The sequence below is a fragment of the Sulfuricystis multivorans genome (genome assembly GCF_003966565.1).
In the GTDB taxonomy this organism is placed as follows: Bacteria; Pseudomonadota; Gammaproteobacteria; order Burkholderiales; family Rhodocyclaceae; genus Sulfuricystis; species Sulfuricystis multivorans.
On sequence record NZ_AP018718.1, the window covers coordinates 1,841,458 to 1,953,387 of the forward strand.

The 111,930-nt window shown below is 64.0% G+C and carries 111 protein-coding genes and 2 tRNA genes (2 of these 113 cut by a window edge); 36 read left to right on the forward strand and 77 right to left on the reverse strand.

All coding sequences use genetic code 11. The features are described from left to right. Window positions 1-113 carry the 5' end (the start) of an acyl-CoA thioesterase gene (locus EL335_RS09255; protein WP_126446245.1) on the reverse strand. Its footprint begins 292 nt before the window's first position, so only the first 113 of its 405 coding nucleotides appear in the window; the start codon lies at window positions 111-113; its stop codon lies beyond the left edge, outside the window. 37 nt (window positions 114-150) lie between these two features. On the opposite strand from EL335_RS09255, the gene EL335_RS09260 reads away from it, so the two are divergent. From EL335_RS09260 to EL335_RS09280, 5 genes are all read left to right on the forward strand, one after another. Beyond that, window positions 151-1,965, forward strand: coding sequence for an ABCB family ABC transporter ATP-binding protein/permease (locus EL335_RS09260; protein WP_126446247.1), 1,815 nt, complete (start codon window positions 151-153; stop codon window positions 1,963-1,965). Between the two features lie 37 nt (window positions 1,966-2,002). Further along, window positions 2,003-2,905: an amino acid ABC transporter substrate-binding protein gene (locus EL335_RS09265; RefSeq protein WP_126446249.1), complete on the forward strand. Its 903-nt coding sequence runs from the start codon at window positions 2,003-2,005 to the stop codon at window positions 2,903-2,905. Between the two features lie 136 nt (window positions 2,906-3,041). Continuing rightward, window positions 3,042-3,731 carry an amino acid ABC transporter permease gene (locus tag EL335_RS09270; RefSeq protein WP_284155314.1) on the forward strand — a complete coding sequence of 230 codons (690 nt, stop codon included), beginning with the start codon at window positions 3,042-3,044 and terminating at the stop codon, window positions 3,729-3,731. Next, entirely contained in the window at window positions 3,731-4,399 is a 669-nt protein-coding gene (locus EL335_RS09275; RefSeq protein WP_126446253.1) for an amino acid ABC transporter permease, read from the forward strand. Before EL335_RS09270 ends, EL335_RS09275 begins: the two co-directional genes overlap by 1 nt. Window positions 4,400-4,404: 5 nt before the next feature. Then, window positions 4,405-5,133 carry an amino acid ABC transporter ATP-binding protein gene (locus EL335_RS09280; RefSeq protein WP_126446255.1) on the forward strand — a complete coding sequence of 243 codons (729 nt, stop codon included), beginning with the start codon at window positions 4,405-4,407 and terminating at the stop codon, window positions 5,131-5,133. 46 nt (window positions 5,134-5,179) lie between these two features. Here EL335_RS09280 and EL335_RS09285 read toward each other — a convergent pair. The 30 genes from EL335_RS09285 to EL335_RS09430 all read right to left on the reverse strand — a co-directional run bounded on the left by EL335_RS09285 (window position 5,180) and on the right by EL335_RS09430 (window position 32,068). Then, window positions 5,180-5,256: transfer RNA gene (locus EL335_RS09285), tRNA-Pro, on the reverse strand. Between the two features lie 23 nt (window positions 5,257-5,279). After that, complete coding sequence (locus EL335_RS09290; protein WP_126446257.1) at window positions 5,280-5,645, reverse strand: MerR family transcriptional regulator; 366 nt, start codon at window positions 5,643-5,645, stop codon at window positions 5,280-5,282. Continuing rightward, on the reverse strand, window positions 5,617-5,931 hold the full coding sequence (locus EL335_RS09295; RefSeq protein WP_126446259.1) for an integration host factor subunit alpha: 315 nt from the start codon (window positions 5,929-5,931) through the stop codon (window positions 5,617-5,619). Before EL335_RS09295 ends, EL335_RS09290 begins: the two co-directional genes overlap by 29 nt. Window positions 5,932-5,965: 34 nt before the next feature. Next, complete coding sequence (gene pheT / locus EL335_RS09300) at window positions 5,966-8,338, reverse strand: phenylalanine--tRNA ligase subunit beta (protein ID WP_126446261.1); 2,373 nt, start codon at window positions 8,336-8,338, stop codon at window positions 5,966-5,968. A gap of 3 nt (window positions 8,339-8,341) precedes the next feature. Beyond that, window positions 8,342-9,388, reverse strand: a complete 1,047-nt coding sequence (pheS, locus tag EL335_RS09305) for a phenylalanine--tRNA ligase subunit alpha (RefSeq protein WP_126446263.1) — start codon at window positions 9,386-9,388, stop codon at window positions 8,342-8,344. Window positions 9,389-9,452: 64 nt separating this feature from the next. Next, a complete protein-coding gene (gene rplT, locus EL335_RS09310) occupies window positions 9,453-9,812 on the reverse strand; it encodes a 50S ribosomal protein L20 (protein ID WP_126446265.1) in 360 nt (119 codons plus the stop codon). 12 nt (window positions 9,813-9,824) lie between these two features. Then, a complete protein-coding gene (gene rpmI / locus EL335_RS09315; RefSeq protein ID WP_126446267.1) occupies window positions 9,825-10,022 on the reverse strand; it encodes a 50S ribosomal protein L35 in 198 nt (65 codons plus the stop codon). A 169-nt stretch (window positions 10,023-10,191) separates the two neighbouring features. Then, a complete protein-coding gene (gene infC, locus EL335_RS09320; RefSeq protein WP_126446269.1) occupies window positions 10,192-10,755 on the reverse strand; it encodes a translation initiation factor IF-3 in 564 nt (187 codons plus the stop codon). Window positions 10,756-10,783: 28 nt separating this feature from the next. Next, on the reverse strand, window positions 10,784-12,700 hold the full coding sequence (gene thrS, locus EL335_RS09325) for a threonine--tRNA ligase (RefSeq protein ID WP_126446270.1): 1,917 nt from the start codon (window positions 12,698-12,700) through the stop codon (window positions 10,784-10,786). A 61-nt stretch (window positions 12,701-12,761) separates the two neighbouring features. Continuing rightward, a tRNA-Asp gene (locus EL335_RS09330) sits at window positions 12,762-12,838 on the reverse strand. Window positions 12,839-12,979: 141 nt separating this feature from the next. Continuing rightward, complete coding sequence (locus EL335_RS09335) at window positions 12,980-13,516, reverse strand: response regulator transcription factor (RefSeq protein ID WP_126446273.1); 537 nt, start codon at window positions 13,514-13,516, stop codon at window positions 12,980-12,982. Then, window positions 13,513-14,748 (reverse strand): ATP-binding protein, encoded by a 1,236-nt coding sequence (locus tag EL335_RS09340; protein WP_126446275.1) that lies wholly within the window; start codon window positions 14,746-14,748, stop codon window positions 13,513-13,515. Before EL335_RS09340 ends, EL335_RS09335 begins: the two co-directional genes overlap by 4 nt. Before the next feature lie 70 nt (window positions 14,749-14,818). After that, window positions 14,819-15,295, reverse strand: a complete 477-nt coding sequence (gene ahbB / locus EL335_RS09345) for a siroheme decarboxylase subunit beta (RefSeq protein WP_126446277.1) — start codon at window positions 15,293-15,295, stop codon at window positions 14,819-14,821. After that, entirely contained in the window at window positions 15,285-15,755 is a 471-nt protein-coding gene (locus EL335_RS09350) for an Lrp/AsnC family transcriptional regulator (protein ID WP_126446279.1), read from the reverse strand. Before EL335_RS09350 ends, ahbB (EL335_RS09345) begins: the two co-directional genes overlap by 11 nt. Next, window positions 15,739-16,728 carry a siroheme decarboxylase subunit beta gene (gene ahbB / locus EL335_RS09355; RefSeq protein ID WP_126446281.1) on the reverse strand — a complete coding sequence of 330 codons (990 nt, stop codon included), beginning with the start codon at window positions 16,726-16,728 and terminating at the stop codon, window positions 15,739-15,741. The genes EL335_RS09350 and ahbB (EL335_RS09355) overlap by 17 nt, the downstream gene beginning before the upstream one ends. Beyond that, window positions 16,728-17,882: a cytochrome D1 domain-containing protein gene (locus EL335_RS09360; protein WP_126446283.1), complete on the reverse strand. Its 1,155-nt coding sequence runs from the start codon at window positions 17,880-17,882 to the stop codon at window positions 16,728-16,730. Before EL335_RS09360 ends, ahbB (EL335_RS09355) begins: the two co-directional genes overlap by 1 nt. Next, window positions 17,879-18,202, reverse strand: coding sequence for a c-type cytochrome (locus EL335_RS09365; protein WP_126446285.1), 324 nt, complete (start codon window positions 18,200-18,202; stop codon window positions 17,879-17,881). The genes EL335_RS09360 and EL335_RS09365 overlap by 4 nt, the downstream gene beginning before the upstream one ends. A gap of 9 nt (window positions 18,203-18,211) precedes the next feature. Next, window positions 18,212-18,532, reverse strand: a complete 321-nt coding sequence (locus tag EL335_RS14495) for a c-type cytochrome (RefSeq protein WP_284155315.1) — start codon at window positions 18,530-18,532, stop codon at window positions 18,212-18,214. Window positions 18,533-18,731: 199 nt separating this feature from the next. Beyond that, window positions 18,732-20,462: a nitrite reductase gene (locus tag EL335_RS09375; protein WP_126446287.1), complete on the reverse strand. Its 1,731-nt coding sequence runs from the start codon at window positions 20,460-20,462 to the stop codon at window positions 18,732-18,734. Between the two features lie 155 nt (window positions 20,463-20,617). Further along, a complete protein-coding gene (locus EL335_RS09380; protein ID WP_126446289.1) occupies window positions 20,618-21,295 on the reverse strand; it encodes a c-type cytochrome in 678 nt (225 codons plus the stop codon). Between the two features lie 5 nt (window positions 21,296-21,300). Further along, a complete protein-coding gene (locus EL335_RS09385; protein ID WP_126446291.1) occupies window positions 21,301-22,866 on the reverse strand; it encodes a nitrite reductase in 1,566 nt (521 codons plus the stop codon). After that, window positions 22,863-23,999 carry a heme d1 biosynthesis radical SAM protein NirJ gene (gene nirJ, locus EL335_RS09390; RefSeq protein ID WP_126446293.1) on the reverse strand — a complete coding sequence of 379 codons (1,137 nt, stop codon included), beginning with the start codon at window positions 23,997-23,999 and terminating at the stop codon, window positions 22,863-22,865. The genes EL335_RS09385 and nirJ overlap by 4 nt, the downstream gene beginning before the upstream one ends. Window positions 24,000-24,055: 56 nt before the next feature. Further along, window positions 24,056-24,316 (reverse strand): cytochrome C oxidase subunit IV family protein, encoded by a 261-nt coding sequence (locus EL335_RS09395; RefSeq protein WP_126446295.1) that lies wholly within the window; start codon window positions 24,314-24,316, stop codon window positions 24,056-24,058. Next, window positions 24,313-24,897 carry a cytochrome c oxidase subunit 3 family protein gene (locus EL335_RS09400; protein ID WP_126446297.1) on the reverse strand — a complete coding sequence of 195 codons (585 nt, stop codon included), beginning with the start codon at window positions 24,895-24,897 and terminating at the stop codon, window positions 24,313-24,315. Before EL335_RS09400 ends, EL335_RS09395 begins: the two co-directional genes overlap by 4 nt. Window positions 24,898-24,971: 74 nt before the next feature. Next, entirely contained in the window at window positions 24,972-26,348 is a 1,377-nt protein-coding gene (locus EL335_RS09405) for a cbb3-type cytochrome c oxidase subunit I (protein WP_126446299.1), read from the reverse strand. A gap of 25 nt (window positions 26,349-26,373) precedes the next feature. Beyond that, entirely contained in the window at window positions 26,374-26,808 is a 435-nt protein-coding gene (locus EL335_RS09410; RefSeq protein WP_126446301.1) for a c-type cytochrome, read from the reverse strand. A gap of 120 nt (window positions 26,809-26,928) precedes the next feature. Continuing rightward, window positions 26,929-29,550, reverse strand: a complete 2,622-nt coding sequence (gene alaS / locus EL335_RS09415) for an alanine--tRNA ligase (RefSeq protein ID WP_126446303.1) — start codon at window positions 29,548-29,550, stop codon at window positions 26,929-26,931. A gap of 100 nt (window positions 29,551-29,650) precedes the next feature. After that, window positions 29,651-29,965, reverse strand: coding sequence for a hypothetical protein (locus EL335_RS09420; RefSeq protein ID WP_126446305.1), 315 nt, complete (start codon window positions 29,963-29,965; stop codon window positions 29,651-29,653). A gap of 106 nt (window positions 29,966-30,071) precedes the next feature. After that, a complete protein-coding gene (locus EL335_RS09425; protein ID WP_126446307.1) occupies window positions 30,072-30,749 on the reverse strand; it encodes a glycerophosphodiester phosphodiesterase family protein in 678 nt (225 codons plus the stop codon). After that, complete coding sequence (locus tag EL335_RS09430) at window positions 30,746-32,068, reverse strand: extracellular solute-binding protein (RefSeq protein WP_126446309.1); 1,323 nt, start codon at window positions 32,066-32,068, stop codon at window positions 30,746-30,748. The genes EL335_RS09425 and EL335_RS09430 overlap by 4 nt, the downstream gene beginning before the upstream one ends. Before the next feature lie 114 nt (window positions 32,069-32,182). Between EL335_RS09430 and EL335_RS09435 the strand changes: the two genes are divergently transcribed. From EL335_RS09435 to EL335_RS09460, 6 genes are all read left to right on the forward strand, one after another. Then, complete coding sequence (locus EL335_RS09435) at window positions 32,183-32,584, forward strand: hypothetical protein (RefSeq protein WP_126446311.1); 402 nt, start codon at window positions 32,183-32,185, stop codon at window positions 32,582-32,584. Window positions 32,585-32,703: 119 nt separating this feature from the next. Continuing rightward, entirely contained in the window at window positions 32,704-34,176 is a 1,473-nt protein-coding gene (locus EL335_RS09440; protein ID WP_126446313.1) for a DEAD/DEAH box helicase, read from the forward strand. Beyond that, window positions 34,173-35,015, forward strand: coding sequence for a fumarylacetoacetate hydrolase family protein (locus EL335_RS09445; protein WP_126446315.1), 843 nt, complete (start codon window positions 34,173-34,175; stop codon window positions 35,013-35,015). Before EL335_RS09440 ends, EL335_RS09445 begins: the two co-directional genes overlap by 4 nt. A 6-nt stretch (window positions 35,016-35,021) precedes the next feature. Next, window positions 35,022-36,230 (forward strand): exo-beta-N-acetylmuramidase NamZ family protein, encoded by a 1,209-nt coding sequence (locus EL335_RS09450; protein ID WP_126446317.1) that lies wholly within the window; start codon window positions 35,022-35,024, stop codon window positions 36,228-36,230. Window positions 36,231-36,319: 89 nt separating this feature from the next. Beyond that, the gene (locus EL335_RS09455) at window positions 36,320-36,748 is read left to right on the forward strand and encodes an Hsp20/alpha crystallin family protein (RefSeq protein WP_126446319.1); all 429 of its coding nucleotides are present in this window, start codon (window positions 36,320-36,322) and stop codon (window positions 36,746-36,748) included. A gap of 16 nt (window positions 36,749-36,764) precedes the next feature. Next, a complete protein-coding gene (locus tag EL335_RS09460; RefSeq protein WP_126446321.1) occupies window positions 36,765-37,142 on the forward strand; it encodes an Hsp20/alpha crystallin family protein in 378 nt (125 codons plus the stop codon). Window positions 37,143-37,178: 36 nt separating this feature from the next. Here the strand turns inward: EL335_RS09460 and pntB are convergent, their stop codons facing one another. From pntB to EL335_RS09475, 3 genes are read right to left on the reverse strand one after another with little or no spacing between them, the layout of a single operon-like run. Further along, window positions 37,179-38,588 (reverse strand): Re/Si-specific NAD(P)(+) transhydrogenase subunit beta, encoded by a 1,410-nt coding sequence (gene pntB, locus EL335_RS09465; protein ID WP_126446323.1) that lies wholly within the window; start codon window positions 38,586-38,588, stop codon window positions 37,179-37,181. 10 nt (window positions 38,589-38,598) lie between these two features. Continuing rightward, a complete protein-coding gene (locus tag EL335_RS09470) occupies window positions 38,599-40,179 on the reverse strand; it encodes a Re/Si-specific NAD(P)(+) transhydrogenase subunit alpha (protein WP_126446325.1) in 1,581 nt (526 codons plus the stop codon). Window positions 40,180-40,190: 11 nt separating this feature from the next. After that, window positions 40,191-40,991, reverse strand: a complete 801-nt coding sequence (locus tag EL335_RS09475; protein ID WP_126446327.1) for a PP2C family protein-serine/threonine phosphatase — start codon at window positions 40,989-40,991, stop codon at window positions 40,191-40,193. A 45-nt stretch (window positions 40,992-41,036) separates the two neighbouring features. On the opposite strand from EL335_RS09475, the gene EL335_RS09480 reads away from it, so the two are divergent. After that, window positions 41,037-41,474: a MaoC family dehydratase gene (locus EL335_RS09480; protein WP_126446329.1), complete on the forward strand. Its 438-nt coding sequence runs from the start codon at window positions 41,037-41,039 to the stop codon at window positions 41,472-41,474. Window positions 41,475-41,745: 271 nt separating this feature from the next. On the opposite strand, the gene glcF is transcribed toward EL335_RS09480, so the two are convergent. The 16 genes from glcF to EL335_RS09560 all read right to left on the reverse strand — a co-directional run bounded on the left by glcF (window position 41,746) and on the right by EL335_RS09560 (window position 55,495). Next, complete coding sequence (gene glcF / locus EL335_RS09485; protein ID WP_126446331.1) at window positions 41,746-42,996, reverse strand: glycolate oxidase subunit GlcF; 1,251 nt, start codon at window positions 42,994-42,996, stop codon at window positions 41,746-41,748. Further along, window positions 42,996-44,048, reverse strand: a complete 1,053-nt coding sequence (gene glcE, locus EL335_RS09490) for a glycolate oxidase subunit GlcE (protein WP_126446333.1) — start codon at window positions 44,046-44,048, stop codon at window positions 42,996-42,998. Before glcE ends, glcF begins: the two co-directional genes overlap by 1 nt. Then, window positions 44,045-45,511 carry an FAD-linked oxidase C-terminal domain-containing protein gene (locus EL335_RS09495; RefSeq protein ID WP_126446335.1) on the reverse strand — a complete coding sequence of 489 codons (1,467 nt, stop codon included), beginning with the start codon at window positions 45,509-45,511 and terminating at the stop codon, window positions 44,045-44,047. Before EL335_RS09495 ends, glcE begins: the two co-directional genes overlap by 4 nt. Next, window positions 45,508-46,281: a hydroxypyruvate isomerase gene (hyi, locus tag EL335_RS09500; protein WP_126446337.1), complete on the reverse strand. Its 774-nt coding sequence runs from the start codon at window positions 46,279-46,281 to the stop codon at window positions 45,508-45,510. The genes EL335_RS09495 and hyi overlap by 4 nt, the downstream gene beginning before the upstream one ends. 9 nt (window positions 46,282-46,290) lie before the next feature. Further along, the gene (locus EL335_RS09505) at window positions 46,291-47,322 is read right to left on the reverse strand and encodes an Sfum_1244 family protein (RefSeq protein ID WP_126446339.1); all 1,032 of its coding nucleotides are present in this window, start codon (window positions 47,320-47,322) and stop codon (window positions 46,291-46,293) included. Next, window positions 47,319-47,765, reverse strand: coding sequence for a hypothetical protein (locus EL335_RS09510; protein ID WP_126446341.1), 447 nt, complete (start codon window positions 47,763-47,765; stop codon window positions 47,319-47,321). The genes EL335_RS09505 and EL335_RS09510 overlap by 4 nt, the downstream gene beginning before the upstream one ends. Window positions 47,766-47,783: 18 nt before the next feature. Beyond that, window positions 47,784-48,014 carry a hypothetical protein gene (locus EL335_RS09515; RefSeq protein ID WP_126446343.1) on the reverse strand — a complete coding sequence of 77 codons (231 nt, stop codon included), beginning with the start codon at window positions 48,012-48,014 and terminating at the stop codon, window positions 47,784-47,786. Window positions 48,015-48,031: 17 nt separating this feature from the next. After that, window positions 48,032-48,409: a S24 family peptidase gene (locus EL335_RS09520; protein WP_126446345.1), complete on the reverse strand. Its 378-nt coding sequence runs from the start codon at window positions 48,407-48,409 to the stop codon at window positions 48,032-48,034. Beyond that, window positions 48,406-48,651, reverse strand: coding sequence for a hypothetical protein (locus EL335_RS09525; RefSeq protein ID WP_126446347.1), 246 nt, complete (start codon window positions 48,649-48,651; stop codon window positions 48,406-48,408). Before EL335_RS09525 ends, EL335_RS09520 begins: the two co-directional genes overlap by 4 nt. Continuing rightward, window positions 48,648-49,673 carry a sulfur reduction protein DsrS gene (locus EL335_RS09530; protein ID WP_126446349.1) on the reverse strand — a complete coding sequence of 342 codons (1,026 nt, stop codon included), beginning with the start codon at window positions 49,671-49,673 and terminating at the stop codon, window positions 48,648-48,650. The genes EL335_RS09525 and EL335_RS09530 overlap by 4 nt, the downstream gene beginning before the upstream one ends. 79 nt (window positions 49,674-49,752) lie before the next feature. Next, window positions 49,753-50,142: a DUF302 domain-containing protein gene (locus tag EL335_RS09535; protein ID WP_126446350.1), complete on the reverse strand. Its 390-nt coding sequence runs from the start codon at window positions 50,140-50,142 to the stop codon at window positions 49,753-49,755. Window positions 50,143-50,173: 31 nt separating this feature from the next. Beyond that, on the reverse strand, window positions 50,174-50,668 hold the full coding sequence (locus EL335_RS09540; protein ID WP_126446352.1) for a c-type cytochrome: 495 nt from the start codon (window positions 50,666-50,668) through the stop codon (window positions 50,174-50,176). Window positions 50,669-50,700: 32 nt separating this feature from the next. Next, the gene (locus EL335_RS09545) at window positions 50,701-51,141 is read right to left on the reverse strand and encodes a DUF411 domain-containing protein (protein WP_126446354.1); all 441 of its coding nucleotides are present in this window, start codon (window positions 51,139-51,141) and stop codon (window positions 50,701-50,703) included. 592 nt (window positions 51,142-51,733) lie between these two features. Beyond that, window positions 51,734-52,978, reverse strand: coding sequence for a vWA domain-containing protein (locus EL335_RS09550; RefSeq protein WP_126446356.1), 1,245 nt, complete (start codon window positions 52,976-52,978; stop codon window positions 51,734-51,736). Then, window positions 52,971-54,023 carry an AAA family ATPase gene (locus EL335_RS09555; RefSeq protein WP_126446358.1) on the reverse strand — a complete coding sequence of 351 codons (1,053 nt, stop codon included), beginning with the start codon at window positions 54,021-54,023 and terminating at the stop codon, window positions 52,971-52,973. The genes EL335_RS09550 and EL335_RS09555 overlap by 8 nt, the downstream gene beginning before the upstream one ends. Then, a complete protein-coding gene (locus EL335_RS09560) occupies window positions 54,023-55,495 on the reverse strand; it encodes a 2Fe-2S iron-sulfur cluster-binding protein (protein WP_126446360.1) in 1,473 nt (490 codons plus the stop codon). Before EL335_RS09560 ends, EL335_RS09555 begins: the two co-directional genes overlap by 1 nt. 266 nt (window positions 55,496-55,761) lie before the next feature. Between EL335_RS09560 and EL335_RS09565 the strand changes: the two genes are divergently transcribed. Both EL335_RS09565 and EL335_RS09570 read left to right on the forward strand, forming a co-directional pair. Then, the gene (locus EL335_RS09565) at window positions 55,762-57,462 is read left to right on the forward strand and encodes a DUF3373 domain-containing protein (RefSeq protein ID WP_126446362.1); all 1,701 of its coding nucleotides are present in this window, start codon (window positions 55,762-55,764) and stop codon (window positions 57,460-57,462) included. Between the two features lie 86 nt (window positions 57,463-57,548). After that, window positions 57,549-57,860, forward strand: a complete 312-nt coding sequence (locus EL335_RS09570; protein ID WP_126446364.1) for a hypothetical protein — start codon at window positions 57,549-57,551, stop codon at window positions 57,858-57,860. Window positions 57,861-58,026: 166 nt separating this feature from the next. On the opposite strand, the gene EL335_RS09575 is transcribed toward EL335_RS09570, so the two are convergent. Then, window positions 58,027-58,626, reverse strand: coding sequence for a cytochrome b/b6 domain-containing protein (locus EL335_RS09575; RefSeq protein WP_126446366.1), 600 nt, complete (start codon window positions 58,624-58,626; stop codon window positions 58,027-58,029). Between the two features lie 11 nt (window positions 58,627-58,637). Beyond that, window positions 58,638-60,230, reverse strand: a complete 1,593-nt coding sequence (locus EL335_RS09580) for a tetrathionate reductase family octaheme c-type cytochrome (protein WP_126446368.1) — start codon at window positions 60,228-60,230, stop codon at window positions 58,638-58,640. A gap of 306 nt (window positions 60,231-60,536) precedes the next feature. Here EL335_RS09580 and EL335_RS09585 point away from each other — a divergent pair, with 306 nt between their 5' ends. Next, window positions 60,537-61,766 carry a YeeE/YedE thiosulfate transporter family protein gene (locus tag EL335_RS09585; RefSeq protein ID WP_126446370.1) on the forward strand — a complete coding sequence of 410 codons (1,230 nt, stop codon included), beginning with the start codon at window positions 60,537-60,539 and terminating at the stop codon, window positions 61,764-61,766. Between the two features lie 43 nt (window positions 61,767-61,809). Here EL335_RS09585 and EL335_RS09590 read toward each other — a convergent pair whose 3' ends face one another. Further along, a complete protein-coding gene (locus EL335_RS09590) occupies window positions 61,810-63,450 on the reverse strand; it encodes a phosphoethanolamine transferase (RefSeq protein ID WP_284155316.1) in 1,641 nt (546 codons plus the stop codon). A gap of 42 nt (window positions 63,451-63,492) precedes the next feature. Here EL335_RS09590 and EL335_RS09595 point away from each other — a divergent pair, with 42 nt between their 5' ends. Beyond that, window positions 63,493-64,671, forward strand: coding sequence for an iron-containing alcohol dehydrogenase (locus tag EL335_RS09595; RefSeq protein ID WP_126446372.1), 1,179 nt, complete (start codon window positions 63,493-63,495; stop codon window positions 64,669-64,671). Between the two features lie 17 nt (window positions 64,672-64,688). Here the strand turns inward: EL335_RS09595 and EL335_RS09600 are convergent, their stop codons facing one another. Genes EL335_RS09600 through EL335_RS09640 form a run of 9 tightly spaced genes read right to left on the reverse strand, consistent with a single transcriptional unit; the run spans window position 64,689 to window position 74,907 of the window. Continuing rightward, entirely contained in the window at window positions 64,689-65,207 is a 519-nt protein-coding gene (locus EL335_RS09600; RefSeq protein WP_126446374.1) for an NADH-quinone oxidoreductase subunit B family protein, read from the reverse strand. Then, complete coding sequence (locus EL335_RS09605) at window positions 65,207-66,769, reverse strand: hydrogenase large subunit (protein ID WP_126446376.1); 1,563 nt, start codon at window positions 66,767-66,769, stop codon at window positions 65,207-65,209. The genes EL335_RS09600 and EL335_RS09605 overlap by 1 nt, the downstream gene beginning before the upstream one ends. Window positions 66,770-66,773: 4 nt before the next feature. Further along, window positions 66,774-68,225 (reverse strand): hydrogenase 4 subunit F, encoded by a 1,452-nt coding sequence (locus EL335_RS09610; RefSeq protein ID WP_126446378.1) that lies wholly within the window; start codon window positions 68,223-68,225, stop codon window positions 66,774-66,776. Continuing rightward, a complete protein-coding gene (locus tag EL335_RS09615) occupies window positions 68,225-68,893 on the reverse strand; it encodes a formate hydrogenlyase (RefSeq protein WP_284155317.1) in 669 nt (222 codons plus the stop codon). The genes EL335_RS09610 and EL335_RS09615 overlap by 1 nt, the downstream gene beginning before the upstream one ends. Then, entirely contained in the window at window positions 68,890-69,837 is a 948-nt protein-coding gene (locus tag EL335_RS09620; protein ID WP_126446380.1) for a respiratory chain complex I subunit 1 family protein, read from the reverse strand. Before EL335_RS09620 ends, EL335_RS09615 begins: the two co-directional genes overlap by 4 nt. Beyond that, window positions 69,834-71,834, reverse strand: coding sequence for a hydrogenase 4 subunit B (hyfB, locus tag EL335_RS09625; RefSeq protein ID WP_126446382.1), 2,001 nt, complete (start codon window positions 71,832-71,834; stop codon window positions 69,834-69,836). Before hyfB ends, EL335_RS09620 begins: the two co-directional genes overlap by 4 nt. A gap of 10 nt (window positions 71,835-71,844) precedes the next feature. Continuing rightward, window positions 71,845-72,405, reverse strand: a complete 561-nt coding sequence (locus tag EL335_RS09630; protein WP_126446384.1) for an LbetaH domain-containing protein — start codon at window positions 72,403-72,405, stop codon at window positions 71,845-71,847. Window positions 72,406-72,442: 37 nt separating this feature from the next. Then, complete coding sequence (locus EL335_RS09635; protein WP_126446386.1) at window positions 72,443-74,386, reverse strand: SLC13 family permease; 1,944 nt, start codon at window positions 74,384-74,386, stop codon at window positions 72,443-72,445. Further along, on the reverse strand, window positions 74,383-74,907 hold the full coding sequence (locus EL335_RS09640) for a sodium-independent anion transporter (RefSeq protein WP_126446388.1): 525 nt from the start codon (window positions 74,905-74,907) through the stop codon (window positions 74,383-74,385). The genes EL335_RS09635 and EL335_RS09640 overlap by 4 nt, the downstream gene beginning before the upstream one ends. 104 nt (window positions 74,908-75,011) lie before the next feature. Between EL335_RS09640 and EL335_RS09645 the strand changes: the two genes are divergently transcribed. From EL335_RS09645 to sulP, 5 genes are all read left to right on the forward strand, one after another. Next, complete coding sequence (locus EL335_RS09645; protein WP_126446390.1) at window positions 75,012-75,278, forward strand: hypothetical protein; 267 nt, start codon at window positions 75,012-75,014, stop codon at window positions 75,276-75,278. A gap of 3 nt (window positions 75,279-75,281) precedes the next feature. Beyond that, on the forward strand, window positions 75,282-77,210 hold the full coding sequence (locus EL335_RS09650; protein WP_126446392.1) for a TSUP family transporter: 1,929 nt from the start codon (window positions 75,282-75,284) through the stop codon (window positions 77,208-77,210). Between the two features lie 61 nt (window positions 77,211-77,271). Then, window positions 77,272-77,985, forward strand: coding sequence for a response regulator transcription factor (locus EL335_RS09655; protein WP_284155318.1), 714 nt, complete (start codon window positions 77,272-77,274; stop codon window positions 77,983-77,985). Window positions 77,986-78,169: 184 nt separating this feature from the next. Next, on the forward strand, window positions 78,170-79,519 hold the full coding sequence (locus tag EL335_RS09660; RefSeq protein ID WP_172600074.1) for a histidine kinase dimerization/phospho-acceptor domain-containing protein: 1,350 nt from the start codon (window positions 78,170-78,172) through the stop codon (window positions 79,517-79,519). Between the two features lie 68 nt (window positions 79,520-79,587). Beyond that, a complete protein-coding gene (gene sulP, locus EL335_RS09665) occupies window positions 79,588-82,176 on the forward strand; it encodes a sulfate permease (RefSeq protein WP_126446396.1) in 2,589 nt (862 codons plus the stop codon). 9 nt (window positions 82,177-82,185) lie between these two features. Here sulP and EL335_RS09670 read toward each other — a convergent pair whose 3' ends face one another. Then, entirely contained in the window at window positions 82,186-82,635 is a 450-nt protein-coding gene (locus EL335_RS09670) for a phosphate-starvation-inducible protein PsiE (protein ID WP_126446398.1), read from the reverse strand. Between the two features lie 151 nt (window positions 82,636-82,786). On the opposite strand from EL335_RS09670, the gene EL335_RS09675 reads away from it, so the two are divergent. Together EL335_RS09675 and EL335_RS09680 are read left to right on the forward strand one after the other, a co-directional pair. Continuing rightward, entirely contained in the window at window positions 82,787-82,915 is a 129-nt protein-coding gene (locus tag EL335_RS09675; RefSeq protein WP_284155319.1) for a hypothetical protein, read from the forward strand. A 14-nt stretch (window positions 82,916-82,929) separates the two neighbouring features. Further along, on the forward strand, window positions 82,930-83,481 hold the full coding sequence (locus tag EL335_RS09680) for a cob(I)yrinic acid a,c-diamide adenosyltransferase (protein WP_126447808.1): 552 nt from the start codon (window positions 82,930-82,932) through the stop codon (window positions 83,479-83,481). A 3-nt stretch (window positions 83,482-83,484) separates the two neighbouring features. Here the strand turns inward: EL335_RS09680 and EL335_RS09685 are convergent, their stop codons facing one another. The 5 genes from EL335_RS09685 to EL335_RS09705 form a co-directional block, all read right to left on the reverse strand. Further along, a complete protein-coding gene (locus tag EL335_RS09685; RefSeq protein WP_284155320.1) occupies window positions 83,485-84,360 on the reverse strand; it encodes a decaprenyl-phosphate phosphoribosyltransferase in 876 nt (291 codons plus the stop codon). Continuing rightward, window positions 84,348-85,868, reverse strand: coding sequence for a glycosyltransferase family 39 protein (locus tag EL335_RS09690; protein WP_126446400.1), 1,521 nt, complete (start codon window positions 85,866-85,868; stop codon window positions 84,348-84,350). The genes EL335_RS09685 and EL335_RS09690 overlap by 13 nt, the downstream gene beginning before the upstream one ends. Window positions 85,869-85,875: 7 nt before the next feature. Further along, the gene (gene aroG / locus EL335_RS09695) at window positions 85,876-86,943 is read right to left on the reverse strand and encodes a 3-deoxy-7-phosphoheptulonate synthase AroG (protein WP_126446402.1); all 1,068 of its coding nucleotides are present in this window, start codon (window positions 86,941-86,943) and stop codon (window positions 85,876-85,878) included. Between the two features lie 431 nt (window positions 86,944-87,374). Further along, window positions 87,375-88,034 carry a response regulator gene (locus tag EL335_RS09700; protein ID WP_126446404.1) on the reverse strand — a complete coding sequence of 220 codons (660 nt, stop codon included), beginning with the start codon at window positions 88,032-88,034 and terminating at the stop codon, window positions 87,375-87,377. Next, the gene (locus EL335_RS09705) at window positions 88,027-89,475 is read right to left on the reverse strand and encodes a sensor histidine kinase (RefSeq protein ID WP_126446406.1); all 1,449 of its coding nucleotides are present in this window, start codon (window positions 89,473-89,475) and stop codon (window positions 88,027-88,029) included. Before EL335_RS09705 ends, EL335_RS09700 begins: the two co-directional genes overlap by 8 nt. A 141-nt stretch (window positions 89,476-89,616) precedes the next feature. On the opposite strand from EL335_RS09705, the gene EL335_RS09710 reads away from it, so the two are divergent. Together EL335_RS09710 and EL335_RS09715 are read left to right on the forward strand one after the other, a co-directional pair. After that, entirely contained in the window at window positions 89,617-90,324 is a 708-nt protein-coding gene (locus tag EL335_RS09710; protein WP_126446408.1) for a c-type cytochrome, read from the forward strand. Between the two features lie 90 nt (window positions 90,325-90,414). After that, window positions 90,415-90,981: a NapC/NirT family cytochrome c gene (locus EL335_RS09715; protein WP_126446410.1), complete on the forward strand. Its 567-nt coding sequence runs from the start codon at window positions 90,415-90,417 to the stop codon at window positions 90,979-90,981. Window positions 90,982-91,111: 130 nt separating this feature from the next. On the opposite strand, the gene tldD is transcribed toward EL335_RS09715, so the two are convergent. The 3 genes from tldD to EL335_RS09730 all read right to left on the reverse strand — a co-directional run bounded on the left by tldD (window position 91,112) and on the right by EL335_RS09730 (window position 97,211). Beyond that, entirely contained in the window at window positions 91,112-92,545 is a 1,434-nt protein-coding gene (gene tldD / locus EL335_RS09720) for a metalloprotease TldD (RefSeq protein ID WP_284155321.1), read from the reverse strand. Window positions 92,546-92,628: 83 nt separating this feature from the next. Further along, window positions 92,629-93,438 carry a carbon-nitrogen hydrolase family protein gene (locus tag EL335_RS09725; RefSeq protein ID WP_126446414.1) on the reverse strand — a complete coding sequence of 270 codons (810 nt, stop codon included), beginning with the start codon at window positions 93,436-93,438 and terminating at the stop codon, window positions 92,629-92,631. Next, window positions 93,435-97,211: a YhdP family protein gene (locus EL335_RS09730; RefSeq protein ID WP_172600075.1), complete on the reverse strand. Its 3,777-nt coding sequence runs from the start codon at window positions 97,209-97,211 to the stop codon at window positions 93,435-93,437. The genes EL335_RS09725 and EL335_RS09730 overlap by 4 nt, the downstream gene beginning before the upstream one ends. A gap of 92 nt (window positions 97,212-97,303) precedes the next feature. Here EL335_RS09730 and glnE point away from each other — a divergent pair, with 92 nt between their 5' ends. Both glnE and argJ read left to right on the forward strand, forming a co-directional pair. Next, window positions 97,304-99,952, forward strand: a complete 2,649-nt coding sequence (glnE, locus tag EL335_RS09735) for a bifunctional [glutamate--ammonia ligase]-adenylyl-L-tyrosine phosphorylase/[glutamate--ammonia-ligase] adenylyltransferase (protein WP_126446418.1) — start codon at window positions 97,304-97,306, stop codon at window positions 99,950-99,952. Between the two features lies 1 nt (window position 99,953). Continuing rightward, a complete protein-coding gene (gene argJ, locus EL335_RS09740; protein WP_126446420.1) occupies window positions 99,954-101,204 on the forward strand; it encodes a bifunctional glutamate N-acetyltransferase/amino-acid acetyltransferase ArgJ in 1,251 nt (416 codons plus the stop codon). Between the two features lie 9 nt (window positions 101,205-101,213). Here the strand turns inward: argJ and EL335_RS09745 are convergent, their stop codons facing one another. After that, complete coding sequence (locus tag EL335_RS09745) at window positions 101,214-101,708, reverse strand: hypothetical protein (protein ID WP_126446422.1); 495 nt, start codon at window positions 101,706-101,708, stop codon at window positions 101,214-101,216. A gap of 148 nt (window positions 101,709-101,856) precedes the next feature. Here EL335_RS09745 and EL335_RS09750 point away from each other — a divergent pair, with 148 nt between their 5' ends. The 3 genes from EL335_RS09750 to EL335_RS09760 are packed head-to-tail and all read left to right on the forward strand — an operon-like array spanning window position 101,857 to window position 103,571. Further along, window positions 101,857-102,135, forward strand: a complete 279-nt coding sequence (locus EL335_RS09750) for a hypothetical protein (RefSeq protein WP_126446424.1) — start codon at window positions 101,857-101,859, stop codon at window positions 102,133-102,135. A gap of 57 nt (window positions 102,136-102,192) precedes the next feature. Further along, the gene (locus tag EL335_RS09755; RefSeq protein WP_284155322.1) at window positions 102,193-102,915 is read left to right on the forward strand and encodes a protein-L-isoaspartate(D-aspartate) O-methyltransferase; all 723 of its coding nucleotides are present in this window, start codon (window positions 102,193-102,195) and stop codon (window positions 102,913-102,915) included. Then, window positions 102,912-103,571 (forward strand): methyltransferase family protein, encoded by a 660-nt coding sequence (locus tag EL335_RS09760; RefSeq protein ID WP_284155323.1) that lies wholly within the window; start codon window positions 102,912-102,914, stop codon window positions 103,569-103,571. Before EL335_RS09755 ends, EL335_RS09760 begins: the two co-directional genes overlap by 4 nt. 228 nt (window positions 103,572-103,799) lie before the next feature. On the opposite strand, the gene apaG is transcribed toward EL335_RS09760, so the two are convergent. Next, window positions 103,800-104,183 (reverse strand): Co2+/Mg2+ efflux protein ApaG, encoded by a 384-nt coding sequence (apaG, locus tag EL335_RS09765; protein WP_126446426.1) that lies wholly within the window; start codon window positions 104,181-104,183, stop codon window positions 103,800-103,802. Between the two features lie 91 nt (window positions 104,184-104,274). On the opposite strand from apaG, the gene rpe reads away from it, so the two are divergent. The 6 genes from rpe to EL335_RS09795 are packed head-to-tail and all read left to right on the forward strand — an operon-like array spanning window position 104,275 to window position 109,315. Then, window positions 104,275-104,967: a ribulose-phosphate 3-epimerase gene (gene rpe / locus EL335_RS09770; protein ID WP_126446428.1), complete on the forward strand. Its 693-nt coding sequence runs from the start codon at window positions 104,275-104,277 to the stop codon at window positions 104,965-104,967. After that, entirely contained in the window at window positions 104,967-105,638 is a 672-nt protein-coding gene (locus EL335_RS09775; protein WP_126446430.1) for a phosphoglycolate phosphatase, read from the forward strand. Before rpe ends, EL335_RS09775 begins: the two co-directional genes overlap by 1 nt. Further along, window positions 105,635-107,122, forward strand: coding sequence for an anthranilate synthase component I (gene trpE, locus EL335_RS09780; RefSeq protein WP_126446432.1), 1,488 nt, complete (start codon window positions 105,635-105,637; stop codon window positions 107,120-107,122). Before EL335_RS09775 ends, trpE begins: the two co-directional genes overlap by 4 nt. Beyond that, complete coding sequence (locus EL335_RS09785; RefSeq protein WP_126446434.1) at window positions 107,095-107,919, forward strand: ABC transporter substrate-binding protein; 825 nt, start codon at window positions 107,095-107,097, stop codon at window positions 107,917-107,919. The genes trpE and EL335_RS09785 overlap by 28 nt, the downstream gene beginning before the upstream one ends. After that, on the forward strand, window positions 107,916-108,620 hold the full coding sequence (locus EL335_RS09790; RefSeq protein WP_126446445.1) for an ABC transporter permease: 705 nt from the start codon (window positions 107,916-107,918) through the stop codon (window positions 108,618-108,620). Before EL335_RS09785 ends, EL335_RS09790 begins: the two co-directional genes overlap by 4 nt. Then, on the forward strand, window positions 108,617-109,315 hold the full coding sequence (locus tag EL335_RS09795) for an energy-coupling factor ABC transporter ATP-binding protein (RefSeq protein WP_126446448.1): 699 nt from the start codon (window positions 108,617-108,619) through the stop codon (window positions 109,313-109,315). The genes EL335_RS09790 and EL335_RS09795 overlap by 4 nt, the downstream gene beginning before the upstream one ends. A gap of 12 nt (window positions 109,316-109,327) precedes the next feature. On the opposite strand, the gene EL335_RS09800 is transcribed toward EL335_RS09795, so the two are convergent. From EL335_RS09800 to EL335_RS09815, 4 genes are all read right to left on the reverse strand, one after another. Continuing rightward, the gene (locus tag EL335_RS09800) at window positions 109,328-110,584 is read right to left on the reverse strand and encodes a GspE/PulE family protein (protein ID WP_172600076.1); all 1,257 of its coding nucleotides are present in this window, start codon (window positions 110,582-110,584) and stop codon (window positions 109,328-109,330) included. A gap of 122 nt (window positions 110,585-110,706) precedes the next feature. Next, window positions 110,707-111,222 carry a type II secretion system protein gene (locus tag EL335_RS09805; RefSeq protein WP_126446451.1) on the reverse strand — a complete coding sequence of 172 codons (516 nt, stop codon included), beginning with the start codon at window positions 111,220-111,222 and terminating at the stop codon, window positions 110,707-110,709. After that, window positions 111,197-111,604 carry a type II secretion system protein gene (locus EL335_RS09810; RefSeq protein WP_126446453.1) on the reverse strand — a complete coding sequence of 136 codons (408 nt, stop codon included), beginning with the start codon at window positions 111,602-111,604 and terminating at the stop codon, window positions 111,197-111,199. The genes EL335_RS09805 and EL335_RS09810 overlap by 26 nt, the downstream gene beginning before the upstream one ends. Continuing rightward, window positions 111,579-111,930, reverse strand: partial view of a type II secretion system protein gene (locus tag EL335_RS09815; protein WP_126446455.1) — the 3' portion only. The gene runs 122 nt beyond the window's last position; the window shows 352 of its 474 coding nt (coding positions 123-474); the start codon falls outside the window, past its right edge; the stop codon is at window positions 111,579-111,581. Before EL335_RS09815 ends, EL335_RS09810 begins: the two co-directional genes overlap by 26 nt.

A 111,930-nucleotide genomic window follows, 5' to 3' on the forward strand; every position in this document is an offset into this window, starting at 1 on the left:
ATCACCCAGCCGCCGAACACATCGCCGGCCGCATTGACATCGCGCGGCAACGGCATCACGCGCAACACCGGCTCGTCATCGGGCAAGACCACATTGTCAGGCTGACCATTCATGGCGCCGATCATACCCGGGGATTGATAGAATCGGCACATGCGCCGTGACATCGCCCTGCCGGCCCCGCCCCCGGCGGAACGCCACGACTGGCAAACCATCAAGACCCTGTTCCCTTACCTCTGGCATTGGCGCGGCCGCGTCCTGCTCGCGCTCGCCTGCCTGGTCGGCGCCAAACTCGCCAACGTCGCGGTGCCGATCGTCTTCAAACAGATCGTCGACGGCTTCACGCCGGCCACGCCGGCGCAGGCCTTCCTGATCGCGCCGCTGGCGCTGATCGCCGCCTATGGCGTGCTGCGCTTCGGCGTGTCATTGTTCACCGAGCTGCGCGAGCTGCTATTCACCCGCGTCACCCAGCGCGCGGTACGCACCATCGCGCTGCAGGTGTTCGAACATCTGCACGCGCTGTCGTTGCGCTTCCACCTCGAACGCCAGACCGGCGGGCTCACGCGCGACATCGAACGCGGCACGCGCGCGATCGGCACGCTGATCAGTTACACGATCTTCTCGGTGCTGCCGACGATCGTCGAAGTCGCGCTGGTGCTCGGCATCCTCGCGGCGCGTTACGAACCGAGTTTCGCGCTGATCGCCGCCGCCACGCTCGTCGTCTATGTCGCCTACACCATCGTGCTGTCGAACTGGCGCGTGCATCTGCGGCGCGAAGTCAACGAGCTCGATTCCGCCGCCAACACGCGCGCGATCGACAGCCTACTCAATTACGAGACGGTCAAGTATTTCAACAACGAAGCCTGGGAAAAGGCGCGCTACGACCAGCAGATGCAGAAGTGGGAAGCCGCGCAGATCAAGAGCCAGATTTCGCTTTCGTATCTGAACCTCGGCCAGTCATTGATCATCGCCGCCGGCGTGACATTGATGATGTGGCGCGCCGCCCTCGGCGTGATGGACGGCAGCATGACGGTCGGCGACATCGTGCTGGTCAATGCCTTCCTGATCCAGCTCTACATCCCGCTCAACTTCCTCGGCGTGCTGTATCGCGAGATCCGCCAGTCGCTCACCGACATCGAGCGCCTGTTCGCGCTGCTCAAGGAAAACCGCGAGATCCAGGATGCCCCGGACGCGCGCGTGCTCGAACCCGGCCCGTGCGCGGTGCGCTTCGAGAACGTCGGCTTCGCCTACGAGCCGCGCCGGCAGATCCTCCACGATGTCAGCTTCGAAATCTCCGCCGGCCGCACGCTAGCCGTCGTCGGCCACAGCGGCTCGGGCAAGAGCACGCTCGCGCGGCTCATGTTCCGCTTCTACGACGTCGGCAGCGGCGCGATCCGCATCAACGGTCACGACATCCGCCAACTGACCCAGGCGTCCTTGCGTGCTGCGATCGGCATCGTGCCGCAGGACACGGTGCTGTTCAACGACACGATCGAATACAACATCCGCTACGGTCGGCCGACGGCGAGCTTCGAGGAAGTACGGGCAGCGGCGCGCGCCGCGCATCTGGCGGAATTCATCGAGCGGCTGCCGGATGGTTACGACACCCGCGTCGGCGAGCGCGGTCTCAAGCTCTCCGGCGGCGAAAAGCAGCGTGTCGCGATCGCCCGTGCCCTGCTGAAGAATCCACCGATCCTGATCTTCGACGAGGCCACCTCGGCGCTCGATTCCAAGACCGAGAAAGCCATCCAGGCCGAACTCGAACAGGCGGCCATCGGGCGCACCACGCTGATCATCGCCCACCGGCTGTCGACGGTGATGAACGCCGACGAGATCGTCGTGCTCGACGCTGGCCGCATCGTCGAGCGCGGCACCCACCGCGACTTGCTCGAACGCGGTGGCGCCTATGCCCAGATGTGGGCGCTGCAGCAGCAGGAAGAACGCAACGCCGTTGCGGCAAGCGTATAGTTTGCATCCCCGATACCCTTCACAGGAGGCCTTGAAAATGAAAACGACCTTGACCCTCGGTCTGACCCTCGCCGCCGCACTCGCCCTCGCCCAGCCTGCCGCGGCCAACACGCTCGACAAGATCAAAGCTAGCGGCAGCGTCACGATGGGCGTTCGCGAATCTTCCGGCGGACTGTCCTTCACCGTCGGCGACGGTAAGTTCGCCGGCTTCCACGTCGAGCTGTGCGAACGCGCACTGCACGACATCCAGAAACAGCTCGGCCTGGCGAAGCTGGAAATCAAATATCAGCCGGTCACCTCGCAAAACCGCATTCCGCTGATGCAAAACGGCACGATCGACATCGAGTGCGGTTCGACCACCAACAACCTGGCGCGCCAGAAGGACGTCGCCTTCGCCGTCACCACCTATGTCGAAGAGGTGCGTGTCGCCGTCAAGGCCAATTCAGGCATCAATTCGCTGGCCGATTTGAACGGTAAGACGGTCGCCACGACGACCGGCACGACCTCGGTGCAGCATCTGAGGAAGCACGAGCGCGCCCACGGCGTCGATTTCAAGGAGGTGTATGGCAAGGATCACGCCGACAGCTTCCTGCTGCTCGATTCCGGTCGCGCCGATGCCTTCGTGATGGATGGCCAGATCCTCGCCGGCAACATCGCCAAGTCGAAGAACCCGGCCGATTTCAAGTTCCTCAACGAAGTGCTGTCCGTCGAACCGATCGCGATCATGATGCGCAAGGACGATCCGGCGTTCAAAAAGGCGGTTGATGACAGCCTGAAAGCACTGATGAAGTCGGGCGAGATCGCCAAGATCTACGACAAATACTTCATGCAGCCGATCCCGCCGGCCAACAAGCCGATCGGTCTGCCCGCCTCGGAAGCGACCAAGGCCGCCTGGGCCAACCCCAACGACAAGCCGATGGAAGAGTACGCCAAGAAGTAATTGTCTCTGCCGATTCGAAAAGGCGCGGCGATGAAACATCTCGGCGCGCCTTTCTTCATCACCTCGAACCGCAAGGAGCGGGCGCTTGAACTGGGACTGGCAGGTCTTTTGCAAAAATACTCTCGACGGTGAAGTGATGCCGCGTTGCTTCGGCAGCGGTGGCGAAATTACCTATCTCGACTGGATGCTGTCCGCCTGGGGATGGACATTGTCCGTCTCGTTGCTCGCCCTGCTGGTGGCGCTACTGTTCGGAGCGCTGATGGGCATCCTGCGCACCACGCCACACCGCGGCTTGGTGCTCCTCGGCACTGCGTGGACGGAATTGTTCCGCAACATTCCTCTCTTGGTGCAGATCTTTCTCTGGTATCACGTGCTGCCCGCCCTGTTGCCGCCCTTGCGCGCGGTGCCCAGTTTCCTGCTGGTCGTGATGGGACTGGGCCTATTCACCTCGGCACGCATTTCCGAACAGGTACGTGCCGGCATCCAGTCGCTCTCGCGTGGCCAGCGCATGGCGGGCCTGGCGCTAGGATTCACGCTGCCGCAGACCTACCGCTACGTGCTGCTGCCGGTCGCCTTCAGAATCATCATTCCGCCGCTGACCAGCGAGTCGATGAACATCATCAAGAATTCTTCGGTAGCGTTCGCGGTCAGCATCTCGGAGCTGACGATGTTCGCGCTGCAAGCGCAGGAAGAAACGTCGCGCGGCGTCGAAATCTACCTGGCGGTCACCGCGTTGTACTTCCTCTCCGCATTTGCGATCAACCGCATCCTCCATGCGATCGAAGTCCGCGTGCAGATTCCCGGCATGATCGGGGGTAGCCGCTGATGCTCAACCTTGATTTCGGCTTTTTGACGCCGGATGTCCTCTCCGTCTATGTCGTCAAGGGCTTCCTGTTCTCGGTGCAGCTGACTTTCATCGCAATGCTGGGTGGCATCGCGCTAGGCACCTTGCTCGCGTTGATGCGCCTATCCGGCCGCGCCTGGCTGGTGATGCCCGCCGCTGCCTACGTCAATATCATGCGCAGCGTCCCGCTGGTAATGGTGATCTTGTGGTTTTTCCTGCTCATCCCGCTGATCACCGGCCGGCCGCTGGGTGCGGAGATGTCCGCGTTGATCACGTTCACGCTGTTCGAGGCCGCCTACTATTCCGAAATCATGCGTGCCGGCATTCAAAGCATCCCTCGCGGCCAAATCTTCGCCGGTTACGCGCTGGGCATGACCTATGCGCAGACGATGCGTCTCGTCGTGCTGCCCCAGGCATACCGCAACATGTTGCCGGTGCTCCTCACCCAGACCATCATCCTGTTCCAAGACACTTCGCTGGTTTATGCAATCGGCGCCTACGACTTGTTGAAAGGCTTCGAACTGGTCGGCAAGAACTTCAACCGTCCGGTCGAAACCTACCTGGTGGCGGCGGCGCTCTATTTCGTCATCAGCTTCTCCCTGTCGACCCTGGTCAAGCGGCTGCAGACCCACATCTCCATCATCCGGTAATCCCCATGATCGAAATCCGTAACGTCAGCAAGTGGTACGGCCAGTTCCAGGTGCTCACCGACTGCAGCACAAAGATCAAAAAGGGCGAGGTGGTCGTCGTCTGCGGCCCATCCGGCTCGGGCAAATCGACGCTGATCAAGTGCGTCAATGGCCTCGAATCGTTCCAGCAAGGCGAGGTGATCGTCAATGGCATCTCCGTCGGCGACCCGAAGACCAATCTTTCCAAGCTGCGCGCCCATGTCGGCATGGTGTTCCAGCACTTCGAACTGTTCCCGCACCTGACCATCACCGAGAATCTGGAAATCGGTCAGGTCAAGGTGCTCGGCCGCAGCCGCGATGAGGCCCGCGAGCGCGGTCTCAAGCTGCTCGACCGGGTCGGCCTGCGCTCGCAGGCAGCGAAATATCCCGGCCAGCTTTCCGGCGGGCAGCAGCAGCGCGTCGCGATCGCCCGTGCGCTGGCCATGGACCCGATCTGCATGCTGTTCGATGAGCCCACCTCGGCGCTCGATCCGGAGATGATCAACGAAGTGCTCGATGTGATGGTCGAACTGGCCACCGAAGGCATGACGATGATGGTGGTCACCCATGAGATGGGTTTCGCGCGCAAGGTCGCCCACCGTGTCGTCTTCATGGACCAGGGGCGCATCATCGAGGACACCCGCAAGGAAGCCTTCTTCGGCACGCCGCGTTCGGAACGCGCGCAGCTATTTCTTTCCAAGATCCTGGGCCACTGAAAACACCAAGGCCAGCCCGGCTGGCTGGCTTTGGTGGCGGATCGGTTGGTCGGGGCGGCGGGATTCGAACTCGCGACCCCTTGCACCCCATGCAAGTGCGCTACCAGGCTGCGCTACGCCCCGACTGGGAACGGATTATAGCGCAATCAAACCCGCAGCAGCTCGATGATGCCGAGCAGTTCGGCACGCAGCGAAAAACTTTCCGCCTTCGGCACAGCATGGGGTACTGCCGTCTTTTCGCCGCTTTCGTCGAGGCGGTTGCGGGCGCCACTGATCGTGAAGCCTTCTTCGTAGAGCAGCTGACGGATGCGCCGCACCAGCAGCACTTCGTGATGCTGGTAATAGCGCCGGTTGCCACGCCTTTTCACCGGTTTCAGCTGGGTGAACTCCTGTTCCCAGTAGCGCAGCACGTGCGGCTTGACGCCGCACAACTCGCTGACTTCACCAATGGTGAAGTAGCGCTTCGCCGGAATCGGCGGCAGCTCAGCCTTGGGCCGGGTGGACGTTGCCATGGGTGGCCGCCTCGACGAGGGATTTCAGCTTGTGGCTGGCATGAAAAGTGACGACGCGCCGGGCGCTGATCGGGATTTCCTCGCCGGTCTTCGGGTTGCGGCCCGGTCGCTGCGGTTTGTCGCGCAGCTGGAAATTGCCGAAGCCGGACAGCTTGACGCCTTCGCCCTGTTCGAGCGCGGTGCGCACTTCCTCGAAGAAAGCCTCGACCATGTCCTTCGCTTCACGCTTGTTCAGGCCGACCTTTTCGAACAGCAGGTCAGCGAGCTCCGCCTTCGTCATCGTCATTGCGTGTTTCTCCCCTGATTCAAACAACGGCCTGCTAGCTGCGCAACACGGCACCGCAACGTTCCCGCGCTGCCGCCAGCAAGCGAGCGATGATCTCGTCTGCTTCGCCGTCGGACAGCGTCCGGCGAGTATCTTGCATCAAGATGCGGAAGGCAAGGCTCTTCATGTCTGCCGCGATGCCCTTGCCCTGATAGACATCGAACAGCTGGATTTCGCGCACGCTCTCAGAGGCTACGCTCCAGAGAGCATCGGTCAGCTTGGCGGCCTGGCAGTCTTGCGGCACGACCAGTGCGATGTCGCGCTGCACCGCTGGGTGGCGGGAAACCTCGGCGTAACTCGGCAGCGGCGCCTCCAGCAGCAGCGCGAGTTCGATTTCGCACAGTACCGGCGGGCGACCGAGTTCATAACGCTGCACCCAACGCGGATGGAGCTCGCCGAGGAAGCCGACTTCGCGGTCATCGAGCAGCACGCGGGCGCTGCGTCCCGGATGCAGCGCCGGGTGTTCGGCGCGGATGAATTGCAAGCGGCGTGGCGCACAGAGCGCTTCGAGGTCGCCTTTGACGTCATAGAAATCGACTTCTCTGCGCGGCGCACCCCATTGTTCGGGCAGCACCGGCCCGGCGGCGAGGAAGGCAAGGCGCAGCGGCTGACGATAGCCGGTCTCGGCCTGCGCATCGGCAAAGAAGACGCGGCCAAGTTCGAAGACGCGCACGCGCTCGATCTGGCGCTTGAGATTGCCGGCCAGCACACCGATGAGGCCGCCGATGAGGCTCGAGCGCATCACCCCCATCTGGCTGGCGATCGGGTTGGCGAGACGAAGCGGTGCGGCATTGCCGGCAAAATCGGCCTCCCATTCCGTCGGCACGAAGCTGTAAGTGACGACTTCGTGATAGCCGCGCTCGGCGAGCAGGCGGCGCACCTGCATCGGTGTGCGCTGTGTCTCCTGCCGCGGCAGCATCGCAAGGCGTGCGCGCGGCGACGCGGCCGGGATGTTGTCATAGCCGTGCAGGCGAGCGATCTCCTCGATCAAGTCTTCTTCGATCGCGATGTCGAAACGCCACGAAGGCGGCATGACGGTCAGCACTTCCCCGGCACGTTCGAAAGGAAAGCCCAAGCCGCGCATCAATACCTCGATTCGAGACTCGCCCAGGTCGATGCCGAGCAGTTTGGCGGCGCGCGGGATGCGCAGCCGCACGGGCGTACGGGCGGGCAGATGCTCGGCCGCGACGGCCTCGACGACGGGACCGGGATGTCCACCGCATATCGCGACGATCAGTTGTGTTGCCCGCTCGATCGCCTTGTGCTGCAGTTCGAAATCGACACCACGCTCGTAGCGGTAGGAGGCATCGGTGGAAAAGCCCAGTGCACGCGCCTTGCCGGCGATCGCGTCGGGCGCGAAGAAGGCGGATTCGAGGAACAGGTCGGTGGTCGTCTCATGGATGCCGGAATGCTCGCCCCCCATGATGCCGGCCAAGGCGAGCGCTTTCTCGTCGTCGGCGATCAGCGCCGTCTCCGTACTCGGTGTCACGGTTTGGCCATTGAGCAGCAGTAATTGCTCGCCGGGTCGCGGGTAGCGCACATGGATCGCGCCGGCGAGCTTGGCAGCGTCGAAGGCATGCAGCGGCTGGCCGAGTTCCAGCATCACGTAGTTGGTGATATCGACGAGTGCGGAAATCGAGCGCACGCCGCAACGTTCGAGGCGCTGCTTCATCCACGGAGGCGTCGGCGCCTTGGCATTCACGCCGCGCAAGATGCGCCCGCAATAGCGCGGGCAGGCAGCCGGCGCATCGAGCACGATGCGACGCACTTCCTCGTGCTCCGGTGCGATCGGCTCGCAAACGGGTAGCCGCAGCGGCGCACCGGTCAACGCCGCCACTTCGCGCGCGATGCCGGCGAGCGACAGACAGTCGGCGCGGTTGGGCGTGAGCTTCAGCGTGATCAAACTGTCGTCGAGGTTCAGATACTCGCGCAGATCCTCGCCGATCGGCGCATCCTCCGGCAGCACCATGAGGCCGCCGTGATCATCGGATAGCCCCAGCTCGCGTGCCGAGCAAAGCATGCCGGAACTCTCGACACCACGCACCTTGGCCTTTTTGATCTCGATGCCCGGCAGCTTGGCGCCAACCAGCGCACAGGGCACATTCATGCCGGCGGCCGCATTCGGCGCACCGCAGACGATCTGCAGCACGCCGTGTGCACCGGCATCGACGCGGCACAGTTTCAGTCGGTCGGCATCGGGGTGTTTTTCGGCGCTCAGGATGCGGGCGACGACGACCTGCGAAAACTCGGCGGCTTCGGGACGGCACTCCTCGACCTCCAGCCCGGCCATGGTCAGCAGATGGCACAACTCGGCGGTCGACAATGGCGGATCGACGAGGGAACGCAGCCAGGATTCGGGGAATTGCATGGCTTATTGGAATTGACTGAGGAAGCGCAAATCGCCGTCGAAGAACAGGCGCAGATCGTTGATGCCATAGCGCAGCATGGTCAGCCGGTCCGGGCCCATGCCGAAGGCAAAACCGGTGTATTTTTCTGGATCGATGTTGCCTGCGCGCAGCACGTTCGGATGCACCATGCCGCAACCGGCGATCTCGAGCCAGCGCCCTTCCAGCGCCCCGCCCATGAAGGCGACGTCGATCTCCGCCGATGGTTCGGTGAAGGGGAAGAAGGAAGGACGGAAACGCACTTTCAGATCGTCACTTTCGAAGAAGCGACGCAGGAAGTCGGCGACCACGCCCTTCAGATCGGCGAAGCTGACGTTCTCGCCCACCCACAGCCCCTCGACCTGGTGAAACATCGGTGAATGGGTGGCGTCGGAATCGACCCGATAGACCCGGCCTGGACAGATGACGCGGATTTCCGGCATGACATCGAGATACTTGTATTTCTCGACATGGGCGAGCATCGTGCGGATCTGCACTGGGCTGGTGTGGGTGCGCAGCAGCACGTCCTCGCGCACCCGGCCCTGTTCGTCGAGCAGGTAGAAGGTGTCGTGCATCGAGCGCGCCGGATGATTCTTGGGCGTATTCAGCGCCGTGAAATTGTGCCAGTCGGTTTCGATCTCCGGGCCATCGGACACCTCGAAGCCGATCGAGCGGAACAGCTCCTCGATGCGCTCGAGCGTGCGCATCACCGGATGCAGCGTGCCGCGCGCCTGGCCGCGCCCCGGCAGCGTGACATCCAGCGCGGTTGCTTTGAGCTGGGCATCGAGCTGGGCGTTCCTGAGCGCCTCGCGCCGGGCCGCCAGCGCGGCCTCGATCTGCGCCTTTGCCGCATTGATCGCCGCTCCGGCGTTTCGGCGCTCCTCGGGCGGCAGTTTGCCCAAGCCTTTGAGCAGCGCGGTCAGTGCGCCATCCTTGCCGAGGTAGGCAGCCTTGACGGCTTCGAGGCGCGAGGGCTCGGTGGCGGCCGCGAAGGCCGCCGTGGCTTGGGCGACGAGTTGTTCCAGATTTTCCATGCCGATCAGAAAAAAGGGAGGCCCCGTTGCAACCGAGGACCTCCCTTTTTCGTCCAGGTTGCGATCAGCCGCCGAGATGGGCCTTGGCCTGGTTCGCCAAAGCGGCGAAAGCCGGCTTGTCGAACACGGCCAGATCGGCGAGCATCTTGCGGTCGATGTCGATCGACGCCTTCTTGAGGCCGTTCATCAGTGTGCTGTACTTCATGCCCAGCTCGCGCGCCCCGGCATTGATCCGCGCGATCCACAGGGCACGAAACTGACGCTTTCTCTGGCGGCGGTCGCGATACTGGTACTGCCCCGCCTTCATCACCGCTTCTTTGGCGATGCGATAGACGTTTTTCCGCCGGCCGCGATAGCCCTTGGCAGCGTCGAGGATTTTCTTGTGGCGCGCACGCGCCGTCACACCGCGTTTGACTCGTGGCATGGTGTCGTCTCCTTAAGCGTTCGGCAACATGGCGCGGACGGCCTTGACGTCCGACTCGTGCACGGTCTGCATGCCGCGCAGCTGGCGCTTTACCTTGGTGGATTTCTTGGTGAGGATGTGGCGCTTGAACGCGCAGGCGCGCTTGATGCTGCCAGAGCCGCGCACCTTGAAGCGCTTGGCGGCTCCACTCTTCGTCTTCATCTTCGGCATCGAAGTTCTCCTTTCCAACGCCGCATCGCCGGCCTCGTTTCAGTGACGCCATAGACCGCGCAACTGTGTCCCTGGCCGGCAAGTAAGGCGTTCGTTTATTTCACGGCGCTGGGTGGCTCCCGACCCGGGAACGCTTCGACGACCCACGACCGCTTCTCAAACCATCGTGCTACTTCTGTGCAGGCGCTGCCGATGTCGCCTTGGCCGGCTTCGCCTGCTTTTTCGACGGCGCCAGCACCATGATCAGCTGGCGACCTTCCATCTTCGGAAACTGCTCCACCACGGCCCGATCGGCGAGTTCGCTACGGATGCGTTCCAGCACCCGCATGCCGATTTCCTGGTGGGCCATCTCCCGACCGCGAAAGCGCAAGGTGATCTTCGCCTTGTCGCCCTCGCCGAGAAACTTGACCACGTTGCGCATCTTGATCTGGTAGTCGTTCTCGTCAGTGCCGGGACGGAACTTGACTTCCTTGACCTCGACGATCTTCTGCTTTTTCTTGGCTTCAGCAGCGCGTTTCGCTTCCTGATACTTGAACTTGCCGAAATCCATCAGACGACACACCGGCGGAGTGGCCTGTGGTGCGATCTCGACCAGGTCGACCCCGGCGTCTTCCGCCATTTGCAGCGCCTGACGAACGGATACGATGCCGAGCTGCTCACCGTCGGCCCCGATCAAACGGATCTCGGGGGCTGTGATTTCTTCGTTGACGCGCTGCGTCTTTTCCTGGGCGATGGTGCAAGTCTCCTACAAAAATCGAAAATCAGGCCGCCTCGCCCTTGCTGCGGATTTCCCGCTGCAGACGGTCAATCAACCGATCGAGGGACATCTGCCCGAGATCCCGATTGCCTCGAGCACGCAAGGCGACCAACCCGGCAGCCTTTTCCTTGTCGCCGACGACGACGAGATACGGCCGCTTCAACAAACTATGTTCGCGGATTTTATAGTTGATTTTTTCACCGCGCAAATCGCATTCGACGCGCAAGCCCGCATCCCGCAGCTTTTGCGCCACATCGGCGGCGTAATCGGCCTGTCCTGCCGAAATGTTCATCACCACCGCCTGCACCGGCGATAGCCACAGCGGCAGCGCGCCGGCGTGATGCTCGATGAGGATGCCGGCAAAACGCTCCAGCGAGCCGAACAAGGCGCGGTGCAGCATCACCGGCCGGCGATGCGCGTTGTCGGCGGCCACGTAGTGGATATCGAAGCGCTCCGGCAGGTTCATGTCGACCTGCAGGGTACCGCACTGCCAGTCGCGGCCGATCGCATCGCGCAGCACGAATTCCAGCTTGGGCCCGTAAAACGCGCCTTCGCCGGGAAAGAGCTCATAGCGCATGCCCATGTGTTCGAGCGCATTCGCGAGCGCTGCCTCGAGCTTGTCCCAGGTCTCGTCCGAGCCGATGCGCTTCTCGGGACGGGTCGAGAGCTTGATGCGCACGTCGGTGAAGCCGAAGTCCTTGTAGATGTCGAGGATCAGCGCGACGACGTCCTTGCACTCCTCTTCCATCTGCTCTTCGGTGCAAAAGATGTGCGCGTCGTCCTGGGTGAAATGACGCACACGCAACAGGCCATGCAGCGCGCCGGAGGGTTCATATCGATGCACCTTGCCGAATTCGGCCATGCGTAGCGGCAAGTCGCGGTAGCTCTTCACGCCCTGCTTGAACAGCAGCATGCTGCCCGGGCAGTTCATCGGCTTCAGGGCAAACACGCGTTCGTCCTCGGTCTGCGTCGTGAACATGTGCTCGCGGTAATTGAACCAGTGGCCGGAGACCTCCCAGAGGCTGCGATCCATCACGTCGGGCGTATTCACCTCGACATAGCCGGCGGCTTCCTGGCGCGCGCGCATGTAACCGATCAGATCCTGGAACAGCCGCCAGCCATGCGGATGCCAGAACACCGCGCCCGGCGCTTCTTCCTGGAAGTGAAACAGGTCGAGCTGTTGGCCGAGCTTGCGATGGTCGCGCTTCTCGGCCTCTTCGAGCATCGTCAGATAGGCGTCCAGCTCCTGTTTCGTCGCCCAGGCCGTGCCATAGACGCGCTGCAGCTGCTCGTTCTTCGCGTCCCCCCGCCAATAGGCACCGGCCACCTTCATCAGTTTGAAGTGCTTGAGCTTGCCGGTCGAGGGCACGTGTGGGCCGCGGCACAGATCGACGAAATCACCCTCGCGGTAAAGAGAGACCTCCTCGCCTTGCGGAATCGCGGCGATCAGCTCGGCCTTGTAGTGCTCACCGATCGACTCGAAGAACTCGGCCGCCTTGTCGCGTGGCCAGACTTCGCGAGTCACCGGGTAGTCCTTCTTCGAAAGCTCCATCATGCGCTTTTCGATCGCGGCGAGGTCTTCGGGGGTGAGCGGCCGGCAGGCGAAGTCGTAGTAGAAGCCGTTTTCGATCACCGGACCGATCGTCACCTGGGCTTCGGGGATCAGCTCCTTCAGCGCATAGGCGAGCAGATGCGCGGTCGAGTGACGGATGATCTCGAGACCTTCGGGATCCTTGTCGGTGACGATCGCGAGCCTGGCGTCATGATCGATCCGATACGAGGTATCGACCAGCTTGCCATCGACCTTGCCGGCCAGCGCCGCCTTGGCCAGACCCGCACCGATCGACGCAGCCACCTCGGCCACCGTGGGCGGCTCAACGAAACTGCGTTGCGAACCATCGGGCAGGGTAATGACCGGCATGTGTGGGCTCCAGAAACGAGAAAGGGTGCCAGATCGCTCAGGCACCCCTGGGAACGTTCGTTGGCGGAGTGGACGGGACTCGAACCCGCGACCCCCGGCGTGACAGGCCGGTATTCTAACCGACTGAACTACCACTCCGCATCGGTTCTCGACGCATCGGCTCTCGATGGATCGAGTCGCGCATTCTAGCAAAATCTTTCGATTCGCCAAGCGTTTTTTCGCGCGCTCCCAAATCGGCGCGGGTGGGACGGCACCTCCCCCGCCGGTCCCGTCGCACGATCAGAGCCTCGCCGGCCGCTTGGCCAGCTTGCGCTGCAGGGTACGCCGATGCATCTTCAGGGCCCGCGCGGTGGCGGAGATGTTACCGTCATGCTCATGCAGCACGCGCTGGATGTGCTCCCATTCGAGCCGGCTGACCGAGAGCGGATCACTCGGCACCTCGGCCGCCGCGGCTGGCTCGCCCTCGGTCGCGGCGAATGCAGCGATGATCGCCTCGACCTCGACGGGCTTGGCGAAATATTGCACCGCACCGAGCTTGATGGCCTCGACCGCCGTGGCGATGCTCGCATAACCGGTCAGCACGACGATGCGACAGTGCGGCGCAATCTCGAGCAGCGGGCGAATCAGCTGCAGGCCAGAACTGCTGCCGAGGTTGAGGTCGAGTACCACGGCATCGAGTGGCGACTGCCGCGCCAGGATCAAGGCCGATTCGGCATCCGTCGCGCCCCTGGCTTCATAGCCGCGCCGCGTCAGGGCGCGCGTCAGCACGGCGTTGAAAGTGGTGTCATCATCGATGACCAGCACCGATTCACTCATGCAGTTTCTCCCAATGGCAGTTCGATGGTCGCCTGCCCACCCTCGCGATTTTCCAGCCGGAGCCGGCCGCCGCGACGCTCGACGGCGGCGCGCGTCAGCCACAGGCCGATGCCGCTGCCCTCGGCCACCGGCGCCAGTGGTTCGGCGCCGCAGCGGCGCAACACCTCGGACGGGAAGCCCGGGCCGCGATCCTGGACGGCGATGATCAGCCTCTGGTCATTCCAACCGAGCAGCACACGGATCTGCTGGGGCGCGATCTTCGCCGCATTGTTGAGCAGGTTGGTGATCGCCTGTTCGATCGCCGCCTCGGGCATCAGCCGTGGCGGCGTCCCGGGCGTCTCGATCTTTAGCGTGCAGACCGCGCTCGGCCACAGCGTGCGCCAGCGGGCGAGCAGATTCTCCAGCCAAACGTCCGCGGCCATGAGCTGCTGCGCGCGTTCGATGCCGGCCTTTTGGGTCAGCCCGCCGACGATCTCCTTGCAGATGCCGATCTGCCGGCGCAGCAGATCGAGATCGGCGCGCGCCTCCTCGGGCAGGCGGGGATCAGCGGCGAGCTCGCCGGCGAGCACGTTCATCGTCGCCAGCGGCGTGCCCAGCTCGTGAGCGGCACCGGCGGCCAGCTGGCCGAGCGCGACGACCTGCGCGTCACGCAGCGCCTCCTCACGCGCGGCCGCCAGTTCGAGATCGCGCTCGCGCAATGCCTGGGTCATCCGCGTGACGAACCAGACCAGCAATAGCACCGAGACGACGAAGGTCAGCCACATGCCGGAAAGGTGCAGGCGTGTCGCGCGTGCGACATCGGCTACCGGCAGCGGCAGCGAATAGAGCATCAACAGTGAATAGATGCCGATCGCCAGCGTGGCCAGCCCGACCGCCCAGCGTGCCGGCAAGGCGAACGCCGCGACCGCCACCGGCAAGAGGAGCAGCGAGATCAGCGGATTGGTCGCCCCGCCGGTGAGATAAAGCATCACGCCCATCGCGACGAGATCCACCGCGAGCTGCCCGGCGAGATCCAGCGGGCGGAAGTCCTCTTCGCCGCCCCAGACCTGGATGACCAGATTGAAGACCGCCAGGAGGGCCAGCAAGGACAGCAGGGGCGACAACGGCAGCGCGATGTCGAGTAAGGTCGGCCCCGCCAGCACCGCCAGGGTGAGCGCACCGATCAGCCACCAGCGCAGCAGCGCCAGCCGGCGGCGGATCGTCGTCAGACGCTGGATTTCATGGTTCTGCATGGACGAATTATCCGCCAGGATGCGGAAAGGCTCGCGTCCCTGGGCTGCGACATTCGGTCGCAGCAGCCGCTCACTCGGCGAGACGGAGGCCGGTCTTCTTTAGGATGCGGCTGCTGAACAGCACATCGTGTGCGCGACAGGCCGAGCCGAGCAGCGCGGCGATGCGTTCGACCTGCGCCAGCGCGGCTTCTCGACTTTTGGCGTGCACCATCGCGAACAGGTTGTAAGGCCAGTCGGGCAGATGGCGCGGTCGCCGATAGCAGTGGCTGACGAACGGCAGTGCGCCGACCTGTCTGCCGAGCCGGTCGACGTCGGCATCGTCGACATCCCAGACCGTCATGCCATTGAAGCGATAGCCGAGCGCGTAATGGTTCGGCACCGCGCCGATGCGGCGGATCGCGCCTGTAGCCAGCATCGCCGCCAGACGCGCCTTGACCTCCTGCGGCGCAATGCCGAGCATGTCGGCGAGCGCCTGCCAGGGCCGCGGCACCAGCGGCAGGCCGGCCTGAGTCGCGAGGATCAGGCGACGGTCGGTCTCATCCGGCATCGAGCTTCAGCTCCACGAAATATTCGCGCTCCTTCGGGAAGGCGAATACGGTCAGACCGGTGTCGGACTCGATCTTCTCGATCGCCGCAGCGATTCCCTCCGGCGTTTCGGTGGCCAGTACGAACCACATGTTGAACGCATGTTCGCGGCGATAATTGTGCGCCACCTCGGGCAGCGCATTCACCGCGGCGGCGACCTCGTCGAAACGCTCTTCCGGCACTTTCAGCGCGGCGAGCACGAAGGCGCCGCCGAGCTTTTCGATCTGATAGAGCGGGCCGAAACGGGTGAGCACCCTGCGCTCGAGCAGCGCGGCAAGCCGCGCGATGACTTCGCTCTCGGAAAGTCCCAAGGATTCGCCCACTGCGCGGTAGGGCTCATCGCACAGCGGAAAGCCGCCTTGCAGCGCATTGATCAGCGCCCGGTCGGTCGCGTCGAGCGCGATGTCATCCCGCTGCGGCATCGAAATATCTCGCGCCGCACTGCTTGAAGCGCCGCCGGGAAAACAGCGCCTGGGCTGGATGAGCGGCGATCGCGCGCAGGCGTTCGATCACCTGCTCGACCTCGCCGCGCGAGCGGCCATGCACCATGCAATAGAGATTGGCGGACCATTCGGGCAGATGGCGCGCGCGCCGGTAGCACAGCGTCACCTCCGGCTCGCGTGCCAGACGCCTGCCGATCTCGGCGACTCGATCGTCCGGCACGTCGAACACCACCATCGCGTTGGCCGTGAAACCCAGCTCGTGATGGCGCACGACGATGCCGAAGCGCTTGATGCAGCCAGCTTCCAGCCATTGGTCGAGCCGTTCGATCAGCGCCGATTCCGTGATCCCGATCTTGGCGGCAAGCTCCGCGAAGGGATGCGGCACGAGCGGCAGCCCCGGCTGCAGCGCGGCGATCAGCCGGCGATCGAGCGCGGAGGTCTCGACCGGGAGACAAGGCCGCGCCGGCGACCGCGGTCTCTTGCCGCCGTGCAGCAGATCGAAGCCGAGATCGATGTGGTATTCCTCGACGAGCGGCAGCGCGATCGGCTCCAACCCCGTCTCGGCGTGAATCTCGGTCAGCAAGGCTTCGAGCGCAGGGGCGTCGGCCGCCGTGGCGACGAACCAGAGGTTGAAGCGGTGCTCGCGCTCGTAGTTGTGATTCACGCCGGGATGAGCATTGACCAGCGCAGCGACGGCATCGAGCCGTTCGGGCGGCACCGCCAGCGCAGCGAGCGTGCTGGCGCCCACGCTGCGTGGCGCGAACACCGCGCCGATGCGGCTGATCGCGCCGGTTTCCTGCAAGCGGCGGCAAGCGGCGAGCACCGTCGCCTCGTCGCTGTCGAGCCGGCGCGCGAGCGCGGAAAACGGCGCCGGCACGAGCGGGAAATCGTGCTGGAAGTCGTTGAGCAGACGGATCTCGAGCTGCTGCTGGGCGGGCGAGGGCGCGTTCATCAGAATCCCATCCTCGCCGCACGGCTGGTGAAGAAAATGCCCGACGGGCTCTTCGCCGGCAGTTCCGCCAACCGCTCGAAATGCTGCGTGTCGAAAACGATCACGCGATGATCATCGCGCGCCGACAGCCAAACGGCTTCGCCGCGCGGCGTGAATTCCATGTGCAGGATCGCCCTGCCCGGTTGCAGGGTTGCCACCACCTTGCCGGACAGGGTATCGATCACCTGCACCCAGCCATTGTCGGGGTGGGCGAAATTCACCCAGATCTGCCGGCCATCGGGGCGCGCCATCACGAACACCGGCTGGCTTTTCACCGCGATGCGCCCGACCTCGCGCCAGTCGCGCCGGTCGACGACCAGCACCTCGTGGCGGCCGATCGCCGGCAGATAGACATAATCGCCCGCCACGGCCCAACCCCGCAGGTGCGGCATCTTGAACACCGGCAGCTTCTGCTCGCCCTTGCCGTAGTTTTCGAGGATCTTGCGCGTGCCCAGATCCATCCGCCAGGTGTCGAGCAGCGCGACGCCATCCTCGCCGAACAGCCCGGCGAGATAGTAGCGGCCATCCGGCGTCACCAGACCGTCGTAGGGTTGCCGACCGGCCGGGAATTTCTGCGTTTTCGGCGCACGCGGATCGGCGAGATCGGTGACCCAGATCTCGCCCTTGTCGAACAGCGCATAGGCGAATTTCTGCCCGGGCAGATCCACCAAGCCCACGACCTTCGAGCCCGCCGGGACTTCGGAGAGCAGCTCGAGTGTTTCGGCATCGAAGACCTTGATGCCGCCCGGCTCGTAATTCTGCGCGACGACCAGACGCCCATCCTGGGAAATCGCACCGCCGATGCTGTTGCCCGCCTGCATCACGCGCTTGACGATCTTCTGCTCGAGCAGATCGACTCTGCTGAGCCCGCCATCGCGGCCGAAGACATAGGCATAGCGGCCGTCGCGCGAGAACACCGTCGAGGCATGCGACAGATCGCCCAAGCCCTCGATGCGGCCCAACGCGCGCTTGTGCGTCGTCTCGACCACCACGACACTGCCGCTGGCGCGCTCGATGATGAGACCCAAATCGCCGCTGCCGCGCAACGCCGACGGCGGCGTCTGTGCGCAGGCCGCCAGGAAGATGCAGCAGAGGGTGAGCAACCAGCGCCTCATGGCTGCGCCTCCTCGGGAAAGCCGGCGAGCAGCTGCTCGGCGATCCAGCGCGCCTGGGCTTCGGAAAGCAGCGATTTCCACGGCGGCATCGCCGTGCCTTCCTTGCCGTGGAGGATGATCACAGTGAGCGCCTCGGGCGAAAAGCCGGAAAGCGCCTCGCGGGTGAGCGGTTTGCCCAACCCCCCTTTGAGCGTCATGCCGTGGCAGGCGCCGCAATCCTGGCGCACCAGACGAATCATCTCCGACGACACGGGTTCCGCGCTGCCGGCAAACGCCCAGGCGGGGAACCACAGGGCGAGGAGCAGGACAGGGATGCGCATCGCGTCTGCCTACTGCTGGCCACCGAGATAGACGGCGACGGCGTGCATTTCGAGCTCGGTGAGCTTGCTGGCGATGCTGTGCATCACGGCATTGTCGTTGGTGCGCTCGCGCTTGCCGAAGTCCTTGAGCTGAGTGACCAGATAGTTCGGATACTGCGCAGTCAGGCGTGGGTAGATCGCGTTGGCACTCTCTTTCTCGACACCGTGACAGGGGGCGCAGCGCATCTCGATCTCTTGGCGCGTCGCCGGGGAAAGTTTCTCCAAAATCAAGTCTTCCCCGCTAGAACAGAAACCGGCACCAGACAAACGCACCGGCAAGAAGGGAAACATACACATTTCTCATCATCTTCGTCGCTAAGCGGAACAGCATCGACACTGCCAGAACGGCATTGCCGATATGTTACCGCTTTGCCGCTTTCGGCTCGCCGGATCGGCGGATGGCAAGATTCTGGATGGTTGCAAGTCCAGCCATGCCACCCGCCAGAGGCAACGCGGCAAATGTTTCCCGTTGCCGCGTTGCGAACGATGCTCAATAGATGTCGTGCTGCGTGTTGTTGACGTTGAACTTGCCGGTCGGCGTGATCAGCTGCGGATCCTTGATCACCGTCTTCAGCTTACGCGTCTTGTCATCGACCACGACGACCGCCGACTGCTTGTTTTTAGCGCTCCAGACGGAGAACCAGACTTCGTCGCCGGCGGCATTGTACTCCGGCTCAACGACGCGCTTGGCGCCATCATCGCTGAGTCCTGCCCATTCCGCGATCGGCAGCGTCTCGCAGCCCTTGTCGAGATTGCCGATATCGAACACGCAGATGGACTGACTGACCTTCGGATCCGGGTTGAGCGGCGCATCGACCCACAGGTTGCGGGACTTCGGATTGGTCTTGATGAACAACGAACCGCCGCCGTTGTGTTTCAACGTGCGCACCACCTTCCAGGCGTATTCCTTGTGCTTCACCGGGTCGGTGCCGATCACCGAGATGGTCTCGTCGCCCAGGTGAGTGGTCGCCCAGACCGGACCATACTTCGGATCGATGAAGTTCGCGCCGCGACCAGGATGTGGCGTCTTGCCGACCTCGATCAGCTTGACGAGCTTATCCTCCTTGGTATCGATCACCGCGATCTTGTTGGAGGCATTGGCCGCATCCATGAAGTAACGATGGGTCGACTCATAACCGCCGTCATGGAGGAACTTCGCCGCATCGATGGCGGTGACCCTCAGGTTGTTCAGGTCGGTGTAATTGACCATCAGCACCTTACCGGTTTCCTTGGCATTGACGACGAATTCGGGATGGAAGTGCGAGGCGACGATGGCAGCGACGCGGGGTTCGGGGTGGTATTCGCCATCGACCGTCATGCCGCGCGTGCTGACGATCTTGAGGGGCTTGAGCGTGTCGCCTTCCATGATCACGTATTGCGGCGGCCAGTAGGAACCAGCGATCGCATACTTGTCCTCGTAGCCCTTGTATTTCGAAGTCTCGACAGAACGCGCCTCGAGGCCGATCTTGAGTTCGGCGACATTGTCGGGCTTCTCCATCCACAGATCGATCAGGTTCAGCTTGGCATCGCGGCCGATGACATAGAGGTAGCGGCCGGAGGCCGACAGACGTGAGATATGCACCGCATAGCCGGTCTTGACGATGTTGATGATCTTCTTGGTGTCGCCATCGATCAATGCCACCTCGCCGGCGTCGCGCAACGTCACCGAGAACAGGTTCGACAGATTGTAGTTGTTCATCTTCTTCTTCGGCCGCTGCTCGGGCGGCACGATGACCTTCCAGCTTGCCATCATTTCCTTCATGCCGAACTCTGGCGGTGCGGGCGGCGTCTGCTGAACGTAGCGCACCATGATGTCGACTTCCTCGGGCGTCAGCTCGCCAGAGGTTCCCCAGTTCGGCATGCCCGCAGGCGATCCGTAGGTGATGAAGGTCTTTAGATACTCGCTACCGCGGTTGATCGTGATGTCCGGCGTCAGTGGCTTGCCGGTGGCCCCCTTGCGCAGCACCCCGTGACAGCCGGCACAGCGCTGGAAGAAGATCTGCTTGCCCTTCTCGAACTCCGCCTTGGTCATCGGTGGCGCTTTCGGGTTGATGTCGTGGTACATCTCGACGCCGGCGAGCGGTGAGCCGCCGGTCTGATATTGCGCCTCGGCCGCGGTAACCCCCTTGTGACCTTCCTCGGCGGCCGCCTGACCGAATGCGGCAGCCATCGCCATTGGCAGAACCCCCAGCGCGAAGTGCTTGAATTTGAACTGCTTCATCTGAATCCTCCCGGGACAAGTGAATGAACATAGGCGCACCCATCGCCTACATTGATAAGCATCCTCTCGAACGCACGTCCTTACCTTGACAAGGGTCAATTTCCTGCAAAATGATCGTGCCGCTGTTCATTGTCCGTCGGAAAACGTCGGGCATGTCATTGCGACCAGCGTTCGACATCCTTCTGGCTGGCGTAGAACTGCGCCACGGCATCGATGTCTTCCGGCGCGAGGGCTTCCAGCTTCTGAGCCTTGCGTTTCGACATCCCACGCACCCCACGCTTGAAATTTTGCAGCTCGAGTTTCAGATACTCGGGCCACTGCCCGGCGATCATGGGTAACGGTATGGTTTTCTCCGCACCATAGTCCTGATGGCACCGTAAGCACTCGCGGTCGAATTCCCGGGATTGATGAATCTGTCGCCACAGCGCCCCCTTGTCGAGATGGCAAGTTCGGCACAGCTTGTAAAAGACGCTCGCCCCGCGTTTCACCAACGCACTGTCGAGCGGGCCGTTTTGCGGCATCGGCCGCAGACGGGCAAAGAATTCCGCCATGGTTTCGATCTGGATATCCGAATAAGCGCGAGCCAGGCGCGCCATGATCGTCGCGCGCCCATCGCGCTTGAAGCGCTGCATGGAGGCGACGAAGTAATCTTTCGGCATACCGGCGAGACTCGGAATGCTCGGCCCGGCACTGCTGCCGAGTGTGCCGTGACAACCGCCGCACGGAATGGAAAGCATCACGGCGTTGGGCACAGCGGCCTTGGCGGCACCGATCAACGACACGAGCAACAGCGACGTGCCAAGCCAGAAACGTGCCCATCGCAGATCGGCCATCGTCATCAATGTGATGTGCCCTCCGAACGGCTGATCTTGTTGAAGAGGTTGTACTTGCCGACCGGCTTGTCCATCGGGATGCGCTTGATCTCCTTGAAGGTCTGCGCGTCGAAGACGATGATGGCGCCGCCATCCGCTTTGCGTTCCATCAGGCTCGCCAGCGCATACCTTCCGTAACGGTCGAACTCGATGTGCGCCAAGGTCCTACCCGGATCGGTGTTCACCTGCGCAACGACCTCGAGCGAACCCTTGTCGATCACCGTCAGCGTATCCTTGTTTTTTTTGTCCATCATCGCGTCTGCCCAGGCATAGGGCGTGTTTTCGTGGCTGCGCAGGAAGAAGCCGGGGCCAGGGGTAGGGATCCGCTTCACCAACTTCCAAGTCTGCATGTCGATCACCGAGACCAGGTTTTCCTTGAGGTCAGGAGTCGCCATCACCGACCGCCCCTGCCACTGCCATGCGATGCCGGAACCGAGGTGCGGCATACCGGGCAGATCAAGGTCGGCGATTTTGCTATGGATATCGAGGTTGACCACCTGTGACTTGCCGCTGCGACTGGCCCCCATCACGTTCGCATAGGAAGCATCGAAAAAGAAGTCATCGAGCGGTGTTCCCAGCAGCGTCCGGCGCACGTTGAGAAAACCGGGTTTGGCAAGCCCTTCGGCCATCTTGTAGTCATGTACGTAACCATCGAAGATCAGCGGCGCCTGCGGATCGTAGGAAATTTCCCACAGTTCCGGGATGTCCTTCAACGCGGCGACGAAACTCTTACGCGGCGCGGCGTCGTAGACGGCGGAGACACGTGATTCGGCTTTACCGTCGAGTGTCACGGCCGGAAGCACCTTGATCAGGTTGAGATCGGCATCGAGCAGCACCAGCGTATGCGGCAGATAGTTTGCCACTGCCACGTATTTCCCGTCGCCGGAGACGGCGACGTTGCGCGTATTGAGGCCGGCGCGGATCTCGGTGACGGTCTCGAGGTTCCACAGATCGAACTTGCTGATCCAGCCATCGCGCGAGGCGAAGAACACATAACGGCCGTCTGGGGTGAATTTCGGCCCACCGTGCAGCGCATAGCGCGTCGGCACGCGCGCGATCGGTTCGAGCCGGTCGCCATCGAGCACCGTCACATGGTGATCGCCGGTCTCGACGACGATGAACAGGTTCATCATGTCCACGCCTTGGAAAACTGCGGCAGGATGGTCGGGCAAGCCGGTGCGATGCACGATGCGCGAGGCGCGAATCTGCGCTTCGCTCCAGCTGGGCGCAGGCTCGACCGGCGTGTAGATCCAATCGACCAGCGCGGCGATTTCGTCCTGGGTCAGTTTGTCGGCAAAGCCCTGCATCTGCGTCGCGGCGCGACCTTGCGTGATGGTTTTCACCGCGTCGGCCTTCCTCAATCGAGCCAGGCTTTCCGGCAGCAGCGCCGGGCCGGTGAGGCCGAGACGGTCGGGAGCGTGACAGGAAGCGCAGTGTTCCTGGAAGAGCGCTTGCGGCCCGGCCGCGAAACTCGGCGCAGGCAGCACGGCAGCGGCGAGTGCGATGCCGAATGCAAAGACGAACTTGTTCATGCGATTTCCTCATCGAGGAGATAACAGCCCGGATCTTCGGCCCATGGGTCACCCGTCAGCTGCTGGGCGCGCACGCGGGTGTTGCCGTTGCAGATGGAAAGATAGGCGCAGCCTGCGCAGCGCCCCTTCACCGGCCGCGGCCGCTGCTTGAGTCCTGCCATCAGCGGATCGGAAACGTCCTGCCAGATTTCCCCGAATGGCCTTTCACGCACATTGCCGAGCGTGTGATGCCACCACATCGTGTCCGGATGCACGTTGCCGAGATTGTCGATGTTGGCGACATGGACAGCGGAGGCATTGCCGCCCCATTGCTTCAATTTCGCTTCGATGTGTTTAGCCTTGTCAGGGAAACGGCGCCGCACCCAGTGGAGCAGATAAACGCCGTCGGCGTCGTTGTTGCCGCTAGTGAATTCCTTCTTCAGCCCCTTTTGCTGGTCGGCCCAGCAGGTGTCGAACAAGAGATCCATCGCTGCCCGCGTCATGCGGTGCTGCGCGTCGTCCTTGCGGTTCTTGTTGCCGCGCCCGGCGTAATTGAGGTGCGAAAAGTAGAAGCGGTCGATGCCCTCGTCGTCGATGAGCGCGAGCAATCCCGGCAGATCGGCGAAGTTGTCCTGGGTGAGGGTAAAGCGCACGCCGACCTTGAGCCCGGCGTCGCGGCACAGGCGGATCGCGGTGAGGGACTTGTCGAAGGCGCCGGCCATGCGACGGAAGCGATCATGGGTGTGCTTGAGCCCATCGAGACTGATGCCGACATAGTCGAAGCCGATCGGCACGATTTTTTCCATCATCGCCGCGTCGATCAGCGTGCCGTTCGACGACAGCGCGGTGAAGAAGCCCATCGCCTTGCACTGGCGCGCGATCGCGAAGAAATCCGGTCGCAGCAGCGGCTCGCCACCGGAGAGGATCAGCGCTGGCACCTTGAACGCCTTGAGGTCTTCTAGGACGCGGAAGACCTCGTCGGTCGCAAGCTCGCCGGCGAAATCCTTGTCGGCGGAAATCGAGTAGCAATGCTTACAGGTCAGGTTGCAGCGCCGGATCAGGTTCCAGATCACCACCGGGCCCGGCGGCGGGCGCACCGGCACAAGCGGGGTCGGCGCGGCGATTTCCTGCATGAACTGGGAGATGCGGAACATGCTCCTATTGGAGCGTAAACCGGCCGGGGCCGGCGTTGATGGCGGTCAATATTTGCTTATTTCAGACCCAGCCAATAAGCGATCAGAATGACGGCCAGCGTCACCAGTAGCCAGCCGAGGACCAGGCCGCGCCAGAGCAGCTTGACGCGGCGTAAGCCCATGAAATCCTGGATGATCATCCAGCCCTTGAGCGCGGCGATGACGAGGATGGCGCTCACCGCTGCCGGGCCGGCATGGGCAGTCTTGCCGATCAGCCAGGTGAGCACGGTCGCGACCAGCAGCGCGACCCAGAGCACGTTCAGCAGATGGGTATTCATCGCATCACATAGACGAGCGGAAACAGCACGATCCAGACCAGGTCGACCATGTGCCAGTAAGAGGCGCCGGTCTCCATGCCGTGGTGATCGTGCGCCGAGTAGCCGCCACGGCGGGCCTTTTTCCAGACGAAGCCGAGGATCACCATGCCCAGCACGACATGCAGCGCGTGGAACATCGTCAGCGAGATGTAAAAGGTGAAGAACAGATTGGTTTCCAGCGTGATACCGGCGGCGAACTTCGCGCCGTATTCGAAATACTTGACGATCAAAAAGCCGGCCCCACTGCCGATCGCCATCAGGAGCCAGTTTGCGCTGGCGCGCACATGGTTCGCCTTGATCGCCGCGACCGCGCGCGCCACTGCCCAGCTGCCGGTGATCAACAGCAGCGTGTTGATCATGCCGGCGTCGGTATCCAGCGTGCGCTGCATCACGTTGAACAGCTCGAGATGTTTGAGGCGCGTGAAGGCATAGGCGGCGAACAGCGCGAAGAAGGCAGAGAGTTCAGCGAGGATGAACACCCAGATCGCGAGATCACCGGGCGGATAGGGGCGCAACGGGTGCCCGTGCTGCCGGACGGTCATGACAGGGAAGAATCAACGGGAAAAAGCGGAAAGTCGGCGCTGGAGGAGCGGCACCGGCTTTCCGCGGTTCATCGTCAGGCGGCGGCTTTTCCCTCGCCTGGGATGAAGAAGCTCCAGATATAGACCAAAAGACCAATCAGGAAGATCACGCCGGTCCACTCGCGCATCCAGTAGAACAGGCTGACGTTTTCCTGGGCTACCATGAAGGGCAACGGACTGTCGGAGACGCGCTGCAGCCAGACTTGCAGGATGCCGGCGGCGGTGAGGAACAGCGTGATGAACACGATCGAGATCGTCATCAGCCAGAAACCCCACATCTCGGCGACCTGCGAGCGGTTCGAGTTGGCGGCGCGGCCGCGCAGGATCGGCATCGCGTAGCTGATCATCGTGATGTTGGCCATCACGTAGGCGCCATAGAAAGCCATGTGACCATGCGCCGCGGTGATCTGCGTGCCATGCGTGTAGTAGTTCACCGGCGAAAGAGTATGCAGGAAGCCCCACACGCCCGCGCCGAGGAAGGCCATCACGCCGGTGCCCAGCGCCCACAATGTGGCCGCCTTGTTCGGATGCTCGCGACGACGACGGTTGACCATGTTGAAGGCGAACAGGGTCATCGCGAAGAACGGGATCGGCTCCAAAGCAGAGAAGATCGAGCCGATCAGCTGCCAGTATTCCGGCGTGCCGATCCAGTAGTAGTGGTGGCCGGTGCCGAGGATGCCAGTGACCAGCGTCAGCGTGATGATCACATACAGCCACTTCTCGATCACTTCACGGTCGACACCCGTCACCTTGATCAGCACGAAGGCGAGAATCGAGCCGAGGATCAGCTCCCAGACGCCTTCCACCCACAGGTGCACGACCCACCACCAGTAGAACTTGTCGCGCACGACGTTGTGAGGGTTCACGAACGAGAACAGGAACAGCACCGCCAGACCCCACAGGCCGATCAGCAGCACGGTGTTGACCGCGGTCTTGCGGCCCTTGAGCACCGTCATCGTCAGGTTGAACAGAAAGGCCAGCGCGACGACGACGATGCCCAGCTTGGTGATCGTCGGCTGTTCGAGGAACTCGCGGCCCATCGTCGGCAAGAGATCGTTGCCGGTCATCGCCGCCAGCCGCGCATAAGGCACGGTCAGATAGCCGACCACGGTCAGGCCCGCGGCGACGAGGAAGATCCAGAACATCGCCAGCGCCAGCTTCGGGCTGTAGAGCTCGGTTTCCGATTCCTCTGGAATCAGATAGTAGGCAGCCCCCATGAAGCCCATCAACAGCCAGACGATCAGCGCGTTGGTATGCACCATGCGCGCGACGTTGAAGGGAATGTAGGGAAACAAGAAGTCGCCGACGACATACTGCAGGCCCATGATCAGGCCGAACAGGATCTGCGCGACGAACAGCGCGATGGCCGCGATGAAATACGGCTTCGCGACGGCTTGGGATTGATATTGCATATTCATTCTCCTCGTCGTTGGCCGGTCAGCCCTGGATGTTGGGCGGCCACTTGGCGGTGTTGATCTCGGACACGTACTTCAGGAACGCGGCGATCTCGTCGAGTTGCTGATCCGTGAAGTTGAACTGCGGCATGCTGCGCCGTCCCGGAACGCCTTCGGGCGGTCGGCTCTTGATGAACGCCTTGACCGCCTCTTCGCTGCCCAAACGCTTGACGACATTGCCCAGCTCGGGTGCGAAATAGGCGCCTTCGCCGAGCAGCGTGTGGCAGCCGATGCAGTTGTTGGTCTCCCAGATCTTCTTGCCGGCGACGACCTTCGCATCCGCGAGCATTTCGCGCTTGTCGCGTGCTGGAATGCTCTGCTCGGTCTGATAGGTCAGCGCCAGGAACACCAGCAGGAAGAACAGCGTCCCGCCGTAGAAGATGTTCCGGGCAGTCGAGGTAGTGAATGCTTCGCTCATATGGGCCCCCTTGTGTATTTGCCGCCACCAACCGTGGCGGCGTCACTTTAGGAGCCCGCGCTGTGAAGTTCCTTGATGCGGGTCAAGTCTGAAACCTTGCCGTCCTGCCAGCGCCGATCTTCAAAGCTTTGCTTCGACCCAGCGCTTGACGCTCGCCAGCGCCGCCGGCAGATGCTCTGGCTGCGTGCCGCCGGCCTGCGCCATGTCGGGCCGGCCGCCGCCCTTGCCGCCGACCTGCTGCGCCACCGCATTGACCAGCTCGCCGGCTTTCAGCTTCGCAGTGAGATCGTTGGTGACGCCAGCGATCAGGCTCACCTTGCGATCGAGAACCGAGGCCAGCACGATGACGGCGGACTTGAGCCTGTCCTTCAGCTTGTCCAGCGTCTCGCGCAAGGCCGGCACGTCGGCGCCTTCGAGCGTCGCGGCCAGCACCTTGATGCCTTTGACCTCGACGGCCCGGGATGCGAGATCGTCGCCCTGGGCAGCGGCGAGCTTCGCCTTGAGCCTCGCCAGCTCCTTCTCCAGGGCACGCGCATGCTCGACGGCCTGCGCGACCTTCTGGGCGACTTCCTGTGGCTGCGCCTTCACAACGGCCATGACTGCGTCGAGCGTGGCCTGTTGCGCCTGGACCCAAGCGAGCGCGACGTCGCCGCACACGGCCTCGATGCGGCGGATGCCAGCGGCTACCCCGCTTTCACTGACGATCTTGAACAGACCGATATCGCCGGTGCGGGAAACGTGCGTGCCGCCACAGAGTTCCAGCGACGAACCGATCGTCAGCACGCGCACTTCATCGCCGTATTTCTCGCCGAACAGCATCATCGCGCCGCTCTTTTGCGCCTGGGCCAACGGCATCACGCGCGCTTCGGTGGCTAGGTTGGCGAGGATCTCGGCATTGACGAGGGCTTCGACCTTGCGGATTTCATCCGTCGTCAGGGGCGCGTTGTGCGCGAAATCGAAGCGCGTCTTGTCCGGGTCGACCAATGACCCCTTCTGCTGCACATGGGGCCCGAGCACTTCGCGCAGCGCCTTGTGCATCAGGTGGGTGGCCGAATGGTGGCGCATGGTGCGACTTCGCGCCTGAATGTCGACTTTCGCCGTCACGCCATTGCCGACGGTGAGTTTGCCAGTCTTGACGATGCCATGATGGCCAAAAACGTTGGCTTGGATCTTCTGCGTGTCCTCGACGGCGAAGATGCCATGCACCGACTGAAACACGCCGCGGTCGCCGACCTGGCCGCCGGACTCGGCATAGAACGGCGTCTCGTCCAGCACCACCACGCCCTGCTCACCCTCATCGAGCTCATTGACCGGCGCGCCTTCCTTGTAGAGCGCGAGGATGTTGCCTTTGGCTTCGAGCGTCTCGTAACCGCGAAAGTGCGTCGCCGGCCCTTCGTAATCGAGCTGGGCGGCCATCTTGAACTTGCCGGCCGCACGGGCCTGCGCCTTCTGCTGGGCCATCGCGGCGTCGAAGGCGGCGGCATCGACCGTCATGCCCTGCTCGCGGCAGATGTCGGCGGTCAGATCCAGCGGGAAGCCGTAGGTGTCGTGCAGCTTGAAGGCCGTCGCACCATCGAACACCTTGGCGCCCTGCTGCTTCATTGCGTCGAGCTGGCCCTCGACGATCGCCATGCCATGCTCGATGGTGGCGAAGAAGCGCTCTTCTTCGAGCTTCAGCATCTCCATCACCTTCGCCTGCGCTGCCGCGAGTTCCGGATAGGCAGCGCCCATCTCGGCGACCAGATCGGGCACCAGACGATGGAAGAACGGCTGCCGTACGCCGAGTTTCCAGCCGTGGCGGATCGCGCGGCGGATGATGCGCCGCAGGACGAAGCCGCGGCCTTCATTGCCGGGAATCACGCCGTCGGCCAAGAGGAAGCTCGATGCGCGGATGTGATCGGCCAGAACGCGCAAGGAGGGCTGGTCGGGGTTCGTCTGTCCGGTTTCGCGTGCCGCGGCCTTGACCAGCGCCTGCATCAGATCGATCTCGTAATTGCTGTGCACGCCCTGCAGCACCGCGGCGATGCGCTCGAGGCCCATGCCGGTGTCGACGGAAGGCTTGGGCAGCGGGTGCATCACGCCGGCCTCGTCGCGGTTGAACTGCATGAAGACGAGATTCCAGATCTCGATGTAACGGTCGCCGTCTTCGTCGGGCGAGCCGGGCGGCCCGCCGGGAATGCCAGGGCCGTGGTCGTAGAAGATCTCGGTGCAGGGGCCGCAGGGACCGGTATCGCCCATCATCCAGAAGTTGTCGGACATGTAGCGGCCGCCCTTGTTGTCGCCGATGCGCACCGTGCGCTCGATGGGCACGCCGACTTCCCTGGTCCAGATGTCATAGGCCTCGTCGTCCTCGGCATAGACGGTGACCCACAGCTTCTCGGCCGGCAGCTTGTAGACCTCGGTCAAGAGCTCCCAGGCATATTTGATCGCGTCCCGCTTGAAGTAATCACCGAAGCTGAAGTTGCCGAGCATTTCGAAGAAGGTGTGATGCCGCGCGGTATAGCCGACGTTCTCCAGGTCATTGTGCTTGCCGCCGGCGCGCACGCATTTCTGCGCGGTGGTGGCGCGCGTATAGGGCCGCTTGTCGAAGCCGAGGAAGACATCCTTGAACTGGTTCATGCCGGCGTTGGTAAACAGCAGCGTCGGGTCGTCGAACGGCACCAGCGACGACGACGGCACGATGGTGTGGCCCTTGGACTCGAAGAACTTGAGGAACTTTTCGCGGATTTCTGCGCTTTTCATGGCCTTGCCCGGAAGTGCTTGACGTGGCAGTGGATTCTACGCGAAGCAGACAACAAAAAGCCCGCCGGCGGCGGGCTGCGACGACTCGGCAGGCACTGGCTCAGCGATGCTGACGGTCATGCTTCTGGCGATAGATGCGGCGGCTCTCGACGTTCTGGGCATACTGGATGCGGGCGCGCTCGCGGGCGGTGACCACGCCGTCGCCCTTGGCGCGATTCTCCATCGCATCGATGCGGTCCTGGCCGCGCTCGAGGCGGGCGGCTTCGCGCGCGGTCAATTGGCCGGAGGCGATGCCCTGATCGATACGCCGCTCCTGGTTCATCTGGCGCTGGTCGATGCCCGGCGTGGCGGTCTGAGCAAAAGCGGAAAAAGCGATCGAGGCGATGACGGCGGCGGCAAGCGGGTGGATTTTCATGGTTTTCTCTCCTTTGATTGGCATGGGACATCCCACACTGCGCATTACCGCAGAAAGTTGTAAGTGCGCCATGAGCCGATTGCAAGCAATTGTTTCAATGCCTGGGCTAGCACAGGTCGGGCCGGTCGGTGAAAATTGCCGCCGCGCCGAGTGAAAACATCCGCTGCGCCAGCGCGGCATCATTCACCGTCCACGCCGCCCAGGCAATGCCCGCGCTGGCCAAGTCGTGTGCCATCGCCTCGTCCGCATGGGCTGCATTCAGATGCACGGCCACCGCACCGAGACGCTCCCGCCGTGCCTGCCAGTCCTCGGGCAGCCGATCGCACAAGAGCGCGAAGGCCGCGTTCGGCAGTTCGTGCCGAGCTCGAGCCGCCGCATCTTCGCTGAATGAAGACACAACCCCATTGCCATGCCAGTGACGCGCCAACCACCGGCCGACGACCGCGCCCGTCTCCGTCGCGCGACCTGTCGCGGGCTTGAGCTCGACGTTCGCCCACAGGCCGAGCCGCTCACACATGCCGATCGCCTCACCGAGCGTCGGCACACGCGCATCGCAGGCGCGAATCTCGGCCAGTGTCATGTCGGCCACCACGCCCTGGCAGCGCGTGGTGCGGTCGAGGGTGGCGTCGTGCATCAGGATCGGCACGGCATCGCGCGTGAGCATCACGTCGAACTCGACCGCCCGGCAGCCGGCGTGCTTTGCGGCCAGCAGGCCGGCAATGGAGTTTTCCATCGCCAGATGTCCGCCGCAGCGGTGCGCGATGATTCTTGGATAGCGGATCACGGTTTGGCCGTCATCGGCGCAAGGATCGGCGCCGCGCGCGCCACCGCGGCGTCGAGCGCAGCTTTCGGCGGCTTTTGGTTGCCCCAGACGTATTCGATTTCCTCGTCGAGGATCGCGCGGATGCGGCTCTTGCCGAAACCGCTCTTGGTGCGCGCGGCATCGCGTTTTTGCATCATCAAGCGCGCCTCGGCCTCGGCGAGAATCGCCGGCGAGAGGCCGGATTCGCGCAGCGCCTGCATGGCCGCCGGAGTCATCGGCAGAAAACCGGTGGCGCGCACCCAGTCGCGCTGCACCTCGGGGCGCATCAGGAAGGCGATGAAGCGCGCAATGACTTGCCGTTGTGGTTTCTTGTCCGCTGCCAGCACCCACAGCGCAGCGCCGTCCGGCAGCACCTGTTTGGGCTTCGCGCCATAGACATCATCGTAATAGGGCAGCGCAGCGACGCCGAGCGGGAATTCAGGCTGCAGGCGTTTGAGCAGCGCATATAGAGACGACTCCCCGGTGAGCATCGCGCATTCGCCTTGGGCGAAACGCTCGTCGCCTTCTCGGCCCGGGCCGGAATAGACGAAGTACAGGCTCTTCTGCCAGCTCGTCAGCAATGCCATGTGCTTGACATTGACCATGTTGTTGATCGCCAGCCGGTCCTGCTTGCCCTCTTTCAGGGTGATCGGCTCACCGTGCTGCGCGGCGATGTTCTCGACATGGATCCAGGCAAAGCGCGAGCTGGTGAGCGGGCATTTCCATCCGGCCTCACGCAGCTTGCCGGCGGCTTCCTGCACCTCCCACCAGGTTTTCGGAGGGGTGTCCGGATTCAGCCCCGCCTGGGTGAAAGCCGTCTTGTTGTAGAACAGCACCGGCACCGACAGCGCCAGCGGCAAGGCCACCATCCGGCCGGCGAGGTCATCGACGGCATCGAACACCTGTGGGTAGAACGCCTTGGCATCGAAAGACTGTTTCCCTGTCTTCATCACGACCGAAAGCGGCAGAAAACGCGGCCGGGTGCCGAACATGGCCAGGGCGTCGTCCTGGTCGAACAAGGCCAGATGTGGCAGCCGCGCACGGTCGGTAACCCCTTGGACATCCTCGAGCACGATGCGCCCGGCACCGCTTTTGAGCTTGGCCTCGTTATCGTTGAAGCGCACCACCAGGGTGGCGAGCGCATCGAGCGGCGGCCCGGACAGCGCGTGGCGCAAGACGATTTCCTGAGGCGGCGTGGGCGCCACCGGCGCGGCGGCGTGCTTCGTCTTGGGGGCTGCCTGGAGCAAACCAGGCATGGCCAGCAGCACGCCAGCGGCCAGAGAGAGCAAACTGCGTTTCATCGTTTCCAATCGAGCGGAAGGAAAACGCGCAGTGTAACGCGACAGAAGCCGCGCATTTCCACCATCTATTCCAGCGACAGGGCAAGTGCGTATTTGCCGTAAACTGCGGACGTGATGGCGCAATTTTTCCGCAATTTCGTCCCCGTCCTGCTCGGCTGCCTGCTCGCCGCCGGCTGTGAGCAGCTCGGTTTTCCCGATCCCGCCAAAGTGGAAGCGGCCCGCGAGGCCGAAGGACGCGCGATCGGCGGCGCCTGCCGGCACAGCGGCCGGGCGCTCGAAGATTGCTACAAGCTCAACCCGAAGGCCTCGAAGGCGGCGATCTATGCCGGCTGGCGCGACATGGACGCCTACATGCGCGAGAACAACATCCCGATCGTGCCGAGCAGTTCGAGCTCAGCGCGCAAGCCCGCCGAGGACAAACCCGCAACGGACGAGTCCGCTGCGAAGGCGAAGCCCAGCCCGGCCGCGGCATCCCCGAGCGACGCCCCGGCAGCGCCAGCGCGCAGATCTACTTGAACTGCCGTAGAATCGACGCCGGTCCCGCCGGTTGGACCCGCTTCACCTCCGCATCGTCGCCCTGCCTGAACCGGCGCAGTCTCTGGACGATCTGGCGCGCGACTACAACCGGAGCACCGATGAAATTCACCGACCTTGGGCTCTCGCCCGAAATATTGCGGGCCGTGCAGGATGCCGGCTATCTCGAACCGACGCCGATCCAGGCTCAGGCGATTCCCGCCGTGCTCGCCGGCCATGACGTGATGGGCGGCGCGCAGACCGGCACCGGCAAGACCGCCAGCTTCACCCTGCCGCTTTTGCACAAGCTCGCCCGCCACGCCAACACCAGCCCTTCCCCCGCCCGCCATCCGGTGCGCGCGCTGATCCTGACGCCGACGCGCGAACTGGCGATGCAGGTCGAGGAATCGGTCAAGACCTACGGCAAGTATCTGCCGTTGCGTTCGGTGTGCATCTATGGCGGCGTGGACATGAAGGCCCAGATCAATGCGCTCAAGGAAGGGCGCGAGATCGTCGTTGCGACCCCCGGCCGCCTGCTCGACCACGTCGAGCAGAGGACGGTGAATTTCGGCGCCGTCGAATTCCTCGTGCTCGACGAAGCCGACCGCATGCTCGACATGGGCTTCATTCCGGACATCAAGCGCATCCTGAAACTCTTGCCGACGACGCGCCAGAGTCTCTTGTTCTCGGCGACCTTCTCGGACGAGATCAAGAAGCTCGCCGACGCGATGTTGAAAAGCCCGCTGTTGATCGAGGTCGCGCGCCGCAACACGGTGTCCGAGACCATCACCCACCGCGTGCACCCGGTCGCCGCCGAGCGGAAACGTTACCTACTCAAGCATCTGCTCGAGGATCCGGCGATGTGCCAGGTGCTGGTCTTCGTCGGCACCAAGTTCGGCGCCGCGCGGCTCGCCTCCTGGCTCGAACGCCAGGGTATCCAGGCCACCGCGATCCATGGCGACAAGAGCCAGCAAGAGAGAACCCGCGCTCTCGAAGCCTTCAAATCGGGCGCGGCGCGCGTGCTGGTCGCCACCGACGTCGCCGCGCGCGGCCTCGACATCGACGACCTGCCGCACGTGATCAATTACGAGCTGCCGCGCGTCGCCGAGGACTACGTGCACCGCATCGGCCGCACCGGCCGCGCCGGCAAGCCCGGCGAGGCGACTTCGCTGGTCGCCCCCGAAGAGATGAAGCAGCTGGCCGAAATCGAGAAACTCACGCGCTTTACGATCGAACGCGTCGTCGTCCCGGGCTTCGAGCCCGGTGCGGCTGCCCCCGCGGTCGAACGCGAGGAACGAATGGGGCGCGCTGGCCGCGGGCACGGGCACAAGCAGGACAGACGCGCCAGCCACGGGCCGAAGGCGCCGATCGACCATCTACCCGACCCCGCCGCGCATCTGCCGCGCGTGCCGAAGCAGCCAATGATCGCCGCAGACGGCTTCGATTTTTCCAAGCCCTACACGCCGAAGGAAGTCCCTGCCGCATCGCCGAAGGAAACAAAATCGGCGCTGGCACAGCGGCATCCCAGCCGCCCCCTGCGCCCCGTCGCCGCCCTCTTGGGCGGCTTTGCCAAGAAACCGGAGAATCCTGCATGAAACTCGTCCGCTTCGGCTCGAAGGGCCGCGAAAAACCCGGCCTGATCGACCGGGAGGGTCGTCTGCGCGACCTGTCCCCCCACTGCGCCACGATCGGCTGGGAGGAGCTGTCACCCGCCGGCCTCAAACGACTGTCCCGCATCGATCCCGCCACGCTGCCCGTCGTCAGAGGCAAGCCGCGGCTGGGCGTGCCCTTCACGGGCATCAGCAAGATCGTCGGCGTCGGCCTCAATTACCGCGACCATGCCAAAGAGACCGGCGCGGCGATCCCGACCGAACCGGTGTTGTTCATGAAGGCCACCACTGCGATCAACGGCCCCTTCGATGACATCGTGCTGCCGCGCGGTTCGACGCACACCGACTGGGAAGCGGAGCTCGGCGTGGTGGTCGGCAAGACGGCACGTTACGTCGAGGAAAGCCAGGCGCTCTCCCATGTCGCCGGCTATGTCACCTTCCACGATGTCTCCGAACGCGACTTCCAGAAGAACCGTGGTGGCAGCTGGGACAAGGGCAAGGGCTGCGACAGCTTCGCGCCGATCGGTCCCTGGCTGGTCACGCACGACGAGATCCCCGATCCGCAATCCCTGCGGGTCTGGTGCGAAGTCAACGGCGAGCGGCGCCAGGACGGCAACACGGCCGACATGATCTTCCCGGTCGCGTATCTGGTGAGCTACATCTCGCAGTTCATGACGCTCAATCCCGGCGACGTGATCTGCACCGGCACGCCCGCCGGCGTCGGGATGGGCATGAAGCCGCCACGCTTCCTCAAGGCCGGCGACGTCGTCAGGATCTGCGTCGAAGGGCTGGGCGAGCAGTGCCAGACAGTGGTCGCTTCCTGATCCCGGATGAAATTCGGTCTCGACCGCCTGATCGAAGATGCCGCCCTGCGCGCCCCACTTGCCGGTCGCCGCGTCGCGCTGCTTGCTCACCCGGCCTCGACGTCGCGCGAGCTGACCCATGCGCTCGATGCCCTGTCGGCGCTGCCGGAAATCCAGCTCACCGCGGCCTTCGGTCCGCAGCATGGCCTCAAGGGCGACAAGCAGGACAACATGATCGAATCGCCGGACTGCGTCGATCCGACCCACGGCATCCCGATCTTCAGCCTCTACGGCGCGGTGCGGCGACCGACCGACGCGATGATGGAGACTTTCGACACGCTGCTCGTCGATCTGCAGGATCTGGGCTGCCGCATCTACACCTTCGTCACCACGCTGCGCTATGTGCTCGAAGCTTGTGCGCAGCATGGCAAGGCGGTCTGGGTGCTCGACCGCCCCAATCCGGTCGGCCGTCCCGTCGAGGGGCTTCTCTTGCGGCCGGGATGGGAAAGCTTCGTCGGCGCCGGCCCCATGCCGATGCGCCACGGCTTGACGTTCGGCGAACTAGCGCGCTGGTTCGTCGCGACCCTTGCTCTGGATGTCGAGCTGAAGGTGATCGAGATGATCGACTGGCAGCCGCAGGCCGCGCCCGGCCATGGCTGGCCGCTCTTGACGCGCAGCTGGATCAACCCCAGCCCCAACGCACCGAATCTGTCGATGGCGCGCTGCTACGCCGGCACCGTGATGCTGGAAGGCACGACACTGTCCGAAGGACGCGGCACGACCCGGCCGCTGGAACTCTTCGGCGCGCCCGACATCGACACCGCACGGCTACTCGCCGAAATGCAGCGGCTAGCCCCACAGTGGCTTTCCGGCTGCGCCTTGCGTCCCTGCTGGTTCGAGCCGACTTTTCACAAGCATGCCGGGGTGCTGTGCGCCGGCATCCAGATCCACGTCGATGATCCGGCGCACTACGATCATCGACGCTTCAAGCCCTGGCGGCTTATGGCACTCGCCTTCAAGGCGATCCGCCGGCTCTATCCCGACTATCCCCTCTGGCGCGACTTCCCGTACGAATACGAAACCGAACGGCTGGCCATCGACGTGATCAACGGCTCGCCCTTGCTGCGCGAGTGGGTCGACGACCCGGCCGCGACACCGGCCGATCTCGACGCCTTGGCCGATCCTGACGAAGCAGCCTGGCGGAAGGCCAGGGAAGCCTTCCTCCTGTACCCGTGACCTCCCCTTGAAGTTTTCCCACCAGCGCACATATCGGCGGCATGAGGCGGCAGCCGCTGCCGTCACCCAACCTATCGAGGAGAAAACGCATGGTCTATCGCACACTGTTTCCCCGCGACCTGTTCGCGGAACTGGAGCGCCTGCAGCGTGACATGCAGCAGGCATTCGATCTAAGCATCCGTGGCGGTGCGCGCGGTGGTTTTCCGGCGCTGAACATCGGCAGCACGCCGCAATCGGTCGAGATCTACGCCTTCGCGCCGGGCATCGACCCGGCGGCGATCGAGGTACAGATCGAGAAGGGCGTGCTCACCATCGCCGGCGAACGCGCCGAGGAGACCTTGCCGGAAAAAGCGACGCTGCACATCGGCGAACGTTTCGCCGGCCGTTTCCGCCGCGTGATCACCCTGCCGGACGACATCGACCCGAACAGCGCGACGGCGAAGTATCGCGACGGCGTGCTGCACATCAGCATCGCCCGCCAGGAAGCCGCGATTCCGCGCCGCATCGCGATCCAGTGACAAGGAGGAATGCGCCATGACGACAGCCATCGAAAAGACCCAAGGCAAGACGACCCAGCCCGAGGCCAGCCTGCTGCCGCCGGTGAATGTCATCGAGGATGCGAACGGCATCACGCTGACGGCGGATCTGCCCGGCGTGCCGAAAGACAAGCTGAACCTGCTGGTGGAAGCGGATACGCTGACCATCGAAGGGGAAGTGGCGCTCACCATGCCGGAGGGCATGGAATCGCTGCACGCCGAGGTGAATCTGCCGCGTTACCGGCGGGTGTTCACGCTCTCCAAGGAGCTCGACAGCGACAAGGTCGGCGCCGAATTCACCAACGGCGTGCTGAAGCTGCGCATCCCGAAGGCGGCACACGCGCAACCGAAGCGTATCGAGATTCGCGTCGAATGAGCGCTCCCCGGCGCGGGCGTCGCCCGTGCCGGAATCTCAGCCTTTCAACGCCGCCAGCACCTCATCCAGCGTCTTCTTCGCATCGCCGAACAGCATCCGGTTGTTCTCCTTGTAGAACAGCGGATTGTCGACGCCGGCATAGCCGGAGGCCATCGAGCGCTTCATCACGATCGAGGTCTTCGCCTTCCAGACTTCGAGCACCGGCATGCCCGCGATCGGGCTGCCGGGCACTTCCTGCGCCGCCGGATTGACGATGTCGTTGGCGCCGATCACCAGCGCGACGTCGGTGTCCGGAAAGTCCGGGTTGATCTCGTCCATCTCCAGCACGATGTCGTAGGGCACCTTGGCTTCGGCCAGCAACACGTTCATGTGTCCCGGCATGCGCCCGGCCACCGGGTGGATGCCGAAGCGCACATTGACGCCCTTCTCGCGCAGTAGCCGGACGATCTCGGAGACGGTGTGCTGCGCTTGCGCCACCGCCATGCCGTAGCCAGGCACGATGATCACGTTCTTCGCTTCTTTCAGTAGCTCGGCAGTCTCGGCGGCCGTGATCGGATTCACCTCACCGGCCGGTGCCGCTTCCCCAGCGCCGATTTTCTGCCCTTCCCCGGTGCCGAAGCCGCCGGCGATCACCGAGAGGAAGTTGCGGTTCATCGCCCGGCACATGATGTAGGAGAGGATCGCGCCGCTCGAACCCACCAACGCGCCGACGACGATCAATAGGTCATTCGACAGCATGAAACCGGTGGCGGCCGCCGCCCAGCCCGAGTAGGAGTTGAGCATCGAGACGACCACCGGCATGTCGGCACCGCCGATCGCCATCACCATGTGGATGCCGAACAAGAGGCCAATCACGGTCATCACGATCAGCGGCGTCATGCCCGCGGCAATGCTGTCTGCGTGCAAGAAGGCATAGCCAAAGTAGATCACCATCAGCGCCAGCACGAGATTGAGCGCATGGCGGCCCGGCAGCAGCAGCGGCTTGCCGGAAATCTTGCCGGAGAGCTTGGCGAAGGCGACGAGCGAGCCGGAGAAGGTCACCGCGCCGATGTAGATACCGACATAGATTTCCAGCTCATGGATCAGCTTTTCGGCGCCGGCGAGCGGCTGCGAGGTGTCGATGTAGCTGGCAAAACCCACCAGACAGGCGGCCAGGCCCACCAGGCTGTGCATCAACGCAACCAGCTCCGGCATCTGCGTCATCTTGACGATCTTCGCCGCGTAGAGGCCGATCGAGCCGCCAACGACCATCGCTGCGACGATCCAGGGCAGCCCGGCGAGCGTCACGCGCGGGCCGAAAACGGTGGCGAGCACCGCGATCGCCATGCCAGTGATGCCGTAGAGATTGCCGCGCCGCGCGGTTTCCGGGTTCGACAGCCCTCCGAGACTGAGGATGAACAGGATGGTGGCGCCCAGATAGGCGACGGCGGAAAGATTTGCGCTCATCGGGACGACCTCACTTCCTGAACATCGCCAGCATGCGGCGGGTGACGGCAAAGCCGCCGAACATGTTGATCGCCACCAGCAGCACGGCGACGAACGCCAGACCGCGGATGAGGGCATCGGGCCGGTCGGCCAAGCCGGACTCGGGCGGTGCGATTTGGATCAGCGCGCCGATCGCGATGATCGAAGAGATCGCGTTGGTGACGCTCATCAACGGCGTATGCAGCGAAGGTGTGACGTTCCAGATCACCATGTAGCCGACGAAGCAGGCCAGCACGAAAACGGTGAAATGCGACAGGAAAGAGGCCGGCGCAAACGCTCCGATCAACCCAAACAGCACGGCGCCGATCGCGAACAGGATGGCGAGCGTCTTGCCCGCCATCGGCCCTCCCGCGCCATGCCCTGCCGCCGCAGGCTTTGGCGCAGACGCCGGGGCGGGTTTCGGCGCCGCGGCAGGCAGCTTCGGCGGCGGCGCCGGCCAGGTGATCTCGCCGTTCTTGATCACGGTCAGGCCGCGGATCGCGTCGTCGTCGAAATTCACATCGATCGTGCCGTCCTTGTTCTTGCACAGCTCCTCGGCGAGCCGCAACAGGTTGGTGGCATACAGCGTCGAGGCCTGGCGCGAAAGCCGCGAGGGCAGATCGGTGTAGCCGATGATCGTCACGCCGTGGCGCACCACCGCCTCGCCGGGCACGGTCAGCTCGCAGTTGCCGCCCTGCTCGGCGGCCATATCGACGATCACGCTGCCCGGGCGCATCGTCTGCACCATCTCGGCGGTGATCAGCTTCGGCGCCGGCTTGCCCGGAATCAGTGCGGTGGTGATGACGATGTCGGCATCCTTGACCTCACGCGCATACATCGCCCGCTGCGCGGCCTTGAAGCCTTCCGACATCTCTTTCGCATAGCCGCCGGCACCGGCGCCCTCTTCCTCGTAATCGACCTTGACGAACTCGCCACCGAGCGATTTCACCTGGTCGGCGACTTCCGAGCGCGTATCGTTGGCGCGCACGATCGCGCCGAGATTCGCCGCGGTGCCGATCGCCGCCAGTCCCGCCACTCCCGCGCCGGCGATGAACACCTTGGCCGGCGGAATCTTGCCGGCGGCGGTGACCTGGCCGGCAAAGAAACGGCCGAAGGCATTGGCCGCCTCGATCACCGCGCGGTAGCCGGCGATGCTGGCCATCGAGGTGAGCGCATCCATCTTCTGCGCGCGGGAGAGCTGGCGCGGCAGACAATCCAGCGCCAGCACGGTGGCTTTTTTCGCGGCAAGCGTCTCCATCAGCTGCGGGTTCTGCGCCGGCCAAATGAAGCCGATCAACGTCGCGCCTTCCTTCATCGAGGCGATCTCGGCCAAGCTGGGCGGGCGCACCTTGAAAACGATGTCCGCGGCCGCCCACAGGCTTGCCGCATCGGGAAGCACCTGCGCCCCGGCAGCCTGGTACGCCGCATCGCTGAAATTGGCGGCCGCGCCGGCATCATGCTCGATCGCGACGGCAAAGCCGAGCTTGATCAGTTTTTCGACGACTTCGGGAACCGTCGCGACGCGTTTCTCACCCGGGGTGGTTTCCCTGGGCACGCCGATCGTCAATGGCATTTCGATTCTCCTTATTCTGCTTGCTTCGGCGGTGTCCGCCGCCAAGGCGGCACCGGTCGTTGTTCGGCAACGTACTTGACGCGCAGGACGATACACGAGACGTTGTCGCCCCGTCCGGCGGCGCGTTCCCGCGCGCCCTGGATCAGGCGTTCGGCCGCCTCGCGCGGCGAAAGCTCCGAGAGCAGTTGGCCGAGCTCCTGGTCGGAAAAATACGCCCACAGGCCATCGGAGCACAGCAGGAAGCTGTCGCCTTCGGCGAGCGGATCGGCGCTGCCGAATTCGATTTGCGGCGGCGCCTCGTCGCCGAGGCAAGAGATGAGCAGATTCTTCTGCGGATGTTCGCGCGCCTGCGCCTCGGTCAGATAACCCTCTTTGACCAGATTCATCACATGGGAATGGTCCCAGGTTTTTGCGATCAGCTTGCCCGAGCGGAAATGATAGACGCGCGAATCGCCGCAATGGGCCCAGTCGGCCTTGCCATGATGGATGATCAGCAGACAGGCGGTGCTGTGCGGCTCCTGTTCGCTCGTCAGATGCACCAGCCGGATCGCGGCATGGGCATCGTTGATGCTGCCAGCGAGGATGTCGCGGATCTCGCCGGCCTCCAGCGCACTGCTAACGAAATTGGTACGTGCGGAATGCACCACCTGCTCGGCTGCAAGTGCGCCGCCCGTATGTCCGCCCATGCCGTCGGCGACCACCGCGAGCAAAGCGCCCTTGCGGGTCGGATGGGCGAACAGGCCGATGCGGTCCTGCTGCTCGTCGCGGTCACCGATATGCTGCGCGCTGCAGGTTTCGAGGATGAAGGGCATTTTTTGATTATATTGGCTTCCATTCTGTCCTGAAGGAGAATACAAATGCTGCCCGGACGTGGTTACAACGAACTGAGCCTCGGCGATGTCTTTGAGTCCGCGATGACCCTGACCGAAACGCATGTCGTCCTCGGCGCCGGGCTGTTCGGCGACTTCAATCCCCTGCACGTCAATGAAAGCTGGGCGAAGAAAGGCAGATTCGGCACCCGCATCGCGCATGGCTATCTGACCAGCAACGTGATGGCGGCGCAGTTCGGCATGCTGCTCTACGGCACGGCGATCGCCTATCTCGAACATGCGATCAAATTCACCGCGCCAGTCAAACCCGGCGATACGCTGCATGTCGCCTGGACGGTCACCGCCAAGGAAGACAAGCCGAAACACGATGGTGGCGTAGTGAGCTTTTCCGGCGTCTGCAAGAACCAGGACGGCACCGTGGTCGCCGAGGCTACTGCCAAGCTGTTGGTGAAGAACAACGGTTAACGTGAAATACGATCAGCCATGCCCTCGACGATCGCCACACGACCGGAAGATCACCCTCGCGGCGAAAGCCGCGCACACGCCGTAGGGGTAGGCCTTGTGCCTACCCCCTTGTGCCTACCCGTCAACCCGCCCATAGGGCGGGCACAACGCCCGCACATCGGGCGAGCACAAGACCCGCACATCGGGCGGGCACAAGACCCGCATATCGGGCGGGCACAAGACCCGCCCCTACAGGATGTGGGCGCGCGAGCGAGAGTGCCCGTTGGGCGCGTTAGCCGGCAAGGCGCTCGTCGAGCCACTCGATCCAGTGCTTGATCGGCACCGCGGTGCCGGCGGCCAGATGCGCGATGCAGCCGATGTTGGCGCTGGCGATCATTGCGGGCTGGCCAGCGAGCAAGGCCGCGAGCTTGCGGCCGCGCAGACGCTGCGAGAGCTCCGGCTGCAGAATCGAATAGGTGCCGGCCGAGCCGCAGCAGAGATGGGCATCGGCGACCGGCGTCAGATCGAAACCGGCGGCGGTGAGCAGCGCTTCGACCACGCCGCGCAGTTTCAGGCCATGCTGCAGGCTGCACGGCGCGTGGAAGGCCATCTTGTGCCGTCCCCATGTTGGCAAATGAGGCGCCGAGTTTTCGAGCAGCTTCAGGAGGGCATCCTTTTCCGCGGCGACGACCTCGGCTATGTCGCGCGCCAGCGCGCCGACGCGGGATGCCTTCGCCGCATAGGCCGGATCGTCCTGGAGCAGATGACCATAGTCCTTGACCTCGACGCCGCAGCCGGAGGCGGTGATGACGATGGCCTCGGCACCGGCTTCGAGATGAGGCCACCAGGCATCGATGTTGCGCCGCGCATTTTCGCGCGCGCCTTCGGCATCCCCCAGATGGAGCCGCACCGCGCCGCAGCAGCCGGCCCCGGCCGCTTCGAACAGGTGGATGCCGAGCCGTGCCAGCACACGCTTTGCCGCGCCGTTGATGTTGGGATACATCGACGGCTGGGCGCAGCCGGCCAAGGCCACCATGCGACGGGACTGTGGCGCGACGACCGGCTCCGGCCCGCTCGACGCGATCGGCGGCACCTTGGCTTTCAAGGCGGAGGGCAAAAAGGGTCGCACCAGCTGCCCCAGGCGCAGCGCGCTGCCGAACAGCCTTGGGCGCGGCAGCCCTTCGCGCAATGCGATGCGCATCAGCTTGTCCGCCCCTTGGCGCGGCAGGCGGGCTTCGATGAGCTCGCGGCCGATATCGAGCAAACGCGCGTAGCGTACGCCCGACGGGCAGGTGGTCTCGCAGGAACGGCAGGTCAGGCAGCGGTCCAGATGCAGGCGCGTCTTTTCCGTCACTTCGGCGCCTTCGAGCAGCTGCTTGATCAGGTAGATGCGCCCGCGCGGGCCGTCGAGCTCGTCACCCAGGAGCTGATAGGTCGGGCAGGTCGCGGTGCAGAAGCCGCAATGCACGCACTTGCGGAGAATCGCTTCCGCTTCGCGGCCCGCCGCGGTGTCGCGAATGAAATCGGCCAGATGCGTTTCCATCAGAGCTCCGGATAGAGGCGGCCGGGATTGAAGATGCCGCGCGGGTCGAAGGCGGCCTTGAGGTTCTTGTGCAATGTCAGCAGCGGCGCAGGCAGCGGCGCGAAGGCGCCGATGCGCTCTTTGAGTTCGGGCGGCGCGCGCCACAATGTCGCGTGGCCGCCGACGGTAGCCGCCGCGGCGCGGATCATTTCCGCCGGCAGATCGGTTTTCAGCCAGCGCAGGCCGCCGCGCCATTCGATCAGCGACTCGCCCGGAAGATCGAGCGGCGGCGTGGTCGGCGGCACGGAGAGCCGCCAGAGCGTCTCGGCGGCAAAGAACGGCAGCCGCTGGTCGCGCAAGTCGTCCCAGAAACCATCATCTGCCGTGTCATCAGCGCCGAGTTTTGCGCATGCCGCCTCGACCGCCGCGCGCGCACCGGCGAGCTTGAGCGTCAGCACACTTTCATGCCAGGCGCTGGCGACGATCGGCAAGGGTTGCGCCGCCCAACGGTTCAACCGTTCGAGCGCCTCGGCCTGTGAGAGGGCAAACCTCACGGTCGCGACGGCGACCGGCCGCGGCATCACCTTCAGCGACACCTCGAGCAACAGCCCCAGCGTACCGAGGCTGCCAGCCATCAGGCGCGCGACGTCGTAGCCGGCGACGTTCTTCATCACCTGGCCGCCGAAGACCAGTTCATGCCCCTGGCCGTCGATCAGCTTCACACCGAGCAGATAATCGCGCAGACTGCCGGCGCTCACCCGCCGCGGTCCGGAAAGCCCCGCCGCGACGACGCCGCCGATGGTCGAATCGGCGGAAAAACGCGGTGGCTCGAAGGGCAGGCATTGGCCTTTCTGCGCGAGCACGGCCTCGATTTCGGCAAGCGGCGTGCCCGCGCGCGCAGTGATCACCAGCTCGCTCGGCTCATAGGCGACGATGCCGCGATGAGCGCGCACCTCGAGCACTTCGCCGCGCGGCGCGTTGCCATACCAGTCCTTGCTGCCAGCGCCGCGGATGCAAAGCGGGGCCGTGGCGCTCTTCACGTGCTCGATGAATCGTTGGCTCAGATCGTTCATCGCGCCGTCCCCGTCAGCCGATATTCGGAACAGCGCCGCGGTGTGGGCACCGCCTTGCCCGGATTGAGCAACCCCTGCGGGTCGAAGGCGGCCTTCACGGCATGGAAGGCAGTGAGCTCGTCGGGCGTGAACTGCACGCACATCTGGCCGATCTTTTCGATGCCGACGCCATGCTCGCCGGTGATCGTGCCGCCGACATCGACCGAGAGCTCGAGGATGCGCGCGCCGAAGGCGGTGGCGCGTTCCAGCTCGCCCGGCCGGTTGGCATCGAACATGATGAGCGGATGCAGGTTGCCATCGCCGGCATGGAAGACGTTGGCGCAGCGCAGGCCATAGCGCTCGGAGAGCTCGCCGATGCGCGTCAGGACCGTGGCGAGATGCTTCCTCGGGATCGTGCCATCCATGCACAGATAATCCGGCGTAAGCCGCCCCACCGCCGGAAAGGCGGCCTTGCGGCCGGCCCAGAACAGCAGGCGCTCGGCCTCATTCTGCGAGATGCGCAGGCTGCGCGCGCCGGCCTTCTCCAGCACCGTCTTCATCGCCGCGATCTCTTCCTCGACTTCTTCCGGCGTGCCGTCGGATTCGGCGAGCAAAATCGCCTCGGCCGAAAGATCGTAGCCGGCATGGACGAAATCCTCGACTGCCGCAGTGGCCGGCTTGTCCATCATCTCGAGCCCGGCGGGAATGATGCCGGCGGCGATGATGTCGGCCACCGCATTGCCCGCCTGGGTGAGATCGTCGAACGAAGCCATCACCACGCGCGCCAGCTGCGGCTTCGGCGTGAGCTTCACCGTCACTTCCAGCACCACCGCGAGCATGCCCTCGGAGCCGATGAGCAGTGCGAGCAGGTCGTAGCCAGGGCTGTCGAACGCCTCCGAGCCGATCTCGACGATCGTGCCATCGATCAGCGCGATGCGCAGCCTTAGGATGTTGTGCACCGTGAGGCCGTATTTCAGGCAATGCACGCCGCCGGAGTTCTCGGCGACGTTGCCGCCGATCGTGCAGGCGATCTGCGAGGAGGGATCCGGCGCGTAATAGAGGCCATACGGCGCGGCCGCCTCCGAGATGGCGAGATTCCTCACCCCGGGTTGCACGCGCGCCGTGCACGCTTGCGGATCGACCGCCAGGATGTGCATGAACTTGGCTAGCGACAGGATCACCCCGCCGGCGACCGGCGTTGCCCCGCCCGAAAGCCCGGTGCCGGCGCCGCGCGCCACCACCGGCACGCGGTGGCGATGGCAGGCTTTCAGGATCGCGACCACCTGTTCTTCGGTCTCGGGCAGCGTCACCAGCCAGGGCATCTGACGATAGGCGGTGAGCCCGTCACACTCATAGGGCTTGAGCTCTTCGGGGTGGGTGATCAGCGCGGCGGGCGGCAAAAAGGCCGCCAGCTCATGAAGCAGCGCTTCAAGCGCCTCGGCCGGCACTTCGGGCACGTCGGCCGATGATGGGGAATGGCTCATCGATAGGGTTCCAGCCAGGAGAAACTGTCGGCAGTCGCGCCGCTCGGCCGATATTCGCAGCCGATCCAGCCGGCATAGCCGAGCGCTTCCAGACGACGAAAGAGAAATGGAAAATTGATTTCGCCGCTGCCCGGCTCATGGCGGCCGGGATTGTCGGCGATCTGGATGTGGCCGATCTTCGGAAGCCACCGTTCGAGGGTGGCGGCGAGCTCCCCTTCCATCCGCTGTGCGTGATAGACGTCGTATTGCAAAAAGAGGTTCTTGCTGCCTACCGCGTCGATGACTTCCATCGCCTGGGCCGTCGTCGCGATCAGAAAGCCCGGCACATCGCGGGTATTGAGCGGCTCCAACATCAGCCGGATGCCGGCGCGCTGCGTCACCGCGGCAGCGAAGGCGAGGTTGTCGATCAGGGTTTCGATCGCCTTGGCGCGATCACCCTCCGGAATGCCGGCCAGGCAGTTGAGCCGCGTGCAGCCGAGGGCCTCGGCATATTCGATCGCCAGACCGACGCCGTCCTGGAACTCGGCCTTGCGGGAAGGCTGGCAGGCTAGCCCGCGCTCACCAGCCGCCCAGTCACCTGCCGGCAGATTGAACAGCACGACCTCGACGTTGGCAGTGAGCGCCACTTCGACCAGCGCGGCCTTCTCGTGCGCATAAGGGAAGTGGAACTCGACGCCAGCAAAACCCGCGCGCGCTGCCGCCGCGAATCGGTCGAGGAAGTCGTGTTCCTGAAACAGCAGGGACAGATTGGCGGAAAACTGGAGGGGCATGGGAAAGGATTATCCCAGAGCCAGCGCAGCCACGTCGTGCGACAACGCTTCGACGGCCTGATCATCCACCGCCAGCAGCCGGCGGGCAACATGCTCGAAATGCTCGGCGCCGCGCCGGATCATCGCCGGCAGTGCCGTCTTCCCAGCGCCGACTTTCGCAATCTCGAAGCCTGCCAGCGCCGGCCACAGCGCGCGGCGCATGCCGTCGAGGTTGGCGAGCCAGAACAGCAGCGACGGCCAGGCTTCGCGTTCGAGCAAGGTCGGCAGGGTGACGAGGCTGTCGGCGAGGTGGTCGCGCACCGCACGCATCAGGATTTCGGCGCGGCGGGAGCTGCCGCAGGCGAGGCGTTCTTCCCAGCCCGCGCCCAGCAGCCGTCCGGCGGCATGCTCGCCGCACTCATGCAGGATCGCGGTTTCGAGTTCGGCTGCGAGCATGCGCTCGAGCGCGGCGTGGGGATCGGTTTCGAAACCATGCGCCGCCAACGCCTCGGCCATCGGCCCGGGCGAGCGCTTCATCATCCAAGCCTCGGCCTTTTCCCACAGCCACTGGCGCAGCGCCTCGCTTCGCACGAACGCGGTATCGCCCTGCAACGCAGCGGGCAACGCACCCAGATCGCGCGCATGCTCGCGGCCGCTGACCAACACGGTCAGCCCGTCGCGCACCTCATGGCGCTCGAGCTCGCCGAGAAAGAAATGCGGCCGGCCGAAACGGCCGACACCTGCGCCATAGACGAGGCCGTGCGCTGCCAGCAGATGGTTGATCGCCGCGACCTCGAACGGGGCAAATTCCTCGTCGCCGACCGGCAGGGGAGCGAAATCCTCGCCTTCGAGCGTTTCCCAGAGCGCCTCGCGGGCATTCAGCCAGGCGCCCACCGCGGCACGCTCGAGCGGCGCGCCCGGCGCGATGCCCGCCTCCCAGCGGTAGAACTCGCGCATCGCCAACAGATACGTGCACAGCGTCATGCCGCGCGCATGGCGGGCGTCGGCGATGTGGCAGTTCTTCTGCACGGCGGCGACGAGGCGGTCGAAATCGGGGATCATGATCGTGGCGGGCCGCGCTTGCGGATCTGCCAGTGGCTGATGCCCTGCACGATGCGCGAGAACGGCAGGTTTTCCAGCGCGCCGTATTCGGCCTGGGCGCGCATGACGAGCTTTTTCACGTCGGGGGCAAGAGCCTCGGGATCGAGCAGGTCTTTCAGGCCGATGAGACCGCCGCACTGCACCTTCATCATCATCGCGTGCGGCAGGATGCGCTGCGTATCCTTGACCTTCAGCGCGAAGGCGGCGTTCTGGCGCAAAAGCAGCAGCAACTGGCCGCAGGCAGCGCGCACCAGCGGGTCGCGGCAGGCAAACATCTCGCGCTCGGCCAGCAGCGCGCGCGAAGCCGCCTCGCAAGCCGCCACCCGGCTAAGCAACGCCTTCTCGAACACGCAGGGCAGCGGGTTGATCTGCTGGCGCGTTATCCGGTAGCTTTGCTCGTCCATCGGCGCTGGTTTTGCCGCCTACCAGTCGTCGCCGGTCAGCGGCTCGGCCGGCCGCACGGTGTTGAGCGCCTCTTCGGCCTGGAGCTCGTTTTCGCCGAACACCACCTGGATCTTGCACTGGGTCAGATCGGTGGTCTTGCGCATTTCCTTCGCGGCGGCGGAGGCGTCCTTGAACTTGGCGAACTCGGTGAGCTTTTCGAAATTCTTCACCGGGCCGACCTGGGTGATGCGGTAGATGTAGTAAGGCATGGCATCCCTTGGCTTGGTCAATCGACGTAACGTTTTGCCGCTTTTCTGCGGCCGGGCTTGGATTTCTGGATGATCACCCCCTTGATGACCGAAAGGTCGGGGATGCTCGCCGTCGGATACTTGGGGTTCAAGGGGCGCAATTTCCAGCCCCCGGGGCCGCCGACGAGCTGGCGGAAGATCCATTCGCCATCGAGCCAGGCCATCACGAAGGAGCCGTCCTTCGCCAGCCCCTCGGGCTCGACGACGATGATCTCGCCCTCGACGAATTCCGGCTCCATGCTGTCGCCGAGCACCATCAGCGCGAAGGGTTCCGCGCCGCTACAATGGTCGAGCGCGGCATCGGTTTCGTTCTCCCCGACGACGGGAATCGGGAAGGCTTTCTTGATTTCGTTCATTCGAGCCATCTGACCAGGTAATACAAGCGAAATCCCTCGGAAGAGCGCGAGGGGCCCATCACTTCGGCGGCGTAAAGGTTCTGCGCCGGATCCTGCCGCTGCAGGGCAACCGCGGCCGAGTCGACCAGCTCGACGACGTTTTCTGGAAAACGCTGGCGCTTGGCCTTGCCCGCCCGCACCAGCGCGAAATGCTGTTGCACCAGATGCGGCACTTCCGCATCGAGATAGACGCCGCCTTTCATCCTGCTCCCCTCAACACACGCAGATGGCCAATGATAGGCCTCAATAGCGGTTCGAGATGGCGTCGCATCAACGGCCCCACCGCGGTGGTGCGGGTCAGGATCGGCGCCGCATCGTCTTGAGACAACCGCGCGAGCGATTCCAGCGCTTGCGCTTCGGCCTCCGGCACCGGCAATGAGGCGGCATCCTGCCCAGCGGTGAAATAGCGGCCGACGAGGTCGAGCAGCAGATACACCGCCTCGTGCGTCGGCGCCTTGTCGAGCGCCAGCTCGGCCGCCTGCAGAAAGCCTTGCCCGGCGCCCGAATAGCAGCGCGCCAACAATTGCGCCACCGGGGTAGCGGGCAAGCCTTGCGGCAACGGGCGCGCCGGCTCGGGCGGCAGATCATCGGGCAAGTGTTCGAGAAAGCCGACCAGATAGTGCGGCCGACGTTTGGCCTTCGCCCACAGCTGCAGGCGTTCTTCCGGCGCCAGCAACCCGGCGGCGAGCGCCACGCGTACCGTCTGCATCGCGGCGACCGGATCGCTCTCGAAGGGCAGATAGTCGATCAGATGCCGGGTCAGCACCGGCCCCATCTGGCCGTCGCGCACCGCCGGATGCATCAGCATCACGCGCGCGAGCTCCGTCGTCGCCAGCGACTGTCCGGCCCACCAGGCGCGCCGCGCCAGCTCGTCGGTGAGCCCCGCGGCGTGGGCGACGGCCAGTACCGCCTCGGGTTCGCCGAGCTTGAGCAGCGCCTCGAGATTCTTCTCGCTCGCCTGCCCCATGCGCGTCCAGCGGCGCAGATAGACCGGATAGCCACCCGGCGAGCCGAGCGCGTGCCCGGCGAGCACTTCACGCACGCGCTGGAAGTAACGCTCGGCGCGGCCGATGGGATTGAGCACGATGCGCGCCTCGCCCTTCGGTGTCAGCGCCCAGAGCGTGCGTGTCCCCTCGTCGATGCGTACCGCATGCACCTCGCCGGCCAAGAGCACGTTGAGGCGCAGGGCGTCTTCGGGCGCCAACGGATCGCTGGTCGGGATCATGGCCCGAACATAGCACCGCTCGCCCCGGGTGATGCATGAGGTTTGTTTATGCCGCCATTGCCTGGTCGCCGGCAGGGTTTCACTCGGCGCGCAAGGCGTCGCGCACACGTTCCAAGCGCTTCTTGACCTCCTGGCCGAGCTCATGCACGCCGGGGATGTCGACCAGCTGTAGGATGGCCGCCGGGTCCATGAACGCCACCACGACGCCGTTCTCGGCTGCGCGCACCACGACGTTGCACGGCAACAGCAAGCCGATGTCAGGATCGGCGCTGATCGCCTGGTGCGCCAGCGGCGGATTGCAGGCACCGAGAATGCGATAGGGTTTTCCCTCGATTCCCAGCTTCGCCTTCATGGTGGCCTGGACGTCGATGTCGGTCAGCACGCCGAAGCCTTCCTGTTTCAGCGCTTCGGTGACCTTGGCCACCGTCGCATCGAAAGGTGCATCGAGAGTGATCGAAAATCCGTACATGGATATTTCCTCCGAATGAGTGGCTTGCTGCTCACAAAGTGCGCAGATAAAGCACCAGTTTCCAGACGTCTTCCTGGGAGAGAACCGTCTTGAACGGTGGCATCGCACTGTGCACCGGCACACCGCCCTCCAGGATGGTCCAGGCAAGATAAGCATCGCTGGCGATCGGCATCCGCATCGCTACGGTCAGGTCGGCCGGTGGCGGATCAAGACCCTGCGCAGCCGGGCCGTCGCCACGCCCGGATGTGCCGTGACAGGTCGCGCAATTCTTGTCGAAAAGGGCTTTCCCGGCTTTCAGATTTCCCTCACTCGCAGCAAGCGGATTGCGTGCCTCGGCATAGGCGGCGTCGACGCCCGTCATCATGACATAGCGATGGCGCACCATCGATACCGCCATCGGGCCATGTCCCATCATGCCTGGCCCCCTTCCCATGCCCATACCACCTTGCATGCCCATTTGCGCAAATGCCAACGCCGCCACCAAAGCAACACTCGTGGCCACCCCCCATAACACTTTCTTCTTCATGATTTTTCCTTGGTTGTATCGTCGCGGCACGCTCAGTAATGCGCATAACGGCTCAGGCCACCCTCTGAGCCGAGCAGCAAGACATCGTAATGATCCTTGCGGTCGCTCTGGCCTTCCATCCCCGGCGACGTAGCCGGCATGCCCGGCACGATCAGCCCCCGGACCTGCGCATGCGAAGCCAGCAGGCGCTTGACCTGCTCGGCCGGCACGTGGCCTTCGATCACATAGTCGCCAACCCGGGCGGTGTGACATGAACCATAGCCGTAGGGTATGCCGAACTTCTTCTTGTACGGAGTGACGTCGTTCGTATCATGCACGCGCACCTCGAATCCGGCGGAACGCATGTGCGCGACCCACGAATTACAGCAGCCGCAGGAAGGGCTTTTGTAGACGTCCACCGGCGGCAGGCTTTCGGCCCACGACGCAGTGGCAACAAACGCAGTCGCTAAAAACATGGTCATCGATTTACTCATGAAATCCCTCTCTCATGTCATGCCGGGTACAGACGGCGGGTTGCCACCTGTATCAAGTCTTTCCTGCCCCGGGCGGTGGTGACGAACAACAACCCGACGACTGTCCCTTCGCGTGAGCACGCTTGTTCTCGTTCATGAATCGACGCAGGGCGTCGATCAGCTTACTCAGCCAATTCATCGCCGCAACTTTCGGAACACGTTTTCTTCGCGTTGGCATCGCTCGGTAAAGCCGAACCGTCATTCATTGCGCTCGGTAAAGCCGAACCATCATTCATTGGATGGCACGATCACCCAAAAGTTCCTGCCATCGCAGTTGAGACTCTCACACTCTACACCCGTGCCAGACAACCCTGAAACGAACAGCGCGGGAAAGCAATTAACCCAGATTGTCCATTGGAACGCGAGCGAGTATCAAAAGCGAGGGCGAGCAGGTTTGGGTCTCCGCGACGAGCCAATAACCGTGTCTGGCGATACGCGGGGGCGCACAAAGATGCCGCCCGCAGCTCGAAAACCGCCGCGAAGGGCGTTGCAATGATCGTATCGGATGCTCATGGCGCATCAGCCCGCTCTCAATGGACAATCCGGGATTAATTCAGTTTAGCTGGATCCTGCGTCCAAACGGCACGGGCGCCTTGCCCTTGACGAGCCAGAGCACCGGATAATTCGGCGCTTGCCTGGGAAATTCGCCATCCGCATCGGTGAAATAGATCAGCGCGTCGGGTTGCGCGCCGGCGCGTTCGATCCACTCGAACACCGGCGTGAATACCGTGCCGCCGCCGCCGGAAAACTGTCTGGGCAGCCGCAATTCGTCCCAAGGCTCGAAGAACCACGGGCCGCCTTCCGCCAGCGCACTGTCGCAGGCATGGAGCGTGATGCGCACTGGCAACGCACCCTTCAGCGCATTCAGCTCACCGAGGAAGTCGGCCAGATCCTTTTCCGTCACCGAGCCGGAAATATCGAGCGCGACATGGAGGTCGCCGCCGTGGCTGCGTAAGGAAGGCCAGATCACTTCGCCTTCGCGGCGCGACGGACGCTGCCAGGTGTAGTCGTCACGGGCGATTTGCGACAGGTATTGCGCCAGCAGCGCGCGCCAGGAGACCTGCGCGGCGAGCGCCGCATCGGCGAGCCGCGCGAGCTGGCCGGAGAGCTTGCCGGCCTCGCGGGCGCGCTGCGCGGCGACGGCCAGATGGCGCTGCCATTGTTCCTTGAGCTGCTCTTTCTCACGGGCGGAAAGGGGCGGCGGCGGGTCGTTTTCCCCATCCCCTGCCGTCTCGCCAGCGCCGACTTTCTGTTGGTTGCTGCCGCCGGCATGAGCATCGATCTTTTCGGCGCGGCTTTTGCCCTTGCCCTGCGCTTCGTTCTGCTTCCCCTGTCCGCCGCCATCGCCGCCCTCCGCACCGTCCCAGACATGCTCGTCCATCATCCGGCTGTCGTCATTGCTATCGTCGATGCAGGGATAGATCTCCTCGGCCGCCATGCCGCGATAGACGTCGAGCACCAGCGCCTCGGCGGGCGGCGTGAGCCCTTCATCGACGAGGATCGGATTCACTGCGAAGTCGCAGGCCAGATCCCACTTGCGCTGGATGCGGTGGCCACGCCGCGCGAAATGGCCGAGCGCGCAATGCAGCGCCTCGTGCGCGAGCGCGAACTGAACCTCTCCGGCAGAAAGGCCTTCGATCCAGCGCGGGTTGTAGTAGAGCGTGCGCGCATCGGTCGCGGTGGTGCGACACCAAGTCGCGGCCTTGAGCGGCAGGCGCAGCACCAGGGCGCCGAGAAACGGCTTGTCGAGGATCAGGCGCGTCTTGGCCGCCGCGAGTTTGGTTTCGACCTCATTCATACAGCATCAAGGCGGCAACCGCGTTGGCCCATTCGGCAAACTGCGGCACGGCAAAGAGCGGCTGGCCGATGCCGCGATGCATGTCGGAGACCAGCATCACGCCCATCTCGCGTTGCGGGAACCTCTGCGCGTAATCGAGGATATGACCCCAGATCTCTGCTGCCTGCGGAGTGCCGCGCGCGCGCAAGGCGCGGCCGGCGAGCGCCGCGGCCACCGCGTATTGCAGATCGATCTCCTGCGGCACCGGCACGTCGGCGCCGGCGCAGATCGCGTCGAGATCGGGCAGCCGGTCGAGGCTATCGATGAACGCCGCGCATTCGATACCGGCCGCATGGCCGACGCAAGCCGCCAGGGCACCGGGCAAAAGCTCGGCATGATCGCCGAACTTCCTGAGCGCGCGGTGGGCGAATTCCCACGAGCGCGGGCTGGGGAAGGCCATCTCGCCGCCGGCGTTCTTCACCGGATCGAAAGCGAAGATCAGCTCGGGCTTGAAACGCAGAAAGGCGATGATCCGCTCGTCGATGCCATTGGCGTAGGCCCAGGTCACCCAGTCGTCGAGATTGACATCGACCTCGAAGTGCGAGAAGCGGTTGGCCAAGGGCGCCGGCATCGCGTAGGTGACGCCACGGTCGCCCTGGCGGTTGCCGGCGGCGAAGATCGCCCAGCCCGGCGGCACGCGGTATTCGCCCAGCCGCCGATCGAGGATCAGCTGGTAGGCGGCCGCCGAGACGGCGGGCGGCGCCGAGGTGATCTCGTCGAGGAACAGGATGCCGGCCGGCCAGTGACGCTCGGCATCCGGCAGCATCGCCGGCACCGCCCACTCGACGCGATTTTCGATGCGGAACGGGATGCCGCGCAGATCGGAAGGCTCCATCTGCGACAGGCGGATGTCGATCACCGGCACGCCGTGGCGGGCCGCGACCTGCGCGACGAGCTGCGATTTGCCCACCCCCGGCGGCCCCCACAGCATCACCGGCGTGTGATGGCCAGCGGCGGTACTTGCAAATTCGCGGTCGAGGATGTAAGCGAGTTGGGCAGGGCGCATCAGATCGTCTCGTATCTCAGTTGGCCGGCAGGCAGCCCCGCCGTTTTCAGGGTGTTCGTCGCGGTTTCGACGAATCCGGCCGGACCGGCGACATAAACCTCGCGCCGGGTGAAATCCGGCATTGCCAACACCTTGTCGGCCACCGCCGTGCCGGCAGCAGCGGGGTCGGTCGCGACCAGCGTCGCGTAGCTGAAGGTTTCCAGCGCCTCGGCCCAGGCGCGGCACTGGTTTTCCAGATAATGGCCATCGGCACGGGTCGCCGCCCAAACGAGCTGCAACAGGCCAGGCAAGTCGGCGGCGGCGGCATTCTCGATCAGGCTCTTGATCGGCGCAAAGCCGGTGTCGCAGGCGAGGAACAAGATGTCGGCGTTGGTGTCCTTCTGCAGCACGAATTCGCCGAACGGCCCGAATACGCTGATGAGATCGCCGGGTTTGAACGGATCGGAAAACAGCCGTTGCGCAAATGGATCGTTGTCATCGCGGCGGATGTGAAAGAGCAGGTTGCGATCGTCGCAAGGGCAGGAGGCGATCGGATAGTCGCCGCGAAAATTGGTCGAGCTGCCCGAGACCGACAACGTCACCGACTGGCCGGCGAGGAAACGCAAACGCTGACTGCGCGGCGTCTGTAGATGCAGCAGCAGGATGTCGCTGGACAGCGGCGCCACTTGCTTCACCTTGGCCGTCACCTCCTGTTCGGGGATGTCGCTGGGCAGATTGGCCTCGATCATCTCGATCACCAGATCGGTGACCGCGGTGTTGGAACACAAGAGCGCATGGCCCTGGGCGCGCTCGCTGGCCGAGAGCGGATAGTCGAAAGGATGGATCTGCTTGATCTGGCCGGAAACGATGCGTGCCTTGCACAGCCCGCAATTGCCGTTGCGACAGCCATAAGATGGCGCCAGCCCGGCACGCAGCGCGGCTTCCAGCACCGATTCGTTGCCTTCGACGAAAAACTCGCGACCCGAGGGCCGCACCTTGACCTGCGCCGTCATGACACGCAACACATCATCGAGTACCTCCAATCGATCGGCGGGTTCTTCGCTGGCCAGCACCGCGGCCAGGCCGGCGTCGAGCATGCGGGCCAGCTCGGCAAGCTGTGGGGAAGGCGCCGTTTTCTGCATTTCGTCGATGCGCCTGCTGAGCGCCTCGACGAGGCGATGATACTCGGCCAGATGCCGGCGCACTTCTTCGAGCTCCTCGCTCTGCACCGCCAGGCGCTGGGCGAGGATTTCCTGGTTGGGCAGGATGCGTTCGCGCACGCGTTTCGCGAACGCCTGCTCCTTGATCTGCATGATGCGCTCGAAGGCGCCGGAATCCTCGAGCTTGATGTCGGGGTAGAGCCTTTCCAGATCCTCGCTCAGCACCATACCGTCATGGGACGGCAGCTCGCCAGCGGCGATGTGCTTTTGCAGCACCGCGCGCGGCACGCCGAGCAACTGCGCCGCGCGCGAAAGGGTCAGAGGCAGGGACATGGGGCTGTCTCCTCGTTACATTCGTAATTATCGTTTTGCTGATGATACCGAAAAGCGCCAAGAAAATTGTGGGGCGCCTCACAGACAGACGGCGAATCATTGCCCGACCGTTTAGCCAAAGCAAAACTATTGATACACATCAATATAAGAATATTGAGGATTACTAAACTTTGCTGAGCCCTGCCCGATCGGGCCAGTAGCCAGCTCGATGCTGCAGGAAAGACCGGACAGGTTTTTCATCATTTCGTTCAAACAGGGGGCATTCCATGAAACGACAGCAGATCAAGCGATCCCTGCTCGCCGCGCTGGTCTCGGGCATTTTCCTGCCCGTCGGCGCCCAGGCCACGACCGAAGCCGAACTTCTCCAGAAACTCGAGGCGCTGACCAAGGAAGTCGAAGCGCTGAAGGCGCAGGTGGCTGCGCAGCAGAAAGCCACCCAGCAGGTCGCCGACAAGGTCGAGGTCGCCGAGAGCAAGTCGCTCGGCAAGTGGCTGGATATCGGCGGCGATTATCAGTTCCGCATCGATAGCATGAAGGGCGAGACAAAGAATTATTCTGATGTCTTCACAGCTTTTGAAGGATTGCAGAATGCAATGCTCGGTGCTGGCACGATTGGGCAGCTGATTGCCTTCAATCAACAGATGTCAGCAATCACAACTTACAATCAAGCCGCTTCTTTTGCACCCGCAGCTCTCGCTTCACTGGGTGGGTTGATGAGCACATACAACATTGATCCACGTATTGCTGCCTCCAAACCCAAAAACGACACGCTCTACACCCACCGCTTCGGCCTCGACCTGCATGCCAAGGTCGCGCAGGACGTCTCGCTGACCACGCGGCTGATGATGTACAAGACCTTCGGCGACCAGAGCCTCGATGCGATCTCGAACGCACCGAACACACCCTACTTCGCCGATCGTGTCGGCGTGTTCGATGGCACGCTCTCCCATGTGCCCTCCGACAGCTACCTGAACGTCGACCGCGCCTATGTCACCTGGAACAACCTGTTCGACGAGGACATCTGGTTCTCGGTCGGCCGCCGTCCCTCGACCAACGGCGCGCCGCTGAACCTGAAATACAACGGCGAATGGCCGGGCCGCGGCGGCACGCCGGCGCTGCTAGTCGATTATGCCTTCGATGGCATGACGCTCGGCTATGGCTTCGACAGCGATGCGCTTCCCGGCGGCTATGCCAAACTGTGTTATGGTCGCGGCTTCGAGAGCGGCTTCAAGTGGCCGCCCGGCAATTCGCTCGAGGATACCGACATGGTCGGCATCGCCCTCGTGCCGATCGACACCGGTGCGACGCGCGTCTGGCTGCAATGGAACCGCGGCATGAACATCTTCGACGCGCCGAAGATGCAGAATACCTATTTCGGCACGACGATGCCGAAGACCAACCTCGGCGACATCGACTGGCTCGGCGCCGGCATCATGGGCAAGGTCAAGAACGTCGGCAAGGGCGAGCTATATTACTTCGCCGATCTGGGCTTGAGCCGCACCCATCCGAACGACAACGTCTCTGCCCAGTTCGGCTTCCAGGGCCTGCTGACCGGCGGGTTCTTCAATCCCGAAGCACCGAAGGACAAAACTGGCGGCGCGGTGTTCCTCGGCTTGCGCTACGACCTGCCGTCGAAAACCAAGCTCGGCTTCGAGTACAACCACGGCAGCAAGAATTGGATCACTTTCGCGCCGGCAGCGGCCGACATGTGGACCTCGAAGGTTGGCACGCGCGGTAACGTCTATGAGGTCTATCTGATCCAGGAATTCGACGCCAAGCCGATCGCCTCGGCTCAGGCGAAGAGTTTCTTCCGCCTCGGCTTCCAGTACTACGACTTCAAGTACACCGGCAGCAACAACTGGGTCGGCGCCCCGGTCAAGATTTCCGACGTGAATGGCCAGATGATGACCATGGCGCCGCTTTCCAAGGCTTACGATCTCTACGGCACACTGGAAGTGAGGTTCTGATTTGTCGCTTTGCGGTCGGCAGTGTAAACTTTGCGATGCCGGTCGCGTTAATGCTTGCGTAATTTCCTTTCTGGAGGATTCCAACCATGCTGAAGAAGTTTGCCGTAGCCGCCGTACTCGCCGCCTCCGTCGTCGCGTTCTCGCCCATCGCTTCGGCCGCCAATGTCAAGATGGTCGGCACGGTGCAGGAAATCAAAATGGCGCCCGACGGCAAGTCGGCCACCGTCGTCCTGAAGAACGTCAAGGGTGGCGCGGAAGTCACCGTGCTGATCAAGGATGACCTGACGCTCGACAAGTTCAAGGACAAGCGCATCGTCAAGGGCGACGAAGTCCGCGTGAAGTATGATGACGGCCAGAACAACCTGAGCTCCTCGTTCAAGAAGACCGCCGGTTGCTAAATCGCGTCTTCTTCCGATACGGCGGCCTGCGGGCCGCCGTTTTGGTTTACCCTCTGCGCAATGAATTCGGCGCTGGTAGCACGGCACCTTCCGGGTGACGTCGGCCAAAGGCAAAAAAATCCCCGCCGCAGCGGGGATCGATTTGAGGCCATCAACCAACTTGCAATCAGTGCACTTCTTCCCAGCCGGTGATCATCGCCTTGATGTGTGATAGCGGCGTCGCGCCCGTGGTCGTCAGGTAGACGTGGGCGATCAAGAACAACAGCATCATATAGGCACCGATCAGGTGGCCGAGCGCGACGAGGTCGAGTGTGAGCTTGCCGTCCAGCCCCCAAACCAGCCACTGGTCATAGAACAGGTAGAGCAAGCCCGTCACCCAGATCAGCGGCCCGACGATCACCAGGATGAAGAGGTACGCCAGCCGTTGCAGCGGATTGTGCTTGGAAAGCTGGGTCTGACGGTGCGGGTGCGGCGCGTTCCTGAAGATGCCGAACAGATAGTAGTTCGCCATCGCCGCGACGTTCTTGGTAGTGGGGATGTACTGCTTCCACTCGCCGGTCGTGAAGTGCCAGAAGATCGCGAACAGCCACAGCCCGATCAAAGACCAGGCAGCGAGGGTGTGCAGATTCACCGCCTTTTCGAAGCCGAAGTTGCTGTAGAGGCCATGGATCTCGAAGCCGGTGATCATCAGGAAGATGATCAGCCCTGCCTGCCCCCAGTGCCAGAATCGTTCGAAGCGCTTGAAGATGTAAATCTTTTCGGACATGACGGTTCCCCTCAATGTTTCTTGCTGGTGAAGATGCGCAACAGACCGTGGCCAAGCACGCCGAGCAGCGTCAATAAGGCGAACACCTTGACGGCGTTGTCGAGCCATTCGATCCGGTCGCGGCCGGGCAGATAGACGCCGAGCACGCCTTCGAGGCGACCGCCTTGGCTGTGACATTCGTGACAGGCGACGGCCTGGTCCTTCGGCGCAACCATGTGCGTGATCGGCCATTGGCTGATGGTCTCGATGAAGTCGATCTTGCCCGAGAACGGCAGACCGGCGGCCTTCATGCCGGATTCGATGGCCTTTTCCCAATCGAGGTTGGTCCAGAAGGCAGTGTCGTCGGCGCCCGCTAGATGGGTGACGACCAGGGTCTTGTATTCGGCATCGAATGGCTGCTTGCCGCGGAAGGTCTTGACCGGCCAGATGCGCGAACGGCCATCATGAGGGCTGCCTTCGAACTTGTTGATCCAAACCGGCTGTTGCGCCTTGTCGACCTTGGTGTCGCGCAGCGTGTATTCGACGTCACCGTTGAACCAGACATAGTCGGGCTTGACGTTCTCACCATACTTGAAGTCGCCCTTGATGCCCATGTAGATGGCATGGCCGTTTTCATCCTTGATCACCAGCGGCTTGCCACTCTCGTCGCGCTTGCCGGCGGTCGACCAGTCCCAGAACATCTTGGTCGGGATCTCACCGCGCGCGAAGGCCGGCACGTGACAGCTCTGGCAGGCGAGCTTGTTGGTATGGTTGTTCAGCTTCGCGGCGTTCTTGTCTTTGTGCGGCTTCTGGCCGTGACAGGACTGGCAGGTCGCCGGATTGCGATCCTTCTCCTTGCCGCGGATCATCACCCCTTGCTTGTCGACCGCGGTCGGCGCATAGCGACTGCCCGGCACGTTGTGGCCGTCGGTCTTGTGGCAGGTGGCGCAGGTGAAGTTGAGGCCTTCAGAGTCCATATGGACGTCGAGCTTCTTGTCGGGATCCTCGAGCGAGCTGTCAAGATCGCCGTGCTTGACCCCGTCCCCACCACCGCCGTTGAAGTGGCAGGCGCCGCAGGTCTTGCGGCTGGTCTTGCCGACCTTCTGGGCCATTTTTTGCAGATTCTCGCCCCTGATGCGCTTGCCACCCACCTCGACATCGTGGGCATAGACCATCCCGCCAAGGCCAGAGGGCTTCGCATAGGCTCCGGTCGTGTCATGGCAAGCGAGGCAATCGACGAGAGTTTCATCATCATTCACGCCTTTGTCGGTCATCGCCGCATAGCCGATGTGGCAGCTGGCGCAGGCCTTCAGGTTCGATTGGGAAGAAGTGCAGAAGTTGTTGATGATATGGATCTTGCCGAGCTTCTGACCGGTCTTCGGATTGAGGTATTCCCACCTCCAGTGCTCGGTATGCATGATCTGCTTGGCCGCCTCGGTATGGCAGGACAGGCAGGCCTTGGTCACTTCCGGGCCGGACTGGAACTCCTGCTGCAGTTCCTTGAACTTGCTGTGATCGGCGGTGCTACCGGCCTTCGGCTGATCGGCGGCTAGTGTGAAACTGCCGGCCGTCATGGCCAGCCAGCCGATGAACAGCACCTTGACGATGTGATGCTTGCGTTGCATGGCGACTTCCTCTTTTCGTGGCATTTCCTGAATCCTAGAAGCATGCGTGGCGCTTCACAATTACTCCTCTGGAGTAGGGTTTTTCGACCCACCGACTCGGCGTTGCACTCCCGCATTTGCGGATCGCATATCAGTTTATTAGTAATTTCTTATAGTTAGACATTCACCCTACCCATTTGGCTAGTCGCGGCGGAATGACTTTGGTGCTAACGTAATTTTGCGTCCGTCCAAAGGGGATGGCCTGCCGGCCACAGGGACTGAGCGCGGTGTGCTGCTTCAAACATTTTAGTCAGGGAGCATTCATCCATGAGTAACGGGTTTGCCGGCTTCAAGGCCGACTACGAAAAAATCTTCGTCGAGGAATGGTCGCATTATCTCGGTGCCATCCTGCTGGTGATGATCATCATGGCGATGATGGTCAATGGCACGGTATGGGGTGTATTCGGCGGGGTGCGCTATTGGGGCGACCGGATCAACGGCTTGCTGGGTCTCACCCCCCTGCTGGAAATTCAGGTGCCGGAAGAGGGCCTGCTTACCCACCGCATGTCATTGATGAACATCATGCTGCTGCTCGGCGCGTTCACCGCCGCGCTGATGTCGCGTCAGTTCCAGATCAACCGTCCGCCCAAGCTCGAATTCCTTTGGGCCGCGCTCGGCGGCACATTGATGGGCACCGGCGCTTCGTTTGCCGGCGGCTGCACTACCGGCGGGTTCTTCAATCCGGTCGTGCACTCCTCGCCGACCGGCTGGGTAATGGCCGGCGGCCTGCTGATCGGCGCCGTGATCGGGCTCAAATTGCTGCTGTGGACACTCGAGCACATCAGCTGGGGCATGGAGGCGCCGCCGACGCTCAATGCACCCGCCGGTCTGGTGAAGAACTACCCGCTGCTCGGTTTCCTGATCATCCTCGGCATCGTCGTCTGGGCTTACAACTGGTATCACTCCGACGACCGCGTCTGGGCGAGCCGCGCGGTAATCGTCGTGCTCGGCTTCGCGATCGGTTTCGTGATGCACCGCTCGCGTCTGTGTTTCGCGCGCGCCTTCCGCGAACCGTTCATGACCGCCGAAGGCGACATGACCAAGGCGATCATCCTCGCGCTGGCGATCGCGATCCCGATGGCCGCCTTCCTGTTCCAGCGCAAAATGATCGATCCGTTCGCCGGGATTCCGGCGGCATTCTGGATCGGCTCGTTGATCGGTGGCGTGATTTTCGGCATCGGCATGGTCTTCGCCGGCGGCTGTGCTTCCGGTTCGCTGTGGCGCATGGGCGAAGGGCATCTCAAGCTCTGGGTGGCGATGTTCTTCTTCGCCTGGATGGGCTCGACCGTCAGCGCGATCCTGAAAATGTCCGGGCTGACGCGCTCCAACCCCGACAGCGACGCCGATTTCGAAATCACCGCCGTCGGTTACCAGGCTTATTGGCCGGACATGCTCGGCGGCTGGGCGCCGACGCTGCTGATCGCCGGCGCTCTGCTGCTGCTGTGGTATGCGCTGGTGCGCTACAACGAATCGACGGAGAAATTCACCGTGGTGTGAGACGACGTCGCGGCGTGATCTGCGCCGCTGCTCATGAGGCGCCTCACCAGTCGCCCTTGCGCGCATCGGTCAGGATATCCAGCTCCGGCCGGTAAATCGCCGTCTCGATCTCGAAAAAACCCAACACGGTGTGGAAGAGATGATCGTGGCTGTAGGGGGCATTGCGCTTCGCGCGCAGCGCCGCGACATCCACTTCATGGTGGTGCCCGCCGAACCACATCAACGCGGGCACGTGCAGCTGCGCCCGCGGCGCGATCGCGCGCGGCAGACCGTGCAACCATGTGCCGCCTTCACCGAGCGATTCGCCATGATCGCTGACGTAGAACAGCGCGGTCTCGAAGCGATCGCTGTTGCGTTTCAATAATTCGATGGTCTTGGCCAGGAAATAATCGGTATAGAGCAGCGCATTGTCATAGGCATTGATGATCTCCTGTGCCGTGCACTGGCTCAAATCGTTGTTCTGGCAGGTCGGCTTGAAGCGTTCGAAGGCCGCCGGATAGCGCTTGTAATAGGCCGGGCCGTGATTGCCCATCTGATGCAGCACGATCAGGATGTCGCCTTGCGGATGGCTGTCGATGTACGCCTGCAGCGGCATGAGCATGCCTTCGTCGCGGCATTCGATATCGCAGACGGTATTCACCTCGGGCGATCGGTAGTCCTGGTAAGGCACCCGCAGCGCGACTCCCTTCGAATCGGAATTGTTGTCGAGCCACAGCACAGCAACGCCGGCGCGCTTGACGACGTCGAGCAGACTCTCCTGCCCTTCCGCGTTACCGTTGCTGCCCTGCAGCGAAAACATGCACGGCACGGAAACTGCCGTCGAGGTTCCGCAGGCATGGAAATCGCCGAAGCTGATCACGCCCGGCTCTTGGCTGAGCAGCGGATTGGTTTCGCGCCCATAGCCATTGAGCGAGAAATGATCCGCGCGCGCGGTCTCGCCGACGACGAGGATCACCAGTTCGCGATGCGGATCGGCGCGCGGGATGCGCGCATCCAGGCCGATCGGCTGGATCGTCTTGTCAGCCTTCGAGCCGAGACGGCCACGCGCATACTTGACGAGCGAATAAAGCGGATAGGCCGGGTTCGCATAGGAGCGCAGCGGCTTGTGCTCGCGCACGAAAGAGGCATAGAAGCCGCCGAACAGCAGCACCGGCCCGACGATCGCGATGAGCGCCAGGGCGAGCAGTCTGAGCCGCGCGATGAGCTCGATGCGCCAGCCGCGCCAGACGAGCGGTATTCGGCCCACGAACCAGGCCGGCAGGACGCCCAGACCCAGTAGATAGCCAAACAGCCGCAGATTGATCAGATCACGCGCTTCGGCCGGATTGGTCTGCACGACGTTGTTCAGCATCTCGTCGTTGATGACGACGCCGAAGCTGTCCATGAAATAGGCGGTCAGCGACGACAGCAACAGGAAGAAGATCAATGCGAGCTTGGTCGCGCGGCCGAAGGCCACCAATCCCGCCAGCAACACATTCAGCGCGCCGAATGCCAGCATCAGCGATAGCAATGCCGGCAGCTTGGCCGGCGTCGTACCGTAGGTCTTCAGCACGTTGCCGAAAAAACTGAGGTTGGCAACGCCGACCACCCATACGACGGCCAGCAGTATCAGCGTATTGCTGGTCAAGCCGCGCATCGCGAGGGGGTTGGGCAAGCGGCGGTCAGAGGCTTTGGCAACGGACATGTCTGCTTCTCGTTTTTCGCTGATCGGCGGGATAATACGCGTATGCTTTCATCCTTTTCCATCGGCCATCTGCCGCGGATCGAATTCGGCAGCGGCACACTGCAAAAAGTTCCCGGCATCGCCGCTGCTTTCGGCAAGCGTCTGCTCCTCGTCACGGGGAAGCAGAGCTTCCTCGAATCTTTGCATGCGCCGCCGTTGTTCGCGGCACTGCGCAGCCTGGGCTGCAACTGGGAGACCGTGAAAGTCGCTCATGAGCCGACCGCAAGTTTCATCGATGAGACGGTCGCCAGCCTGCGCGGTGAGCATTTCGCCGCGGTGATCGGCATCGGCGGCGGCAGTGTGCTCGATGCTGCGAAAGCGATCGCGGGGCTGCTCAAACCCGGCAACTCGGTGCTCGACCATCTCGAAGGAGTCGGCCCGCAACTGCCTTATCGCGGCCCGGCCACGCCCTTCATCGCCGTACCCACGACCGCCGGCACCGGCTCGGAGGCGACCAAGAACGCTGTGATCGGCGAGCCGGGCAAGTTCAAGAAATCCTTCCGCGACGAAAAATTGGTCGCCGCCTGGGCGATCGTCGATCCTGATCTGCTCACCAGCTGCCCGCCGGCGCTCATTGCCGCCGACGGCATGGACGCCTTCACGCAGCTTCTGGAGAGCTTCGTCTCGCGGCGTGCGAATCCACTCACCGACGCGCTGGCCAGAAGCGGCATCATGGCGGTGAAGGACGCTCTGCTGCCCTTTTACCGCGATCCGCACAACGCCGCGGCGCGCGAAAAGATGGCCTATGCCGCGCTCGTTTCGGGCATTTGCCTCGCCAATACGGGCTTGGGCGCCGTGCATGGGCTGGCCGCGCCGCTGGGGGCTTTTTTCCCGATCCCTCATGGCATCGCTTGCGGCACTTTGCTTGCTGCCGCGACGGCCATGAACATCGCCGCGCTCAAGGAGCGCGCCCCCGACAGCCCGGCGCTGCCGAAATACGCCGAGATCGGCCGGCGTTTCGCGATGCAGAAGGGCTTGAACGGCAATGCTGCCCGCGCCTTCCTGCTCGACACCCTGCGGCAATGGGAACGCGAGCTCGGCATCCCGCGGCTGTCGGCGTGCCGCCTCACCAGCGCCGACTTTCCGCGCATCGTCGCGAATTGCCGCGGCAGCAGCATGCAGACCAACCCGGTCGAGCTCTCCGACGAAGAAATCGTCCGTATCCTCGAGGAGCGACTATGAAATGAAGGCAGCAGGCGTCAGCGCCGCCTCACCGCCGCGAGAATGCCCTGCAGCAGCGCGGTCGGCGTCGGCGGACAGCCGGGCACCTTGACATCGACCGGGATGACCGCCTCGATGGGCCCGACCGTCGCATAGTTCGGGCCGAAGAGCCGACCGACCTCGCCACAGCCGCAGCCACAGTCGCCGACCGCGACGACGAGTTTCGGATCGGGTGTGCACTCGTAGGCGATCTTCAATGCGTTCTCCATGTTCTTGGTGACCGGGCCGGTGACCAAGAGCATGTCGGCATGCCTGGGGCTGGCGACGAATTTGATGCCGCGCCCTTCGAGGTTGTAATAAGGGTTGTTGAGGGCGTGGATTTCCAGCTCGCAGGCGTTGCAGGAGCCGGCATCGACCTCGCGGATCGTCAGCGCGCGGCCGAGGATGGCGAGGATCTCGTCATGGAGCCGGTCGATTTCCCTTTTTGCCTCGCCCGCCTCGGGCGCAGGCTCGCTGACGATGCCGGTCTTGGCGATGCGTTTGAGGAGCGCGAGCATCAGATGTCCTGACCTGAGTAGGAGAGATTGAACGATTTGTTGATCAGCGGGAAGTCCGGCACGATGTCTTTCATCACCGCATGCTCGAGCGCCGGCCAGCCTTGCCAGGACGGATCGTGCGGATGCAGACGGGCGATCCGTCCAGTCGCATCGAGGCGCACGCCGACGATCACCTCGCCGCGCCAGCCTTCGATCACGCCGAGGCCCTCGGCATTGGGCACGGGGGCCAGCTCGCGGCGCAGCTCGCCTGTCGGCAGTTCGGTGACGAGCCGGCGCAAAAGACGCAGCGATTCGAAGATCTCGTCGAAGCGCACCGCAGCGCGCGCGGCGACATCGCCTTCTTCGCGCGTTGCCGGACGCACGCCCAAGGAAGCATAGGGCGGCGGGGGCGTATAACCATGCCGGTGCGCGCGACCGTCGAGGATCAAGCCGGCGGCCCGCGCGGCAAAACCGGTCAGCGACAGCTCCCGCGCCAGAGCGGCATCGATTGCGCCGGTGGTCACGAAGCGATCCTGCAGACCGGAATGTTCGTCATAGATGGCACGCAGTTCCCGCACCTCGCGCTCGATCGCATCGCATTGCACCAGGAGCGCTGCCGCCGCCGCAGCGTCGAGATCGCAGGCCACCCCGCCGGGCACGATGCGATCCATCAGGTAGCGATGACCAAAGAGCGCGGCATTGAGCCGCAGCCAGTCTTCCTTGAGCCGCATGAACTGCGCAAGACCAAAGGCCAGCGCCGCATCGTTGCCGAGCGCGCCCAGATCGCCGAGATGGTTGGCGACGCGCTCGCGTTCCAGAAGCAGCGCGCGCAGCACCAAGGCGCGCGGGCTGGGCTCGATGCCACAGGCGGCCTCGAGAGCAGCCGCGTAGGCCCAGGCAAAGGCGACGGTGGAATCACCACTGACGCGGCCGACGAGCAGCGCGCCGGTGGCAAGATCGGCGCCGCGCGCGCGCTGCTCGATTCCCTTGTGCTGGTAGCCGAGCCGTTCTTCGAGCCGCAGGATGCGCTCGCCGACCACCGAGAAACGGAAATGCCCCGGCTCGATGATTCCGGCATGGATGGGGCCGACCGGAATCTCATGCACGCCATCGCCGGCGACGACGACGAAGGGGTAGTCGGTCGGCGCATTCTCACTCTCCGGCGGTACGCTGGCATCATGGCGGAGCGGATACCAGTCGGCGGGCCAGCCGCCGTGACGCAGCCAGGGACGCTGATCGCCGCCTGCCTGGCGGATACCGGTGAGATCGCGCGCGGCGCGCTGCATACGGTTGGCCGCCGGGAAGATGCTTGAAATATCCGGATAGACCGGCGCCTCCTCGGGCAGGTCGATCCGCAGCCAGGCATGTCCTTCGTTGAGGCCGAACACGACGTCGAGACGGAATCCCTGTCCAATATCGCGGCAGTCGGAACCCCACAGGGCCGAAAGCCGCCCGCCGGCCAGATGTACCGAGGCAGCGAAATCCTTGAGATCATCGGCATCGTTGCTGCGTCCGCGCCAGACCGGCGAACCGAGACCGGGCTGCAACGCGAAATCGATCGGGATATCGTCGAACAGGAACATCACGCTACCCCAGCATACGCGCCGCTTCGTGGAACCAGCGCGTCAGATAAGGCGGAATCCACAGGCCCAGCATCAAGACCAGCCCCAGATGCACGAACACCGGAGTGATCGCCGGCGCGTGCGGCAGGCGTCGGGCAGCAGGCTCACCGAACACCATCGGCTGCACCTTGCCGAAGATGGCGGCGAAGGCGACTCCGAGCGCCAGGAGCAAAAGCGGCGTCGCCCAGGGGTGATATTTCATCGCATGGGTGAGGATCATGAACTCGCTGGCGAAGACGCCGAAGGGCGGCATGCCGAGGATGGCGAGCGCGCCGAGCAGCAGTCCCCAGCCGATCAGTGGGTTGATCCTGATCAGGCCGCGGATGTTTTCCATCAGCTGTGTGCCGGTCTTCTGCGCGGCGTGGCCGACGGCGAAAAAGATCGCCGACTTGGTCAGCGAATGCATCGTCATGTGCAGCAAGCCGGCGAAATTGGCCACCGTGCCGCCCATGCCGAAGGCGAAGGTGATCAGCCCCATGTGCTCGATCGACGAGTAGGCGAACATGCGCTTGATGTCTTTTTGCCGGCCGAGGAAGAATGCGGCGACCAGCAGCGTGAATAGACCGAAGCCCATCATCAGATTGCCGGCGAAGGCCACGCCGATCGCGCCGTCGGCGAGCACCTTGCTGCGCAGGATCGCATACAGGGCGACGTTGAGCAAAAGGCCGGAGAGCACCGCGGAAACCGGTGTGGGGCCCTCGGCGTGGGCATCCGGGAGCCAGTTGTGCAAGGGGGCCAAGCCCACCTTGGTGCCATAGCCGACGAACAGGAAGATGAAGGCGAGCGCCATGATGGTCGGGTCGAGGTGCTGCTTGACGCCGATGAGATGCGTCCACAACAGCGCGGTGCCGGTTTCGCCGAGTACGCGCTCGGCGGCGAAGTAGAGCAGGATGGTGCCGAACAGCGCCTGGGCGATGCCGACGCCGCAGAGGATGAAGTATTTCCACGCCGCTTCGAGGCTCGCCGGCGTGCGGTAGAGCGAGACGAGCAGTACGGTGGTCAGTGTGGCCGCCTCCATCGCCACCCAGAGAATCCCCATGTTGTTGGTGGTCAGCGCCACCAGCATCGTGAACATGAACAGCTGATACATGCTCTTGTAAAGGCGCAGGCGTGGCCGGTTGAGCTTGCCGTGGGCGCGCTCGTTCTTCATGTAGGGGTCGGAGAAGATGCTCGTCGTCATGCCGACGAAGGCGGTGAGCGTGACGAAGAAGACATTCAGCGAATCGATGAAGAAATGCTCGCCGAAGGCGAAACGCGGCCCGTGGGCGACGATTTCGAGGGTCAGCCCGGCGGCGGCGAGGAAGGTGCCGCTGCTGGCGATGATGTTCAGGTGCGGCGCCCAGTCGCGCTCGCCCAGCTTGGCGAGCAGGATGCCGGAGATGAGCGGTATGGCGAGGGTGGCGACGAATAAATCCATCAGTGCTCTTTCAGCTTTTCCATGTGATGGATGTCGAGACTGTCGAACTGGTCGCGGATCTGGAAGAAGAACACGCCGAGGATGATCACGCCGATCAGCACGTCGAGCGCGATGCCCAGCTCGACCACCATCGGCATGCCATAGGTGGCGGAGGTGGCAGCGAGGAACAAGCCGTTTTCCATCGCCAGGAAACCGACCACCTGGGTGATCGCCTTCCTGCGCGTGATCATCATCAGGAAGGCGAGCAGCACCGTGGCCAGCGCGATGCCGAGCATGCCGCGCGCGACACTCGCAGACAGCTGGGCAATCGGCAAGGCGACGTTGAAGGCGACGACCACCAGCACGATGCCGATCAGCATCGTGGTCGGAATGTTGATCAGCGCCTCGACCTCGCGCTTGATGTGCAGCATGCGCACCAGCCGATGGAGGATCCACGGCAGCAACAGGACTTTCAAGCTCAGGGTCAGCGCGGCGGAATAATAAAGATGTGTCTGGCCGGTCTTGAACGCGACGACCATGGTGGATAAAAACAGCGCCAAGCCCTGCAACGCGAACAGATCGATGACGTGGATGACGCGGCGCTGCGCGAGCATCGCAAAGGCGAGCAGCAGCATCACCGCGGCGCACAGATTGATCAGTTGGCTGGCATAGTGGGCGATGAGGTTCATGACTCCAGCAGCAGATTCACCAGCATGCCGAGCACCGCCAGCAGAAAGGCGGTGCCGAGGAATTCCGGCGCGCGGAAGATGCGCATCTTCGCATTCACGGTTTCGATCAGCGCCAGGACCGCGCCGCCGATCGCCAGCTTGACCACCAGCAGCGGTACGGCGGCCATGAGCGCGAAGACGTTGTCGCGCTCGGCGATGCCCCAAGGGAAGAACAGCGCCAGGCCGAGGCAGGAAAAGGCATACAGCTTGAGACTGGCGGCCCATTCGATGAGCGCGAGGTGACGTCCCGAGTATTCGAGGATCATCGCCTCGTGGATCATCGTCAGCTCCAGATGGGTGGCGGGATTGTCGACCGGCACGCGGGCGTTCTCGGCAAAAGAGACCATCGTGAAGGCGAGACCGGCAAAAGCGATGCTCGGATAGATATTGAGCGCGCGGTGTGCCAGCGTCTCGACGATCGTCGCCAGCGAGGTGGACTGCGCGATCAGCGCGACGGTGAAGATCACGATCAACAGCGCCGGCTCGGCCAAAAAGCCGATCATCATTTCGCGCCGACCGCCGAGGGTACCAAACGAGGTGCCGACATCCATCGCCGCCAGCGAGATAAATACCCGCGCCAGACCGAACACGCCCACCAGTGCCAGCGCATCGGCGGCCGGCGCGAGTGGCAGATCGGTCGACAGGCTGGGAATGATCGCGCTGGCGAGCAGCATGCAACCGAATACGGCATAAGGGGCGAAGCGGAACAAGGGGGATGCGCCGTGGGCGAGCACGACATCCTTGTGGAACAGCTTGTGCAGCAGGTAATACTGCTGCAGCAGCGGCGGCGCGGCACGATTCTGCAGCCAAGCACGGCACTGGTTGACCCAGCCGGTCAACAGCGGCGCGAGGAGGAGCGCCAGGACGAGGGCGAACAGCTGGCCAAAGAATCCGGTCGCACTCATGGCCGCGCCACCAGGATGAGCAAGATCAGCGTGAAGAAGCTGTACATCAGATACACGGCGATGCGTCCGCCCTGCAGGTTGGTGACCAGCGCGGACAGGCGTGCGGCAAGCCGCGCGATCGGCAGATACAGCCCATACCAGAAATGATCCTCGACCTTGACGTCGAAATACGGTTCGCGGTCGCGGAGGCTCGGAAAATGCCGCTGCATGCGAAACATCGGTGCGAAGATGCGCCGGATCGGCTGGGAAAAGCCTTCGGCGGTGTCCTGCGCGCGCGGCCCCTGGAAGTGGTAGCCGCAATCCCAGGCCGGCGAGCGGCGCAGCCGGCCATGATAGAGGCGCTTGACCACCCAGCCGCCCAACAGCACGCTGGCGGTGACGATCATGAAGAAGACCAGCGGCTCGTAGCTGGCGCGCTCGGGCGAGATCGGTGCCAGCAGCCACCAGCCCTGTGCGATGACGCGCTCGGCGAGCCCCTTGCCAAGGAGCTGCTGTGTGGCGCTGTCGATCTGCAGGATGATCGAGCCAGGGAAAAGACCGAGCAGCAAGGTGAGCAGCACCAGCCAGAAAAGGCCGAGACGCTCGCGACTACCAGCATCGTGCGCATCCTTGAGTGCCGGCTCGCGCATCTGGCCGAGAAAGATGATGCCGTAGAACTTGACCATCGCGAAGCCGGCCATCGCCGCGACGAGCACCACCGCGGCGGCAGCGACCGGCACCGTCATGTTCAGCCAACTCTGCGGCAGCCCCGGCGAGAACAAAAAGCCCTGCAGGAGCAGCCATTCGGAAATGAAGCCGGACAGCGGCGGCAGACCAGCACCGGCGAGCACACCGACCAGCGCGAGCCAGGCGACCCAGGGCATGCGGTGGATCAAGCCGCCGAGCTTACCGAGGCTGCGCTCCTTCGTCGCATGCAGCACCGAGCCGGTGGCCAGAAACAGCAGGCTCTTGAAACCGGCATGCGCCAGGCAGTGATAGAACACCGCGGTGAGCGCCAGCGCGGCGAGCGCCTCCATTCCGTATGCATGGAAGATCAACGCCAGGCCGATCGCGACGACGACCAGACCGATGTTCTCGATCGACGAGTAAGCCAGCAGGCGTTTCATGTCGGATTGCACCGTCGCATAGAGCACGCCGAACAAGGCGGTCGCCAGCCCAAGGATGAGCGCCGCCAGTCCCCACCACCACAGCGTCATGCCAGCCAGATCGAAACTGACGCGCAGCAGGCCGTAGATCGCGGTCTTCAGCATCACGCCGCTCATCAAGGCCGAGACCGGCGAGGGCGCGGCCGGGTGCGCCTCGGGCAGCCAGACATGCACCGGCAAGAGCCCCGCCTTGGCGCCGAAACCGAACAGCGCCAAAAGGTAGGCGATCGATGCCCAGAACGGCGACAGCTTCTGCGCGCGCATACCGGCAAAGCTGTAATCCCCCGCCCCACCGGTCATCACGCCGAACGAGAGCAGGATCGCGATCGCACCGACATGGGCGACGAGTAGATAGAGAAAGCCCGCGTGCCGGATCGCAGCATGCTTGTGATCGGTGGTCACCAGCAGGAAGGAAGACAGCGCCATCGTTTCCCAGGCCACCATGAAGGCGTAAGCATCGTCCGCCAACAGCACCATCAGCATGCTGGCGAGGAACACGTGATATTCCAGACACAGGGCGCCGAGGTTGATGCCGTGATCATGGCTGAAATAACCGGCCGCATAGAAGGAGATGCCGGCCGACACCAGCCCGAGCAGGAGCAGGAAGACCGCGGCAAGCGCGTCGAGGCGCAGATGGAAAGGCAGGTTGGGCAGGCCGATGGCCAGACGGGCGGTTTCCACTCCACCGCCGAGTGCGAAGAGCGCCACGGCACCGACGGCGATGCCGACCAAGGCGCCCAGCGGAAATACCACCGTGCCGACGAAACGCAGACTCCGCCCCTTGACGAGCCCGATGAAGCCCAGCGTCAGCCACAGGCCGGCGGCAATCAGCAGAGCGTCGATGGCGATCACGGCGGATGGATCAGAATTCGTTGCGGATGCGGTTGTACCCTTGCACCAAGGAGAGATTCGCCATCACCACGCTTTCGGAAAAACTCGTTGCGTCACCGGTGACGCGCTGGATGTTGGCGAGATCGGCATCCGAATGGACGTTGGTCGTCGAGGGGATGTAGAAGCCGGGTGGCACGTGGCAACCTTCGACCACCGAGTTGTGGCGCACGACCGAGCCGTCGCCGACCGTACAATTGAACAACACCGAGTTGAAGCCAATGAAGACCTTGTCGCCGACCGTGCAAGGCCCATGGACGATGGAACGGTGCGCGATCGAAGTCGCGCGGCCGATCGTCACCCCGCCGCCGGCCTTGCAGTGGATCACCACGCCGTCCTGGATGTTGGAGCCGGCCTTGATGACGATCGGCTCCATCTCGCCCTTTTCATCCACCTCGTCGGCGCGGATCACCGCGTAGGGGCCAATGAAGACGTTTTCTTCGACGATCACCTTGCCGCAGAGGATCGCCGTGGGGTCGACGAAGGCCGACTCATGCACGATCGGCAGATCGCCGCTGGGATTTTTGCGAATCATGACCTTGCGCTCGGAAAAGCCACGATTCTATCCGACTTCAAAAGACGAGGTTAAGCATCACCATCAGCACCGCGATGAACAATACGGTCATGATGCCGCCGGCGCGCATGTAGTCGGCGACGCGGTAACCGCCCGGCCCCATCAATAACGCATTCACCTGGTGGGTGGGCAGGAAGAAAGAGTTCGAGGTCGCCAGCGCCACGGTGAGCGCGAACACCGCCGGATTGGCGCCGGCGCCGATCGCGATATTCACCGCCAGCGGCACCAGCAGCACGGTGGCGCCGACGTTGGACATCACCAGCGTGAAGAACGTCGCCAGCACCGCGATGGCGAGCTGGATCACCCACACCGGTGTGCCGCCGAGCAGCGTCAGCGTCTGCTCGGCGATCCACTTCGCCGTACCGCTCGTCTCTACCGCCAGGCCGAGGGGAATCAGGCTCGCGAGCAGGAACACCGACTTCCAGCTCACCGCCCGGTAGGCTTCCTCGATGTTCAGCACGCGGCTGAGGATCATGCCGATCGCGCCGGTCATCAGGGCGACTGACAGCGTGATCTTGGTCGAGAGGATCAGGCCGAGTGCGATGCCGAAACAGATCAACGCCGCCCTGACCTTGTGTGGCCGCAGCTCTTCGTGCGGATATTCGGTGGTGACGACGACGAAGTTGCGATCTTTCTCGATGTGCGCAAGCGCCGCCCAAGGCGTGTGCACGATCAGCGCATCACCTGCCTGGAACGGCAGGTCGCGAATGCCATCGCCCTCGCGGAGCGTTTGCCCCGCGCGATGCAGCGCCACCAGCGCAAGACCATAGGTTTTTCTCAACCAGACGTCACGCGCACTCTTGCCGATCAGATCCGAGCCGGGCGGGATGACCACTTCGGCGATCCCGGCCTTGTTGGGCGCCAGCGTATCGGCAAAGGCGACGAGTTCGGGCCGGAAAACCAGTCCATGCTCGGCGGCGAAGGCATCGAGTTTCTCCGGCGCGCCCAACACACCCAGCACGCAGCCCGCCTCGATGGCGACGTCGCGCGCCACTCCGCCAGGACCAATGCGCAGATCGTCTGCACCGCGCAGCATGGCGATGACGCGCAGCCGCCATGGCTTTTCGATCTCTTCGAGCGTCTTGCCGACCAAGGGACTGCCCGCCGGCACCTCGACCTCTCGCAGCGCGTAATCGAGGCCATAGACCTCGCGGTAATAATCCATGGTGCTCGCGCCGCTGGTCATGTCCTCTTCGGCCTTGGCCGGCAACACGTAACGGCCGGCGAGCACGAAATAGGCGATACCGGAAGCGAGCAGCGCCAGCCCGATCGGCGTGACGGTGAACAATGGCCAGGTCTGCATCTGCTGATCCGGCGGCAACGCCTTGTTCGAGGCAAGGATCAGGTCATTGAGGAGAATCAACGGGGACGAGCCAACCATCGTGATGGTGCCGCCGAGGATCGCGCTAAAGCCCATCGGCATCAACAAGCGCGACATCGGCAGCCCGGTGCGCGCCGAGATGCGCGCGACCACCGGCAGGAAGAGCGCCGCTGCACCGACGTTCTGCATGAAGCTGGAAATGAAGCCGACGGTACCGGAAATGGCCGGAATGATGCGTGCTTCGGTACGACCGGCGACGCGCAGGATGAAGCCGGCCACCTGACCCATCAGGCCCGTCTTGTCGAGCCCAGCGCCGATGATCATCACCGCGATGATCGAGACTACCGCGTTGCCGGAAAAGCCGCGGAACAGCTCCGCCCCCTGCACCAGCGGACGGGCAAGCCCGAGCCAATCGTGAAAGTGGCTCACCAGGCCGAGGAACACCATCACCGTCACGGCGGCGACGTCGACACCGACCACCTCGAACGCGAACAGATAGACGGTGAGCATCAGGATGCCGAACACGACGGCGATTTCACGCGACGGCACGAGGCTGGCGACGACGAGCCAGACGAGGAAAAAAATCGCAGCGGCGATGATGGGCTTGAGATTTTTCTTCATGGAGTCATGCTCAAAGTGGAAGGTCGGCGCTGGCAAGACGGCAGCGGAGGATCATGTGGCTTGGCGCAACAGCGTGCCGCGGGCTTCGATGCCGGCGGCGGCGCGGCGGTAGGCTTCCTCGATCGCGGCTTCGACAGTGCCGAAGACTTCTCGGCGCCGATCGCCTCCATCAGGCCGGTGGCTTGCATCACATCGCGCACCTGTTTCTTGAGGCCGCCAAAGAGCAGAGTCACGCCATTGGTGCGCAGACGTTCGACGAGATGGTGGATCACCTCTTCGCCCGAGGCATCGATCTCGTTGATCGCATCGCCGACGACGATCAGGTATTTCATCTGTGGATGCTCGGCCACCGCTTCGAGCACCGCGTCCTCGAACCAGGCGACGTTGGCGAAATACAGCCGTCCGTCGAAGCGCACCGCGACCACCGTTTTCGCACCACCGCGATAGGGCAGCCAGCGCAGGAAGGGCAGGAAGCGTTGCAGACGAGGGGAGATGTTCGCCATCATAGTCTTCACGCTCATTTCACTAATCCGGTGATATTACCCAAGTCGTCAGCAAAGCGTTTCAAGCCTGCTTATCCCAGGATCAGAGCGGCCAATCGCCACATTCGAGGGGAGGTTTTGCCATGGTTCACGACCGACGCCTTTGGGCGAAAACGATTTTCTGGGGCGCCGTGACCGCCCTGCTCTACACGTTGCTGTTCATCGAATCCGATCGGGTGATCGAGCTTTCGCGCACCGCGCGCGAGCATCCTTGGCAGGTACTGGTACCGATCGCGATCGCCTTTGCCATTTCCTTCACGCATGGCGCCTTCACGGGCCTGTTTTGGGAGGTCATGGGCCTCAAAGCGGCGCCGAAGAGTAAGGCGCCCCAGACGGCAGGACAGGAGTGAGCGATGGAACAGCTCCAATTCATCGAACTGAACGCCGCGACGGTATTCCTGCTCGTCTTGATCGGCTTCATCGGCGGCATGGTCTCCGGCTTCATCGGCTCCGGCGGCGCCTTCGTGCTGACGCCGGCGATGATGTCGCTCGGCGCGCCGGCGATGGTGGCGGTGGCCTCGAACATCTGTCACAAGTTCCCGAAAGCCTTGGTCGGCGCAGTCAAGCGCCACAAATACGGGCAGGTCGATGTCAAGCTCGGCGTGATCCTCGGCGTCTTCGCCGAAGCCGGCATGCTCAGTGGCAAGCACGTGATGACCACGATCAAGCAGCACTTCGGCACCGCCGGCACGAACCTGTATGTTTCGGCGGTGTTCATCGTCGTGCTGGCGATCGTCGGTGGCTATGTGTTGCGCGATTACCGACGCCTCAAACGGCTCGACGAGAAAGGCGAGCTCCCGATCAGCGAGACGCCGAAGCTCGCCCGCTGGGTGCAGTCGGTGCGCATTCCCGGCACGATGATCTATTTTCCGAGCGCCCAGGCCGAGCTATCACTCCTGTTCGTGATCCCGATCGGATTCTTGACCGGCATGCTGGCCGCGACGATCGCCGTCGGTGGCTTCATCGGCGTGCCGGCGATGATCTATCTGCTCGGTGTGCCGGCCTTGATGGCCTCGGCCACCGAGCTCGTGACTGCCTTCGTGATGGGGCTGGGCGGCGCGATCTTCTACGGCCTCGAAGGCGCGGTCGATGTACGCCTGTCGATGCTGATCCTGCTCGGCTCGTTGTTCGGCATCCAGCTCGGCGCGATCGGCACCACCTACGTCAAGGACTATCAGGTCAAGCGCGTGATGGCGGTGATCATGCTCACGGTGCTGTTTTCACGCTTTTTCTACCTGCCCGGCTATCTCTCCGAGCTTTCCCTGATCGAGACGCTCTCCCATGAGACGGTCGGCACGTTGAAGACGCTCGGCGATTCGGTGCTCGCGGTGGCGCTGATCCTTGGCGCGGTCAGCGTGCTCACTTCGCTGACCCGTGGCATCGCCGAGCATCGCAAGCTCGAAATGCAGCGCGAGCTCGAAGCCAGCCTCGCCCGCCTGGCCCCCGCCGCCAAACCGATCGAACCGGCGGCGCGGATCGGCCGCATCCTGATCGCCCATGATGGCTCCGAATACAGCCAAGGCGCGCTCGTCACCGCCGATCGGCTGGCACAGGCGCTCGACGCGGAACTACTGGTCGTCTCGGTCGCCGTGGTCAATCCGGAATACGCCACCGCAGTGCCGGAGCTGCGCGCCACAGCCCTCGAGCGGGCCGAAGCCGCGGCGCGCGCCGGACGGGAACGAGCCGGCGCCGCCCAACGCAGCCAGCTCGTCGTCGAAGCCGAGGATCCTTATCGCGGTATCGTCGAGGCGGCCGAAGAAGCGCGCGCCGACCTGATCGCGATCGGCCGGCGCGGCAAACGGGGGCTGGCGCGCGACCTGATCGGCGATGCCACCGCCAAGGTGATCGGCCATGCCAGCTGTCCGGTGCTGGTCTGCCCGCGCAGCGCAGATCTTGGCAGCGGCCCGCTGCTCGCGGCCACCGACGGCTCGCGTCATGGCGATGCGGCGGCCTGGTATGCCGGCAAGCTCGCCCAACGGCTCGGGCGCGGACTGATCGTCGTCTCCGCGGTATTGCCCGACCAAACCGATGCACGCCGGCGCGAGGCGGTCGCTGCCGTCGAGCGCGCCGAGACCGCTTTCAAGGACGCTTTGCCGCTGCTCAAAGGCATCGTCGCCAGTGGCAGGGCGCATGAGGCCATCCTCGAAGCGATGCGCCAGCACGAGGCAGCACTCGTCGTCATCGGCAGCCACGGCCGCACCGGTCTCGAGCGGCTACTGTTGGGTTCGGTGGCGGAGCGGGTGATCGGTTTGGCGGATCGGCCGGTATTGGTCGTGCGGTGAAGCCAGTGCCGTCTCGCCAGCGCCGAGTTTCGACACGGCGGTCTTGGACGATAATGGGAGCATGCCGAAACCGCCGCTGAAACTGCTGATCATCGAAGACGACGCCGATCTCGCCGCCAACCTCTCGGATCATTTCACGGCGCGCGGACATTTCGTCGATGTCGCCGCCGACGGCAAGGCCGGATTGCATCTCGCAGCGACCGAAAACTTCGATGCGCTCCTGCTCGATCTGGTGCTACCCGGAGTCGATGGCCTCGAGCTGATCCGCCGCTTGCGCGAGGAGATCGGCCGCACCACGCCGATCCTGGTGATTTCGGCGCGCGACACCGTGGCTGAGCGCATCGCGGGATTAGGCGTCGGTGCCGACGATTATCTCGTCAAGCCTTTCGCGCTCGCCGAAGCCGAGGCACGTGTGCTGGCGCTGGTGCGCCGCGCGCGCCAAGCAGTGGCGAAGACGCGCATCCGTTGCGGCGAACTCGTCTATGACAGCATCAGCCTGCGCGCCGCCTACCGGGGCCGGCCGCTCGATCTGGCGCCGATTCCCTTGCGCATCCTGGAAATGCTGATGCGCGCCAGTCCCCGTGTGGTGCGCCGCGGCGAGCTCGAACGCGCGTTGTGGGGCAATGCGCCGACCCCCTCCGATGCGCTGCGCAGCCATCTCTATGCCCTGCGCAGCACGCTTGCGGCGGCCGGCGCGCCGGATGCGACGATCGAGACCGTGCGCGGCATCGGCTGGCGGCTGACCGTTCCTACCACCGATGCAGCAACGGATTAGGGAAACGCTGAAGAAGGCCGCGAGCGGGATGCAGCGCAAGGCGCAGTGAGCGCAGCGACTGAGAAAACGAGCCGAAGGCGAAGTTTCGGTGCAGGCTAACAGGAGCGATGCGCAAGTTATGCCAGAACCACCTAACAATGAGTTAGGCGCGGGAGCGACAACGAAGTTGCGGCGAAGGCTCACTTTGGCTTTGCCGAGGTCAAGCGAAGCGGCCGAAGCCAACACCGCGCAACGCAGCGAGGCGCCCGCGCAGCAACTAATTCAGCGTTTCCTTAGCCTGCGCGCGCGGCTGGCGCTCAGCTTCGCTGCCTTTGGCGCCTTCGTCGTGGTCGTGCTGTCGCTGGCGATCGCCTATGGTGCCCACGACGTCGCCCGTCGACTGATGGATCAGACGCTTTCCGCCGAGATCGAGGACTACATCGCTCGGCGTGCTCGCAATCCCGCCTCGCTGCCGCCATCCGCCGTGGGCTTGCGCGGCTTCATCTCGCCCAGCGACGCCAGCGACGAACGGCAGCCGCCGGCCGTGCGAGCGCTGCCGCCAGGCCGCCATGAAATCGTTTTCGAGGGCACGCCATATCGTGTCGCCATCGAAGTGCGCGACGGCTGGCGTTATGTGATCCTGTTCGATGAAACAAGACAGAAACGGCGCGAGGCGCGCTTTACTGCCTGGCTCGTTGGCGGCGCGCTTGCGGTGATCCTGCTGGCCTTTCTCGGCGCCTGGCATCTGGCGGGTCGGGCACTGGCACCGCTCTCAAGCTTGACGGCCGCGATCGCGCAGGCCGATGTCGATCGACCGCCCGTCCTGCCGGATAGCGGCGATCCCGCCGACGAGCTGCACACGCTGGCCGAAGCCTTCCGGCGCTACCAGACACGGCTGCAGCGCTTCGTCGAGCGCGAACGCGCCTTCACCGCCGACGCGAGCCACGAGCTGCGCACGCCGCTGGCGGTGATCCAGGGCGCAGCCGAATTGCTCGCCCATGATGAGACGCTTTCGACAACGCAACGCGAGCGCGCTGCGCGGATCGAACGCGCTTGCCAGCGGCTCGCCGAGCTCGTCGAAGCCTTGTTGCTGCTCGCGCGCGAAGAGACGACCCGCGGCGAGTGCGATGCCGTCGTCGTGGCGCATGAAACATGCGAGCGCCATGCCGCGCTTTGTCAGCAACGCCGCTTGCGCGTCGCGTTGAGTGCGCCACAGACGCTGAAGCTACCGATCGCGGCACCACTATTGGCCATCCTCATCGGCAACCTGCTGCGCAATGCCTGCGAACATGCGCAAAGCCGCGTCGACATCGAGTTGACCGAAACGGCACTGAAGTTGCGCGACGACGGCCCTGGGATGAGCGAAGAAGAGCTCGCCCATGCTCAAGAGCGCTACTGGCGCGGCCCAGAAAGCCGTGGCGCCGGCATCGGGCTTGCGTTGGTCGCGCGCATCTGCGAGCTGGCCGGCTTTTCATTGCAGCTGACCCATGTGCCAGAAAAGGGCTTTATCGTCGAAGTGATTTTTTCGAAGTCTGGTGGCGCGGCGCAGATTTGACATTGCCTTCACGAAACGCGGGGATAATTCGCCTTTTCCCGTTTCAGCATTTCTGAATATTCCCCACCATGCCCAACGCTATTGTCCGCCTTTCCCGCATCTTCCCCTTCCTCCGCTGGTGGCCGCTGGTCACGAAACAAACCCTGCGTGACGATCTGATCGCGGGGATCACCGGCGCCTTGATCGTGCTGCCGCAGGGGGTCGCCTTCGCGATCATCGCCGGACTGCCGCCGCAATATGGTCTCTATGCCGCGATGGTGCCGGCGATCGTCGGTGCACTGTTCGGCTCTTCCTGGCACCTGGTCTCGGGCCCGACCACGGCAATCTCGATCGCCGTCTTCGCCGCACTCTCCCACACTGCCGAGCCCGGCTCGCCGCAATACATCCAGTTGGTCCTGACACTCACTTTCCTGGTGGGCGTCTTCGAGCTCATTCTGGGATTGGCGCGTCTGGGCGCACTGGTCAATTTCATCTCGCACAGCGTCGTGATCGGCTTCACCGCAGGCGCGGCGATCCTGATCGCCGCCAGCCAGGTGAAGAACTTCTTCGGCATCCCGATCCCGCGCGGCACGCCGTTTTACGAAATCCTCCACCAGCTGTTCGTGCAGTTTTTCGCGATCAACCCGTGGGTCCTGTCGGTCAGCCTCGTCACGCTGGCCACGGGCATCCTGACCAAGAAATACTTCAAGAAGATCCCCTACATGATCGCGGCGATGATCGTCGGCTCGCTGTTTGCCGAGGCGCTCAATCTCTGGCAGGGGCAGGAGGTCACCGGCATCAAGACGGTCGGCGCGCTGCCGGCCGGCCTGCCGCCATTGTCGCTGCCCGACTTTTCACCCGCCGCCATCAAAGCCACGCTCGCGCCGGCATTGGTGATCACGATGCTGGCGCTCACCGAAGCGGTCTCGATCGCGCGCGCGATCGCCGTGCGCTCGGAGCAGCGCATCGATGGCAACCAGGAATTCATCGGCCAGGGCTTGTCGAACATCGTCGGCAGCTTCTTCTCCGCCTACGCTTCGTCCGGTTCGTTCAACCGTTCCGGCGTCAATTACGAGGCCGGCGCCAAGACCCCGCTCGCTTCGGTGTTCGCCTCGCTTTCGCTGGTATTGATCCTGCTCGCGGTAGCGCCCTTGGCCGCCTATCTGCCCACCGCGGCAATGGCCGGCATCCTGTTTTTGGTCGCCTGGGGGCTGATCGACTTTACTCACATCACCCATATCTGGCATACCAGCAAGGCGGAATCGGCGATCCTCGCCACCTCGCTCATCGGCACGCTGGTCAATCTCGAGGCTGGCATCTTCCTCGGCATCTTCCTGTCGCTGTTGATGTTCCTCTACCGCACCTCGAAACCGGAGATGATCCCGGTGGTGCCGGCGCCCGAAGAAGGGGCGTATCACTTCGTGCGCGCGAAGGGGCGGCCGGAATGTCCGCAGCTCAGGATCCTGCGCGTCACCGGCTCGCTCTATTTCGGTGCCGCCAGCCACGTGCAAGCCGTGCTGCAACAGATCGACGAGGACAACCCGCTGCAAAAGTCGGTGCTGCTCACCTGCTCGGGGCTTTCCTACATCGACATCGCCGGCGCGGAGGTGCTGGCGCAGGAAGCACGGCGGCGCCGGCGGCTGGGTGGCGGGCTTTACTTTTACCGCCTCAACCAGACCAACATGGCGCTCCTGCGCCAGGGCGGCTATGTCGATGAAATCGGCGCCGGCGCTTTCTTCCCGGTGATGACCAACGTCACCGGCGCGCTCTACTGGACGCTTGATCCGAATGTCTGTCGCACCTGCAAGACGCGCATCTTCAAGGAATGCAATAGCGGCATCCTGCCCGATGGCTTCCGCCGCCAGCGCCTCATGCTCGCCACCGACGGCAGCGAATTCAGCCATGCGCCGGAGGAAATCGCGATCCAGATCGCCAAGAGCTTCGGCGTCACGCTCGACGTGATGACGATGGTCGAATCTCCCGCCGACGACGAGATCGCCCATGCGCGCCTGGCGCAAACCGAACGCAAGGCCAATCTCGCCGGTGTCGCCTGCGAACCCCTCGTGCGTTATGGCAAGCAGCCGTGCGTCGAGGTGGTCGCCGCGGCGCGAGCTGCCGACAGCAACATCCTCGTCATCGGCCGGCGGCCGCCTCGTGGCAACATCAAGGAGCGCCTCGTCGGCGACATCGCCCAGCAGATCCTGATCCAGTCGCCCTGCCATGTGCTGATCGCCAACTGGCAAGCGCAGCCGATCAGCCGCCGCATTCTCGTCGCCAGTGACGGTTCATTGATTTCCACCACCGCTGCCGAAGTCGCTACACAAATCGCCAAGGCCATGAACCTCCCGGTCACAGTGCTCGCCGCCGCGACCACCGACGCCGAGCGTGCCCGCGCCGAGCAGGACCTCGCCGAGAAGATCGGCCTGATGAAGATCGAAGGCGTGACGGCCGAGAGCCTGATCGTCGCAAGGCCGCCGACCGAGGCAATCATCGAAACGGCGCAGGACATCGGCGCCGACCTCGTCGTGATCGGCAACGATCAGCGCAAGGGTTTGGCCCGCACACTCGCTGGGCAGACCACTGATCGCGTCATCGGTGGGCTTGCCTGCGCGGTGCTGGTCGTCAAACGTCCGCCGGAACCCGAAGCGCTCATCGAGGCGGTGAATAAACAAGCATAGAAGCCCGCTTCACTCTTTGACGAAGGGCTTCTCTGTGCCTGCCGTCTCGGCATCCTCGCGGTAGGGAAAACGCACATGGCCGTAGCGGATCAAGAGCACGCCGAGCGTCAAAAGGAAGATGGCGAATGCAACGGCCAGCATGCGCCATTCGGTCATCTCCTTGATGTCGAGGATCAGATAGCGCGCCAATGCGACGATGGCGATGTACATCGGAAAGCGCACCGGCAGCTGGCCGGACTTGAAATACTGGCCGATCATCGCCAGCACTTCGAGATAGAGAAACATCAGCAGCAGATCGGCAAGCTGCACCCGACTGGCGTGGACCATCACCAGCACCTCGTGATACATCGCCACCGCAGTGGCGATGCCGATCACCATCAGACCAAGATATTCGACCAGATCGAGACCGCGGCTGAAGGCATGCCGTAGGCGATCGAAACTGTGGGAGCGGATGTCCATCGGATGGATAAAATAACCTGGTGCAGCGAGTCTAGCCCAGATTGCCCATTAACAGATAACAGGCTTTCCTCGAACATCTATTGGCGGCGAGAGGATAAACTTTCGCCACCGCTGCGCCATCAGCATTTCCATAAACCGGCAGGGAAGCATCATGGCAAAACAGTACATGGCAGTCATCGAACGCTGCCCGCAAACCGGGCTTTACGTCGGCAAAATCCCGGGTTTTCCCGGTACGCACAGTCAGGTCGATGAACAGGGCAATCTGCCAGTGCCGTTTTGATTCTGCTGACTATCATGGGCTACCGACTTTCCAAAATCTATACCCGCACCGGCGATGCCGGCACCACTGGGCTGGGCGACGGCTCGCGCGTCAACAAGGATGCGCCGCGTATCGCGGCACTGGGCGAGGTCGACGAACTGAATGCCGTGATCGGCCTCATGCTGTGCGAGGAGATGCCCAGCGAGGTGCGCACGTTGTTGCTGGGCGTGCAGCATGATCTCTTCGATCTCGGCGGCGAGCTCTCCGTGCCCGGCGGCGCGTTTCTCAAGGACACACAGCCGGCGCGGCTGGAGGTCGCAATCGACCGCTTCAATGCGGAACTTGCGCCTCTCAAGGAATTCATCCTACCCGGCGGCACACGCGCCGCGGCACTGACCCATCTCGCGCGCACCGTCTGCCGCCGCGCCGAGCGTGCTCTGGTCACGCTCGCCCAGCACGAAACGGTGACCGAGGCGGCGCGCCAGTATCTGAACCGCCTCTCCGACCTCCTCTTCGTGCTCGCGCGCTGGTTGAATAAAACGGCCGGTCATGGCGATGTGTTATGGCAAAAGGGACTCAACGCCTGAATCTTACGCCAGCAAGCCAATCACCAGTCCCAGCCACAGCAGCGCGACGCCCATCAGATGCGGGTCGCGCAGCAGTTCGCGCACCGGATCGCCGCCGCCGCCACGGCGATGCAGACGATAGAGATAGCGCAGCAGGCCATAGAGAACGCAGGGCACCGTGACGATCAGCCAGCGCGTGCCGTGCAACGCGATGGTCTCCTCGCTGACGGTGTAGAGGCTGTAGGTGATCACCGTCGCGCCGGCCGTCAGCGTGATGAACTGGTCGAGCAAGGGCAGTGAATACTGTTCGAGCACGCGCCGGTGTGGCTGCTCGCTCGTGCTCGGTACCTCGATCTCGGCACGACGTTTGGCGAAGCCGAGGAACAGCGTCAGCATCAGGCCAGTGAGCACCAGCCAGTGCGACGGCGCGATGCCGATGCCGAGCGTGCCGGCAAAGATGCGCAGCATGAAGCCGGCGGCGATGATGAAGACGTCGAGGATCACCACATGCTTGAGGCCGAGGCTGTAGGCGACGTTCATCAGCACATACGAAACGAAGACCCACGGTGCCTTCGATGCCGGCAGGCCGAACAGCCCGGAGATGAGCCCCAGGCCGACGACCAGACAGACGGCGGCAAGCGCGAGCGCCATGCCGATGCCCACCCGGCCGCTGGCGATCGGCCGCAAGCACTTTTGCGGATGCCGCCGGTCGGCCTCGCGGTCGAGGATGTCGTTCATCACATACACCGCCGAAGAAATCAGGCAGAAGGCGACGAAGGCAGCGAGCGCCTGCGTGTGCATCTCCGCATTCGACCAGGCATGGCCGAACAGCAGACCCACCAGCACGAAGCCGTTTTTCAGCCACTGGTGCGGGCGGAGTAACTGGATCAGCGGCGGCATGATCGTTCCGGGAAATAACGGTCGCAGAAGTAGCAGCCAGAAAGCGGCAGCCACGCCGGCACCACATAATACTGGCGGCGGACGCCCTCCAGCACCGTGTCGCGGAAGCTGGCATAGTCGAAACCCTCGCCGCGCACCACCCAGAAGCGCGCACCCCGATATTCGAAGTCATCGATCGCAACGCGGCGGAACCAACCGTCGTATTCGCCCGGATTTGGCTCGGTCTTGCGCAGCACGGTGATGTCGCGGCCATCCAGCTCACGCCAGTCGGTGAGGATGTCGTCATGGCGCGCATGTCCCGACCCGGGGCCGAGCACCGGCACATGACGGCGCTCAAGGTAGCCGAGGATCGCCGCATTCGAATAGCCGTCCGAGGCGAGCAGGGTTGCGCCGATGCGCGATCGTTCGACCAGCTCTCGCCCATCGAAGGTCAGCACCATGCTCGGATAGACATTCAGCGAACGCCAGGTTTCCAGCGGCAGGCTGACCAGCACCGCAAACAACACGACATGCAATGCGGCGAAGCCGGCGCAAAACCGCACGAGCTTTTCCAGCCCGCCAGACGCTGCGCGGCGGACCGCCAGCAGCAGCGCGAATGGCACGAAAGACAGCACCCAGTGCAGACCAATGGTCTTGAAGAACGACAGCAGGGCGAACAGCATCAGCGGCACCGCGGCGAGCAGGCTCAGACTGCGCTCGGTCGCAGATTCGGCGCTGGTGGAACGGCACGCCGGCGCCTTCCACCACGACATCCAGACGATTGGCGGCGTCAGCACATAGAGCAGCGTCACCAGATACAAAAGCGGCGTCCGCAAATTGAAGCCGATATTCGCCCCGCTGTGGCGATTGACGAAGTTGAACAGATAGTTCGTCCAGCAGTGTCCGCTGTTCCACCAGGCCATCAGCCCCAACGCCGGAATGCAGCAGGCATAGACGATGGCAAGTCCCTGCCAGGCCGAAGTCTTGCGCCGGCGCGCAGCATCGACCAGATAACCGAAACCGAGCAGCGCGGCGAAGTATTTGGACAGCACCGCGCCGGCGAGCAGCAGGCCGGCAAGCAGGTACCAGCGCCAATCATCATCTTGAGCTGCCCGCAGCCAGGCCAAGCCGGAGAGCACTGCGCAATAGACCAGCGCGGTATCGGTGGTGACCAGCACGTTCCAGACGAAGGGTGGCGCGAGCAGGATCACCGACGCCACTGCATCGCGCTGCCCAGCCGCCTGTGGAAAGAGGCGTGGCCAGACCAAGCGCACTGCCAGCGCAAGCAGCAGCGGCTGAATGATCTGCGGCAGGCGCAGCCACCATGCCGCATCGCTCACCGTCAGCAGTACGGCGAGCCACCAGCCGATCATCGGCGGGTGATCGTAGAAGCCCCAATCGGGCTGCCGCCCCCACCAGTAGAAATACGCCTCGTCGCCGGTCATCGGCAAGGCGGCGGCCAGCCAGAAACGGAAAATGAGCGTCAGCCCGGCAGCGGCGAGGAAAAAGCGGCCGGACGTGATGGGCATCGGCAGCTTATCGCGCGGCAATGGCGGCGCGCCGCTGCCGCACCGCTTCGGCCAGCTGGTCGAGCACGACGACGGTATCGTCCCAACCCAGGCAGGCGTCGGTGATCGACACCCCGTAGGCAAGCGGCTTACCGGGTTTCAGATCCTGGCGCCCCTCGTTGAGATTCGATTCGATCATCACGCCGAAGATGCGCTCCTCGCCGGCGGCGATCTGTGCGGCGACATCGGCGGCCACCTCGAGCTGCCGCTTGTAATCCTTGCGGCTGTTGCCGTGCGAGAAGTCGACCATCACCCGCGCCGGCAGGCCGGCCTTGCCCAGCTCGATGCAGGCGGCCTCGATGCTGGCGTGATCATAGTTGGGCTGTCTTCCGCCACGCAGGATGAGGTGGCAATCCTCGTTGCCGTGGGTCGAGACGATCGCCGAATGGCCGGCCTTGGTCACCGAGAGGAAATGGTGCGGCGCCTGCGCGGCGCGGATCGCATCGACGGCGATCTTGATGTTGCCATCGGTGCCGTTCTTGAACCCGACCGGGCAGGAAAGACCCGAAGCGAGCTCGCGATGCACCTGCGACTCGGTGGTGCGCGCGCCGATCGCGCCCCAGCTGATCAGGTCCGCGGTGTATTGCGGCGTGATCGTGTCGAGGAACTCGGTCGCGCACGGCAGCCCCATCTCGGTCAGCTCCCAGAGCAGACGACGGGCAAGCCGCAAGCCTTCGTTGATCTTGTAGCTGCCGTCGAGACGCGGATCGTTGATCAGACCTTTCCAGCCCACCGTGGTGCGCGGCTTTTCGAAATAGACGCGCATCACGATCAAGAGGTCTTCGTGCAGCCGGTCGTGTTCGGCCTTCAAGCGGTCGGCATATTCGCGCGCGGAATCGAAATCGTGGATCGAGCAAGGCCCGACGATCACCAGCAGCCGGTCGTCGGCGCCATGCAAAATGCGATGGATCGCCGCACGCGCCTCGAACGTCGTCCGCGCAGCCTTCTCGCTGGCGGGATACTCGCGCAAGATATGGCCGGGGGGGGAGAGCTCCTTGATTTCTTTGATGCGGACGTCATCGACGATGTGTTTCATGATGAGGGCGACCCGAGGTGATGCGGAAACGAATTCTATCGCAGCGCGTCAATCCGGCCGTGGCAGGCTCCAGCGGCACTTCCCAGGCTTGCCCGCCGCCCGCCTCGGCGGAGCCAACCGTTGCGACCAGAGTCTGATATCTAGCGACATGAAAAGTTGACATTCTGACGACATCTAACCGGCCGTTGAAAAACGTCACGAGGATGGCCAGAGGCAAGGCGCACTGAGCGCAGCGACCGAGACCTATCAAATAGATAGGCGAGGGGGCGACAACGCAGTTGCGGCGCAGGCCAACCTTAGGCGTAGCCGAGATTAAGCGAAGCGACCGAAGCCAACATCACGCAATGCCGCAGATGGCTCACCGCCGGAGTTTTTCAACGGCCTGCTAAACGGACCAACCTGCGCCGCTGCGCTGTACGGCGAATCGCGTCTCAGGCACTCTTGTCCGCGCGGTTGCCAACGCCATGTTGCAGCGCCAACAGGGCGGCTTCGGTACGCGAGCGCACGTGCAGCTTCTGCAGAATGATGGTCATGTAATGCTTGACGGTCTTTTCCGCCAGATGCAGGCGCTCGCCGATTTCACGATTGTTCAGTCCCTGGCTCAGCAGTTCCAGCACCTCGATTTCGCGCGTGGTTAGCGTCTCGAAGACATCGGGATGGCGTGGCCGCAGGAACTCGGCAAGCATCTCCGCCGCTAATGCCGGGGTAACATAAGCCTCCCCCGCGGCGACGCTGCGCATGATGGTGCGCAGCTCGTGCGCGGTGATGCCTTTGAGTACGTAGCCATGCGCCCCGGCTTTGAACGCCGCCAGCAGATTCTCCGTATCGTTGGATACGGTGAGCATCATGATGCGCATCGCGGTATGCCGGGCGGCGATCTGACGGGCCGCTTCGATACCGCCCATGCCCGGCATGCTGATGTCGAGCAGTACCATGTCGGGCTGCAATTCTTCGGTAAGCGCCACCGCTTCCTCGCCACTGCCGGCCTGGCCGACGACGGTGAAATCACCACCGGCAGTCAGCGAGGCGGCAACGCCTTCGCGGAACAGCGGATGATCGTCGGCCACCAGAATGCGGATTGGCTCAGGCATGGGCGGCTTTTCGCCGGACGAGCGGCAGACTGGCGGCAATGCGCGTGCCCTGCCCCGGCGCCGCGATCACCTCGCATTGACCACCGAGCAGCCGCACGCGCTCCTGCATGAAGCTCAGACCGAGGCGGCCGGCAACCGCTTGCGGATCGAAGCCCGGACCATCGTCGCTGACCTCGATGCGCAGCATCTCCCCGACGTGGCCGACGTGAACGGCGACATGCGCGTTCGGCGCATGCTTGCGGCAATTGTGGAGCGATTCCTGCAACAGGCGATAGACGGTGATCTTGACCGCCAGAGGCGCGTCCGGCAGATTCGCCTCGACCTGCGCCGTCACCGGCATGCCGGTCAGGCGCTCGGCATCGCGCAAGGCACGGCGCACCGTTTCGGACAACGACAATTCCGCCAACCCCGGGATGCCCAGGCCGGCAGCGATATTGCGCAGATCTTCGAGCGATGAACGCAAGGCGGCGACGATGGTTTGCAGATTCGGCTGCAGCACGTCGCCGGGCATCTGACATGCACAACTGGCCGCCATTTCCTCCAGGCTCATCAGGGCAAAAGCGAGCGTCTGCGCCGGCGCATCGTGCAAGTCGGCGGCGATGCGATGGAGCAGCCGCTCATTGAGCGCGGTCGTTGCGGCGCCGGCCTCTGCCAGGCGGGCGCGCATGCGCTCGTTCTCGGCGAAGGCGGTTTGCAGCTGCTGCAGCTGGACACGCAAATCGTTGCGCTGGCGGCGAATCGTCTCGTTGGCGCGACGCACTTGCAGGAACAACAGGAAGAAGATCGCCAGCGTGACGGCCGCCAGCAAGGCCCAGCTGCGCTGCTGCGCGCTCTGGATGTCGCGTTCGATGCTGTCGGTCGAATGATAGAACTCCGCGACCGCGACCACTCGGCCGTGCGGACCTGCTCGCACCGGCACATGGACTTCGAGCAGTCGTTCCCATTGGCTGCGCTCAGCAGCATGCGCGGCTTCGTTCAGATCGCTCATCTGCGAGTGCACCGTGCCGCTGAAGGCGGCAGCGAGCGAAGCATCGAGCGGAAACCGGCGGCCGATCTGGTCGTGGTCGCTGCTGTAGCGAATCACCCCGGTGGCATCCCACAGTTTGAAGCGCACGACCTTGCGGCCCAGCGGCCCCTCGTTGAAGATGCGGTCGAGCGCGGCATGCACTTCGCGACTGGCCATCTGCTCGGGCGTCGCATCGCCCAGTTGCGCCGCCAGGATACTTTCGACATAGACGGCGGCAATCGCCGCAGCGCGATTCACTGCATTCTGCTCGATCTCGCGGCTGATCCACGAACCAATGATCGCGGCGCCGAGCGCCAGCAGCAGGGCGCTGCCGATGAGGAATTGTCGCGACAAGCTGAGACGCTCGAAGGGCGTATGGGGCAACGACGTGGCGCTTGGCGCGGCAATCGATCGCAGTGAAATCAACTCGTGCATAACACAATCCTATCACTTTGGTACCGGGCAGCGATCAGACCAAAGTCTGACGGAATCGCGCCCGAAGCCCCTTGATCACGCCAAGCCCACGCGGAGAATGGTTCCCAGCCAATCATCTGTCAATTTTCAAAGGAGATCATCATGCATCGCACACACCGCAAGCTGCTCATCACCATCACAGCAGGCATGTTCGGCCTCATCTCCGGTTTTGCCGCGGCAGCGGAAACCGAATCGGCGATCGCCCGCGGTGGCCGTCTTTACGACAAGTTCTTCAAGGAGAACAACACGGCCAAGCCCGACGCCGATCACCCCAGTTATCCGAACAAGGGGGGCAAGTATGGCAAGGATGCTTCCTGGCGCTGCAAGGAATGCCACGGCTGGGACTACAAGGGCAAGGATGGCGCTTACGCCAGCGGCGGCCACGCCACCGGCATCAAGGGCATCAACGGCGCCGCCGGCAAGGATCCGGCCGCGATCGCCGCGATTTTCCGCGATGCCAAGCACGGCTACAGCGAGAAGCAGCTTTCCGCGCAGGACGCGCAGGATCTCGCCCTGTTCGTCAGCAAGGGCCAGATCGACATGAGCAAGTATGTCGCCGACAAGAAGGCCAAGGGCAACCCCGCCAAGGGCGAAGTCTATTTCAATACCATCTGCGCTGGCTGCCATGGCAAGGACGGCAAGAAGATCAAGGATGCGCCGCCGCTGGGCTCTGTTGCCGACAATCCTTATGAGATGCTGCACAAGGTGTTGAATGGCCAGCCGGGTGAGAGCATGCCGGCGCTGCGCGCGCTCGACCCGCAGATCGCCGTCGATATCGTCAGCTATCTGTCGCAACTGCCCAAGCAGTAAGCCACACGCAGACTCACATCGATGGGCAGTGCACTTGGCGTGCCTGCCCATTTTGCTTTCTGTTTTGTTTTCTGCAAAAAGAAGTTACGTATGTTCAAGAAGATCAAGCTTTGGTTGAAAAGTCCGACCCACAGCGGTGCGATGCTACTGGTGGCCGGCGTCGTCGGCATCATTTTCTGGGGCGGCTTCAACACCGCGATGGAAGCCACCAACACGCTCGAATTCTGTGTCTCCTGCCACGAGATGGAGCAGCTCGTCTACCAGGAATACAAGCAGAGCGTGCATTACAAGAATCCCTCCGGCGTGCGGGCGATCTGTTCCGACTGTCACGTCCCCAAAGACTGGACACACAAGCTGATCCGCAAGATCAAGGCTTCGAACGAGCTGTATCACAAGCTGATCGGCACGGTAGACACGCCCGAGAAGTTCGAGGCGCATCGTCTCGAAATGGCCGAGCGCGTCTGGAAGGAAATGACGGAGAACAACTCACGCGAATGCCGTAACTGCCATTCCTTCGACGCGATGCACTTCGAGAAGCAGGGCCAGCGCGCCAGCGAAAAGATGCAACAGGCGGCACAAAAGAACCCGCAGCCGCCCTGTATCGAGTGCCACAAGGGGGTCGCACACAAGAAGCCCGTCGTGGAACGCGACGACTGAAAGGCGACTGAAAGGCTCATGCCCCTTCGGAACCGGCTGCGCGGGCGGTCTGCGGCGTTGCGCAGGAATTTCTGGCGGTGAAATATTCTGCTGCGCGGCCCGAAGCGCGCAACGGATCGAGTCCGACAGGCTAGCCGGTACCGCCCACCGTCATGCCGTCGATGCGCAGCGTCGGCTGGCCAACGCCGACCGGCACGCTCTGGCCTTCCTTGCCGCAGGTGCCGACACCTGGATCGAGGGCGAGATCGTTGCCGATCATCGACACGCGGGTGAGCACGTCCGGGCCGTTGCCGATCAGCGTCGCGCCCTTCACCGGCCGGGTGATCTTGCCGTTTTCGATCAGATACGCCTCGGCGGCCGAGAAGACGAACTTGCCGCTGGTGATATCGACCTGCCCGCCGCCGAAATTGGCGGCATAAAGCCCCTTCTTCACCGAGGCGATGATCTCCTGCGGATCCTTGTCGCCGGCTTCCATCGTCGTATTGGTCATGCGCGGAATCGGTAGATGGGCGAAGGATTCACGCCGGCCGTTGCCGGTGGGCGTAACACCCATCAGCCGCGCATTGAGCGTGTCCTGCAGGTAGCCGACGAGGATGCCGTCCTCGATCAGCACGGTGCGCTGCGTTGGGACGCCTTCGTCGTCGATCGATAGCGAGCCGCGCCGATTGGACAGCGTGCCGTCGTCGACGACGGTGACGCCCTTCGCGGCGACGCGCTCGCCGATCCGGCCCGAGAACGCGGAGCTGCCCTTGCGGTTGAAGTCGCCTTCCAGGCCGTGGCCGATCGCCTCGTGCAGCAGGATGCCCGGCCAGCCGGGGCCGAGCACCACGGTCATCTCACCGGCGGGCGCAGGCATGGCGGCGAGATTGACGCGCGCCTGATGCACGGCCTTTTCCGCATAGTCCTGCAACACCGCGTCAGTGAAATACGCATAGTCGAAACGCCCGCCGCCGCCAGCGGAACCCTGTTCGCGCCGACCGTTTTCTTCCAGGATCACGGTGAGCGAGACGCGGGAGAGCGGCCGCACATCGGCGGCAAGCCGGCCATCGGAACGCGCGACGAGGATCGTCTCCCAACTGCCGGCGATGTGCGCCATCACCTGGGTCACCCGTGGATCGGCGGCGCGCGCCAAAGCCTCGAGCCGCTCCAAGAGGCGCACTTTTTCCGCATCGGGCAGAGAGGCCAGCGGATCGTCAGGGGCATACAACGGGACGAGCGAATGACGTTTGAGCAGCGGCAAGCTGCTGCTGCCGCCAGCTGCGGCGATGGCGCGCACGGCGCGCGCGGCATCGAGCAGCGCGGCCAGACTGATGTCGTCGGAATAGGCGAAGGCGGTCTTGTCGCCGCTCACCGCGCGCACCCCGACGCCCTGCTCGATGTTGAAGCTGCCGGACTTGACGATGCCTTCCTCGAGGCTCCAGGCCTCCGAGCGGGAGAACTGGAAGTAGAGATCGGCATAGTCGATGCGGTGGCCGAACAGTTCGCCGAACACCCGGGAAAGCTGGCCAGCATCCAAGTCGTAGGGCGTCAGGAGATGACGTTCAGCGGTGGCGAAATGGGTCATGGTATCCATGGGGTTGGGTCGAATGCAGGATGTGGCGCCGTGCCGTGTCGCCAGCGCCGGGTTTGGACGATATGGGGGCAAATTTACAATCTTCTATGGCGCAGCGCCGGCAGACTCGCTCTCACTTCGGCGGTGCGCGCCGGGTCGAGTTCGGCAACCACCACACCTTCACCATATTCCATGCCCGCCACGATCTCGCCCCAGGGGTCGATGACCATGCTGTGGCCGTGGGTCATGCGCCCGGTCGGATGGCGCCCGCCTTGCGCTGACGCGAGCACATAGCACTGGTTCTCGACGGCGCGCACGCGCAGCAGCAGTTCCCAGTGCGCCTGGCCAGTGGTGTCGGTAAACGCCGCCGGCAGCACGATCAGATCGAGCGTGCCCATCGCGCGGAACAGCTCGGGAAAGCGCAGGTCGTAGCAGATGCCCAGCCCGACGCGCAGGCCCAGCGCCTCGACCACCACGGGAGCCGGCGGACCGGCTTCGATGGTCTCCGCCTCGTCATAGCGCTCTGCGCCCTTCTGGAAGCCAAACAGGTGGATCTTGTCGTAGCGCGCGATGCGTCTGCCGGCCGGATCGAAGACCAGGCAACTGTTCCTGAGTTTCGCCGGATCTTCCGCTGTCAGCGGAATCGAACCGCCGACGAGCCACAGGCCATGCCGCGCCGCCGTCTCGGCGAGAAAGTCCTGGATCGGCCCGCTGCCCTTGGTCTCGCGCACCGCGAGGCGGTCGGCATCGGTGCCGCCGATGATCGGGAAATATTCCGGCAGGGCGACGAGTTGCGCGCCGCGTGCCGCGGCCTGGGCGATCAAGCGCGCCGCGGTGGCGAGATTTGCCGCGACCTCGGGCGTCGAAATCATCTGGATCGCGGCCAGGGTAAGGGTTTCGCTCATTGTGTCGAACCGGGGGTGATCGGGGGGGTATCGGGGGCTTTGTGGGTCAGCTTCTCGACCTGGGGATCGCTCCAGGAACCGCGCACCGCATATTCGTAGGCGAAAATCTGGTCGAGCGGGTCTTTCAGAATCTTTTGCGCCGCCCAGGCGACGGCGCCGGCCACCGGGTGGGCGAGCATCGCACCGACCGCGAGCGACTCGCCGATCGCTGGCTGCACGCGCACCTTCAGCTGCTGTGTCTCGGTCACCAGATCGATCTGGCCGGAGATCGATACTTTCGCGGCCGGCCCCTGGATGCGCAGCTCGTCGGTGGCCATCACACCCCGAGCGATCCTCGCTGCGCCGCCGATACGGTCGAAGGCGAAGCCCTCGCTGAAGATGTCACGAAAATCGAGCGTGATGCGGCGCGGCAGCGCTTGTAGCGACAGCACGCCGAGCAGGCGGCCGACGCCGGGCTCGAGCTTCTTGAACTGACCCGTGCCGAAATCGACCTCGATGCTGCCGGCAAGGCTTTTGAGATCGAAGCTCAAGGGACTGCCCCGCCAGCGCACGTCGCCACTGAGTTTTCCTTCGCCACGCCGCACGGCATCGGGCAACTTCAAGCGTTGGAGCAGCTTTTCCGCATTGCCGACGTCCAGCTTGAAGTCGAGCGCCGTCTCGGCCGCGGCGCGCCCCGGCCGCCAGCGCCCCTCACCCGAGAGCTTCGCCGCATCGTTCTTCAGCTCGAATCTCCCCTGCCACGTTCCGGCGCGATTTTCCGCCGCCAGGCGTAGTTCGCCGAATGCCTTTTCGCCGACGCGGAAACTGTCGATCGCGAGATCGAGCGCCGGCAATTCGCGTGTCGTGTCGCCGCCGCTCTCGCTCGCCGTCTCCACTGCCTCCTCGATCGCGGGGAGGTGCAGACGGCTGAAATGGCCGCTGATACGGCCCGCCCCGGCCATCTCCCAGATGAGATCGCCCTGCACTTCGCGGCTCGAAAGCATGAGCTGCCAGCGCCCCATGTTGCGCGTGCCAGAAAGGCGCGCCTCGTGGAAATCGCGGCGCAGCGCGCGCAGCACCGGGCTGCGCACCTCGATGGCCGTCACCGCCAAAGCACCGTCGCTGCCGTTTTCCGTCCCGTCCTTGACCAGTACGCGCCACGCATCGGCATCGATCCTCGCCAGATCCGCTGCCAGCGCCAGCCCCTGCGCCGGCAGCGGTGAAGCCTGCGCGACGGCTTTCTCGCCGATACTCAAGCGGCCGCGCCAGGGCGCATTCGCGCGTTGCAACACCAGGCGGGCGACGCGTCCCAGCGTCGCCGACCACTGCCCCCGTTGCGGCTCGAGGCGACCCTCGACGAGAAGTGGCAAAGCTTCGAGCCCCGGCTTGTTGAGCGGCTCGGGCAGGCTGGAGGCCAGCCCGCGCAGATCCGATTCGAGGCGCAGCTCGGCGGCGGTTTTTTTCACTGTCAGCACGCCGCGCCAGGGCGTCTCGCCCGACAGATGGTCGAGCGCCGGCCAGCCGTAATGGCGCCGCAAGGCGTTCGCTGCGAGACCGCCGCTGGCGGCAATGCGCACCGCACCGCCCGACTGCGTGGCGATCTCGATGGTCACCGGCTGGTCGAGGAAACGCGCGCGCAGATTCTTCGCCTGCAAGCGTTCCGTGCTGAATGTCAGCTCTCCCTGCGCTTCCGTGAATGCGGGCAGTCCGGCCAATGCCTCGATGCGATTGCCCGCGAAACGATAGCGCCCCTGCACTTCGGTCTTGTCCGTGTGGCGGAGCGGGATGACGAGCTTGAGGTCGAGCGTTCCCGTGCCTTGGGCGGCCATGTCCGCGGTGAAATGGTCGATGCGTTCGCCGACCGGACTTGCCTCGATGAAATCGAAGAAGCGTTGGGTGTCGCCCTGCGCGCGCCCGGTCACGATGAGCCGTTCTTCCAAAGCTTCGAGGTCGGGGATCTCCGCGCGCACCTCGGACAACGCCACCCCCATGATCGCCGCCCGCTGGCCGTGAATCACCATGCGTTCGTTCTCGAACAGCAGCTCGCCGTCGATACCGTCGATCGCTGGCCAGCCGGGCGCATAGTCGAGGCCGACGCCGTGGAATCTTCCCCTCACCTGGAAGATGCCACCCTTGCCGCCCCGAAACGGAAACTGTGCCAGCGGGCCTTTGAGGCGCAGCGTCGTGTTCTCGGCGCGGCCGCCGCGGATGCTGGCCTTGAGCCAGTCGCGCGCATCCTTGCTCACCACGCGCGGTAGATAGCGCCACACCGCGCTGCCGGCGGCATCGGTCAGCTTCGCGGTCAGATCGATCTCGCCGGGGCCCTCGCCGGTGTAACGATAACTGCCGAGCGCCTCGCCCTTGGCATCGTCGTTGCTGAAACTGGCGCGCTGGATGAGAAACTCCGTGGCCCCGGTCTTTGCGCGCCAGCCGATTTCGGCTTCGAGCCGGCCGAGCGCCAGGGTCGGCTCGGGGAACACGGCCGGCAATTCGAGCCGCGCATCGCTGCCGGCAAGCGTCAGCCGTCCGGATAGGTGGTCGCCATCGACATGGCCGGAAATGCCGCCGAATCCAGGCAGGGTCTTCCATGCGGCGAGGGAGAGCTCGCTGAAATCGCCGCGGATGCGAAAGCTTTGCGGTGTCTCGAGCGCCCCCTGCCAGGCCACCTCGAGGTTCCGGAGCCGTCCTCGTGGCGCAAGCGCTTCGAGGCGTTCGCGCAATGGCTGCGGCACCGGGACAAACGCCATCAACGCCACGAGCTGATCGAGCTCGAGGCGGTTGGCGATCAGCTCGCCGCCGCCTCCGGCAGCCTTGAGCCGCAGGCTCGCGTCGGTGACGGGAAGTTCGATGCCAGCCACGGTCGCCAGTCGAAAGCGCCTCAATTCGCCGGCATAGCCCTCTTTGGTTCGCCGTGCAATGAGGCGCCCATCGAGATGGGTCATGGCCAGTGGCGGCAGGTCGGGCTGCAGGCGCACGCGCAGATCGGCAAGCCGCAGGTCGGCGGTTGCCCCGCTCGGCTGGGCGTCGGCAAGATCGAGCCAGAGGCGCACATCGCCTCTGCCCTGCGTCATTTCCAGCGGCAGCGTGACCCATGGCGCAGCCGCGGCGATGTCGAGCGCCTTGGCATCCAGATACAGTTGCCCGTCCCAGCCAGAGAGATCGCTCAGGCTGCGGCCGCTGACTTTGCCGCGCAGATCGATGCTCGCCGCAATGTCGCCGGAGGGCACGGCGACCAGAGCGAAGTCATGATGATGGCCGAGGTTGTGCAGCACGAAGTCGAGGTGGGACAGTTCGAGTGGCGGTGCAGCGCGCAACTCGTCGCGCCAGACGACGCGGGCCTCGCGCACGACGATGCGATACTGTTCGAGCAGCCAGGCGGTAAAACGGCTATCGCCTTCGGCGCGCACCGGCAGGCCGGCGACGAAGAGATTGCCGGCGGCGTCGCGCCGGATTTCGAGCACCGGCGCAAAAATTTCGAGGCGATGCAGGCGCGGTTCGAGAAACAGCAGCGAGGTCCAGCCGATCTCGGCCTCGACGCGTTCGAGCAACAGCGCCTCGCGCCCCGTGCGGTCATGGACGCGCAGCTGGCCGACGACGAGATGCGGATGCAGCCCAGGCCAGTCGGCGGAAAGTTCCCCGATCTCGACCGGCAGGCCGATGGCTCTGGAAATCTGCTGCTCGATTGCCGGACGCCAGCGGTCGATCTCGGGCATCAGCCAGTAGCGTCCGACCAGGATCAGGCTCGCCGCGGCGAAATACGCGGCCAGCAAAAGCCGGCCGCTCGAGCGCAACACGGAACGGAGGATGCCGGCAGAGGATGAAGACAGGATGGGCAAGGGGTCGGGGCGGACTAAAATGGGCCGAAACGACGCCAATTCTACCGCCCATGCCTTTCCCCCTTTCCCCGCCCGACTACTCGCGCTATCTCGCCCGGCTGCTGCAGGCCCGCCCCGAGCTCGCCGACGAGCTGTGCGCCGAAGCGCCGCTGACCGCCGCCCTGGCCCAAGCCTGGCTGAATGAACAGCCGCTCGACGAAGAAAGTCTCAAGCCGGTGTTGCGGCGTCTCAAGCAACGCGCGATGGCGCGCATCATGAGCCGCGATCTTTCCGGTCGCGCCGATCTCGCCGAAGTCGTCGAGAGCATGACCGTGATCGCCGAGACGGCCATCGCCGCCGCACTCTCCGTCACCGAGGCGGCGCTGATCGCGCGCTATGGCGAACCCAAGAATGCCGCGGGCGAGCGCCAGCAGCTGATCGTCATCGGCATGGGCAAGCTCGGCGGGCGCGAGCTCAACGTCTCTTCCGACATCGACCTGATCTTCGTCTATCCCGAAGACGGCGAAACGGATGGCGCGCGGCCGATCTCGAATTTCGAATTCTTCACCCGCCTGGGGCGGGCGCTGATCAACGCGCTTTCCGACATCACCGCGGATGGCCAGGTGTTCCGCGTCGACATGCGACTCAGACCCAACGGCGATTCCGGCCCGCTGGTCGGCTCCTTCGAGATGCTGGAGAACTACTTCTACACCCAAGGCCGCGAATGGGAGCGCTATGCATGGATCAAGGCGCGACCGCTGACCGGAGAACGCTGGGAAGAGCTGGAAGCGATCCGCCAGCCCTTCGTATTCCGCAAGTATCTCGACTTCGGCACGATCGAGGCGATGCGCGAGCTGCACGCGCAGATTCGCCGCGAAGTGGCGAAGAAGGACATGGCCACCAACATCAAGCTCGGGCCGGGCGGCATTCGCGAGATCGAATTCATCGCCCAGGTGTTCCAGCTGATCCGCGGCGGGCGCGATCCGGCGCTGCAGGCCAGGCCCACGCTCGAGGTTCTGAAGCTCTTGGTCGACCGCGGCCAGCTCGAACTCGATGCGGTGGTCGAATTGTCCGCGGCCTACCGCTTCCTGCGCCGGCTCGAACATCGCCTGCAATACCTCGACGATGCCCAGACCCATGCGCTGCCAGAAAACCCGGAGGATCAGCAGCGCGTCGCGCAGGCGATGGGCTTTGCCGATTACCCGGCGCTGCTCGCGGAACTCGACGACCACCGCCAGAACGTCGCCCGCCATTTCGCCGCCATCTTCGCCGCGCCCGGGGAACGCAATCACACGCTCGACACGGTCTGGCACCAGGCCGACGGTCAGGCGGCGGAACTTACCAAACTCGGCTATCGAGACCCGGCACCGTTGTGCGCGCGACTGGCGGCAATCCGCAACGGCACGCGTTACCAGCAGATGGGGGAACAGGCGCGCAACCGCTTCGATGCGCTGGTGCCGCGCGCGATCGAGGCCGCCGCCAGGATGCCCAATCCGGATGAGACGCTTGCGCGCATGCTCGACCTCATCGAAGCGATCGGCCGGCGCGCCGCCTATCTGGCGTTGCTGCTGCAATACCCCCAGGCGCTCGAACAGGTGGCGAAAATCGTCAGCGCCTCCTCCTGGGCGGCAGAATATCTGCTCAATCACCCGATCCTGCTCGACGAATTGCTCGATGCGCGCGCCTTGCAGATGGCGCCCGACTGGCAAGCCTTCCGCCAACATCTCGCCGAGCAGACCGATGCCCTGGAGCCGGATACCGAAGCGCAGATGGATGCGCTGCGCGAGGCGCACCATGCCCAGGTGTTTCGGCTGCTCGGCCAGGACATCGCCGGGCTGCTCACCGTGGAGCGGCTCTCCGACCATCTCTCGGAACTCGCCGACATCATGGTCGATCGTGCCTTGACCCTCGCCTGGCGCAAGCTCTCGAGGAAACACCGCGAGCAACCGGCCTTCGCGGTGATCGGCTACGGCAAGCTCGGCGGCAAGGAGCTCGGCTATGCCTCCGATCTCGATCTCGTCTATCTCTACGACGACCCCGCTCCCGATGCCGCCGCCATCTACGCCAAGCTCGCCACGCGGCTTTCTTCCTGGCTATCGACGCGCACCGCCGCCGGCATCCTATTCGAGACCGACCTCAGGTTGCGGCCCAACGGCGATGCGGGCCTCGTTGCCAGCTCGCTGGAAGCTTTCCGCAAATATCAGTTCGAGAGCGCCTGGGTCTGGGAACACCAGGCCTTGACGCGCGCCCGCTCAATCGCCGGCGATCCTGCGATCGGCGCCGCTTTCGAAGCCATCCGCCGCGAGATCCTCTGCCAGCGACGCGACCGCGCCAAACTGCGCGAGGAAGTTCTGGCGATGCGCGCCAAGATGCACGAAAACCTCGGCACCCGAGGCACATCCGATCTATTCGACCTCAAGCACGATTTTGGTGGTCTCGTCGATGTCGAATTCATCGTCCAATACCTGATCCTCGCCTACGCCTGCGAGCATCCGCAGCTTGCCGGCAACCTCGGCAACATCGCCTTGTTGAAGATCGCCGCCGACTGCGGGCTGATTCCCGCCGATCTCGCCGAGGCCGCGCGCGAGGCCTATCGCGAATACCGCCGTCTGCAACATCTGCGCCGGCTGAACAACCTCGATTCCCGCGTCCCAGCCGCACCGCACGCCGCGCGCATCGCCAAGGTGCGCGCGCTCTGGAAACACGTCTTTGGAGAATGACATGCCCGTCGATTACGCCACGCCCACGCCCGACCAACTGTTTCCCGTCGCCGGCGTCAGGCTCGGCACCGCTGAAGCCGGCATCCGCAAGGCAGGCCGCCGCGATCTGACGCTGATCGCCCTCGCCCCCGGCAGCCGGGTGGCCGGGGTATTCACGCAAAACCGCTTTTGCGCCGCTCCGGTGCACATCTGCCGCCAACATCTGAAAAGCGGCGAGATTCGCGCGCTGGTGATCAACACCGGCATCGCCAATGCCGGCACCGGAGCGCCGGGCCTTGCGGCCGCGCTGCAGTCCTGCGCCGCAGTGGCGAAGTTGCTGGACTTGCGTGCAGAACAAGTGCTGCCGTTCTCGACCGGCGTGATCCTCGAACCGCTGCCGGTGGAACGGTTGAAGGCGGGCCTTCCCGCCGCGCTTGCCGCGTTGAAACCGGATGGCTGGTATGAAGCCGCGCATGCGATCATGACCACCGACACCGTGGCCAAAGCCGCCAGCCGCAAAGTCGGCGAGGATCGGACGGCAGCCGTGATCACCGGCATCGCCAAAGGCGCCGGCATGATCCGGCCGAACATGGCGACGATGCTCGGCTTCGTCGCCACCGACGCGGCAATCAGTCAGCCGATGCTCGAGCGCCTGGTCAAGGAGGCCGCCGACGAATCCTTCAACTGCATCACCGTCGATGGCGATACCTCGACGAACGATTCCTTCGTGGTGATCGCCACCGGCCAAGGCAAGGCGAAATTCGACACCATCGACGCCCCCGGCTGGCAGGAATTCAAGCAGGCCGTCATCGACGTCGCGCGCGAGCTCGCGCAGGCGATCGTGCGCGATGGCGAAGGCGCCACGAAATACATCGAAATCGCCGTCGAAGGCGGCCGTACGGTCGCCGAATGCAAGGCAGTCGGCTACGCGATCGCCCATTCGCCGCTGGTGAAGACCGCCTTCTTCGCCTCCGATCCGAACCTCGGCCGCATCCTCGCCGCGATCGGCTATGCCTGGAACAACGATCCGGCCTTGCGCGACCTCGACGACACGAAGGTGAAGGTCTGGCTGGCCAGCTGCGGCGAGGAAGTGCTGGTCGCCGAAAACGGCGGCCGCGCGGCGAGCTATCGTGAGGAAGACGGCGCACGCATCATGAAGGCCGCGGAGATTTCCGTACGCATCGACCTCGGTCGCGGCAGCCAGATGGCCAAGGTTTGGACCTGCGACCTCAGTCATGACTACGTCAAGATCAATGCCGACTATCGCAGCTGAACCGTCGGCTCATTCGTAGCGCAGCACGTTCTCCGCCGGCTCGTCCTCGCCCAGCCGCTCGATCAGCGCCTCGATCTCGGCTTCGAGCGGCTGTTCGTCCTCCGCTTCGAGCAATCCCGCGCCGACGAGCCGCGCCACCAGACCTTCCTGCATCGCCCGGCGCACCTTCCCGAGCGTCGGCACGACATCCTCCTCGCTCTCGTCGAGCACGGTTTCGATGACCGTCGACAGCGCCTCGCTGGCCTTGACGCTGGTGAGCTCGGTGGCCAGCGCATCCTCACCATATTCGTCGATCAGCGCCTCGACTTCGGCGCTGAGCATTTCCTCGTCACCGAAACCGTGAACCCGATCGGCCTCGGCGAAACCGGCCAGCACATGGCGCAACCGATCACGCACCACACCCAGCGTCACCGGCATCGTGCAGTCGGGCTCATTGGCGATTGCCTCGATCACCGCCGAGAGCTCTTTACTCACCCGTTCATCGGGTTCGATGACCGTCTGCATGATGTTCCTCCATCACCGCTTGCAAGCGCAATGTTTCTTTTCTTTGTCTAGACCACATAGCCGGTGCAGTCAATGCGCACGCAACACCGCGATCGGTGTTATCTTTGCTCGACGAAAACCGACTGAACCCATTCACGGGAGGATTTGAATGGCAACCGTTCGAAAAACCATTGAGACCGCCGAAGACACCCGTGTCATCGAACACCCCGACGGGTTCTACTGGCTGGATCCCGACAGCGGCATGGAAATCGGGCCTTTTGCGACACGGGCGGAAGCCGTCGCCGACATGGAATCCGGCGGCGACGAAGACCTCGATGTCAGTGAATCGATTGCTGAAGTCGAGGACGAAATCGGCATCAACGGCTGGATCGATCCCGACACCGGCCTGCCCGCCGAAGAGTTTGCGCCACACATCGAAGATCATTGACTGGGTTGAACCAGCGCTGACAGCGGAATCAGGCCCCAGACACGCAGGATGGGCGACATGAGCCATGCTGCCGAAGGACGCTTGGCGACCGAAGAGGCCGCAGGGAAAGACGATGCACTGCGCGCCGAGCGCGAGGCGATGTTGCGCGACATCGCCGACGAAGTCGCCTGGACACGGCAGGAGATCGGCAAGGAGGCGCTCGATGCGCGGGTGATGGCGGCGCTCGGTCGGGTGCCACGCGAACTGTTCGTGCCGGCGACGGAACGCCGATTCGCGTTCGCCGACGGCCCGTTGCCGATCGGCCACGGCCAGACCATCTCGCAACCGTTCATCGTCGCGCTGATGACCGACCTCCTCGCTTTACAGCCCGACGACAAGATCCTGGAAATCGGCACCGGCTCGGGCTATCAGACCGCCGTGCTGGCGGAACTGGCGCACGCAGTGTATAGCGTCGAGATCATCGCCGCACTCGCCGAGCAGGCGCGGGCGCGGCTCGCCCGTCTCGGTTATGCCAACGTTTTCATCCGTCACGGCGACGGTCACCAGGGCTGGGCAGAACATGCGCCCTTCGATGGCATCATCGTCACCGCAGCGGCGCCGCGGATCCCACCCGCGCTGCTCGATCAGCTCAAACCCGGCGGCAGGCTGGTGATCCCGGTCGGGTCGCCCGGCGAGATCCAGCAGCTCAAGCTGGTGCGCAAAGACCCCGATGGCACACTCAGCGAGCGCAACGTGCTGCGTGTCGTCTTCGTGCCGATGACGAGCCATCCGCGCCAGTGACGATCGCTTTGTCTTTCGCACCTCAATTGCTCTGGCTCGCGCTGGGCTGGCTGGCCTATGGCGTCGTGCATTCGCTGCTCGCCGCGCTCACCGTCAAGACCTGGGTGACGCGGCGCTGGCCTGCTGTTGCGCCGTATTACCGGTTGACTTACAACCTGCTCGCGTTGCTTTTGGTTCTGCCGCTCATCAAAGCGACCTTCGCGCTCGACGGCGAGCCGTTGTGGCGCTGGACAGGAATGTGGATATGGCTTGCCAACGGGCTCGCGCTAGCTGCGCTCGTCGCGCTGTGGTTTTCGAGCGGCGCTTACGACATGAGCGAGTTTCTCGGCATCAAGCCACTCAGGGAAAAGCGCACCGATGCCGCCGAGCACGATGCCTTCCGCATTTCGCCGCTGCACCGTTTCGTGCGCCACCCGTGGTATTGCCTCGGCCTCGTGCTGATCTGGACGCGCGAAATGAATCCGCCGCTCCTCGTCTCGGCGATCATTGTCACGCTCTATCTCGTCATCGGCTCGCGGCTCGAGGAGAAGAAGCTCGAAGCGCACTACGGCGCGGTTTACCGGGAATATCGACGGCGCGTGCCGGGACTGATTCCGCTGCCCTGGAAATGGCTCAAGACCGAGGAAGCGAAGGCATTGATGGAGCGTTCAACCTAAAAACCTCAGTTGGACGCGCCCGATGGTGCGTCCCGGCGGGTGCATGGCGCGACGCGACGACGCAGCAGGCTCATGCCTGCAAGGAGGAGCAACAAAGCCAGGCGCCGCCGGGGCGCGCTAGCGGGTGCGTAGCGGGGTCACCGACTCGGTGAGCGGGAAAAGTGTGGCAAGCTCTGATTCTCAAAGGCATTTTTTGCCTACAGGAGCGGTCAACTGGGGTTTTTAGGTTCAATGCAAGATTCTGGGCATCGCCAGGACGAACTCTGAAATCGGTGCATCGAAGCGCGTGCCATCTTCGGCGACCATCTGATAGCTGCCGCGCATCGTCCCAACCGGGGTCGTCAACGGGCAACTGCTCGTGTATTCGAAGGATTCGCCGGGCCGCAGGAACGGCTGGTTGCCAACGACGCCCAAGCCGCGCACTTCCTCGACATGTCCTTCGGCATCGGTAATGATCCAGTGCCGCGAGATCAGCTGCGCGGCCTGGCTGCCGACGTTGGTGATGTGGATGCGATAGGCGAAGAAATAGCGGTCGGCCTCTGGATCCGACTGCTCGGGCAGATACTGTGTTTCGACCAGGACTTCGATTTCGTATTTTTTGGACTCTGCCATCGACTTATACCTGCCATCAAAAATTGTTAGCCGCCCTGATGGACGGCGCCGCTACAATCGATCGCATTCTAATCCTCCCAGGAGAATCGCCATGCTTAAGCCCACTTATCGCATCGCTCCCTCGATCCTTTCGGCCAACTTCGCCAGACTCGGCGAGGAAGTCGATGACGTGCTCGCCTCCGGCGCCGACATCGTGCATTTCGACGTGATGGACAACCACTACGTGCCGAATCTGACCATCGGCCCGCTGGTCTGCGAGGCGCTCAGAAAGCATGGCGTCACCGCGCCGATCGACGTGCATTTGATGGTCAAACCGGTCGACCGCATCATCCCCGACTTCGCCAAGGCGGGCGCGACCTACATCACCTTCCATCCGGAAGCCTCCGAGCACATCGACCGCACCATCGGACTGATCCGCGATTCCGGCTGCAAGCCGGGCCTGGTGTTCAATCCGGCCACACCGCTCGACGTGCTCGAATGGACGATCGAAAAGCTCGACATGGTGCTGTTGATGTCGGTCAACCCCGGCTTCGGCGGGCAAAAGTTCATCCCTTACGTGCTCGAAAAGGCCCGCCGCGTACGCAAGATGATCGAGGAGCGGGGCTTGGCCACCGAGCTCGAGATCGACGGCGGCGTGGGGCCGGCGAACATCGCCGAAGTCGCCCGCGCCGGCGTCGACACTTTCGTCGCCGGCTCGGCCGTGTTCGGCAGGCGTAACCCCAACGACCCACACCGTTACGACTCGATCATCGGCGAGATGCGCGCCGAGCTAGCAAAGGTCTGATGCCCGCGATCAAGGCCGTCCTGATCGATCTGGACGGTACGCTGCTCGACACCGTGCTGGATCTGCATGCCGCCGCCTGCGGCATGCTCGCCGATCTCGGCCGCCCGCCAGTGGCCATCGAGGACATTCGCGCCTATGTCGGCCGCGGCATTGCGAACCTCGTCAAGCGCGTGCTCGCCGGCAATCTCGAAGCGGCGGACGATCCGACACCGCCCCCCCCCGAGGCGCTGGCGAGTTTCAAGAAGCATTACGCCCATTTCAACGGCCGCGCCGCCAAACCCTTTCCCGGCGCGATCGAGGGGCTTGCCGCGCTCAAGGCCATGGGACTGCCGTTGGGCGTCATCACCAACAAGGCGAAGGATTTCACCTTGCCGCTGCTCGAACGCACGCATCTGGCGCCATATTTCTCCGTCACCGTGGCCGGCGACATGCTGCCCAAGCCCAAACCCGACCCGATGCCGCTCGTCTGGGCCTGCGGGCGTCTCGATGTTTCACCGGCCGATACGCTGATGATCGGCGATTCAGTGCATGATTTCCATGCCGCCCGAGCGGCAGCGTGCAAGATCTTTTTGGTGCCCTACGGCTACAACGAAGGACAGGATGTGCGCGGGCTTTCGGCCGATGCTATAGTCGAAAGCCTCATCGCTGCCGCACAACGCCTGTCCTCATGAATGAAGCCGATTTCGACCGTCTGGCCCGCGCGGGCTACAACCGCATCCCGGTCACCCTCGAGACCTTCGCCGATCTCGACACCCCGCTGTCGATCTATCTGAAGCTCGCCGACGGCCCGCACTCGTTTCTGCTCGAATCGGTGCAAGGCGGTGAGCGTTTCGGCCGCTATTCGTTCATCGGGCTGACCACGCCGACGCGCATCGCCGTGACCGGTTCGACGATTTTGCTGCTCACCGGCAACCGGGTGGCCGAGCGGCGCGAGCATACCAACCCGATGTCCTACATTTCCGAGTTCATGGCGCGCTTCAAGGTGCCGGAGATGCCCAATCTGCCGCGCTTCACCGGCGGGCTGGTCGGCTATTTCGGCTACGACACGGTGCGTTACATCGAGCCGAAACTCGCCGATGTGCAAAAGGCCGATCCACTCGGCGTGCCCGACATCTTGCTCCTGTTATGCGAGGAGATCGCGATCGTCGACAACCTCTCGGGAAAACTCACCCTGGTCGTCTATGCCGAACCCGGCTTTCCCGGTGCCTGGAAACAGGCGCAAGCCAGGCTCAAGGAGCTCATCGGCCGGCTGCGCGCGCCGGTGAAACTGCCGGCGGATTGCCATGCCGTGCCGCAAGCGCCGAGTTTCGAATTCTCCGAACAAGCCTTCCAGGATGCGGTGCGGCGGGCAAAGCAATACATCATCGACGGCGACATCATGCAGGTGGTGCTCTCGCAGCGCATGAGCCGCCCTTTTGCAGCGAGTCCCCTGGCGCTCTATCGAGCCTTGAGAACGCTCAACCCATCGCCGTACATGTTCTTCTTCGATTTCGGCGACTTCCAGGTGGTCGGGGCCTCGCCGGAAATCCTCGTGCGTCTCGAAACCGAGGATGGCAGGCGCAAGGTCACCGTGCGGCCGATCGCCGGCACCCGCAAGCGCGGCGCCAGCGCGGCGGAAGATGCCGCGCTCGCCGCCGAGCTGCTGGCCGATCCGAAGGAACGTGCCGAGCATTTGCAACTGCTCGATCTGGGCCGGAACGATATCGGCCGGATCGCGAAGATCGGCTCGGTGAAGGTCACCGACAGCTACATCATCGAGCGCTACTCGCACGTGATGCACATCGTTTCCAACGTCGAAGGCGAGCTCAAAGACGACGAGGGGCCGGTCTCGGTCTTGAAGGCCACCTTCCCGGCCGGCACCGTCTCCGGCGCGCCGAAGGTGCGCGCGATGGAGATCATCGACGAGCTGGAACCGACGAAGCGCGGCATCTATGCCGGTGCGGTCGGCTATCTGGGCTTTACCGGCGACATGGATCTGGCCATCGCCATTCGCACCGCGATCGTCAAGGACGGCCGCATCTTCGTGCAGGCCGGCGCGGGCATCGTCGCCGACTCCGATCCGCAAGCCGAATGGCAGGAGACGCTCAACAAGGCAAGAGCGCAGCTACGCGCCGCCGACATGGCCGAATGCGGACTGGATACCCGTCTCGACTGATCCTGGCCTGTCTTGCGCTGCTGGGCTGGGCTGGCCTGGCCTGGGGTGAGGTAGCGTTCATCACCGTCGCTTCGACCACCTCGACCGAACAGTCGGGCCTGTTCGGCCATCTGCTGCCAGCCTTCGAAAAGGCCAGCGGCATCCATGTGCGCGTCGTCGCCCTCGGCACCGGCCAGGCGCTCGATCTGGCGCGACGCGGCGATGCCGATGTGGTGTTCGTGCACGACCGGGCCGCCGAAGAGAAGTTCATCGCCGAAGGTCATGGTGTGAAGCGGCTGGAAGTGATGTACAACGACTTCATCCTCGTCGGCCCGCAGCGCGATCCGGCCGGTGCCGCCGGCCGGGACATCCTCGCCGCCTTGCGCCGCATTGCCAAGGCCCGGGCGCCATTCGTCTCACGCGGCGACAGAAGCGGCACCCACGCAGCCGAATTGCGCTACTGGCAGCTGGCGGGCGTCGATCTCGAGCGGGTCAAAGGGCCGTGGTACCGCGATACCGGCGCCAGCATGGGCGCGGCACTCAACATCGCCAGCGCGCTCGATGCCTATCTGCTCGCCGATCGCGGCAGCTGGCTCAATTTCAAAAACCGCGGCGAGCTGGCGATCCTCGTCGCACAGGATAGACGCCTTTGCAACCAATACGGCGTCATTCTCGTCGACCCTGCCCGGCATCCGCACGTCAAGTGGCGCGAGGGGCAGCTGTTCATCGATTGGCTCGTCTCGCCAGCAGGCCAGCAGGCGATCGCCGACTACCGGATCGGCGGTGAGCAGGTGTTCTTTCCGAACGCCAAGCCATGAGCACGATTGCGGACAGTTTCGCGCTCGCCGGCGCGCTGATCCTCGACGGCGATGCCCGCCTTGCCGCGATCGTCGCCTTGAGCCTCGAGGTCAGTCTGAGTGCCACGCTGCTCGCCTGTCTGATCGGCATGCCGTTCGGTGCGCTGTTGGCGGTCGGGCGTTTCCCGGGGCGGCGTAGCCTGATCGTGCTGATCAACGGCCTGATGGGCCTGCCACCCGTGGTCGTCGGCCTGCTCGTCTATCTGCTGCTCTCGCGCGCCGGACCACTGGGCAGCCTCGGGCTGTTATTCACGCCGCCGGCGATGATCGTCGCGCAGACCCTGCTGATCACGCCGATCGTCGCCGCGCTGACGCGCCAGGTGATCGAGGACGAATGGCGCGAATATCGCGAACAGCTGCGCAGCCTCGGCGCCCCCCGGCTGCGGGCCAGTCTCACGCTGCTGTGGAATGCGCGCTTCTCGCTCACCACCGCTGCCTTGGCCGGCTTCGGCCGCGCCATCGCCGAGGTCGGCGCGGTGATGATCGTCGGCGGCAACATCGAAGGGGTGACGCGCGTGATGACCACCACGATCGCACTGGAAACCAGCAAGGGCGACCTGCCGCTCGCGCTGGCGCTCGGCTTCATCCTCGTCGCCCTGGCGCTGGCGCTGAATACCGTCGCCTACGGCTTCCGGCAATGGGCGCAACGGCGCTGGGGATGAACGACCAGACTCGCCCTTGGCTCGTCCTCGACGGCCTCACGCTGATCGAGCGCGGCATCACGCGGGTTGCCGGCATCGATGCAAAACTCGGCGCTGGCCGCACGGCAATCCTTGGCCCCAACGGCGCCGGCAAGAGCACCCTGCTGCGGCTGATGCACGGACTGTTGCGTCCTAGCGCCGGTCGCGTGATCTGGCCGCAACCGCGGACCCAAGGCATGGTGTTCCAGCGCCCGGTGATGCTGCGCTGCCGCGTGTCGGCGAACGTCGGCTACGGACTGAAGCTGCGCGGTGTCCCGGCGGACGAGCGCCGGCGCCGCACGCAAGAAGTACTCGAACGCGTCGGTCTCGCGCATCTCGCCCAGCGTCAGGCACGGCGCCTATCGGGTGGCGAGCAGCAGCGCATCGCGCTGGCGCGCGCCTGGGCGCTGGCGCCCGAAGTGTTGTTTCTCGACGAACCCACCGCCAGCCTCGACCCGGCAAGCAGCCGCGAAGTCGAGCGCATCATCGCCGAAATCGCCGCCAGCGGCACGAAGATCGTGCTGACCACGCACAATCTCGGCCAGGCCAGGCGGCTTGCCGACGAGGTGATCTATCTGGAAAACGGCCGGCTCGTCGAGCAGACGCCGGCAGCGGAATTCTTCCACCAGCCGCGCACCGCCGCAGCGCAAGCGTTCATCGCCGCGGAAATCGGCTGATTCCCCGCTCCGTCATACTTGGCGCGTGACGCGTGCCACTTCGTCCAGCGTGGTGAGCCCGGCGCGTGCCAGCTGCAAAGCGGCCTCGCGTAGACTGTGCATGCCCTGCCGGCGTGCCTCGGCTTTGATCGTGGCCAGTGGCGCACGCTCGATGATCAGCGTGCGCAAGCCTTCGTCGAGCACGAGAATCTCGGCGATCGCCCGCCGGCCGAGATAGCCGGTCGTGCGGCAAGCGCCACAGCCGCGGCCGCGACGGAAGGCGCCGATCGCCGCTTCGGTCGGCAACGCGAGCGCCGCGAGCTCGGCGGCCGAGGGCACGACCGGTTCGGCGCAATGCGGACAGACCGTGCGCAGCAGCCGCTGGGCGACGATGCCATTGAGTGCCTCGCCCAGCGCCGTCGCATCGACACCGAAATGCAAGAAACGGTTCAGCGCATCGAGGACATGGTTGCCACCCACCGCCGCGAGCACACGCCGACCGTCCTGAGCCGCGGTCAGCGCCAGTTCGGCACTCGCGGCATCGATGAGCGGATCGATCGCGATCCGGTCGGGATCGTGGCGCAGCGCGGCACGCAGCGCAGCGCTCATCCCGCCTTGCCGGCCGCCGACAACCGCAGTCTGCAGAATGCCCGGCATCGCAGGACCAGCCGATGCTTCGATGCAGATGGTTTTTTCGCGGCCGCCGTCGCATTCGGCGAGCATCGCGTAGAGCGTAGTCGTGCGACCGCTGCCCGACGGGCCGGCGACGAGCACCAGCCCGTAAGGCTGCGCAGCGAGCGCATGCAGGTGGGCGCGTTCGGTGCTGGCGAAACCGAGCCGTTCGATCTCCAGCGCCTCGCCGGCAGGCACCAGCCGGGGCTTGTCGCGAATGCTCAGGATCGCGTCCTCACCGTGCCGGCCGGACAGGATGGACAACCGCACTGGCACGCGCAGACCGTTCAGCCGTATCTCGCCATGCCCCTCGCGCACTGCACCATTGACGATGCCGAGCAACGTCTTCAGCCGCGCGATCGCCTGCGCCGCGATTTCGCGTCCAGCCAGTTCGCAGACGGTTTCGAGCACGCCATCGATGCGCTGGCGCACGACCAGGCCGAGCCCTGTCGCTTCGAAATGGACATCGCTCGCGCCCTGCCGTCGTGCCGCCTCGAGATTGTCCTGCACGAGCCGCATCAACGCATCCGTGTCCAGACCATCCGGCACACGCGCCGGCATTTGCAAGACCGCGGCCCGCGGCGGGGTTGCAAGGGAAGTGGGTAGTCGGGCTGTCATCGAACTCTCCTGTCGTTGGCGCCACACGCAAGCAAAAACCGAAGCTGCTGCGATCTTGCGCGTTCGAACGGCCAGCCGCCACTGTCGCCAAACCACGACAAGACGAAGCGCCGATGCGGCTTTCAGTGCCGTGCCACTGTCACACTGGCCGCTGCGCCGATGGGAACAGGCTGCAACGCGAAGACCCATTCGTCATGACGGTGGGCCTGCGCGAACGCCTCCAGCCCGACGGGAAACCCGCTGCGCCGCAGGGTTGGCGTCGTGTCGAGGCTATGGATGCCGAGGACGCGCCCGTCCGGGGCGCGCACCACTCCCCAGGTCTTGTTGCCGGTGAGCGGATCGGGATAGATGCGCCGCAAATGGCGTTTGGTGCCGGGATGACGTGGATCGCGCAACAGCTCGGCGAGCTCCTGCGGCGCATCGGGCTGGCCCAGCGGCGTGGCCTCGGCATAACTTTTCAGCGCCGCGCGGAATTCCTGACCGATCGCCAGCAGCTCCGCTTCCTGCGCGCGCCGCTGCAGTTGCGTGCCAACCTCCAGCACCGTCATCCCCGTCAGCGCGATCAGCGCGACGGCGATCAGCAGCCCGACATAGGTAAAGCCGGCTTGCCCGTTACCACTGCGCATAGGGTTTGCCATTCCGGCCGATCCCGCTGGCGCGGCTTTTCAGGTCGATGACGCCGGTGTCGCCGTTCTCGCTCTGAACGATGACCAGCCGCCAGGTGGTAGCGCTGTCCAGCAGCGGATCGACCGGCAAGTCGCGCAGATAGCGGCGGGCGACCAGCTCGTCGAGCGAGGCCGGATAACGGCCGCGGTCGGCATGGAAGCGGTCGATCGCCGCGCGCGTGATGCGCAGGTTTTCCGCGAGCACGGCCTCTTTCGCGGCATCGACGCTGCGCACGTATTTCGGCGAGGCCAACGACAGCAGCAGGGCAAGGATCGCCAGCACGACGAGCAGCTCGATCAGCGTGAAGCCGCGCCCATACATCTTGGCTTCACCATTCGCGGTAAGGGACGCCATTGAGTCCGATCGCCGGGGAGCGGGAAAAGACGTCATAGACGTCATTTCCTTCCTTCGGCATATCTGGCTCGCTGGCGTAACTGCGCTTGCCCCAGGTCGCCGCGGCCTCGGCCGTTGGATCGGGGTACAGTGGGTCGCGCGGCAGACGGCGCAGGAAATAAATTTTGCGTCGGCGCGCATCCTTGGCATCCTCGATGCCGGCGACCAGGACCTGCAGATTGGGCGGATAACCGCTCGCGCCGGCGGGCAGGACGATGCGCCCCTCGTCGGCGGCCCGCTTGTAAGCGTCGAGGGCATCGCGAATCTCGCGCAGCGCGCGGCGCAAT

Coding starts and splice junctions, on each gene's coding strand:
- EL335_RS09640 (WP_126446388.1), bottom strand. CDS start 74,907: ATGAGCGTGAAGACTATGATGGCGAACATCTCCCCTCGTCTGCAACGC.
- EL335_RS09620 (WP_126446380.1), bottom strand. CDS start 69,837: ATGAGTGCGACCGGATTCTTTGGCCAGCTGTTCGCCCTCGTCCTGGCG.
- EL335_RS09655 (WP_284155318.1), top strand. CDS start 77,272: ATGCCGAAACCGCCGCTGAAACTGCTGATCATCGAAGACGACGCCGAT.
- trpE (WP_126446432.1), top strand. CDS start 105,635: ATGAATGAAGCCGATTTCGACCGTCTGGCCCGCGCGGGCTACAACCGC.
- EL335_RS09545 (WP_126446354.1), bottom strand. CDS start 51,141: ATGAGTAAATCGATGACCATGTTTTTAGCGACTGCGTTTGTTGCCACT.
- ahbB (WP_126446277.1), bottom strand. CDS start 15,295: ATGCCGGATGAGACCGACCGTCGCCTGATCCTCGCGACTCAGGCCGGC.
- EL335_RS09560 (WP_126446360.1), bottom strand. CDS start 55,495: ATGTCCCTGCCTCTGACCCTTTCGCGCGCGGCGCAGTTGCTCGGCGTG.
- glcE (WP_126446333.1), bottom strand. CDS start 44,048: ATGAACGATCTGAGCCAACGATTCATCGAGCACGTGAAGAGCGCCACG.
- tldD (WP_284155321.1), bottom strand. CDS start 92,545: ATGACCCATTTCGCCACCGCTGAACGTCATCTCCTGACGCCCTACGAC.
- EL335_RS09260 (WP_126446247.1), top strand. CDS start 151: ATGCGCCGTGACATCGCCCTGCCGGCCCCGCCCCCGGCGGAACGCCAC.
- EL335_RS09440 (WP_126446313.1), top strand. CDS start 32,704: ATGAAATTCACCGACCTTGGGCTCTCGCCCGAAATATTGCGGGCCGTG.
- pntB (WP_126446323.1), bottom strand. CDS start 38,588: ATGAGCGCAAATCTTTCCGCCGTCGCCTATCTGGGCGCCACCATCCTG.
- EL335_RS09335 (WP_126446273.1), bottom strand. CDS start 13,516: ATGAGTGAATCGGTGCTGGTCATCGATGATGACACCACTTTCAACGCC.
- apaG (WP_126446426.1), bottom strand. CDS start 104,183: ATGGCAGAGTCCAAAAAATACGAAATCGAAGTCCTGGTCGAAACACAG.
- EL335_RS09755 (WP_284155322.1), top strand. CDS start 102,193: ATGAGCCATGCTGCCGAAGGACGCTTGGCGACCGAAGAGGCCGCAGGG.
- EL335_RS09270 (WP_284155314.1), top strand. CDS start 3,042: ATGCCGCGTTGCTTCGGCAGCGGTGGCGAAATTACCTATCTCGACTGG.
- EL335_RS09800 (WP_172600076.1), bottom strand. CDS start 110,584: ATGACAGCCCGACTACCCACTTCCCTTGCAACCCCGCCGCGGGCCGCG.
- EL335_RS09605 (WP_126446376.1), bottom strand. CDS start 66,769: ATGTTCCTGTTCGACGATATCCCGATCGATTTCGCGTTGCAGCCCGGT.
- EL335_RS09775 (WP_126446430.1), top strand. CDS start 104,967: ATGCCCGCGATCAAGGCCGTCCTGATCGATCTGGACGGTACGCTGCTC.
- EL335_RS09785 (WP_126446434.1), top strand. CDS start 107,095: ATGCGGACTGGATACCCGTCTCGACTGATCCTGGCCTGTCTTGCGCTG.
- EL335_RS09445 (WP_126446315.1), top strand. CDS start 34,173: ATGAAACTCGTCCGCTTCGGCTCGAAGGGCCGCGAAAAACCCGGCCTG.
- EL335_RS09535 (WP_126446350.1), bottom strand. CDS start 50,142: ATGTACGGATTTTCGATCACTCTCGATGCACCTTTCGATGCGACGGTG.
- EL335_RS09290 (WP_126446257.1), bottom strand. CDS start 5,645: ATGGCAACGTCCACCCGGCCCAAGGCTGAGCTGCCGCCGATTCCGGCG.
- glcF (WP_126446331.1), bottom strand. CDS start 42,996: ATGGAAACGCATCTGGCCGATTTCATTCGCGACACCGCGGCGGGCCGC.
- EL335_RS09710 (WP_126446408.1), top strand. CDS start 89,617: ATGCATCGCACACACCGCAAGCTGCTCATCACCATCACAGCAGGCATG.
- EL335_RS09725 (WP_126446414.1), bottom strand. CDS start 93,438: ATGAGCGAAACCCTTACCCTGGCCGCGATCCAGATGATTTCGACGCCC.
- pheT (WP_126446261.1), bottom strand. CDS start 8,338: ATGCAATTCCCCGAATCCTGGCTGCGTTCCCTCGTCGATCCGCCATTG.
- nirJ (WP_126446293.1), bottom strand. CDS start 23,999: ATGTTCCGCATCTCCCAGTTCATGCAGGAAATCGCCGCGCCGACCCCG.
- EL335_RS09615 (WP_284155317.1), bottom strand. CDS start 68,893: ATGAACCTCATCGCCCACTATGCCAGCCAACTGATCAATCTGTGCGCC.
- EL335_RS09400 (WP_126446297.1), bottom strand. CDS start 24,897: ATGACCGTCCGGCAGCACGGGCACCCGTTGCGCCCCTATCCGCCCGGT.
- EL335_RS09575 (WP_126446366.1), bottom strand. CDS start 58,626: ATGTCCGAAAAGATTTACATCTTCAAGCGCTTCGAACGATTCTGGCAC.
- EL335_RS09295 (WP_126446259.1), bottom strand. CDS start 5,931: ATGACGATGACGAAGGCGGAGCTCGCTGACCTGCTGTTCGAAAAGGTC.
- EL335_RS09375 (WP_126446287.1), bottom strand. CDS start 20,462: ATGAAGCAGTTCAAATTCAAGCACTTCGCGCTGGGGGTTCTGCCAATG.
- EL335_RS09790 (WP_126446445.1), top strand. CDS start 107,916: ATGAGCACGATTGCGGACAGTTTCGCGCTCGCCGGCGCGCTGATCCTC.
- EL335_RS09275 (WP_126446253.1), top strand. CDS start 3,731: ATGCTCAACCTTGATTTCGGCTTTTTGACGCCGGATGTCCTCTCCGTC.
- EL335_RS09690 (WP_126446400.1), bottom strand. CDS start 85,868: ATGCCCATCACGTCCGGCCGCTTTTTCCTCGCCGCTGCCGGGCTGACG.
- EL335_RS09265 (WP_126446249.1), top strand. CDS start 2,003: ATGAAAACGACCTTGACCCTCGGTCTGACCCTCGCCGCCGCACTCGCC.
- ahbB (WP_126446281.1), bottom strand. CDS start 16,728: ATGAACGCGCCCTCGCCCGCCCAGCAGCAGCTCGAGATCCGTCTGCTC.
- EL335_RS09380 (WP_126446289.1), bottom strand. CDS start 21,295: ATGGCCGATCTGCGATGGGCACGTTTCTGGCTTGGCACGTCGCTGTTG.
- EL335_RS09805 (WP_126446451.1), bottom strand. CDS start 111,222: ATGGCAAACCCTATGCGCAGTGGTAACGGGCAAGCCGGCTTTACCTAT.
- EL335_RS09405 (WP_126446299.1), bottom strand. CDS start 26,348: ATGCAATATCAATCCCAAGCCGTCGCGAAGCCGTATTTCATCGCGGCC.
- EL335_RS09650 (WP_126446392.1), top strand. CDS start 75,282: ATGGAACAGCTCCAATTCATCGAACTGAACGCCGCGACGGTATTCCTG.
- EL335_RS09340 (WP_126446275.1), bottom strand. CDS start 14,748: ATGCAGAACCATGAAATCCAGCGTCTGACGACGATCCGCCGCCGGCTG.
- EL335_RS09470 (WP_126446325.1), bottom strand. CDS start 40,179: ATGCCATTGACGATCGGCGTGCCCAGGGAAACCACCCCGGGTGAGAAA.
- EL335_RS09670 (WP_126446398.1), bottom strand. CDS start 82,635: ATGGACATCCGCTCCCACAGTTTCGATCGCCTACGGCATGCCTTCAGC.
- EL335_RS14495 (WP_284155315.1), bottom strand. CDS start 18,532: ATGTTTCCCTTCTTGCCGGTGCGTTTGTCTGGTGCCGGTTTCTGTTCT.
- EL335_RS09435 (WP_126446311.1), top strand. CDS start 32,183: ATGGCGCAATTTTTCCGCAATTTCGTCCCCGTCCTGCTCGGCTGCCTG.
- rpmI (WP_126446267.1), bottom strand. CDS start 10,022: ATGCCGAAGATGAAGACGAAGAGTGGAGCCGCCAAGCGCTTCAAGGTG.
- EL335_RS09350 (WP_126446279.1), bottom strand. CDS start 15,755: ATGCCGCAGCGGGATGACATCGCGCTCGACGCGACCGACCGGGCGCTG.
- EL335_RS09460 (WP_126446321.1), top strand. CDS start 36,765: ATGACGACAGCCATCGAAAAGACCCAAGGCAAGACGACCCAGCCCGAG.
- EL335_RS09515 (WP_126446343.1), bottom strand. CDS start 48,014: ATGCCTTACTACATCTACCGCATCACCCAGGTCGGCCCGGTGAAGAAT.
- EL335_RS09715 (WP_126446410.1), top strand. CDS start 90,415: ATGTTCAAGAAGATCAAGCTTTGGTTGAAAAGTCCGACCCACAGCGGT.
- EL335_RS09280 (WP_126446255.1), top strand. CDS start 4,405: ATGATCGAAATCCGTAACGTCAGCAAGTGGTACGGCCAGTTCCAGGTG.
- EL335_RS09570 (WP_126446364.1), top strand. CDS start 57,549: ATGCTGAAGAAGTTTGCCGTAGCCGCCGTACTCGCCGCCTCCGTCGTC.
- thrS (WP_126446270.1), bottom strand. CDS start 12,700: ATGCCGGTCATTACCCTGCCCGATGGTTCGCAACGCAGTTTCGTTGAG.
- alaS (WP_126446303.1), bottom strand. CDS start 29,550: ATGAAAAGCGCAGAAATCCGCGAAAAGTTCCTCAAGTTCTTCGAGTCC.
- EL335_RS09700 (WP_126446404.1), bottom strand. CDS start 88,034: ATGCCTGAGCCAATCCGCATTCTGGTGGCCGACGATCATCCGCTGTTC.
- EL335_RS09610 (WP_126446378.1), bottom strand. CDS start 68,225: ATGGATTTATTCGTCGCCACCCTCGCCATACCGCTCATCTCCGGCATC.
- hyi (WP_126446337.1), bottom strand. CDS start 46,281: ATGCCCCTCCAGTTTTCCGCCAATCTGTCCCTGCTGTTTCAGGAACAC.
- EL335_RS09505 (WP_126446339.1), bottom strand. CDS start 47,322: ATGATCCCCGATTTCGACCGCCTCGTCGCCGCCGTGCAGAAGAACTGC.
- EL335_RS09365 (WP_126446285.1), bottom strand. CDS start 18,202: ATGCGCATCCCTGTCCTGCTCCTCGCCCTGTGGTTCCCCGCCTGGGCG.
- EL335_RS09685 (WP_284155320.1), bottom strand. CDS start 84,360: ATGCCGCCGCTGATCCAGTTACTCCGCCCGCACCAGTGGCTGAAAAAC.
- EL335_RS09675 (WP_284155319.1), top strand. CDS start 82,787: ATGGCAAAACAGTACATGGCAGTCATCGAACGCTGCCCGCAAACCGGG.
- EL335_RS09520 (WP_126446345.1), bottom strand. CDS start 48,409: ATGAACGAAATCAAGAAAGCCTTCCCGATTCCCGTCGTCGGGGAGAAC.
- EL335_RS09455 (WP_126446319.1), top strand. CDS start 36,320: ATGGTCTATCGCACACTGTTTCCCCGCGACCTGTTCGCGGAACTGGAG.
- EL335_RS09580 (WP_126446368.1), bottom strand. CDS start 60,230: ATGCAACGCAAGCATCACATCGTCAAGGTGCTGTTCATCGGCTGGCTG.
- EL335_RS09565 (WP_126446362.1), top strand. CDS start 55,762: ATGAAACGACAGCAGATCAAGCGATCCCTGCTCGCCGCGCTGGTCTCG.
- EL335_RS09530 (WP_126446349.1), bottom strand. CDS start 49,673: ATGATCCCGACCAGCGATCCGTTGGCGCCCGAAGACGCCCTGCGCCTC.
- rplT (WP_126446265.1), bottom strand. CDS start 9,812: ATGCCACGAGTCAAACGCGGTGTGACGGCGCGTGCGCGCCACAAGAAA.
- rpe (WP_126446428.1), top strand. CDS start 104,275: ATGCTTAAGCCCACTTATCGCATCGCTCCCTCGATCCTTTCGGCCAAC.
- EL335_RS09450 (WP_126446317.1), top strand. CDS start 35,022: ATGAAATTCGGTCTCGACCGCCTGATCGAAGATGCCGCCCTGCGCGCC.
- EL335_RS09360 (WP_126446283.1), bottom strand. CDS start 17,882: ATGAGGCGCTGGTTGCTCACCCTCTGCTGCATCTTCCTGGCGGCCTGC.
- EL335_RS09420 (WP_126446305.1), bottom strand. CDS start 29,965: ATGAAAATCCACCCGCTTGCCGCCGCCGTCATCGCCTCGATCGCTTTT.
- EL335_RS09585 (WP_126446370.1), top strand. CDS start 60,537: ATGAGTAACGGGTTTGCCGGCTTCAAGGCCGACTACGAAAAAATCTTC.
- EL335_RS09525 (WP_126446347.1), bottom strand. CDS start 48,651: ATGAAAGGCGGCGTCTATCTCGATGCGGAAGTGCCGCATCTGGTGCAA.
- EL335_RS09430 (WP_126446309.1), bottom strand. CDS start 32,068: ATGAAACGCAGTTTGCTCTCTCTGGCCGCTGGCGTGCTGCTGGCCATG.
- EL335_RS09590 (WP_284155316.1), bottom strand. CDS start 63,450: ATGTCCGTTGCCAAAGCCTCTGACCGCCGCTTGCCCAACCCCCTCGCG.
- aroG (WP_126446402.1), bottom strand. CDS start 86,943: ATGAAACACATCGTCGATGACGTCCGCATCAAAGAAATCAAGGAGCTC.
- EL335_RS09510 (WP_126446341.1), bottom strand. CDS start 47,765: ATGGACGAGCAAAGCTACCGGATAACGCGCCAGCAGATCAACCCGCTG.
- EL335_RS09495 (WP_126446335.1), bottom strand. CDS start 45,511: ATGAGCCATTCCCCATCATCGGCCGACGTGCCCGAAGTGCCGGCCGAG.
- EL335_RS09680 (WP_126447808.1), top strand. CDS start 82,930: ATGGGCTACCGACTTTCCAAAATCTATACCCGCACCGGCGATGCCGGC.
- EL335_RS09635 (WP_126446386.1), bottom strand. CDS start 74,386: ATGAAGAAAAATCTCAAGCCCATCATCGCCGCTGCGATTTTTTTCCTC.
- EL335_RS09645 (WP_126446390.1), top strand. CDS start 75,012: ATGGTTCACGACCGACGCCTTTGGGCGAAAACGATTTTCTGGGGCGCC.
- EL335_RS09555 (WP_126446358.1), bottom strand. CDS start 54,023: ATGCGCCCTGCCCAACTCGCTTACATCCTCGACCGCGAATTTGCAAGT.
- EL335_RS09410 (WP_126446301.1), bottom strand. CDS start 26,808: ATGAGCGAAGCATTCACTACCTCGACTGCCCGGAACATCTTCTACGGC.
- EL335_RS09600 (WP_126446374.1), bottom strand. CDS start 65,207: ATGCTCGCGCTCCTCAAACGCATCGCCAAGACCGGCATCGTCAGCGAG.
- EL335_RS09395 (WP_126446295.1), bottom strand. CDS start 24,316: ATGAATACCCATCTGCTGAACGTGCTCTGGGTCGCGCTGCTGGTCGCG.
- EL335_RS09475 (WP_126446327.1), bottom strand. CDS start 40,991: ATGCCCTTCATCCTCGAAACCTGCAGCGCGCAGCATATCGGTGACCGC.
- glnE (WP_126446418.1), top strand. CDS start 97,304: ATGCCTTTCCCCCTTTCCCCGCCCGACTACTCGCGCTATCTCGCCCGG.
- EL335_RS09810 (WP_126446453.1), bottom strand. CDS start 111,604: ATGGCGTCCCTTACCGCGAATGGTGAAGCCAAGATGTATGGGCGCGGC.
- EL335_RS09550 (WP_126446356.1), bottom strand. CDS start 52,978: ATGAATGAGGTCGAAACCAAACTCGCGGCGGCCAAGACGCGCCTGATC.
- EL335_RS09595 (WP_126446372.1), top strand. CDS start 63,493: ATGCTTTCATCCTTTTCCATCGGCCATCTGCCGCGGATCGAATTCGGC.
- EL335_RS09480 (WP_126446329.1), top strand. CDS start 41,037: ATGCTGCCCGGACGTGGTTACAACGAACTGAGCCTCGGCGATGTCTTT.
- EL335_RS09795 (WP_126446448.1), top strand. CDS start 108,617: ATGAACGACCAGACTCGCCCTTGGCTCGTCCTCGACGGCCTCACGCTG.
- pheS (WP_126446263.1), bottom strand. CDS start 9,388: ATGGAAAATCTGGAACAACTCGTCGCCCAAGCCACGGCGGCCTTCGCG.
- EL335_RS09745 (WP_126446422.1), bottom strand. CDS start 101,708: ATGCAGACGGTCATCGAACCCGATGAACGGGTGAGTAAAGAGCTCTCG.
- EL335_RS09630 (WP_126446384.1), bottom strand. CDS start 72,405: ATGATTCGCAAAAATCCCAGCGGCGATCTGCCGATCGTGCATGAGTCG.
- sulP (WP_126446396.1), top strand. CDS start 79,588: ATGCCCAACGCTATTGTCCGCCTTTCCCGCATCTTCCCCTTCCTCCGC.
- argJ (WP_126446420.1), top strand. CDS start 99,954: ATGCCCGTCGATTACGCCACGCCCACGCCCGACCAACTGTTTCCCGTC.
- EL335_RS09705 (WP_126446406.1), bottom strand. CDS start 89,475: ATGCACGAGTTGATTTCACTGCGATCGATTGCCGCGCCAAGCGCCACG.
- EL335_RS09750 (WP_126446424.1), top strand. CDS start 101,857: ATGGCAACCGTTCGAAAAACCATTGAGACCGCCGAAGACACCCGTGTC.
- EL335_RS09540 (WP_126446352.1), bottom strand. CDS start 50,668: ATGAAGAAGAAAGTGTTATGGGGGGTGGCCACGAGTGTTGCTTTGGTG.
- EL335_RS09385 (WP_126446291.1), bottom strand. CDS start 22,866: ATGAACAAGTTCGTCTTTGCATTCGGCATCGCACTCGCCGCTGCCGTG.